Source organism: Phormidesmis priestleyi BC1401, from assembly GCF_001650195.1.
Classification (GTDB): Bacteria; Cyanobacteriota; Cyanobacteriia; order Leptolyngbyales; family Leptolyngbyaceae; genus Phormidesmis_A; species Phormidesmis_A priestleyi_B.
The window spans coordinates 55,926-170,597 of sequence record NZ_LXYR01000004.1 but is presented as its reverse complement, the minus strand read 5'-3'; the positions used below and the strand labels follow the sequence as shown (position 1 = coordinate 170,597).

Here is a 114,672-nt window from a genome sequence, read left to right as displayed (position 1 = left end):
CCATGAACTACTACATCTCTCCACGCTTCATCGATAAGCTTTCGGTTCACATCACCAAAAATTACCTGAATATTCCCAGTGTCAAAGTTCCTTTAATTTTGGGAGTCCACGGGCGCAAAGGGGAAGGCAAGTCATTTCAGTGCGAATTAGTCTTTGAGCGGATGGGGGTCGAAGCGGTCTATATGTCAGCAGGAGAGCTAGAAAGCCCTGATGCAGGCGATCCGGCTCGATTGATTCGATTGCGCTATCGCGAGGCAGCAGACATCGTAAAAGTGCGCGGCAAGATGGCGGTGCTGATGATTAACGACATTGATGCGGGGGCTGGTCGCGTCGATCAATTCACTCAATACACCGTGAATACGCAGCTTGTTCACGGCACTTTGATGAATATTGCTGACAATCCGACCAATGTTCAGCTTCCGGGCAGCTATGAGATCGAGCCGATTCAGCGCATTCCGATCATTGTCACAGGCAACGATTTGGGGACACTCTATGCGCCGCTGACGCGTGACGGACGGATGGAGAAGTTTTTTTGGGAACCCGATCGCGACGATCGCATCGGCATCGTCAGCGGCATTTTTGAAGTCGATCACATTGCTCGTCGCGACATTGAGCAACTGGTGGACTCATTTCCTGATCAGTCGATCGACTTTTATGGGGCACTGCGATCGCGCCTCTATGATGAACAAGTCCGTAAACTCATTCAGGACGTGGGCTTAGATCGGATATCAATGCGAGTCGTCAATAGTGCCGAAGCTCCGCCAGAATTTCACAAACCCGATTTCACTCTGTCACACCTGTTAGAACTCGGACAGTTGATGGTCGGTGAGCAGAAGCGATTAAAAGAAATGCGGCTAGTCGATGAATATAATCGCGTGATTGGCAACCGCAAGCTGGGCGAGGTCAACATGATGCCGACTGCCCTAACCCCCGCCAAATCAAACGGACATACGCCTCCAGCTAGCAGCAGCTATAGCGGCCAGCCATCTAGCACCCGCCTCAATCCAGAAATGGTGAGCGAACTGAATCGAATTTTGGGGCAAGGACATCGGCTAGGCATTGAGTATGTAGACGATCGACGGTTCCGCAACAATTCTTGGAGTTGTTATGGCACCTTTCAAACCGATGGAGCCAAAGCAATCGCGGCATTGGAATCGTGCCTTGCGGATCACACTCAAGATTATGTGCGTCTGGTCGGAATTGATTCGCGCGATCGTCGTCGTGTGATCGAAACGATCGTGCAGCGTCCCAATGGCAAACACGCCTGACATTGAGCCATTTTCAGGGTTACTGCGTGCCGATCGCCAATCTTACTCCAGGAACCAATCGCAGCCGATCCATCACCGTAATCACCTGCCCGTGAGTGACACGTCGATCGGCATCAATCACCACTAAAACTTGACTATTTTTGCCCTTCAACGCCTGAACCTGATTGGTTAAATTGTTGAGTTGAATGGGTTTGCGATTGAGGGCAAGCTTGCCAGTCTGGTCGATCGTCACCGTCGCTTGAGTCGATTTTTGTGCTTCAGCCGTCGCCGCACTCGGAAGATTGACAGGCAACCCCTGAGAGCGCGTCAAAAACAGCGTAGACATGATAAAAAACGTCAGCAGCGCAAAGATCACATCAATCATCGGCACGATGTAAATTTGAGGCGGCAGATCCGGTTCTTCAGGTAGACGCATAGAAATCTTCTCCCTTCTCATGACGGCGACGATACAGCAATTCTAGCTGTCCACCATACTCCTGAATCAGGGCAATCTGCCGAATATATAGCCCTCGGAATGTATTGGCGAAGAGGAGCGTCACGATCGCTACCACCAGCCCCGATGCGGTCGAGATCAGCGCCTCACTGATTCCGCCCGTCACGTTGGTCGTGTTGGTGCTGCCGACATCTCCCAGTCGCAGCGAGGCAAACGAGGTGATCAATCCCAAAATGGTGCCCAACAGCCCTAACAGAGGCGCAAGGCTAATAATGGTTTCAAAAACGGTGTTAAATCGCTTTAACAGTGGAATTTCTGCTTGAGCGGCACTTTCTAGCGCCAACCGAAACTCGTCCGAGGTCGCTTCTTCTAATTCCAAGGCAGCCATAAAGATGCGGGCAACAGGCAAATCAGAATTTTGCTCCAACATCAAGAAAGCGGCTCTTGGACTGCGCTTATAAAGCACCAGAGTTTCTCTAAGCACTCGATCGTGACGTTTCTTGACTTTTACCCAAAAAACAATTCGTTCTAAAATCAATGCCACCGCCAGGATCGAAAATCCTAGCAGAGGAATCATAACAACGCCGCCAGAAGCAAACCAGTTACTAGACTGCATGGTGAGTCAGTGAGCAGTGAACAGAGAACAATGATAGTCGTTCGTGGTTCATACCCGATCGCTCTCTTGCGACCTCGACTCGCAGACTGCTAGAAGCAAAGCAGCTACACGTCTGGAAAACGATCGATCTGAGCATATCCACTAAAAATTAACTGCTCTCCCTGAGTTTCTAGACGGTTGATTCGCAGCAGGATTCCATCTAAGTTAAAGCGATCGAGATCCACCATGTTGTCTAGAATTTCAGCAAATGCCATCGTCAACACCTCCGAAATGCCGCGCAGATCTTCGGGCACTGCATCTGGCTCAAACTGAGGATTTTGGAACGCAACGCGCCTCCGCCGCTCAATCTCCAATGTCGCAGTCATGCTAACAGGTATGGTGTTGTTGGGCAGCAACGCTTCTGCAAAAATCTGAATTCTGTTGTTAGGCATCAGCTTCAGCGCGATATCTGAGAAAGAAACTGGTTCGCCCCCCGACAAATTCATCAGCGCAGGTTCGGTCACATTTTGCAGCCGCTTGACCACCAACTCGGACTTAAACGCCTCATTGATGCCTGCTTCAGTCAGTGTGACTTGAGCGATCGCCTGAGTTGGCTGCTTTAATCGAATCTTGCCGCTCAAAACCGAGCCGAAGTCAATCGCCACCGCATCGGTCTCAAAGCGCATTTCTTCGACCCAAAAGTCGTGCCGAATCAGCAGTCCGCGTCCGCCCATCTTGAAGCTATCGAGACTGCCCTGCAATAACTTGCTAGAGGGTGAGCAGCGAATCGAAACCTCGACTGACTCGCTCTTTGAAAAGAGGTGACGAATGGATTCACTCGCAACCTTATTCAGCATCCGTTCACCAAAGTCGGCACCCGAAGCGTTTTTTAGATTTGTGAAGCCATTGAGCATGATTCTATTTGCAACGATTCTTTACTAGTTTGTAACAGATTGTAAAGAGCCGTCAATTCCTGACTTGATCGGCTTTGGCTGAAAAAAGATAGAAATTAGAGATGATTAAAACTGGGATCAAGGGGGTTAAACGAAGTAAACGCAAGCTAAAACGATTGTAGCGCTTACTCTCGACCCTGGTGGTTTAATTGCCTGATCTAGGTCATAGAGCTTCTTTATACTTTGCAAAGATACGTCTTATTACTTATGGTTCGAGTGTAAACCTATTAAAGATTCTTTACATGCCGGAGTGTTTCTCTTTCCATAGAGTCATTCTCCGGCTAGACGTTGAGACGTTGCAAATGCGCTTGGCTTATTGCAGTGGCTTCTAAACTTTTATCATGCCTAAGTTCTTAGCGATCGCCCTTCTCTTAGGGATACTAGCTCTCTTGTTCCACCCCTTCTCCCCGGCTCAAGCTCAAGCTGGATTGGACTCCCGTGTCTCAAGGCTGGAGACTGAACTGGTAGGTATTCAAAGCCGCCTCAGCCAGATACAATCTGGCTTTCTACCAGGCATCTCTGTGCCTACGCCCACTTTACCCTCTGGAGATCGACAAGGAACTAGACAAATCCTTTCAACCGACCCTCAATTTGACAGATTAGCCACCCTGGTCATCGAAATTAAAGAAAGAGTCACGGCAACAGAAACCCGTCTCAATATGCTAGAACGTCGCCAAGGAAACACGAATCGCTTTGTCAGGTGAGTAATTTTTGTACTTCAAAATACCCCTTAATCAGGCAGACTCAATTAAAGCCAACTCGTGTAGGTGATCTCGGCTCCGCTTAACCTGCTGCAAGTTTTGGCTTGAGCGTTGAGCCGAGCCGAAACGCACCTTACAGTTGATTCCATTTGCCTGCCTATCTTTGGAATTCTCATCAACTTTTTTCGAGGAGTAGGCTTAAAAGACCTTATCTTTAGCAGGTGAGAGATCTAGCGGTTTCCTATTCTCTGCTGACCATTCGGCAACAAAACTCGTTATGAAAAAAGCTCTAAAAGTCCTTGCTATTTTGACGTTAGGAATCGCCGTCCTCATCTTGACCACCACTTCTGGCGATGCTCAACTCATCGAAGGTCAAAGAATTCCTGGCTTTCCGCACCTGAGTCTACAGGCTCAAGAAGTCACTGATTCCAGTCTTACGTTGTCTTCTGCTTGTGCCCTCAAACCAGTTTCTAAAGCGAGTAAATCAAGACCAGTCGTCGCTGCCGTGCAGACACCCGTTCCCTTAAACCGATTTAGACAAGAGCCAAATCTTGTTGACCAATCCAAAGAAACCTCAGCTAAGTCAGCACTTGCTTACACTCCCATAGAAGAAGTTGCCCTTGCTCACCCAACCAATTTCGGACGGCGATTCGTGCAAGACTTTTACGGCAAACTTGCAAATAATGAAGCGATCGTGGTTCTACACGAGACGGTCGGGTCTGCTCAATCGACGATCGACCTGTTTCAAACGCCCCACCCTAATGACAATGATCAAGTGAGTTATCACACGCTGATCACTACAGATGGCACGATCGTCTACTTGGTGCCACCCGATAGGCGAGCATTTGGAGCCGGAAACTCGATTTTTGTGAGTGATACGGGTCAAGAAGCCATTCAGACGAATCCAGACTTTCCCCCATCTGTCAACAACTTTTCTTATCACATTTCCCTAGTTACTCCGCCTGATGGTCGCAACGATGCCACTCGACACAGTGGCTACACGCGAGCACAATATCAGTCACTGGCATGGCTAGTCGCAAAGACGGGTATGCCTGAATCGCGAATTACCACCCACCGAGCCGTTGATCGATCGCGCCAGCGCATAGATCCTAGAAGCTTTGACGGCGAATATTTTTTGCGTTTGTTGAGCTTCTATCCAAAAACTCAGGAAATTTCAACTCAGTGTTCAACACCCGCCGTCTTAGAGGAGTAAACGAAAAGGGAAGGAGAATTGCTTCCCCTTCCCCTCCAGATTAGTCGAACGCAATCACTATAGGTTCACCATAACCTCCACCCAGTCAATGCCCTGACCTCGGTTTTGGTTATCGGTCTGGTCAACATCATTCACAGATCCACCATTATTTTGAACCATGCCGATGTAGATCTTCTGAGTTCCAGACAGATTAGCCCAGCCAGTCCAATTTCTAGAAGGAAGCTTCAAATCGACCGTCTTGGAGGCTGATAAACTCTTACCTGCAATAGGATCAACGCCTGTCGGGGTGAATGCCCAAGCAGACGTATCAGACTTGCTGAAGACAGGAGTTGTAGACAAATAGAATCCAACCTCGCTCCCGTTGGTTTCGGCTTTGAAACCGTTGTTTTCAGTCACAAACGTTGCAGTCACCGTTCCTGTAGGAGCAAAGGTTGTTCCATTTACAGCCAGACTCTTACCTCTCAGATTGATAGTAGGAATCTGTTGAACGTCGATATTCAAGACGGTCACGTTATTGTTTTCGTTTGTCTCTGCAACAGCATCGTCTGAGTCAACTAACGCGAGCAGGTAGTAAGTTCCATCCACACTCCAGAAAGTGTTTAGCCACGAGGGTAGAGCCAGATTTAAAGGCTGTGATTGACCAATCTGACCTGCCGGAAGATCTACAGTAGTAGTAGATATTAGAAAGTCAGATGCCCGATCGAGTACCTGATCTCTTGAGATATAGAAAGCAACCTTCACCCCAGCGGCAGCAATGGTTCCATCATTCTTAGCACTGTAATTAACTGCTATAGTAGTAACCGGATCAGTGCTATTAGTTCCTGGGGTCAAGAGAACTTGAGAAGGACCTGTGAAACTATTGCCGAGAAGCTCCGTGACTTGTGGCTTGCCTTCAACGTTTAGCCGATAGTTGATGCCGTCTACATTAGTGGAGACTTTGATGTAGTAGTCTCCCGGATCTAGCGTCTGCCCCGAGTAGCTTACAAGGGTCGAAGCAGCGCCGCTTACACCTGCTTTGTAAAGTTGCAAATTAACTGAACTGAGCGGCTGACCGCCTGAGTCTGTGGCAGACAAAACTAGCGTGGACTTGAGGGCAAGCTTGAATTTGAAGTAATCAGGCAGGTCAGAACTGATTGAGTCAGCATAAACCCCAGCCGCGTTCAGGGTGCCGATGTTGAAAGCAGACAACTCTGTGCCACCACCAATACTCTGAGTCGTAGACACAAATCGGCGACGCTGAATGCCATCAAATTGGTCACTGCTAGAGCGCTGAGGAAGAAACGCTGTACCTAAGATGCTTGTACCGTTCAAAAGCCAAACCGAGACTTCACCCGAAACTGAGTCACGCCAAAGCATATCAGCTTTGCCGTCATTATTAAAGTCAGTCAGTTGCTCAACGTTAAACTTGGCTGGAACAACATAAGGCAGGAAGGCTGATCCTCCCGTAGCAATTTGAGTGCCATTTAACAGCCAAATGGCTAATTGACCCGTCCGATTGTTACGCCAGAGGAGGTCGTCTGCTTTGTTGCCATCGAAGTCACCTATTTGAGCTGTCCACTCGATCGGCACATTTGGAAGGAACGCAGCGCCTCCTGGGGCAATTTGAGTGCCATTCAATAGCCAAACTGCTGCCTCGCCTGTCTGCGTATTGCGCCAGAAAATATCTGTTCTTCCATCTTTGTTAAAATCACCTAACTGAGACTTCCATGCGCTCGAAACGCTAGGGAGAAACGCTGCTCCTCCAGGAATGATTTGGGTGCCGTTCATCAGCCAAATTGCCACTTCACTAGACTTGGAGTTGCGCCAGAAAATGTCTTTTTTTCCGTCTTTGTTAAAGTCGCCCAAAGCAGGGTCCCAATCACTAGAAACTCCTGGAAGCAGCGTGAACGTGTCGAATCCTAAGCCTGTGCTATTGGTTAGCCAAATAGCCGTCGAACCTCCCTGTTTGTTACGCCAAAAAAGGTCGGCGTGGTCATCGTTATTAAAATCTCCTAGAGTTGCCTGCCAATCTGCTGAGATTTTATAGGGAGATATTGCACTTTGCAGAATAGTGTCGCCTTTCATTAACCAAATCGCGACTGTGCCATCTTTTTGGTTTCGCCACAGAATGTCGTCTTCACCATCACCGTTGAAGTCAGCAAACTGACTTTTCCAATCAGTCGTTGGGAGACTGACATTGGAGCCGCCAAACTTAATCACACTGTCAGCTTGTACAGTCTTGCCATCTGTCTGCACAACTGAGGGAGCGCCTGTTACTTTATTACGCCAAACCAGATTGCTGAGAATTGCATCGGTGCTGACAGAAAGATTGAGCTTGTAGTTAGCATCTGTAGCAGCAGCATCACTTGGATCTAAGTCTACCTGGATGTAGTACGTCCCCGCAGCTAGCTTGGCTGAGAGCGCTTCTGAGAGCTGTTTAGGAGTGCCTGTGGTGATCGGCGTGACATCAGTTTGGCTATTATTAAAGAGATGGAGACGTGCATTGCCTGTAAGTTCAGTTAGCGTAACGCTCGTGCTGCTGCTGCCGATGAGCGTAAATTTGTAGAAATCGATTTTATCGCTTGCATTAAGTGATCCCGAAAGAGGCGGTGTCCCAATCAGGTTATTGATTGAGGTAGCGGTAGAAAAGGAATTGTTGTCAGTAGGCGGCATGGCTAGACTCTCTGTAAACTAATAACAGGTTCGACCGAGATTAGATTCTGTAGTACTCCCAAATTCGGACTGAAAATTAAGCCAGAACGGAATTTGAGCGAAATCAGGATTGGCTCGATTAGGATAATCTGTATTATCAACTAGGCTTTGAGTCTAAATTTATACAATCAGAGCCACTATTACGCCAGGATTATTACTGATATCCATTTAAGTGAGAGTCCGATCGTATCAGTTATTTTGCACAGAGTTCTGTGGGGCGATTAGCCGCCTCGGTGAAAGAAATCTCCTACGTCGATCAAGCCTCTTGGGTTCTTAAAACTCGATTCCTGGCTGTGCCTTGACCCCTTGCTCTCGAAAGGGATGCTTGACCAAGGTCATTTCAGTCACGAGATCTGCTCGCTCAAGAAGTGCTGGAAGCGCACCGCGACCTGTCAAAATGACGTGCGAGTCTTCTGTCTTCTCAGATAGCCCAGCGATGACCTCTTCAATATTTAGATAGCCTAGTTTGAGCGCAATATTAATTTCGTCTAACAGCACGAGCTTGAAGTTTGGGTCTTTGATAAACTTCAGCGCCGTCTCCCACGCTTGGGTTGCTTTGAGAATGTCGCGATCGCGATCTTGAGTCTCCCAAGTAAAGCCTTCACCTAGAGCGTGAAATTCAAGCTGATCGCCCCAGTGCTCAAAGGCAGCTTTTTCTGCGGGTTCCCAAGCTCCTTTGATGAACTGCACGATCGCGACTTGATAGCCATGACCCAGCGATCGCAACACCATCCCCAGAGCAGCCGTTGTTTTGCCTTTACCATTTCCTGTGTGGACGATGATCAGTCCTTTTTCGGAGGTCATGTCTGCGAGACGTTGATCCTGCACCTCTTTGCGTCGCTGCATCTTTTTGCGGTGCTGACCTGCCTCTGGTGACTCTCCCACGGCAGATTCAGAGGGAGTCAAATCCGAGGGTGTATCAAGCTGAGAGTCAAGAGTCATAAGACACCAAAGTGAACGATGTGAGCAGAAGGTTGCAAGACAACCACCTCTAGCCTACCAATAGAGAGGTCTCACTTCACACAGGGTAGAAGAGTCTCAGTATTTTGGACGATCATCAGCACAAAGATAAGGTGATAGTATTTAAAAGGCATTGTTTAAAGGGTTGCGATAAAGAGCATTGAAATTTTTCTCTTTGACTGGATACCCCTGGCGACCTTTGTGGTATCTCGAAATGAAGTTGAAGCGGAAGCGGCAATGCGATCCTGCACTGTCGTGGGTCGATCGCTGTGAAGCTCCCAGTATGAACTGACCGATCTGTAACTCAAGGTTCGCGTCTGCTCGTTGCTGACTCTGGCTCCAAAAAGCGGAGTTTCTCTCAACACTCACTCGAACTGGATCGGTCAAGTTCTCTTTTAGGAGAATTTTCCAAATTAACGACTGAAACGCCTAGTGCATTTGACTCCACGAAGATTTCAGTCTTTCAAGATTTACTTAGTTGTTGCTTGGTGGTGGTCTAAGCTCGCATCCTCGTTTATTGAAGACGAGGGCTTAGTGTCTTTAGCTGCACTTTAGCGACTCACCGTAAACCTTTTCAGTCCGATATCGGGCTATTTCGCACTGTCTCGCCCTCACTTTATGCTTCTTAGTCTTTTCGGAGTAAAAGGATGTCTAAACTTCTCAGTCAAAAGATCACACCCTCCCCCATGCCCTCTGAGATCAGCGTTGTTGACCTGATTGATGGCTACTTTACGGCATATAACTCGGCACGACTGCGAGAGATCTGCCACCTTCTCAGCCGTGAAGTGATGCAAGAAGGGGTCACAGTAGGACTCAGCTTGTCGGGGGCAATGACTCCAGCAGGGTTAGGCGTTTCTGTGTTTGCACCTCTGATGCGAAACGGATTTGTCGATTGGATCATCAGCACAGGTGCTAACCTCTACCACGATATGCACTATGGGCTAGGACTGGATCTCTATGCCAGCAGCCCGTTTTTGGATGATGTGAAGCTACGGCAAGAAGGTCGCATTCGGATTTACGACATCATTTTTGACTATGACGTGCTGTTGGGAACGGATGCCTTCATTCGGCAAATTCTCAAAGCAGAACCCTTTCAGAAGCGGATGGGCACGGCTGAGTTTCACTATCTGCTCGGCAAATATGTGCAGGAAGTGGAGCGGAAACTGGGCGTGAAGCATCCTTCTTTGCTGTCAACGGCTTATGAGTGTGGCGTTCCTATCTACACCTCTTCGCCAGGAGATAGCTCGATCGGCATGAACGTGGCAGCAATGGCGCTAGAAGGCTCAAAGCTGGTTATTGACCCAATGCTGGATGTCAACGAAACGGCTGCGATCGTGTATTCTGCACGCGAGTCTGATATTCCTGATGTAGAAGGCAAAAGTGCTGCGCTGATCATTGGCGGCGGCAGTCCTAAAAACTTCTTGCTGCAAACTCAGCCACAACTGCACGAGGTTCTGGGTTTGGAAGAGCGGGGACATGATTACTTCATTCAAGTCACCGATGCTCGACCTGACACGGGTGGATTGTCGGGGGCAACTCCTAATGAAGCGGTGAGCTGGGGCAAGGTTGACCCCGAAGAGCTGCCGAACACGGTCGTCTGCTACACCGACAGCACGATTGCGCTGCCGATCCTAACTGCCTACGTGATCAACCAGTGTGAGCCTCGCCCGCTCAAGCGGCTCTACGATCGCCGCGATCAACTGCTGGCAAAACTCAAGGTAGATTACGAAGCCGCTAAGCTACAGCCTTCTCACCCTGTTGTAGAGCCAGTTTCGGTAGGATCTGTGTCGAAGGAACCTATTGCTACCTATCCCTGCGGGACACCGATTCGCAACGGTCGTCACTGAGACCGATCGCAAGTCTTTTTTAGGGTGAGTCTATCTCACCCTTTTTTGTGACTTTATTGAGGAGGAACTGAAGGGGCTGGCGTAGAGTTCTGAGGAGAAACGGGAGATGGATTGGTAGGCAACTGACTGGGATTATTGGGCTGTAAGTTAGGAGTGGTGGGGGAAATCGGGTTTAGAGAGGGTTGATTGAGGGGATCGATCGTGGGTGCAGGAGTCGTTAATCCTGGAGTTAAAGGATTTTGACCCGGAACGACTGGACTTTGATTAGGGGATGGGCTGGTTTGGGGAGCCGTTTCTAGCGCGACACGATCGCCCCCAACTGCTCGTAAAACATCCAAAACCTGAATCACATCATTGTAGAAAGAAGTCTGAGAAGCACTGAGAACCAGTAACCCCTCTGGATTTTGCTGGTGATAGGTTTGCAGGACTTGATAGAGCTGAACTCGATCGAGCGGCTGATTTTTAACCGAAGTTAGCCCAGTGGCATCAACATTCACCACCAGCATCTCCTGATTTTGGGGTGTGCCTGTGCTGGCTTTGGGCAAATCTAAATTAATACCTTCCCGACGAGTGAGTTGCAACGCTGCCAGGATAAAAAAGGTCAGAATGCAGAAGATTACGTCGATTAAAGGAATGATCTGAATTTGTGCCTCGTCTTGGGGAGAGTCGAGATTAAGCTTCATAAGCAGGGTGAAGGGTGAAGGGTGAACACGGCAAATCTAGTCGATCGTGACATCTAGACTTCTCTAACGGTTGGCATCTTGCCAGGTCTGTCGGTAGAGCAGTTCTAACTCGTTTCCGGCTCTGCGAAGAACTTTTGCTTGATTAAAGACTAGGGCTTGAAAGATGCGATAAAAAGCGACGCTGAAAACGGCGACGATTAACCCTGTTGCCGTACTAATCAAAGCTTCACCGATGCCTGTTGTCACGCCTGCGGTCGAAGCCGTCCCGATGTCACCGAGGCGAATCGATCGCAGTGACATGATTAAACCAATCACGGTTCCTAATAATCCTAATAGCGGAGCCATCGCGATCACCGCTTCCAAGATTTTGTCGCCTCGGCGCATCGAGACAATTTCTTCGTCAGCCGATGATTCAAGCGCCAGACGAAATAGCTCTGGGTCGGGCTTTTGCAGCCGAAGACCTGCGTAGAGGAATCTGCCGATCGGCTGGTCATAGGCTTGACGAGAAATTTCGCCTGCCATCTCCCAATCTTTGCGGGAGGCATCGAGAATGCGATTCACGGTTTCTTTCTCTTTATTGAGAACGTTAAACCAAAACCACGATCGTTCAATAATTGCACTCAACGCCAAGATTGAGAGCAGCAATAACGGAATCATCGTTACGCCGCCCTTTTGAAATAGTTCTACGATGTTCATCGGTTGCGCTTCCTTCTAGTCGTGCCCACAGCAAATCATGGCTTCTAGCCTCCCACATATTTGGCGACCTCAAGAGACTTTAGCGAAAAAATCTACGAGCTGCTGTGGAATTTGAGTCTTAGGATTTAAGGAGCCAGACGCGCTTTTTTAAGGCGATTGCTTTCATACCAGTTTGCAATCTCCGGCACCCATTTTTGAAACGGCTCCCAAATGCATTCACAGAGCTTTTGAGCTTCTAGCTGGGCATCTGCCTTCCAGCGCAGATCGATCAGATGCATCATCGATCGCACATTCGCAGACATCACCCAATGCTGACGCACATCAAACGGGATCAATCCTCTCGCGTGTTCTTCTGAAAAGCCTTGATCGATTCGGTCTTTATAGCGCTGACAGGCAGTAATGCACCATTCAACATCTTGTTGGCGTTGCTCTAGCGTGTATTCGTATTTTTTGCCTTGACGATCGCTATAAAAACCCAACGGACGCAAATAAAAGACTTCTTCGACCTCACGCTTTTGCTCAATCACATCAACGAGTCGTTGCCCTGTATACCTAAAAGATTGGACATCAAATGAGATTCCAACGCGATGAGTACGAATTTGCTGCATCGTGCTATGGGGAAACCAGCCGCAGTTCATCACGATTTGCGGATGCTCTAACGGTCCATAGTGTCCCCGGTTGCCTGCCAACAGTTGTTTGATGATAACTTCGCCACACTTTGCTTCGTCAGGAAACCGATCACGCTCATCGCAGACAAAATTCTCTGCATAATCCTGGTGCATTGCGGCGTAGATAGTCTGCTGCGGATTGGGAGTTTGAGAAATGACTTCGACTTTAAAACGATCCATAGTAGGGAGCCAGGTTAGCCTTGGGCGATTGAGAACAAATTGTTTGAGGTTAATAAGATTAACTCCGATCGCACCCCACCTTGAACTTTTGATCGTTAAATTTTCGATTCTTTTCGAGTGATTTTTTGCCCCGATCCTTCCCAAGATGGATTAAGCTAGCTGAAACCCCACTGTTTTTTCGGACAAGCCACATCGTGCCCAAACGTATTTCTTTTCTTTCTGCCCTGACCATTTTGAGCGTGTGGACTGCCGCTCATCCCGCTTTTGGACAGGCGTTGGTGCCCCATATGCTGCAACTTGACACCAAAAAGCTAGAGCAGCAGGGCATTGGTCTAGTGCAAGAAGCCACTCAACTGGCTCAGTTTCAGCAGTTTGATCTGGCATTATCGCGGGCACGGTTGGCGACCCAGTTAGCTCCAAAAATTCCTGAAGCGTGGGCAGTCTTAGGTGGGTTATATCTTCAAGCCAACCAGGTCGATCCTGGAATTAATGCGCTGAAACGTGCTCAAACGCTTGCTCCTCGCAATGCCGCGATTTTATTTGCGTTGGGAACAGCGAACTTTCAAAAAACGAACTATCAGCAGTCGATCGACTACATTCAGGCTGGGCTAAAGCTGAAGCCAAACGTCCCTGGAGCGCTGTTTGATCTAGGCAATGCCTATCTGATGCTGAAGCAAAATCGAGACGCGATCGCCAGCTATGAGAAGGCTTATGCTCAAGACAAAGAATATTGGCCCGCCATCAATAATGTGGCGCTGGTTAAGTATGAGCAGGGAGAGACCGATGAAGCCATTCGACTCTGGCGGTCTTCAGTGACGATCGATCCCAAAGCGGCAGAACCAAAATTAGCCGCTGCGGTTGCACTCTACAACAAAGGCGATCGTGAACAGGGTTTGACCCTGGGCGAAGCAGCAATTCGGTTAGACAGTCGCTATGGTGACTTAAAGTTTCTCAAAGATAACCTGTGGGGCGAGAAGCTGTTAGCGGCAACTCAGAAGTTTTTGTCTGTGCCGAGAATTCAGGCGACGATTATTCAAGCCCAATCCGCGACTCCGGTGCAGCCTCAGCGCCCTGAGTAGTCAGCGCAATTTTTGAGTAGGCGGGCGGTAGACTTTGTATTGATTGGTTGAGTTCGGGTGTCATCATGCGATCGAGAGGAGCTTTTCGTCATCATCCGCTTCACCGCTTAAAGGTGGCGCGATCGCAAAGGAAACGATTTCCCTGGATGCTGTTCATTTTGCCTTTGGTGATGTGGTTCGGCTTCCGAGCCGTTCGCATTTATTCTGAAAAGCCTCAAGCGATTCTAGTCTTGGGCGGCTCTACAGCGGCGTTAGAGCGCGAGAAGTTTACGGCTGAGTTTGCCCGTGAGCATCCTGGTTTGCCGATCTGGATTTCGTCAGGTAGTCCGCGAGACTATACAAAGCAGGTGTTTTCGGAGGCAGGAGTCGATGTACGTCGGCTCAACCTAGATTATCAAGCGGTTGACACAGTAACAAACTTTACAACCTTAGTGGATGAGTTGAAGCAGCAAGGAGTTCAGAGCGTTTATTTGGTGACATCTGACTATCACATGCGACGCGCTCAAATCATCGGCGAGATCGTGCTGGGCAGCCGAGGGATTCATCTCAAGCCTGTCTCAGTGCCTTCTGAGCAGCCACAAGAACCTTTATCAAAGGCACTTCGAGACGGGGGGAGAGCCGTCCTCTGGGTGACAACTGGGCACACGGGCGCAAGCTGGAGTCGGCTGCACGGCGGTTGGTAGGGAGTCGGACGTTCGATAGAAATATCGGCTCACCGTCAAGGCTTTAAGCCACGATCGAGTCTTGAACCAGCACATAAGGCTGCACAATCAAGGCATGGAATCGCTTGTCTTGACAGGCATTCCAGTCTACTCTCTGTTGGTCAGACGGTTTATAAATCAAGCTTTCAGCAATCCAATGCTGCACGGATGTCGAGTTGTCGGTGACGATCGCTAGCCCGACATCGACTAAGTTTAGCTGAGGATCTACCACAATTACGGCATCTCGATCGACGTGAGGAATCAGCCAGCTCCATTCGGCTTCATCCAAAGATTTGGTGAGTTCTGATCTTAAATCTGACATTTCAAAAACCGGGATGAGAGATAGAAGTTTACCCTAGCAATTCAGACTTCAACATTCAATTATCGCCCCAAGTCGTGCAGAGTATTGATTTCTAGGGCACAGCGTTGAGTGATGGCTTCAAGTTCTGAGCGATCGCTAGAAGTGGGCGGCAGAATCAGTTCGCCAATTCGTACGGTCACAGAAGTCGGGCGAGGCATGGCAGAACCTTTGCGGAAGATGGCATGGGTTCCCCAGAGGCTAACAGGAAGGAGAGGCGATTGAGTCTTTGCCGCAATCCAGGCTGCGCCGACTTTAGGATCGGCAATGCGTCCGTCAGGGGTGCGAGTGCCATCGAGAAATATGCCCGTTGCCCACCCAGACTGAATCGAAGCGATTGCTGCTTTCATCGCACTGCGATCGGCAGAGCCTCGCTTCACAGGGTAAGCTCCATACGCCTGAATTGCCTGTCTGAGCACGGGAACCTGAAATAGTTCTTCTTTTGCCATATAAGCGACCGGACGACCCACACAGCAAGACAACAGGAGCGGATCAAAATCACTAGCATGGTTGCTGACGACTAGCAAGCGTCCCTTTTGGGGCACATTCTCTGCTCCATAAATGCGTCCTCTAAAGTAGGTGTGAAGCACAGGGCTGACGATCGACCATTTAAACAAACGATAGAGCAGGAGGCTAATCAAAGGCTCTCGATCGGGCATTGTCTCTAATAGAGAAGCGCGGCTCATGAAGAAAGCTCGGCGAGGCTACCGATTGTTTTGAGCACTAAATCGGGGCAGGTGCGTTTAATAATTCCAGTCAAGACTTTGCCAGGACCGACTTCGACCACTCGATCGACTCCCTCTTGAGGCAATTGCAGAGAAATCTCGCGCCAGCGCACCGTGCCCGTCATTTGGCGATTAAGACGATCTTTAAGGACTGCTGGATCGGTGCTGGGAGTCGGATCAACATTCGAGAGGACAGGAATCTGAGCAGACTCAAACGGGACAGCATCTAAAATGGTTTTGAATTGAGCAGCGGCATCTGCCATCAGAGGCGAGTGGAACGCTCCACTAACATTCAAACGAACGGCTCGTTTAGATTTGACCTGGCTGAGAATGGCTTCAACTGCCTTTGGAGTGCCAGAAATCACCACTTGACCTGCATTATTATCGTTGGCTAACACAACATCGGGAGTTTGCTCGATCGCCATTTCAAGCTGGGCACGATCGAAGCCCAACAACGCTGCCATCATGCCATCCGAAGCGCTGTCCATTAGCTCTGCACGCCGTTTAATCAGGCGCAACCCATCTTCAAAGCTGAAGACCCCGGATGTATAAAGGGCGCTATATTCTCCCAGACTGTGACCTGCGACATAATCGGGGTGCTGCCCAGTTGCCTTGAGCAGATCCGCCAAAATGCTCTCTACAACATATAAACAAGGCTGCGTATAAAGCGTGTGAGAAACTTTATCGTCCTGACTCTGACAAATCTCAGCCACTGACCAGCCAAGAATAGATTCAGCTTGCTCAAACTTTGCCATCGCTTCAGGCAATTCAAGCAGGTCTATGCCCATTCCGATCGCTTGAGAACCCTGCCCCGGAAACACCCACGCTGTCTTAGTCATCATGCTATCCCCATTGAAAGACGGCTGCGCCCCACGTTAAGCCTGCTCCAAAGCCAGAAGTGACGATCGTGTCGCCCTCTTGAATCTTGCCTTGTCGAACGGCTTCATCCAACGCTAAAGGAATCGACGCAGCGGACGTATTGCCGTATTTTGCCAGATTGCTGATCACTTTTTCAGGAGGAATTTTGAGCCGATCGGCAACCGAATCGAGAATGCGCTGGTTTGCCTGATGGAGCAAGAGCCAGTCCACATCCTCAACGCTCAAATGCGCCCGAAATAAGGCTTTCTCAATCACTTCAGGCACCTTCTTGACGGCAAAGCGGTAGACTTCTTGACCGTTCATCGTGATCGGGTGAAACGTGCCCTGGTTAATCGTCACGCCCGTCAGCAGCTCTTTTGGCTCCGACTGATAAGACAAATTGAGACAGTTGTTTTGAGTGCCATCGCTGCGAAGCTCAAACCCTAGCAGCCGATCGTGCTCATTTGCCTGCATGACCACGGCTCCGGCTCCGTCGCCAAACAGCACACAGGTGCGGCGGTCTGACCAATCGACCCAGCGAGACAGCACGTCGGCTCCAATCAGCAGCACATTTTTATAAACGCCCGTGCGAATAAACTGTGCTGCCGTCACCATACCAAACACAAAGCCAGAACAGGCGGCGGTCAAATCAAAGGCAACCGCTTTAAACGCCCCTAGCTGCGCCTGAATTTGACTGGCGCTGCCAAATAGATCATCTGCCGTTGACGTTGCCAAAATGATTAAATCGAGATCCATCGGAGCGATGCCTGCCATCTCGATCGCCCCCTTTGCCGCCTCAACGCCCAATTTTGTGAGTGAGCATCCCGGCTCTGCTAATCGCCGCTCACGAATGCCCGTGCGGGAAGCGATCCATTCATCCGACGTTTCGACGACTCGGCTCAACTCAACATTGTGGAGGGCGACGGTCGGAGTCGATGAGCCGCTCCCCGTGAGTGCAATTCCTACCCCTGACTGTTCCAAAATTCCTTCTCCATCATTAGGGGATCTAGCTCTCTGCCAATTGGCTCGTTACGGCAATCCGATCGAGAACTTCATGGTCGATCGCGTCTTTTGCTAACCGTGCCGCGTTGAAGATGGTCGGCGCTTGAGAACTTCCGTGGCTGATGATGCAGATTCCGGCAACGCCCAACAGCAGACCGCCCCCATGTTCAGCGTGATCCATCCGTTGTTTAATGCGCTTCAGGTTGGGGCGCAAAATCGAAACGCCCAACTTGCCGTGCAAGCCACGGGGTAGTTCTTCCCGTAAAATTTGCAGGGCGACTTCTCCGACTGCTTCGGCAAACTTTAGCAGCACATTGCCTGCAAAGCCATCGCACACGATGACATCAAAGTGACCCGATAACACATCCCGTCCCTCAGCGTTGCCAATAAAGGGAATGTTGGGGTTTTCTTCTAAAAGTTGATGGGTTTGGATCGCTAACTCATTGCCCTTGTTGGGTTCTTCGCCAATGTTCAACAAGCCAACTTTGGGTTCTGCAACTCCTAGTACATATTGAGAATAGATGCTGCCCATCAAAGCGAACTGCTCTAGAAACTTAGGGCGACAGTCTACATTTGCGCCAACGTCGAGAATCAAGACAGGTTTACCTGCGATCATCGTGGGTAAAACCGCCCCGATCGCAGGGCGGTCAATACCTGGAAGTCTTCCCAGCCGCAGCAGAGCCGCCGCCATCGCTGCCCCAGAGTGACCTGCCGAAACTACGGCATCTGCCCGCTTTTTCTTCACCAAATCCATTGCCACGTTGATTGAGGCTTTGGGCTTGCGGCGCAGAGCGGTGAGGGGTTCCTCAGACATCTCGATCGTGCCTTCAGAAGGCACAATTTCTAGCGATGAGGATTGGGTGTGCTGCTTTAAGGAGGCTTCGATTTGCTGAGGATCGCCTACTAGCAGCACGTCTACACCCAGTTCTTCTTGTGCTCTGAGCGCTCCCGCCACAATTTCAGCAGGGGCATTATCCCCTCCCATCGCATCAATTGCAATTCGTACACGCGTCGATCCCATTGGCTAATGTTATAAAAACCTTCAAAATTCTATCAGATGGCATTCCCACAATGAGAAGTTATCAGAACGCCTACTTCAAGATAGCTATCTTATTGTCTCGCAGATGGGGCATCAAACATCGATCGAACATCTCAGTTGAGAATCCATTCCTTTTAGCTCACTCGTAGATCGTTCGCATTCGGTACAATCAGACGACATCCTGAAAGTTTTAGAAGGCTTTAAGAAAGATGGCTTTAACGACTGATCCCGTGAAGCTTGTACAAAGAGGTGATTCTCTGTAGTGATCGAATGGTCTGATTGTAATATTCTGAGCAAAGTAATAAAGATATTGCTTGTGCGAGTAGGATGAGTGGCTCGTCCCGGTTGACGACTGCTCCATTAGCCTCCCTGCATTTACTGATAAATTCTAGGACTTAATCGTTGACACCCTAGCGACCCAACCTGGTTTGTCGCTGAATTGTGGTTATTATTCAACACTCTCTATGTTAGATTTGCCATCATCGAGTCAGCCTGCTCAAGATATTTCCAGCTTTTCTCAGCCTTCAGTCGCCGTCCGATCTCTCAGTCAGCTTCCCTCAAAACCGCTTGAAACGAAAGGCACTCCTGCGTTTGACAAAGCTTCAACGCTGGTCGGAGCCAATCTAGAGCCGCCAAAGGTCGTCAGCCCGGTCGCCTACTATATTCAAGCGACGGTCACGAGACACTCCTCGCAGCCATCAGTTCTTAAAGCGGCATTTTTGACGACCAATGTGTCAAACTTTGAAGACGCAAAGGTGACAGAAGTTGCTCCGATCTGGTCGATCGGACGCAGCAGCAACTGCGCGATCGCGATTCTCAACCCTTCGATTTCTCGCTGTCATGCAGTGATTGGCTATATCCCAATCCAGGGTTTTTACATTACAGACTTGGGCAGCAGCAATGGAACATTTGTGAATCGACAGCGACTTCCGATTTTAGAGCGGCGATCGCTAACAGACGGTGACTTAATTTCTTTCAGCCACATCCACGTAGAGTTTTTTGTCTCTCACTAACGCACGATTAGCCAACGGCTTGCGGAGCTTCTTGATAAGCGACTTCGTGAAACTGAATGACATCTTGTTTCGGGTCAACGTGGCTGACTTTTAGATTGAGCCGATCGCCCGGTTCGATCTGCCGATTAAACCTCATAGCGATCTCTAACCCCAAGTCTTCAAGCAGCACAAGTCCTAAATTCTCGTGTTCTCGCAGCCAGCGCAGCATCAACGCCTGCCAGACCTCAGAGGAGTTGCGACGCAGAAACTCTAGGCTCCAATAGCGATTGGTCTGACGCTCGACCAGGGTTGCTTCTTGAACCGTACTGGCGATCGTCAGCATCAAATCTTTGACTTCATCCGGGGAGAACGGCAGATCTGCCCCGCGAAGATGAGCTTTAATCTGAAAATGGGTCAGCAAGTCGCTATATCGACGGATGGGAGACGTGACTTGAGTGTAAGTGTCTAATCCTAAACTGGCATGGCGAGCAGGAGTGATGCTCAGTTCGCTGCGAGGCATACAGCGGCGAATCGCACAAGAGCGCACCGGACCCGCCGGAAGCTGCAGAAGCTCACCTTCGGGGGGCAGTTCGGGCTGGGGCTGGGCGCGGAACGGCACAGGCAAGCCGTGCTTTTGACCATAGCGAGCAGCGACCTCTCCTGCCAAGATCATCATTTCAGCGACGAGTTGCCGAGAGGTAGAGTCTTCAAGGACGTAAACGTTGACATCGCCATCGCCATTGACTTTGACCGACGATTCGGGCATATGAATGCTAATCGCCCCTTGAGACTGCCGCCACTGTTCTCGGCGTTTTGCCCAACGCGCGATCGTCTCTAACTCCGATTCTGCCTGCACACCCCATTGCAGCATTTCGTCTACATCGTCGTAGGTGAGGCGATAAGTTGCTTTGATCAGGCTGGTATGGATGCTGAAATCTTGGACTCCGCCCGACTCGTCCAGAATCACTGCAAAGCTGAGAGCACAGCAGACCTCACCCTGATTTAAGCTCATCGGACCGGTCGCCAGCTCAGACGGAAACATGGAGATCATTCCCGTCGGCAAATATAAAGTGGTGACGCGACGACGCGCTTCTAAATCGAGGTCATCTCCGGGCGTGAGCCAGCGAGTCGGGTCGGCGATGTGAATCCACAGACGCTGCTGCCCGTCAGGTAAAATCTCTAGACTTAACCCGTCATCAATTTCACGGGTGCTTTCATCGTCGATCGTATACACCTTGAGATGGGTCAGATCTAAACGATCGGCGTTTGAGTCAACGGGCGGAAACTCTAAGCGGTGGTGCAACACTTCCAGAACCTTTGTAGAAAAGTGAGTAGGGATCTGGCTGCGCCGCAGAGACAGATTTTCGTGAGGACTCCACAGACCCAAATCAATCAGAAGCTGGAAGGCAGATTCAGGGGTTTCTGACCGTTTTAGGGCTGCCAGAGTTTCTAATGCGGGAGTGCGGTGAGTTGCCTCATCTCCCAGAGTAGCAAATCGCTCAATGGCATCGAGGCGAGCGCGATCGCTAGACTGCCATTCAACCGCTTCGCCGCTGAGAGTTTGTTGAATGCGCTCTAGATAGCTCTCCCACTCTCGCTGCCGTTGCGCCTCCATCCCTATCTGGTGCCTGAGTTCGGCAACCTGATTTGCGGGTCGAGGTTCGTAGCGATCGCTCTTCTGCTTAAAGTAAAGCTTATCGTCTGAAAGCAGACAGTAGGCGGCATAACATAAAGGAGATGTCTTCTCTGAAAACAGCAGCATCGCCATCTCTGCCGGATTCGTGCTTTCGCCTGTTTCGCTCAAAATTTCCCACGCAACCTCTAGACTTGACGGATCAAGATAAGGCTGAATCTCTCGTAGAAAATTTGAAATATCACCCGGCTTATAGGTTTCGTTAGGAATTTCGTAGGTGACTTGTCGAGGGTGAAGGGTGTGAGACTGCCCCCGATCGTCAGTTACGATCCAGTGTTTCTTGCCTTCTGGACGGTCGGCAACGGCGAGGCGACGATCGCTGTTTAAGCGAAATTCAACTAGGGTTCCCTTCTCCATTAAAGTCAGCCTGATGGGGATATTTAGAGATGAGGAATGAAGGATGAATCAAATCAAGATTGCTTTTCATCTTTCACTCCTCTAGTTTTAACGTTGGCGGACTACTAGCCTTCCTGACTGATAAAGGGCAAGAGCGCCATGATGCGGGCGCGCTTAATTGCAACGGTGATATGACGCTGCTGTTTAGCTGTGAGTCCGGTGATTCGACGAGGAAGGATCTTGCCTCGCTCGGTGATAAATTTCCGCAACAGATCGACATCTTTGTAGTCGATCGGCTCTTCAGGCTTGAGAGGAGAAACGCGGCGACGATAATAGCTCATGGTGATTCCTTGGTGATGGGTCAGTGGTCAGTAGTCGGGCTGAAAGACTACGGGCAAGAGCTTACCAACTCATTGCTGACAGCTAATGATAGAGAGTGAACAGCGAACCACTATTTGATTTCTTTGTGGTCGGTGTGTTTGTTGCAGTGAGGGCAAAACTTAGACAGTTCTAGCCGTGCCGTGGTGTTGCGGCGGTTTTTAGTCGTGGTGTAGCGGGAGACACCGGGCGATCGCTTGTCAGGGTTGGTGCGACACTCGGTGCATTCCAGCGTGATCACGATTCTGACTCCTTTATTCTTAGCCATGATCGATTAACTCTGAAGACCTGGATTTGGACACAAGCATCTATTATTTCACAGGAAGGCGAACTTGTGTAAAAAGCTGGCTATCAAATCGTTGAGACGGTGGCGAACTACGACAGAAAGCTGCCTTCGGGTTTATCAAATTCACAGCTAGGCAGGGAAGTGGGTCAAAGCCCCAAACAATGACGGACTGCTATTTCCACTTCTACCATTTTTGCCTGAGAGAGCTGTCCTGCTGGGGTTGATGGAAAGCGTTTGGCATCTAGAGAACGTATCTGGAATCCCAGGAAAACGGTTTCCATCGGCAGTCTACTTTCCGCTACAGGTACGCGGACATTGGTGAGATAGTCGCGGCGGACGTTGTCGCCTTTCGTTCCCACAATGACCGTAACTACTAAGGGTTGCTCATTAATAGCATCAATGGAGAGAATTAAAACAGGTCGTTCACCTGCTTGTTCTCGACCTTGAGTAGGATTGAGATTGACAAAGTAAATTTGCGATCGCTGGATGCTCATAGAGTCATCAAACCATCCATTTCAGTGACTGCAAATTCTTGTTGGATGGTTGCAATCTCAGATTGAATGTCTGGGTCGTGAGCCATTGTTGCCAAATCATGTAGCTCTTCTGCTTCTAGCAGGAGCATGATGATGCGGACTCGACTAGGTTGAGGCTGAGGTTGGGGTTGGTCGAGGTGGAGGTGACCTTGGATGTCGAGGGTGCCTGTGGTTTCAATAGCGCGCATAGTCAATGTTGAGGAAAAGTCGCCTTATTTCATTGTATCGGGGTCGTAGGAAAAGTGAGGTCGCCGCAATTCTTGATGGCTGAATCGTCTTCTCTGTTGCTGATCAGGTTAGGTTCCCCAGACTTTTTGTTTAGCGTCGGGTGATTTCGTTCAATCTTCTGTCATTAGAATTGCTGGAGTCTTAAGGCGGAGATCGATTACGCTGACTGAGTAGTCGAGAGCGGCGGTAAATAAAGCGATGATGCCTGCAAAACAAGCAGAAGAACTGATTCTCAACTTAGTCGAGCCGCTAGGTGCAGAAGACGTGGAGTTACGATCGACCCGCGATCGTATCCTGGCAACCGCCGTCACGAGTCATTTAGACTTCCCTCACTGGGACAATTCGGCGATGGATGGCTATGCCGTGCGGTTTGAGGATGTCAAATCCGCGAGTGCTGAGACTCCGGCTGTGTTGGAAATCGTAGAAGAAATTCCTGCTGGATATCAGCCCCAGAAATCTGTTCTATCCGGTCAAGCTGCCCGAATTCTTACCGGGTCTGTGATGCCACAAGGGGCAGATACGATCGTCATTCAAGAAGAGACAAAACGGGAAGGTGGACAGGTTTTGATCCTGAAGTCTCCCGCCGAACCTCAAGCATTTGTAAGACATCGCGGCGCTTTTTATCAAGCAGGTTCACTTTTGTTGCCCGCAGGACTCGCGCTAAAAGCGCCTGAAATCGCGGTGTTAGCTGCCGCACAGTGCAATCAAGTTTGCGTCTATCGCCGCCCGCGTGTGGCGATTTTATCGACAGGCAGCGAGTTAGTCACGCCCGATCGCCCATTGCAGCCGGGGCAGATTGTCGATTCTAATCAGTATGCTCTTGCTGCTTTAGTTGAGCAGATGGGCGGAGAAGCGATTCCGCTCGGCATCGTGGCAGATCAGCCCGAAGCCTTGAAAGCCGCGATCGCTCATGCTGTCTCGATCTCGGATGTGGTTCTCTCGTCTGGGGGCGTTTCGGTCGGGGATTATGATTATGTCGATCGCATTCTGGCAGAACTGGGCGCACAGATTCACATCCGAGCCGTTGCGGTCAGACCAGGCAAACCGCTCACCGTTGCCACCTTTCCAAACGTCATTTATTTCGGACTTCCTGGCAATCCCGTTTCGGCGTTGGTGACGTTTTGGCGATTTGTGCAGCCTGCGTTGAGAAAGCTGTCAGGTTGGCCCCACGGATGGGAATCAACCTTTGTGCAGGCAAAAACCCGGCAAGACTTGAGATCGGACGGTAAACGAGAATCGTATCTCTGGGGGCAGCTCCATTTAGTGAATGGACTGTATGAATTTTCTCTGACCACAGGCAGCTACAGTTCTGGCAATTTGATTAACCTGGCTGGAACCAATTGTTTGGGAATGATTTCGATCGGGCAGACTCAAATCACAGCCGGAGACGCTCTTCAAGTTCTTCAAACCTAAAGACTTCGGTAGGGACAGTTGCCCGTAACATCCCTATCGACCAAACAAGCGGTGAAATCCTCATTTTTTATTTGGGTGGTCTGCGTCTTTGCAAAAATTCAGGAATATCTAACCCTGGAGGTCTGCCTTTAGGGTCGGGAGTTGAGGTTGGAGTCGTCGGAGTCGCGGGAGTGACCGATCGTTTCGGCAAGGCGGTCGGTTTCACTGCAACCTGCTGCTGTTGAGCTTCTGGAGAAAAGCCCGTCGCAATCACCGTGATTCTGACTTCGCCCTGAAGCCGTTCGTCAATCACCGCCCCAAAAATAATGTTGGCATTGGGATCGACCACCTCATAAATAATCTCGGCGGCAGCGTTGACTTCATGGAGCGTCAAATCAGTACCGCCCGTGATGTTGAACACAACCCCTCTCGCACCGTCGATCGACGCTTCTAGCAGTGGGGAAGAGATGGCAGCGATCGCCGCTTCTCTCGCCCTAGATTTGCCAGACCCAATGCCGATGCCCATCAGCGCCGATCCAGCATCCGCCATGATCGCTCTTACGTCGGCAAAGTCTACGTTTACCAAACCCGGAATCGTGATGATATCTGAGATACCTTGGACTCCTTGACGCAATATGTCATCTGCTGTCTGAAATGCTTCCTGGACAGGCGTTTGCTCAGAAATCACGGTCAGCAGTTTGTCATTTGGAATGATGATTAATGTATCGACTCGGCTCTGAAGCGCTGCAATGCCTTCTTCTGCCTGAGTGGTGCGTCGCCGTCCTTCAAACGTGAAGGGGCGAGTCACGACTCCAACGGTGAGAGCGCCTAATTCTTTAGCGATTTCTGCCACGATCGGAGCCGCACCCGTGCCCGTGCCGCCGCCCATCCCTGCCGTGATAAAAACCAGATCTGAATGTTCTAGCGCCGCTGCAATTTCATCGCGAGATTCTTCGGCGGCTTTTTGCCCGATCGCCGGATTTCCGCCTGCCCCTAACCCGCGCGTCAATTTTTGACCAACTTGCAGACGCTTTGGAGCCTGAGCTTGAGCCAACGCTTGAGCATCGGTGTTGACCGTCCAAAACTCAACGCCAGACACATCGCTGTCAATCATGCGGTTAACTGCGTTGCCACCGCCTCCGCCAACGCCAATGACTTTAATCTTTGCTACGCTACCTGGCACGATATCACCACTCCTTGACTCTTCTCCAGGCAGACCTTTGAGGCTGGAGTTTTGACTTAAATATAGACTGGAGTTGCCGCCAAACGGGTTAGAATTTTCTGCCATGGATGAGAAGCTAGAGGGTTCTTCAGCGTGGGAACCTTTGTAGCCGCGCTCTAATCGGCTGTCGAGGATTGTTGGGGTGTCTGACTCATTGTTAAGCGTCATTGGAAAATTTCAGCGATAGTTATGAACAAGAGATCAGGGCTAGACAAATCTAGATGATCGGCAATAAAACGTGAGAATGACCGATGCTGCCACACCGATCGCGGCAAAAAGGTATTTAGATTAACGATATCAGGTTAAGTTTTCTAGCAACTAATTTGCCAGTCTTTCTATCGATTTGATCTAAGGAGTACCTAATTTTACAGGAGTTTTTGAAGGATTCAGATTCATTTGAATGAATGGGGAGTCTGGGTTTCTCAAATCAATATAGGAAAGCTGGCTCGGATTAACGTGACTAGGGAGCTTCCGCATTTGATCAAGCGCTTTGAGTTGATTGGCAAAGCTCGAACCATACGCCCCGAAGTGAACGAAACCTAGCTCAGTTTTAAGAATTAAATTATTAGGGTCATCCCAGTTAATCTCAGAAACTTTCACCGGGCTGCGACTGAGCATCTGATAAAGAGTTGCCCAATAAGAACGATAGTACGATAGTCTCCCCGTGATTTTAAGAGTTGGCAGTTTGAAGCTTTGGTTGAGCGACGTGTAGGTTTCCAGAGGAGTCCAGATGCCATTTTCGTCGAGCAACCCTGGTTGAGTTAGGTTTGTCTGCGAGGCGTTTGCAGACGATGGGCTGCTTTTTGTGGCAAACACTGAGACTTTAGACAAACTAGGTTGAGCGATCGCGACCGGGTTGCGCTCCTGAATTCTCACCGTTAGCCCTGGAGGAAACAGTTGACGATCGACAGTCGCTTCAGAGATGGGAGCTTTTAATTTCAGCGCATCAACAATAGCTTGGGGCTGAATTTTTAGCAACGATTGAGGATAGGCGATCGGCAGCAGAGTGCGAATTGTTTGAGCAGAGATAAATTGATTGCCTCTGATTGTAACCTGCTCTGGTTTGCGAATCACCCAAGCGGGTAAGGTCGCAGCCCAAACCGCTCCGCCTGCCAAGCCTGCCACTGCAAGACTGCGCCAGCTTGCTTGAAAGAACCTAACCTGTCTCCGACGGCGAAGTTTTTGCCGTCGCTGGGTTAACTCAGTTTGGGAAACGGGGGCAATGCTAGTCATCCTGAGTGCTCACTGAACAGATTTGGAAAAGCGGCGAATAGATATTAAACTTGTTTCAAAAGTCCGAAGATGCCCTCATCCCCCAACCCCTTCTCCCAAGCTTGGGAGAAGGGGAGCCAGATTTCAAAGTCCCTCTCTTAAGCCTGGGAGAGGGATTTAGGGTGAGGGCAGGGACTTTTGCAAGAGGTCTATTCAAGCAGGTGAACTCCTATCGCTAAGACGAATGGATCTGATTGAGACTGATCCATTCAGTCTGGTTTTAGCCAGATTTAAAGAAGCGGCGATCGCAGCGAACTGATTGTGCTATGACAGTCAATCCGTCCGGTCAAAACCAACAGCCCTCTAAATCTGTCTTCCCATTTAATCACTCATTCCTGCTTATGCGTCTCTAGTTGCCCGCAAAATTCAGCCCTTTATTGCTTCAATTTACTCTCAGTGACTGGGGATCAGCTAGCCGTCTCCTGTATGAGCGTTGCAACTTGTTCGCCAAACTCAGGATCAACATTGGCGAGACTTAAAAGTTGTAAATATTCTTGACGGGTTAAGCCTGCGGTTTCAATCAGCGCGATCGCTGCCGTTTCGATGTCACGCTGAATGCGGAGTGACTCAGACTCTGTTTCGGTTGCCTGTAGCTCTCCTTCTCGTCGCTCTATCAGTGCCACGACTTGTAGATAGACGTTGACAAATTGAGTCACTTTTTCAGACGGAATGTTGTTAGTGTCGGGTCTAACCGCACTGTTGCTCGACGGAGCGATCGACGAAAGATCGGCATCAGAACGATCGACGGGCGCTGCCAAGCTGACGATCGGAGCCACCAAAAAAGCTGCACAAACAATTAGGACTGCTGCCCAGCGAATTAGCGATCTAAGATTTTCCTGAAATTGCATCTCGACTCTTTTCACCCAACTAACCCTGAGCGCAGTGCTCTAACAGCCGCTTGAGTCCGATCGTCAGCGCACAGCTTGTTCAAAATATTGCGGACGTGAGTTTTGACGGTTCCAACAGTGATGTATAGTTTCTCAGCGATCGCGGCGTTGCTGCACCCGTTGACGATTAGCTGTAAGACTTCTAACTCCCGCTCAGTCAGGGGATACGCTTCAATAATTTGGTTGTATTCTGGCTCCGCAGCACCGATAGAAACCATTTTTGACTCAACAACGGTGCCGTCTTCGGGCTGGGTGTCTCGCGCCTGCCGCAGCACGACACGAGCGATCGCGGGGTCGATCCAAGAGTTGCCTTCTTGGGTAACGCGCAGCGCTTCTACAAGCTGGTCTAGGCTTACGTCTTTCATGCAATAGGAGTCTGCCCCGGCTGCAAAAGCGGCTAACACCACATCTTCATTGTCTTGCAGCGTCAGAATCAAGACTTTAGTAGCAGATTCATCCATCAACGCCTGAGCTTGGCGGAAACGACGAGTTAGCTCAATGCCATCAATGTCAGGTAAGCCAATATCGACGATCGCCACGTCGGGCTTTGCGGAGGTCATTAGTTTTAAGCCGTCTGTCCCGTTTGCAGCTTCTCCGACGACTTTAAATCCTTCTCTCTGCTGAAGAGCCGTTCTCATGCCAACTCTAGTTAGGTCATGATCTTCAATAAGAGTGATCCGAATATCAGTATCCATCAGAATAAGTTTCCACAGTTTTTATACGGTAACAAGATACGACAGTCAAGAAGCAACTTGCAGTTTAGAAATGGGACGACTGCTCATGGTTAAGCCGATCGACTCATTCAAGTTGCTAAACTGCAATTCTTCTAAAAGACGGACGCGTTTAAATAAATTCATAGTTGTCTAAGCATAAGCGTGGTTGATTGATATGCAGGTCTAGCTTGTGGCATATAACTTTAGACAGAGATTTGAAAAGTAAAGCTTAAATCATCCAGCAGCGAAGTGGAATTAGACCGTAAAAACAATTCGCTTAAGCAGGAGAAATCCCATTTGGTTGAAATAGATCGCTTACTTAGAAGCGATACTAATCAAAATAAAGCTAGGTTTTCTCATTAAAGTCGATGGATTAGCGCAACTCTTCAAGATAGTCAGCAAGTGTGCTCTTACTAAAGTTGTGGGAAACCAATAGACCTCATGCATGAATCAGCCCTCACCCTAAATCCCTCTCCCAAGTTTGGGCGAGGGACTTTGAAACTGGCTCCCCTTCTCCCAAATTTGGGAGGAGATGGGGGATGAGGGCGTTCTAGCATTCGCGCAGGAGGTCTAATGAATTTATGAACTGCTCATGCGCTTGACGATCGCGCCACCTAACATCTCGTGGGCTTCGTGCAAGAGGTCTGGAATTTTGTCGGCGTGAGGACTGTTTGCTAGACATTTTTGAAGAGATTTAAGATCGATCGTGTCGGCTCTCGCACCCGGAAACCAGTGACTCGCTTGACCCAGCAGGTTATATCGCATCTTGGCATAGTCCACCATATCGTAAGCGATCGCGAGATTTCGTAGCCACAAAATGATCGGGATATTTAATCGACCTGGCGTTTCATCTACAGAGGGCAGCCCAGTTCGCCAAGTGTTTACCCAATCGGAGCCTAATCGCTCGATCGCGGCTTCCTCTAATCGCTTCAAAATCGGGGGAAGAATCTCGTCGGCACGATCGAGAACGTCCAGCGTTTTAATATGTTCATCAAAATCTTCAGGACGGGCAGCCCCAACGCTGAGGGTGTGAACTTGGGGATGGCTGAGACAAAACAGATTGTTAAACACGATCGGACTGAGCGGCGCGCAGAGGTCTACCAGTCGAGGCGACGGCTCGTAGAGCAGTCCTCCTTTATTAGAAGGGCTAATGATGAACACGCCCATATCAAGCTGGTTAGCGGCTGCGATCGCTGCCCAGTTCACCTGATTGATGTAGTACCAGTGCAGATTGACGTAATCGAACTGATTGGTGACGATCGTCTTCACAATCAAATCAGCCGCGCCGTGGGTTGAGAACCCGATCGAGCGGACTTTTCCCTGAGCTTGAAGCTTTTGTGCCACTTCTAGACAGCCGCCCGGACGCAGACATTCCTCTAAGTGGCTCTCTAAGTTGATGCCGTGAATGGACAGCAGATCCACATAGTCGAGATTTAAGAATCGGAGAGACTGCTCAAAGGTTTTCAAAAATGGCTTTGATGCCATCGGCTCTATTTTGGTTTGCACAATCAGCGACTCTCGATCGAACTTAGGCAACACTTTGCCAAGCTGCAACTCTGACGTGCCATAAGCGCGAGCCGTCTCGATGTGATTGATCCCCAATTCTGAAGAACGGTGAATCGTCGCTTCCAAGTTCTTCTGATTGTCGGCAGGAATGTCTCGATAAGACACATCTTGCCACTTGTACTGATAGCGCATTCCTCCACAGGTGAACACTGGAATCTGTAGCTCAGTGCGCCCAAAACGTCTGTATTTCATGAAATGTAGGTAAAGACAAGGACTCGGTTGACAGCAGACAAAGCATGATTCCGTATTTCTACGCCTGATCTTATCTAGTTTAAGCAGAGATATTGAGAATATTTATCTTTTGGGTTGCATCTCAGCCATCTGCGGGGATCACCTTCAGGCAATATCCCAACTCACAAAAGGTTTTAATCCTATGCAAAGCATTGATCCGTTTGAGCAATTTGTCCAAAGCTATGAATCAGAAATCGTCAAACGAGAAGCCTGTCTTGAGATTCAGCAAAAGTTAGAACACTTTTGCAAAAAGCTAGCAGACCTTCAAAAGGAACTTCAACGCGTCAATACGCCTGCTGAAGACGATCGCTATCAGCAGTTAGAAGCCAGAGTTCGCCACTATCGCTATCAGCTTAACTATGAGTTGCCAAAGCTGGCAGAAAACCTTTTAGAAAATCGTCAGGCTCACCCTCAAGAAACCATTGATTGGATCGGGCAAATCATTGAAGAACGGCGACAGCAGCAAGCGCGCGAAGAAGCTGACACTCAACTGAGACGGCGCGATCGAGAAGAGCTTCAGCGATGCCGACGCGAGAAAAAGCGTCAACTCCTCGCCACGATCGCTGAACAAGACGATTATTATGAAGCGTCAGATCTCGCGATCGAGATTCACTACGCCAAAGAAGATCTAAAGTCACTAGAAGCGCTCGAAGAAGTCGTCAACGCTTTACTCAACAAAATCAACGACTGCAATCGTGAAGGAAAGCCGATCGTCATCGCCGGGACCCCAGAGTGGAAGCTGTCTCGGATGTATGAGAAGGCAACCAAACTACGTCAGCAAAAACATCCTCCGCTCTTGACGTTAGTTCCTAGTGGAGGCTCAACTCGCTCTCGATCGACGGCTTCTGACGATTGCGACGAATCAGACGAGCCTGATCCCTATGCAGACTTGAGCGGAAAAGTGGTGATCTTTGGCGGTCAAAACAATGTGAAAGTGCAGGTCGAAGAATGTCTACGTCAGTCAAAAGTCAATTTGGTCTGGTGTACTGCTGAGGATGGGGATCAGTGGGCAAAACAAACCGAGAGTCACATTGCCCAGGCTGATCTCGTCATGATCATTACGGGACGGGGCACACCTCACAAGCAGACCATCAATGCAAAGCGAGCCGCTAAAAACTTGCGGAAGCCCTTGACTCAGTGCGATCGAGCCTCCGGTAAAGATAGCCTCTTAGAACACATCAAAACTGGACTGCTAGGATTGCAGCTACAGAGAAAACTGGGCTAATCTTCCAAAAAGTCGTCCGTTAGTTCAAAACTGACGGGCGATTTTTTTTGAGGTGACAGATCCTATTTGCGCTTAAAGATTGAAGAAACGCGATCGCCGATCATCGACAGCGCATTTTGGACACCAATCCCCGCATTTGAGCCTGCTGAAGGACGTTGAGCCATCTCGATCTCGTCATCTTTAAAGCCCTTGAGCCGATAACCATACTCTAGCTGAGCCTGGTTTTTCTTGAGAATCGGAAACAGCCGAAACGCACCTTTTTGCAGTTCTTCTAAGTTGTCAAAAATGGCGTGATTGATTTGATTTGAGCGCTTCACCGCGATCGCCCCAACCGGAAACCAGCTTTTCTTACCCTGAACTCGAATGTAAATCTCATATTCGGGTGTGCCATCGTCTTTAAACTGATCGTAAAGCTGCGATGCCTCAGCCCGCTTTGCAGCGCCCTTGCTCGGCTGCTTTTGTGTCTGCGGTTTCGCCTTCCCAAATCCAGCAGGAGTTGCCATTTCTAAAAATCACCTTAAAACTTTATTACAAAAGTTTACGCCATGTTTAGGAAGAATGGGAGGAGATGATCCTCAAACTTGCGAAATTCGGCTGCCGTGATCTCTGATAATAGAGATCAGGCTGACAACGTGCGAAACGGAGATCAACTCAAGTGGAAGCAGACAACCTCGTGGCGATCGAACATCAAAATGTCCCTCAAGCGCACCAGGGCTTACACAGCTTTTTATATAGCTCCGACGACGAACACACCGAAACTGCGACCAGCGCTCCTAATTTAGAAAGTCAGGGCGATGAGATCATGTCGGTTGCAGAGTGGTCTGCCCAAGCGGTGAATGCCAAAGTTGCGGGGGTGTATGCGGTGTTGAATCGAGATCGTCATCTTCAATATGTTGGCTATTCGCGCAATGTGCCGCTGTCTCTGAGTGGTCATCTGACTCAAGTAGGCGAAGATGCCTGCGCATTTTTGCGACTCAAAACCTTCAAGTTTCCCAAGCGCGAAGAGATGGAGCAACTGCGAGACGCGTGGATTGCTGAGAATAATAGTATTCCGCTTGGCAACGGGGAAGAGAGCGATCGCTGGGCTGGCACTGTTGCAGAAGCGGCAAAGCTGGCGATGTCTGCGGCTGAACGAGACGTTTATGAAGAGAAAAAATTAAAACTCCGCAAAGCAATGGCAGATCAGGCACTCAACAAAGAGTTAGATCAGCTTTCAACCTCAGAAGCCGATCGTCGTCAAAATTTAGAAGCCGCTGTCGAAAACGATGATTGGAGCACCGTGATTCAACAGTCCCAGAAAGGTGAAGGATAGTAAACATAATCCCCAAATAGACATTTCTAGCCCTCGCGTGAGAGATACCAAGCTTACGATTCGCTCAATGTCCTAAATTATTTTGAAGATTAAATGTCTGTAGTTGAAACTCCGATTACCACGTTTCCGCTGGCTGCGGTCGTAGGTCAAGAAGCCATCAAAATGGCGCTCCTGTTAGCGGCGGTCGATCCCACATTGGGAGGAGTCGTGATTGCTGGACGCAGAGGCACCGCAAAATCAGTGATGGCACGGGCAATTCATGCGTTGCTGCCTCCGATCGAGGTCGTCAAAGATTCTCTCAGCAACTGCGACCCCAATACACCCGAAGATTGGGACGATCTAACATTAGAAAAAAACACTGATCTATCTAACATCCCAACTGAGGTGATTCGTGCGCCGTTTGTGCAGATTCCGCTTGGCATCACCGAAGATCGGCTGCTCGGTTCTGTCGATGTCAGCCAATCGATCAGACAAGGCGAAACCGTTTTTCAGCCAGGACTGTTAGCAGAGGCGCATCGAGGCGTTCTCTACATCGACGAAATTAATCTGCTCGATGACCAAATCTCTAACTTTCTGCTGACTGCCTTAACCGATGGACGCAACCAGATTGAGCGAGAAGGCATCAGCTTTCAGCATCCGTGCAAACCCTTACTGATCGCCACTTACAATCCTGAAGAAGGGTCACTGAGAGAACATTTATTGGATCGGATCGCGATCGCCCTCTCTGCCGATGCGGTTTTAGAATTAGACGATCGAGTGCAAGCCGTCGAGCAAGCCACTCGCTATGCTGATTCTCCGCAAGCCTTTCTCAAGCAATATGACGAAGATCTCGACTCCTTGAGAACTCAAATTATTCTGGCGCGCGAGTGGCTCAAAGACGTGCGTATCAGCACTGAGCAGATTAATTACTTGGTCAACGAGGCAATTCGAGGCGGGGTGCAGGGGCATCGAGCCGAACTGTTTGCCCTCAGAGTTGCCAAGGCACACGCTGCGCTAGACGGACGCACAGACGTGATCGCAGACGATTTGCGGCGAGCCGTTGAGTTGGTGATTGTGCCGCGATCGACGATCGTCCAAACCCCACCCGACGAAAATCCGCCTCCGCCACCACCGCCCCCTCAAAACCAAGACGAATCCGAAGACGAACCTCAAGACGAATCTGACCAAGATCAAGACGAGCAGGAAGAAAAAGAAGAACCCGAAGACCAGCAGGAGCAAGAGCCGCCCAGCATTCCCGAAGAGTTTGTCTTTGATGCAGAAGGCGTAATTCTCGACCCTGAAGTGCTTTATTTTGCTCAAATGGCAAGTCGTCAGGGCAAATCAGGCAGCCGCACCATCATCTTTTCTGACGATCGAGGTCGTTATATCAAACCGATGCTGCCCAAAGGAAAAGTGCGGCGAATTGCAGTCGATGCCACCCTGCGATCGGCGGCTCCCTACCAAAAATCTCGTCGTCAACGCGCTGAAGACAACCGACCTGAAGCCAGTGCTGCATCCCGCAAGCGCGTCTTTGTGGAAGAAAGTGATATTCGTCAAAAAAGACTTGCCCGTAAAGCCGGAGCATTGATTATCTTCGTCGTCGATGCGTCTGGCTCAATGGCACTCAATCGCATGAACTCCGCTAAGGGAGCCGTGTTGACGCTGTTGACCGAGGCATATCAAAATCGCGATCAAGTTTCGCTGATTCCGTTTAGAGGCGAACAGGCTGAGGTATTGCTGCCCCCAACGCGATCGATCGAAGCTGCCAAACGTCGTCTCGATCGCATGGCGTGCGGCGGCGGTTCTCCTTTAGCACACGGATTAACTCAAGCTGTCAGAGTAGGAATTAACGCTCAACAGTCGGGAGATGTGGGTCAAGTCGTGATTGTGGCGATTACGGACGGTCGGGGGAATGTGCCGCTTGCTCGATCGCTGGGCGAAACTATTCCTGATGGCGAAAAGCCCGACATCAAAGCCGAACTATTGGATATTGCGGGCAAAATTCGGGCGATGGGGACTCAACTTCTCGTCATCGACACCGAAAATAAATTTGTCTCGACAGGCTTCGCCAAAGAACTCGCAAAACAGGCAGGCGGGAAGTATTATCACTTACCTAAAGCCAGCGATCAGGCAATCGCATCCATGACACGGAACGCGATCGCTGATATGAAAGCACGATAGCTGAGAGAATTGCGCGATACTAGAATCCCTCGCTACGCTGTCCGCGGATTTCGACTTCGCTCAACCCACCGAGAGGTGAAGGCTGAGCGAAACCGAAGCCCGGTCGGTCAAGACTAGACTTCCTGCATAAATAAACTTCTTGCAAAAGTCCGAAGATGCCCTCATCCCCAACCCTTCTCCCCAGGGAGAAGGGAGCTAGAACCTCTTGTTCCCTCTCCCTAGGGAGAGGGCTAGGGTGAGGGCAAATATTCGCGCAGGAGGTTTACTCCATTCAACCGTAAGCACCAACCATAGAAAATGCCGGACTGAAGCAAATTCAACCCGGCATATCTAGAGACAATGAACCACTGATTAGAACCCGCTAACCACTAGGGGTCAGATTGCAAAACTTGAGGTTGCAGCAAGCTAACCATCTGCTGAATGCCTCGGTGAATGCGACGAGTCACCGTCATTGGACTGACCCCGATTTGTTCGGCTACCTCTTTGCGAGACAAATCGTGCAAAAAAACGTATTCGATCGCCTGCCGAGTTTTGTCTTCTAACTGATTCAGCGCTTTATGCAACTGCTGACGATCTTCTTCTAAGTGTTGAAGCTGTTGATAATGGGCATCGGGCAGCATATCGCCCAACGTCATCGGAGAATCAAGCTGCTGACAAATCGTTGCATCTAAGCTCAAAGGCAGACGGTTTCTAGCAGCCAGTTTGCTCTCACGCCACTCATGAACGCCGACCCCCAATTCAGTGGCAATTTCTTCATCAGTCGGCTGATGACCTAAGTCCATCATCAACCTTTCGCGAACTCGTTGCCCCTCTTTGTTGAGTTGTTGCCAACGGCGGGGAATTTTAACCGTACCCGCACGATCGCGCAGAAAGTGCAGCATCTCGCCGCGAATGTAGGGCACTGCAAACGAGCTAAACGCACAGCCTTGATGAGGGTTAAACCGCTCGATCGCTCGAATCAAGCCAATGTAGCCGATTTGTTCTAAGTCTTCATAGGGTTCAGCGCACTGGTGGCTAACCCGATGGGCAATCTTGCGGACGAGACCTGCATTTAACTGCACCAACTGATTCCGGGTGCGAACTGAGGGCTTGTGGTGGTAAGACACCAACAGCTCCATGCCACGAGAACGAAGAGAAGTCTGAGTTGTCATCATCTTTTTTAGGGGTCGTCATTCACATCAGCGTTGAGCCTATTTTCTATTTATGAAGGGTGACAAACCATCGTCGATTTACGGTACTGATCTAGATTGGTGCCTTAAGCGGTCGGCAAAAACACGCAAGCCAGATTTTGACAATACTGATGCGGTTCAACTTCCTCTATCAGTGCGCGGGTCACAAATCGTTAAAGTCGCGTCTTCCTATTGAACGATTTCGACGTGATTTTAATGCTCTTCTCAAGAGGGAGGGAAAGCTTTTGCTGAATGCTTACCTTAGTTGTTGTACAGACGATCTCGTTTGACAAAAGGAATCCCTAAGATGGCATCTCAAAAAGAATCTAAAGGCAAGCAAGATGATTCAGCAATGGAAGCAGAAAAGCAACCCACAAAGTCTCATCAAGAAGAGGCAAAGCACGTAGATGCAGACCAAGATGAATCGTCACCTGAAGTCGATTCTCTTGTAGAAGTTTTGCACGGCGATGTGACTGAAATTGAGGCTGACACGGCGATCGAGTCCATTGACGTGTGGGTCAACTTCCTCAAAGGTCACAAGGAAGAAAACGTCAAAGAACTCTCTGCTAGCCTTAAAGAATTAAAGAAGCTTCTGAAGGGCAAAAAGACTGAAGCTAGTGAAATTGCTGAGGTTTTAGAGCAGTTGGGTGAACAGACAACCGCGATCGGAGACGACTCTGGAAAAGGCATTAAAGGACCTCTGCACAAAGTTGGCAAAGCCCTCGCTCAAGCTGCTAAGAAAATCGAAAAGGTTGCCGAAAAAGCAGAGTAAGCTCCGAAACCAAGTAGTTTCTGCCATCGTTTTTAGCCCTCTTGCAAAAGCCCATTTGGTTTCTGCAAGAGGGCTAGTTGTGTCAAGTTCTCTTAACTCTGAATTAACTTTTCTTTGACCCAAGTGCGAAAGCTCAGTTCAGCATTCACTTCATCTTGCTGACAGGCTGCTAGAAATTGATAGAGATCTGCCTTCTCAACGATCGAAAACGTAGGACTCTGATCAACTTCAAGATATTGAGTGTTTTGAAGCTGGTAAATTTGCCACACCTCACCATTAAATCGCCAAAATTCGGATACACCCATTGCTGCGTAGAGCCGATTTTTATCGATGTCAGTCTTGGTAATATCAACTTCTACGACCAAATCGGGGGGCGGGTCTTTGTCAAGATCTACGATACGACCCGCAACTTGCGCATGATTTTGAATGTAATAACAGTTGTCGGGTTCTGCACCTCTATCTAAGTCTGCTCGATCGAGCGTTGTTGACCTCATTGACTTCATTTTCAGTCGCATCTCAACGACTAGAATCCGAATGAATAAGCCAATGAGTTCCGCAGCGCTTTCGTGTTCTTCGAGGGGCGTTGTGATTTCTAGAGTGCCGCGATCGTAGGTTAGACGAGCCGCCCGATGTTCTCCCAATGCAGTCAAAATTTGCTGATAAGACTGCCAATTGAGATGATGAAAAATGACTCGTTTTTCGCCGATCGTAGAACGACCTGTTGTTAGAACCATCTTTACGTCCTGTCGCTTTAGTCTGGAAAAGCAGTGCCGCTCATCGGGTCGCGAATATAAAGACCTAATGTGAGCGATCGTAAGACTTCATCCCACACGGGGGTTAGCTGCTCAGCTTGGTCTGCCCAATAGTCGAACGTGATCAGACACTGAACGTTAGACCCCAAGCCGATGCAGGTACGAGAAAAGGCTTCGCGGCTGTCTTGCTTGTCGATAAATTTGATTTCTGCCCAGACGATGCGGGCGGTTTGGCGCTTAAGCGTGATGATTTCTCCGCATTCAATCATGTCGCGTTTTTCGTCTTGCAGGATTTTCTTAAGCGTATGTTTGAGCGGAAACAGACTCCAATCTGCGTCAGGGAGGCGATTAAACGACATTTCGAGGCGACAGTCATCGTCGGGCGGCTCACGATCGAGAAACTTAAACGATTTGACATCTGGCTCAAAAAACCAATTTTGCGGCACATCGAACCGGACAGCACCGCGATCGGCAACAAACACTTTATAGCCAGGGCTGCACTGCCAGCGATGATCGTCTTTGAGTTCGAGAGTTTCTTTAATCCATCGCAGATTGTCTTTTTTGCGCTTTGCCATCATCGGTGATTCCACGACTCGCCCGTCTTTATGGTAGAGCATTTGCAATCGATGGAAAACCGCTATTTAATGGCAGACCGCAAGGCAGGAGCCTCAAAGAGGGCTTGAAACCCAGACTGACGATCGCTGACCGATTCGAGGGCATCGTTCCACAGACTCTCGTAGTAAAAGAACGCCACACCCAACCCTCGAGCTTGAGCGGCTCGCGTTTGAGATTGAATCTGCCCGATCGAGACTGGATTATGTCTCAAGCCAGCCATGATACCAATTCCGGTCGGAATTTTTTGTTGCGCTTCTCGGATCTCCGATCGATTGATCTGTTCAACAAAGCTTTGCAGATTGGGACGGTAGACTTGCACAATCAATTCATCAACCAGATTTTGCCGCACCCAGCCGAGCCAGTCTTGTAGGTGCAATCGATAAGCAAAGTCATAGTAGTTAGGAGAAACTGAGATAATCGCGTTCGGCTTTCTCGCTTTTACAGCCCGGTTTAGTCGCGCCATAAACGCCGTAATCTTATTGGCACGCCAGCGAACCCAGGCTGCATCAGACGCATTGGCGGGTGGCGACTTTTTGGTTTCTTTAATATAGAGAGCAACGGTATAGTCGTCGTAGCCAAACTCGCGAGGCAAACTCATGTGATCATCAAACTGAATGCCATCGACATCATATTGAGTCACGACTTCTACAACGAGATCAGTAATGAATCTCTGCACGTCAGGCAGAAACGGATTTAACCACATCACTTCACCCGCGGCACTCACCGACGTTTGGCTTCCATCTCGCTTTTGCGTCAGCCATTCAGGATGGTTTAAAGCTAATTCTGACGTTGCGGGAGCCATCAACCCAAACTCAAACCAGGGAATAACCACTAAGCCCTGCTGATGTGCCTGAGCAGTGACATCGGCGATGAGGTCCTGTCCATCTGAACCTGCGTAGACAAAGGGCTGAATTCCGGTACGCTGTGCCACTGCGCTGGGATACATCACGTAGCCAGAATTCCAGACCACGGGATAAACCGTGTTGAAATTGAGTCGTCGCAGTTGACCGATCGCATCTTTCAGTTTGATGCGGTCTTTGAGAATATCCATGTCATTCAGGGTGATCCAAACTCCCCGAATTTCTTGGCGAACAGTCTGTGCAGTTGCAGAAGTCACACTGCCCGACAGCAAGACAGTCACCAACGACACTAGAAATAGGAGCGGGAGGAGATGTCGGATCCATCGCCGCCAACATTGAAGCACGAACCGCAATTTCATAGGATGAATGGCTGGAGATTGAGTGTCGATCGTCTAAAACCGTGGGCTGACCTTTTCTAGCCCTCTAGTCTACAGGCAAACTTGACGTTATCAGTAGGAAAACAGTGCCCACTGAGACAACATCCACGATCTGCCATGCAAGACCCGGAACGATCGAACCGCTTCATGCCAGTTTAAATTCTGAGTTTGCGGGGTTAATTCTGAAAAGTTGAATGATATTAACGGAGTTTCTTAACGCATTGCTTTCTGATCTTTTGAGTAAAAATCGCCACAATCGTTGGCAGATCGTGTCATCGCAGTCTGAGGATTGACCGCACACTTCACGTAAGGATTATTGCTGAAGTAGGCGCATTTTTTACAGGGAAGTTGAGCGGTTTGCCGACTCCGTTCAATCTCTTTGCGACTGGGCTTCCAGGTGTTAGAAATCACACAGACGACGGCTGCCCAAATTGCCACAAAGCAAAGCGGGATCATTAACAGCGCTGCGTCTTGAGTGGGGATGGAAGAAGCACTTTGAGCGGAAACCGAGGGGCGAGACTCAGCCGTAGTTGACTGAGCATAGAGATCTGAGTCTGAAGGGTGGATGAAATTAGAAGACGACATAGAAGTTTTTAACTTGTGCTTAAAGAATAGACGTAGCGGCTTCTACCTCACCTAGAAAAGGGGTCAATAGGTGCTGGAATCCTGCGCGGTTAGGTCTTATCAAATTAGAGATGACAGACGACTAAAGACAGAAACATCAGGTGCTAAAACACGGCGGCTTCTAGTCTTAACTTGTAGCGATGCATTAGGAAAGTTATCTCTATCAAGGGTTCTGGCTTGCGATCGCTGAGATCTACCCAAAGAGATACCTTAAGAAGTTTGAGGACGATCGAGAGAACTGTCACGATCGGACGCTGATTCGATCGATTCTCGGTAGTATTGGGCAAGACACGTCACAATCCCTTTCACAATCGTTGTTTGTCAGCAGTTTTGAGGGTGGGTTGGCGGCAAGTTCTACCCAACGTCTATGGAGAATTCAACATGAAGCGTGTTTTGGTCGCCTGTTGCACTGCTGTTCTAGTGGGTGCTGCTGCTCACATCCCGGCGCAGGCACAAACTCCGGCTCCCACGACTCAGACAGCCCCAACTACACCCGTCAGCAAAGAGGAGGTGCAGAAGTTTGCGAGTGCGATTAAGCAGATTTTGGTGATCAATCGGGCATCCGAGTCAGAAGCGGTGCAAGCCATTAAAGGTGAGGGGTTAACCGAGCAGCGATTTGATGAAATCTATAAGTCGCAGCGAGATCCTAAAGCAACGCCGACCGCGCAGATTCAGCCTAAAGAACGGCAAGGATACGATCGAGTCGTGACTAAACTGGTGCAGATTCAAAAAGATAGCGATGCCAAAATGGAGAAAGCGGTACAAGCGCAAGGGTTAGAAGTGCCCCGCTTTAACCAAATTTTTGAGGCGGCGCAAAAAAATCCTCAGTTACGTCAGGAGATTCAAACATTAGTTCAACAGAAATAAACTAAGTGGGCATAGTGCGTGTTGAAAGTGGCTCGAAACTTCCCCTGCTCTTCTCTGTGAAGCTGTGGTGTTTTCGGTATCAATCAATGAAGCACTTTGCAGGTTGCCCTGACACTCTGAATATGATGTGACAGTATTGGAGAAGTCTCCTTGCTTACCCACTTCAATCAGAGCTAGTTGAATGAGCAATCCATTTTCTGCTCGACGAACCCAGCGATCACGACTCCTAAATGTCGTTGAATATACCTCGACTGCCGCTTCTGTGGTGGGAGTTGTGATTTCAGCTTTATCGCAACAGGCAATCTATGCGGCGGCTCCGCTGTCTCTCTCGCTGTGTCTAAACTTAGTCAATCGGCGACGTTTTGAGCAGCAAACAGAACAGCAATTTAATGGAGCGATCGCGCAGATCGATCAACGCTTATTAAACCTCGATCAACGAGTTTTAGAACGAAATGAGACCGCGATCGATCTGATTGGACTCCGATCGCAGCTTTCTCAGCTACACGATCGCTTCACGACAACTCAGCAAGGGCAAAACGCGACTGCGACCTACTTAAGCGAACTGCAAGCGCAATTATCTCAAATCAATGCCCAATTGACTGCGATCCAGCAGCATCAGACTCATGCGGAAACAAGTCAGGCAGGGTTAAACGCACAAATCGCTCAAGTGCGAGAAACCTTATCTCAAGAAATTTGGGGCATTCGTCAACAACTTCAAAGTCTTGATGGAGTGGAGGCTTTGCAACAGGCATTTCCTGATCTCAAAGAAGAAGTTAGTTTCCTTCAGCAACGTCAAAATTTAACGGCAACGAGTTATGCCGAACTGCAAATGCGACTCGCTGAAATTGGTGTGCAGTTGACGGTGATTCAACAGCGTCAGACTGATGCAGAGACGATCGAGACGGGGCTGAACACGCAAGTCTCTCAAGTGCGAGAAATCTTATCCCAAGAGATTCAGGCAATTCGTCAACAACTTCAACGTTTTGATGGACTGGAGGCGTTGCAACAGGAATTTCCTCGACTTACCGAGCAAATTATTGCTCTTCAGGAGCGTCAAAGTTTGACTGTAACGGATCAGGTCGAGTTGCAGGCACGACTCTCTCAAATTGATGTGCAATTGGCTTCGATTCAACAACATCAGGCTGAGGCATTAACAACGGCAGGGTTGGATGCGCCACTCTCTCGACTGCGGGAAGGCTTATTCCAAGAAATTCTGATCGTTCGTCAAAAACTTCAAGCGGCGAACTTCAGTCTTGATGGATTAGAGGCATTGCAACAGGCATTTCCCCAGCTAACAGAAAGAATCATTTCTCTTGAGCAGCGTCAAGGTTTAACCGCCACCAACTACGCTGACCTGCAAACGCGATTGTCTCAATTAGAGACACAATTGGCTGCGATTCGGCAGGGTCAGGGTGATGCAGCAACAAGTCAGCCAGGGTTAAACTCACAGCTTTCTCAAGTGCGAGAGAGCTTATCTCAAGAGATTCAGGACATTCGTCAACAACTTCAAGCGGCGAATCTCAGTCTTGATGGATTAGAGACGCTGCAACAGGCATTTCCCCACCTTACAGAAAGAATCATTTTTCTTCAGCAGCGTCAAGGTTTAACCGCCACTGATTACGCTGACCTGCAAACGCGATTGTCTCAACTGGAGACACAATTGGCTGCGATTCGGCAGGGTCAGGGTGATGCAGCAACAAGTCAGCCAGGGTTAAACTCACAGCTTTCTCAAGTGCGAGAAAGCTTATCTCAAGAGATTCAAAACATTCGTCAACAACTTCAAACAACGACTCTGAATTTCAGTGAATTTCAAGCGTTGCAACAAGCATTACCCAGGCTTGCAGAACAAGTTGCTCAACTTCAACAACAATTGAGAGAGATCGAAGTCCGACAAATCAGTGAATCTTCAAATCTGACGATCGAGAATCGGCTGCCCACGATCGAGCCGTTTCCAACTCCGATAGCACCAAGATTTGTAGACTTGCCGACTGAACTAGAACCCGAAGTTGAGCAGGCTCCGATCGTCACTCCTCCTGAAGAACCGATTGATTTAGGGGTTTTGTCGCTAAATTTAGGAATTGACTTTGGCACCAGCTTTACGAAAGTTTGTTTTCGAGATGTGTCAACAGACCGATCGGAGATTGTCACCTTTACCGACGAAGATACTCATCTAGAAGAAGCCTTACTGCCGACAAAAATCGGAATTCTGCCCGATGGCACGCTGATTACTGGGTTGACCGCTTCTGAGTGGAAACCCTATGAAAACCAGGTGCAGACGACGGTGGAGTTTATCAAGATGCGTCTGGCAAATTTTGATCTTCCTCAAAGTGCGGAAAGCTGGCAGTTCAAAAAATTACCGGGACTGAGTGAGGATGAAACCGTTGAAAATCTTTGTGCCTACTATTTAAGTCGTGTCATGATTCGCACTAAAGATTGGATTCGTCACAACAAACCAGAACTCATCATTAACCAAAGAATTGAATGGTCTGCGAATGTTGGCGTTCCTGTTGAATATTGTGATTCTAAGGCAATTAAACGCTTTGAAAAAGTTCTTTCTCTCGCCTGGTTGTTGAGTAATGAACCGCAGACTGAGCGAATGACGATCGATAATTTGCGCGATCGTATCAAACCACTGAGAGCAACACTGGAAGGAACTGCGATCGATTGCCATGCAATCCCAGAAATTGCGGCTGAAGCGTGGTCGCTAATCAACTCTCTTGAAATCGATGAAGGGTTCTATGTCCTCTTTGATGTGGGAGATGGAACGCTGGACGGAAGCTCGTTTCGGTATTGGAAGGAGGACGGTGAAAAGAAAGTTGATTTCTACTCTACCAAAGTCAATTCTTTAGGGGTCACTGCATTTTCTCAACGGCTGGCACAGGAATTAGGGGTTGCAGAAACGGATGTCAAAAATACGATATGTGGAAACTCAACCCATTATCTCGATCGATTCCAAACCAGTACGGCTCGGAGAGAAATTCAGGAATTGGTTGCTAATGTTGTTTGGAATGGGAGTCAAAGATACGTTGAGCATGGTTTCAGGCTAACGTGGCGTGGTTTTGAGAAACCTTTAGAAGTTTTAATCGGCGGCGGCGGTGGACAAACCTCTTTTTACACGCAGGCGATCACTTCGACTCACAAAGACTTTAACCATAAGAATGCTGGAATTCCAGAGTATGGAGTGCGATCGCTGCCATTTCCCAAAGATTTAGAAACGAATGGCATCAGTGACCGCGAGTTTCATCGATTTGCAGTCGCTTATGGGCTGTCGATTCCTACTGGAGAGCAGCCAGAGGTCAGACTTCCAAGCGAGATGGAACAAGTCAAGCCAGTACCGCCCAAAGAAGAAGATCCAATGGGTAAGACCCCTAAAGCTAACGAACCGAGATGAAGATCTTCTGAATGAATTTACCCAAGAGCAAAGGCATATAGTCAATGAGCAACATTGTTACTTGGAGTCCGACGATCGCGGGGCAAGAAGTGCGCGTAAAAGCCAATCCGGGACATCGGGGCATCACGACCGGAAAAACTCGCACTTCTGGAACTCGGCTACTGGTGCAAGTCCAGTTTAGCCCAAACGAAAAAGCCTATAAGCCCTACAACCTTTTAGAGCTTTGTGGAGAACCAGAGGGACTTTTTGCGCTGCTAGAACAAGGGAAATTTAGCGGAGCCGATGACCTGCGCCGAATTCTCACGTTTGAGAAGGTGAAAGGGCAATTAACTAACATTTTCTACAGCATGGAGTCGAGCCATACGGACTTTTACCCGCACCAGTTTAAACCTGTGCTGAAATTTTTAGAATCTCCGGTAGGGCGATTGTTAGTTGCAGACGAAGTAGGACTGGGGAAAACAATCGAGGCAATCTATATCTGGAAAGAACTGCAAGCCAGAGCCGATGCTCGTCGTTTATTAATCATTTGTCCTGCAATTTTGCGAGAAAAATGGCGCGATGATTTGCACCAACGATTTAATATTGTTGCCAAACTCACCAGTGCCCAAGAGCTTTTAGAAGAAGTCAAGCACGTTTTGCAAAGCCATTATCAGCACCCCTTTGTGTGCATCGCCAGCTTAGAAGGACTTCGCCCCAACGCCAATTGGGAAGATGAAACGATGTCAGGAGCCAAGGCAGAACTCGCAAGATTGTTAGACAACAATAACAACAACAATCCTGCCGCCGATGAGGTGAGTGTGTTTGATTTGGTGATTATTGATGAAGCGCATTATCTCCGCAATTCAGCCACCGCAAATCATCGATTGGGTCAACTAGTGCGAGATGCGGCTCGTCATCTATTGCTATTGACAGCAACCCCGATTCAGACGCAAAACACTAACCTTTATCAACTGCTGAAAATCATTAGCCCAGAAGACTTTTTTGACAAAACTATCTTTGAGCAAATGCTGGAGGCAAACAAACCTCTGATTCGGGCATTGCGATCGCTCTGGAGTCATCCTCCCGATTTTAGAGCGGCAAAACGTGATCTCGATCGCGCCCTTCAATCCGATTACTTTCGAGAAAATCCTGTGTTGCGGCAAATTCAACATACGCTAGAAACGCCAGAGACGATTGACGCAGACATGCAAGTCAGACTTGGGTATAAGTTAGAAAATGCTTCATTAGTCAGTCAATATCTCACCCGCAGTCGTAAACGCGATGTGCTGCCTAACCGGGTTGAGCGTGCCCCACAAACGTTAAAGGTTCACTTCTCTGCTTTAGAAAAAGAAATTTATGAGTCGGTGACTCAAGCGATTCGCAAACAAAGCAAAGGCAAGCAAGGCGTTCTGCTCTTTCGGTTGATTGCGCGTCAACGGCAAATGGCGAGCTGTCTCGTCGCTGCGCTGCAAACTTGGTCAAAACAAGGAATTCTGGATGAATTTCAAGATGAGTTGCTTTGGGAATCAGGCATTTCGATCCTGCAATCAGACCCTGAACGATCGCCTGACTCAGAGACATTGCCCTTAGAAAATATTGACTACGCGCAACTCGAAGCTGAAGACACTAAATATCGATCGCTGGTTCAGTGTCTACATCGCGAACTCAAGAAAAATCCAGACGAGCAATTTGTTCTATTTGCCTATTTTCGCGGCACCCTGCACTATTTGCAACGCCGCTTAGAGACGGATGGAATTCAGACCAGCTTGATTTTGGGTGGCATGGGCGATCAAAAACAAGACGTGTTGGCACAATTTGAACAGGGCAAAACCTCAATTCTTCTGTCTTCAGAAGTCGGCAGCGAAGGGATTGACCTGCAATTTTGTCGTTTTTTGATTAATTATGATTTGCCGTGGAATCCAATGCGAGTCGAACAGCGAATTGGACGGATCGATCGCTTAGGGCAAAAAGCCGATCGCATCTCAATTATTAATTTCAGCTTGGTAGACACGATCGAGGAGCGGATTCTCGAACGTTTGTATGAACGTATCAATGTTTTTCAAGAAAGCATCGGCGATTTAGAAAACATTCTCGGAGAAGCGACCGAAAAACTACTCATCACACTCTTTGAACCCGATCTGACAGATGCCGAACGACTCAAACGCGCCGACGAAACTGCAAGCGCAATTCTCAAACAACGCCTCGAACAAGACCAATTAGAACAAGAAGCTGTTAATTTAATGGCGTTCTCAGATCAAATTCTCCATGCTGTGACCAAAAGCCGCAATCAAGGTCGATGGTTGACTTCAGAAGAATTGCACTCATTTGTCGAAGACTACTTTGCTCGCTACTACCTGGGAACCACCATTAAACCCATTCAAGATAGAGAAGCCGTCTTTGAGATTAAACTAACCGAAGATGCCAAGGTCGATTTAGATTTATTTCTCAAGCAGCATCGATTTGCGACTCAAACTCGCTTACATCGATCGTCCGCTCTGTGTTTATTTGACCCTCGCCTTGCAGTCCAACCAGACAAAGATAAAGGGAAGCCGATCGAACTGCTTGATCCCACCCATCCGTTGATTCAATGGATCAGACACAGCTACGACAATGATGCTCAGATTCATCCGATCGCGGCAATTCGCTGTGAGCAGTCAGACGTTGAAGCTGCGCCGGGGCAATATGTGTATGTGATCCAGCGCTGGTTATTTGAGGGATTGCGCTCGGAGAACCGTCTTGCTTACAAAGTTGCTCATTACTCAGATGGTAAGTTATTGTCTGACGATCAATCAGAACGCTTCGTTTATCGGGCAGCCCGTTGGGGAAAGGCAAAGCTGAATGCCGCCAATCTGATCGAAAATCTCGATCGAGTTCTGGCACTTTATAGCGATTGCGATGATGCTTTAGAAGCAGCCTTTGACCAGGCATCAGCAGAATTTGCTGCCGAGAATGACAACCATTGCAATGTTCAACAACGCAGTGCCGAAAGCTACGCAGCTCGTCGCTCTCAACAACTCGAAGAACGGATTCAAGCCTTTCAGCAATCAGGCAAGCTCCGAATATTGCCTGCCACAGAAGGACAACTCCAAAAGGTAAATCGAGAATTGGAAATCAAGAAGAAGATGATCGGCGATCGTCGCAACACTGAGCTAAATCTGATTCACCTTGCCGCAGGCATAATCTTTGTTGAGCCATAACGCCGATCGTGCTACAGCAATCGTAGTTGCGTTTCTGCTGGCTCAACTAATGGAGCATCGTCTAAATCGATCGTCAACCCGATCGACCCAGACCAAGCCATCTCGTCGGTCAGCAATCGTTGAGCGGCTTCGAGAATGGGTTCTTGCAAATCGCGCAAGTCTTCGCGGTTTTGGAGATAGGCTTGGAGTGCTTGCAGAGGCTCGATCGTGGTGCCGATTCCCAATTCTGGCAGACGTGGACGAGAGAGTTGACTGATTAGCTCAGGATGAATGGTGTAATTATGGGCACTGCTAAGCGCCTCGCGGATTAGGGAATCGTCGAGGAGATCAATCTGTTCGGGGCGGAGTTGATAGATCAATCGCACGACGGCATCTTCGACAAGTTCTGATGCGATCGCCTCTAGCAAAGCAGTTTGTGGTTCGTCTTCTTCAGACAAATCGAGTTCTATCGTGCGGAACGATCGCACCGGAAGCGGACAGAATTCCATCTGTACCTTGCCTTGCTCTAATTCGACTAGCACGAATCCTTTTTCTTCTTTCTCTTCACTAAAATCGACGCGCTCAATGCTGCCGGGATAGACGACTAGCGGCTGTTGACAGAGAATCTGATAGCGATGGACATGACCCAGCGCCACGTAATCAAAACAATCGCGAGTGATTAGAGAGAGCGGAATCGTGAAGCCTTTGCCCACGGCTAAAAATCGTTCTGCGCCATAGGTGGCAGCATCTGCCATCAAGTGAGCCAGCAAAACGGTGGGAATCGAGGGATCGAGTTTACGAATTTCGCCTTCGAGGGCAACACGGAGCCGATCGAGCAATAAATGCCCCACTTCTGACATTGAGAGTCCTTCGGTTTCGGGACGAGTCAGCAGCGTCGATCGTGTCAGCCACGGCAGAGTAATGACTTGAACAGCCCCATTGCGAGTTTGGATGGTGTGAGAATCGAGACGATCGCCGACAATCACATTCGGTACGCCGAGAGTGCGATAGATGCACAGACTTGCACCGCCAGCGCCTTGAGAATGCTGATCGTGATTTCCGACGAGCAGCACAGTGGGAACGCCTGCCTCAACTAAGCGATGAAACTGCCGCGCAAACGCCTGCTGGATATAAGGGGGCGGCGTTGCGTCTGGAAAGGCATCGCCCCCAAATAGGACGAGATCGACGGGTTCAGAGAGGGCGCGATCGATACAGCGTCCTAGCGTCGCGACAAAATCCTCCAGCCGCGTGTTGAGTCCAGTTTCGGGATTGATGCGCCCATGCGAGAATCCGCTACCCAAGTGAATGTCGGAGAGATGGAGGATTTTAATCATAAAGACCGCGACTAGCGAATCGTGCTGCTCCGAACTATTGTACTAAACATCCGATCGGGCAATAGTTTTCTCAACAGCAATAGCAGCCCAGCATTTCCCCCCGCCGGATAGCGGAGCCGCTGAGATGGGTCGATTGCGGCTTGATAAATAACCTGAGCTGTCACCTCTGGCGGTGATCCATTGTTTCCAGCTTGCTTGAGTTTAGCGGTCACTTTTGCGGCAAATTCATCGTATGCCGTCAATCCAAGACGGGTCGCAGGGTCAGCCGATCGTCCATAAAAATCGGTCTTAATGGGACCTGGCTCAATTACTTTGACACGAATATTAAACGGCTCTAACTCATATTGCAGCGACTCTGAAAAGCCCTCAACTGCCCATTTAGTCGAGTGATAGAGACTATATAAAGGAAACGCCATTTTGCCGCCGATCGAGGCGATGTTAATAATGGTGCCCGATCGCCGTTCTCGAAAGTGAGGCAACACGGCTCTGGTGACTGCCATCAGTCCAAACACGTTTGTGGCGAACTGTCGCTCAATCTGCTCAGGGGTGCAGGCTTCAAACGCGCCAATCAAGCCATAACCTGCGTTGTTGACCAGCACATCGATCGTCGAGAATTTCTCTAGCGCTGCGGTGACGGCTTGAGCGATCGAGTCTGGGTCGGTGACATCTAATTGTAGGGAGAGCGTATGATCGAGTGTTGTTAGGTCAGAGGTTTTTTGGGGCGATCGCATGGTCGCAACCACGTTCCAGCCTTGCTGCTGAAATAGCTTTGCCGTTGCAAGCCCGATTCCTGTCGAAGCACCAGTAATGAGAACAGTTTTCGCCATTGGTTGCCAAAAGAAAGGTAGAAGATTCTCAAACTTTATCCTTAAAAAACTGCATTTTCTAACGTTGAGGCAGTAATTCAAGAAAATCTGTCGCCACTACAGACCTAATTGAAAAGAAAGCTAATCGGGAGATGAATAGAGAATTACAGAAACCTTATCAATAATACTTATAGTAATCTCTGCGTTCTCTATCACTTCTATAAGATCTTCATCCGATAAATTTGACTGCTCAGGAATATCTGAATCTACCATAAATGACATACGACCTTCCACTGCAAGAGAGTATTCTTCATCAACTGAATAAGTGTAGTCATTCCAATCATCGATAGACATTCGATATGCTTTTTCATCATCTAGTGCCCAGTAATCTGCTTTGTATATAAAATAAGATAACTGAGCTTCTATTTTTATGCTAAATGGAATCACATAAGTACTCGAACCATAATAACTTATATTTTCTATATATAAGTCTAAGCTTTCAATATTTCCTACACGATCAACAGTCGCTTCATGGTTGTCATCTGGAATATCAAAAGATTTAATGGATTTACCTTGAAACTCCCCAAGCAACTCAGCCTCCATCGAGATTACGACAGCCGATTTAGCCGATTTATTGGATGTCAATAAACTTATTATTCTTTGAAAGTTAGCCGACCTATTAGATTCTCTACTTTCCTCAAGTTCTAATTCTTTAATAATCTTTTGGCAGATGTCCAACCTAATGAAGTTATCTAAAGTTTCAACTGAAATAATTTTCTCTTGATTCTGTAATGCTGCATTGACTACACTGTCATTAGTTACTACATAAAGCTCTTCTAAATTCTCAGATAGATCGCAGATCGCTTGCCATATAAAAGCATCTGGAAAATCTTCGCGGTTTTTCTTTTTCTTAAATGGTGAGATACCCTGAAAATATGAATCAAAAACCTTCTGACCGTGCGAAACATCTATAGGTAAAATTTTTGTCCGAGTTTCATTGCACCACACTTTAAATATTTGACAAGAAAAATTATCTAATTTAGATTGAGTATTCTTGAAGCTTTCAATACTGTTCTTTAAAAAATTTACTGTCTCTTCAGGAAGCAGTCTTTTCTGTAAAGATTGGATACTAGAGATTACTTTTTGAAGATGCGTTCGGTATTGATCCTCCTCCTGCGAGAGAAACTCTTGCTGAACAATGTAGGGAATGTAAATTTGAACCTCCATGGCTTGCGACAACCGCGTAAGCGACTGGAAAGCTGCCTTCTTACGAGCTGGATCACTTCTTAAAGCAGTTGTATCAAGTACAAGATGAAGCATGAGTGTAAACTCAGATTAGGGGATCGGTTTTGCCAAGCAGTTTAACACTTCACAGAAGTGAATGAAAAAGAGCCGCTGGTAGGGTTGCAAAGATTATTTGCCTCTGCTACGTTTTGCTGTTATGTCGCTCTGATTGTAAATGTTGGTTAATCAATGAAAATCAATCGGACAAAATCTGAGTTAGTGATTCTTTTGAACAGATTGGTTAGGTAGTCTCGATTGACAAGGGAGGCTCTCAAGTGACGATGGACAAGCAGCATCCCTTCCTGCGATCGACTACACTAAAAACAAGTTCAACGGTCACTTCTATGGTCGCCAACTCTCTGCGCTGGACAACCCGCGATCTGGATGCCATGCCCGACGATGGCGGTTGGAAACGCTATGAAATTATTGATGGGGAACTGCTTGTGACCCGCGCTCCTCACATTCGACATCAAGGCGCAGCAGGCAAACTGCACGTTCGCTTGGAAACTTGGTCAGAAACGACTGGGATGGGGAGTGCCTTCCAGACACCAGGCGTTATCTTCACTCCAACGGATGCAGTCATTCCCGATGTCGTTTGGATTAGCCGAGAAAGCCTTGCCAGTGGCATTGATCAAGCAGGGCATCTCACCGTCGCGCCTGAGCTAATGGTCGAAGTGCTTTCCCCTGGCGACCTCAACGAACAGCGAGATAAGGAAGTTAAACTCAAGCTCTACTCCCTGCACGGTGTCCAGGAATATTGGATCGTCAATTGGCAACTGAAAACTCTGGAGATTTATCGCCGTACCGACGCTCAACTTCAACTGGCTGCGACTCTGCTCGACGGAGACAGCCTCACCTCACCCCTCCTGCCAGAATTTAGCGCCTCGATCGCTCAAATTTTTATGTAGACGTTACAGCTTAAAGAGACAAATTGTGGAATGTCTAGGATTACCCTCCTCACGAAGTGGGGCAAGCCCTCCCCTCTTCTCCCCAGGGAGAAAGGGAACTAGACGTTTGCTCCCTCTCCTTGGGGAGAGGGTTGGGGTGAGAGCAAATCCGGCTCTTATTTAATCCACGATCCTTAGAATGAGCGAATGATGGTTCAACGTCCGATTTATCTTGATAATCAAGCGACAACCCCGGTAGACGATCGGGTGTTAGCCGCAATGTTGCCCTACTTCACCGAGCGGTTTGGCAACCCGTCGAGCGTCGGTCATATTTACGGATGGGAAGCCGAAGCCGCGATTAAACAAGCGCGAGAAATTTTAGCCAGTGCCATTCATGCAAGTCCTGAAGAAATTATCTTTACGAGTGGAGCAACCGAGGCAAACAATCTAGCCATCAAAGGAGTTGCAGAATCGTATTTCGATCGGGGACGGCACATTATTACGCTTCAAACTGAGCATAATGCTGTTCTTGATCCGTGTCACTATCTGCGATCGTTAGGGTTTGACGTGACGTTTTTGCCCGTGGAATCAGATGGTTTAATCGATCTGAACTTGTTAGAAAAAACGCTGCGATCGGACACGATTCTAGTGTCTGTGATGGCAGCAAATAATGAGATTGGCGTGTTGCAGCCGTTAGAAGCGATCGGAGATCTCTGTCACGCTCATCAGGTTTTATTTCACACCGATGCCGCACAAGCGATCGGAAAAATTCCGCTTGACGTAGAGGCAATGCACATCGATTTAATGTCGTTGACGGCTCACAAAGTCTACGCACCCAAAGGCATCGGCGCATTATATGTGCGGCGACGAAATCCTAGAGTGCAGATTGCGCCCCAGATTCACGGAGGCGGACACGAGCGAGGGCTGCGATCGGGCACGCTCTATCCACCCCAAATCGTCGGGTTTGCCAAAGCGGTTGAACTGGCGATTGCAGAAATGTCGTCAGAATCTCAGCGCTTGACGGAATTGCGCGATCGTCTGTGGCAGCGAGTGTCTCAACTAGACGGCATTCAGCTCAACGGACACGCTACCCAGCGTCTACCCGGAAATCTCAACATCAGTATAAAAGGCATAGACGGACAGGCACTTTTATTGGGAGTGCAGCCCATGATCGCCGTTTCTTCGGGTTCTGCCTGCACATCTGCCAAAATCGAGCCGTCTCACGTCCTCCGAGCGTTGGGGCTGCCCGACGAGTTAGCCTATGCGTCGATGCGGTTTGGAATTGGGCGATTTAACACGGTTGAAGAGGTCGATCGAGCGGCAGACGTTGTGATTGAAACGGTACGATCGCTTGATTTGAAGAATTGATTCATCCGATTCAAAGGGTCCAGATCGTTCTTAATTACACCAACGGATGACAAACCCCAGAGGTTAGTTAAGAATTTTTACAGCAGGACTGTAATGCTTTGTTGTAATTCAGGAAGAACCCGCTCAGTTTGGCGTAACCTAGCTTAACGGTCCCGCTAGATATTGGTATGTTTGATTTCACACCTCTGTTTGAGTTTTCTCGGAGCCACTGCGTCGAGATTTGTGCTTTTTTGGTGCCTGCAAATCTTTTAGCAACGCTGCGAACAGTGATTTTGACGGGATTGCGTCGTCCCTCTGCTCAGATTTGGGTTGCTACGACGATCGCGACCTTCTTTGCAGGATTCATGGTGCTGCACGTCATGACCTGGTTCATGGTTGGCGTGGTCATGGCTCCGACATTTATTTTGCTGGGGTTGGGCAGTGTTTGCTTATTCGTCAATCTCTGGGCAATTTTTGGGCGTGGAAGCTTGGCGCGGCTCCTCGTCGCAGTTTATAAGTTTTGTACTAGAGTAGATTTGCCCGCCTTTCTCAATTTGCATGAGTGACCCTCACGACGAAGCCCCTCGATCTCACCCGACACCCAAACCTGACGCAGAACCCTCCGAGACGGATGACAACTGGATCGAAGACATCGTGCCCGATAGTCAAGGCTCTGAGGCGCGAAGTCCCTATGTTAGAAAGGTTGACCCAGCGAGTCCGATCGTGCTCGTCGAAACGGCATTTCTTGCCAGCGCTGCAAGTTTGCTCTGGCTCGTCAACTCCTATTTTCCGATGGGACCGATTTTGCAGGTGTTCTTTCCGGTGCCGATCGCGCTGATCTATCTGCGCTGGGGAAATCGGGCAGCTTGGATGGGGGCTTTGGTGTCGGGGCTGCTGCTGTCAGTGCTGATCGGACCGGCTCGCAGCATTCAATATGTGATGCCCTTTGGGGTAATGGGCGTTTTGCTAGGAACGCTGTGGTATCGCCGCGCAAATTGGGCAACCTCGATCGCGATCGCTACTCTGTTAGGAGTCTTTGGCGCTTTCTTTCGCATTGGGCTACTGTCTGTCTTGTCGGGCGACGATCTCTGGCTCTATGGCACGAATCAAATCACCAACCTGCTAGAGTGGCTGTTTGTCAAACTCGGACTGTTGATGCAGCCGTCTTTACCTCTAGTGCAGGCAGTCGTTGTGGGAATGATTTTTGTGCAAAACATGGTGTACTTATTTGCAGTGCATCTCGTATCGTGGTTTTTGTGCGATCGCCTCAACACGCCAATCCCGCGTCCGCCCCATTGGGTGCAGGTGCTACTAGACTCTGAATGATTTCTATTTACACGCAGCATCAACAAGCCGAACAATGGCTTCAGCGCTATCAGGGACGATCGCCGCTTTTTGCCTGTGTGTTAGGGTTCACCGAAACAGGTCTGATTCCTGGCATCTCTGCGGCTGGGGCGATGCCTAGAGATCGTCAATATACAGCGATCGCAGATGCTGAGTTTTTGATCAATGGCGTGCAAGCCAATCCTCGTTACCCGTTGCCACCGCTGCATGTGGGTGCGTCTCCTGTCTTGATTTCTCGCGCGGTAGTTGAGGCACAAGCGATCCCCGTTCAGCTCATCAACGCAGGGTTGCCTCAAGCTCCAGCAGTGGCAGCGATCGACGTAAAAGGACATCCCGCTCGGTGTTTGAGTACGGGGCAAGCGATGGATCGGGCGATCGTCGAACATCTATTTAAGCAAGGATTGCTCTGGGGAAATAAATTAGCGGCTCAAGTCTCAGACAGCTATTTAGTTTTGGGTGAATGTGTTGTAGGGGGCACCACCACTGCCTTAGCGGTTCTCATCGCCTTGGGGATCAAAGCCTGTGGCAAAGTCAACAGCAGTCACCCAATCTGCAATCACGCCCAAAAGTGGAATCTCGTTCAACAAGGACTCAGTGCCCTTCACCCTTCTAGCGATCCCCTCACGATCGTTGCCGCAGTTGGCGACCCTATGCAGATCGTGGTGGCTGGAATGGCGATCGCGGCGAGTCGCACCTGTGGCGTGCTGTTAGCAGGCGGAACGCAGATGTTAGCCGTCTATGCGCTGGCACGGGCAATCGCTCAAACTCATGCATTGCCTTTGGATCTAGAGCAAATTATTATAGGCACAACTCGCTGGGTTGCAGAAGACCCGACAGGAGACACCGTTGGCTTGGCGCATGACCTTGGCTCAGTGCCTTTAATCGCCACTCAGCTCAGTTTTGCCACCTCTCGTCATCCGCAGCTTCAGGCTTATGAGCAGGGATATGTTAAAGAGGGCGTGGGTGCAGGAGGGTGCGCGATCGCGGCTCACCTCTTCAAACACTGGGGGCAGATGGAACTGTTGGCAGAGATCGAAGCATTAGCCGATCGCTATCAAATCACAAATGACCAACTGAAAAGAGGAAAATAGGAGACAGTCCCTTCATCCTTTCTCAATGAACTCTCTGTGCCAAAAGCTGTTCTTCTAGTGCAGCAATTCGATTATAAGCCGTCGTTAATTGTGCGGTCAGTCGCTGAATCTGAATTTCTGAAGAAAGCGCTTTTTCACCACTGTGCATCGAAGCTTCAGACGAGTGATTATCGACTAAAACGTCTTTATGTTCCATTAATGAGTCAACACTGCGAGTGCTTTGATGATAACGTCCAGAACTGCCCCCAAACGAGGAAAGGCTGCTGCCATTGCCAGAAGATGACTTTACTTCAGTGACGACTTGGGAGAGGCTACCCGTTAGCTGTTCAATCAATTGATGCAGCCTGTCAATCTTGCCATTCATCGTGTTAATTTGCTTCTGTAGTGTGTCCATTTCGTGACCTACTTACCCTTTCTTTTTACCCTTTCTTTTATCACTGATTATCTTACTAGGGTCAAACTCATGAGGGGTAGATAGTGCTGAATCATTTAACGTTTGATTGTGAGCCAAAGTGTGGCAAAAGAAACAATTAAACCGTTGTTTCAAGAGAGTAGCTGCGAACTAAACTAGAGAACCGAACTTTAGACTAAATTCTACTTTGGTTTTACGGGAGATGTTTTTGCAATCAACCAACGTTAAGCTCTCGCTTTATTCAAAGATTAAGAAATAAGAACTTAGTAGCTTTGAGTATGAACTTAAACGTTTTCATCAGCGTCAAGAGGTAGCCTATTGCTTTTTTCAAAGTCTAATTTTTTGGTCAGATGCTATGCTTTAGAAGCGATCGCATCGAAATGCCCTCTAAAGCGAGTATTTTTGCTAGATTTTGAAAGCATCCGATCGACAAATTTGAATTAGAGCAAATGCTGACCTTTCAAGAGTTTTTTGCGGCTTGTGCTGGGTTTTGGACGACGGAAAGAACCTATCATTTTGTTCAAACTGGAGAGATTGAGCGGTCTTATACTGAGTTTCAAGTAGACGCGCTAACTGAAGCAGAAAAGCAGCGGATTTTGACTCCTGCGGGTCAGTCTTCAGAGGCGTTGCAGGTCAATTTTTCTAAGCTGGCAGACGAAGAGAAGCTGTGTCCCGGATTCGCGATCGCCTTCGACACCATCTCTGACAAAGGTGAACGGGTTGCCATGAGTTTAAACGCTTTGTTTATTCCCGATCGTTGTGTTGCTGCCGATGCCCCCTCACTGCCAATTCCGCCTGCGGCTGAGGTGCCTGATGGCGAGGTGATTCGAGGCTTCTACATGCGAGATGAAGGCTATTCAGAATCGGGTTCGATCGCAGGTCGTTTTACTTATCAACCGACTCGCCAAACGTTAGAAATGACGACTCACTACACGCGATCGGTCGCGGTCGATCAGATGCGGTTGCTCTCGCCAAATCTGCGGCTGCGAACGATCGTGACTTATCAGCGTCCCGATGAAGGGAGCATTCCTTCGGTGATAACGTTGATTGGGTTTGGAGTCGAGCAGAAGAAGTAGGGGGACAGATGGAGCGACGATCGTTTTTAACGGGGGCAGGGGCGCTGACCCTGGCAACGCTTTTAGCAGGATGCAATAGCCAAAATCAAGCAGCTTTAAGGATTCAGCTGTTAAAAAACTCGGTTCCGGCGCAGCTATTAGGTGCTTTTCGGAAGAGCTTGCAGGGTCAGTCAGTCAACCTTGATTTCAAGCCAGAAACCCAATTGCAGGCGCTGTTTACGCTTTTGCAAACCTGGAAGCAACTCGGCGGTCAGCCAGTCCCTCAGCGATTTCCGATCGAGATTCCGTTTCTCAGCCCAGCCTCTACCGCAACGCCTGCCGACCTCGTGACTTTGGGCGACTATTGGTTAGCCACTGCGATTCAACAAAAACTAATTCAGCCCCTTGACTCATCCTCGTGGCAGCAGTGGCAAAAATTGCCTGAAAAGTGGCGCGCGATCGTGACTCGCAGTGACCAGGGTTTGCCTAATCCCAAGGGCAAAGTTTGGGCGGCTCCCTACCGCTGGGGCAGCACCGTTATTCTCTATCGTAAAGATATTTTTCGCGACAAAAATCTTCAGCCCCCGACTGATTGGGGTGATTTGTGGCGAGACGATCTGCGAGGACACATTTCTCTGCTCGATCAGCCGCGAGAAGTGATTGGCTTGACGCTGAAGCGATCGGGCAAATCTTACAATACGATCGATTTGCAGTCCGTTCCTCAGCTAGAAGCCGACCTGCGATCGCTGCATCAGCAGGTCAAGTTCTATAGCTCTGATAATTATCTGCAACCTTTAATACTGGGCGACACCTGGGTAGCCGTGGGGTGGTCTACTGATGCGCTGCCGTTGATTCAGCGAAGTCAGCCGATCGAGGCAGTCTTTCCCAAATCGGGGACGGCAGTGTGGGCAGATCTGTGGGTGCATCCCGCTACGAGTCAGCCAGTGCAAGAGACCCAAGCGCTGCTTTCAAAGTGGATTAACTTCTGCTGGACTCCTGAAATCGCGCCTCAGCTTTCTTTGTTGAGTGATGCCGCTTCCCCTATTCTCACCGCGCTGGATGCAGCGACATTTCCCAAAGAGTTACAAAAAAATCCCTTACTCGTGCCCAACGCTGAACAATTGCTCGATCGCAGCGAGTTTCTAGAGCCTTTGCCCACCGCTACGGTTGAATCGTACCGTTCCCTTTGGGAACGGTTCCGTCGAGTGAGTTAGAACGACCTCGAAATCCTGCCTTGCCAGACGAATCGAGGGAAAGATTGCAGATCAGTGCAGAAGGAGTCGGGGAAGGTGAAGTTTGGGACAGGTCTGCTGAAGCCACTTTCACACCATGTCGATCGTTGAGTTCCCTTGTTCCAACAATATTTCCTTCAAAATCACAGGTGTAAGCAGCTAATAGCCCTCCCTGGCGATTGAAGACGCGCATATCGTAGCTATAACCACTGGCAACGGTGCCGATCTGCTGCACAAAGTCATAGCGCTCCAAATAATCTAATAGACTCCAAGCTTGCTGATTGACGACAAAATCAACTCGGCTAACGCTGCTTTTTTGATGGGGGCAAGCGAGCCAGGTGTCGAACAACTTGCTGCCAAACTGAGGTTCAGCCGAGATTTGGTCTCGCGTCCACCAAAAGCTAGGAACGGTGAGATGCGCTTGGGAGATCGAGCTATCTGTAATGCCCGAAGTAGACGGGCTGCATTGAGTTAAATCGAGAGGCTCTAAAGAGGGCTGTAGCTCAGATTGGGCAGATAAATGCGCGGTGACGGGCGGAATGTTTGCAGAAAATGCTGGCTGGCTTGCCCCAATCGCCATCCAAAGCAAACTCGCCATTAACGCTTGTGACCCGATCACCGCTGTTTGCCACAATTGTTCCATTGTCCTGCCTTGATTCATGCGCTCGAAACTCGTGTAGAACTATAACGTATGAGGATGTATCGCTCGTTCCTAGTCGGATGGTTAAGGCTGGTTTCAAACTCGTCTCCGCCCTTCGTCTCTGTATTTTACAAAAAATATTTCTGCTTGTCGGTATAGAAAATGTATCAAATGATGATGAATCCTCTTAATAATTCCTATGAATGACCCTTTACGTCGGTTAAAGTTTCTTCCCTGGATTCCTTTACTTCAGATCTCGTTGATCACCGTTTTGATCGCGATCGCGCTTGATGTGTTGCTGACTCGAACGGCGGTTGCGGTGCCTGTAATCTTAAATCTATTGAGTAAACTGCTGTCGTCCCCGATCGGAGTTTTAATCGGACTCGCCGTTCCGGTTGGGATTGGTGCCCTTGCGGTGGCAATTTTAGAGCGCTGGTTTCAGCAGGTGATGATCACGAATGCAACGTTGTGGGCGCTCGTTCCCTGTGTGGCGCTCTGGCTTTTTCTCAAATCATTGGTGCCGATTCCCACAGCGCTAGTTCCTGATATCAGCATTGTCTCGTTAGTTGGAGTCGTGCTCGGTGTCTTCTGGAAAGGGCGACCCTATTGGCGCTGACTGAGATTTTGCACTTGAACTAAAACTCTCTCGTTTCTAGCATTCACCCGCCCGTGATTGAAAATCACGGTCTAACGGTGCGAAGTCCACTAAAGGGACTGAGAGAGGGTTTGAGGTTTAGTCCGTTTCAACGGACTTCCCAAGGCTAGCCCGGAATTCCATTCACGGGCGGGACAGAACCGCAGCGAATAGACTGGTGCAAGATCCGAGCTGAGCTAGTCTTGCCACAAACGCCGTCCTGGTTTGCCATTCAATCGTTGATGAGTGTCTCTCAACAGGGTCGGAATATCAAGATTTTCCGGGCAGCGCGGCAGACAGTCGCCACAATCATTACACCGATCGGCTTTGTTGCCTGGAAACCAGTGTCCTGCATTCTCAAACATCCGATAGCGATATTCACCAAACTGGGTCATGTCGTAAGCGATCGCCAAATTTCGCAGTCGCAAAACTTCTGGAATGTGAATTCCTTCTGGGCAAGGCAGACACGCGTAACACTGACTGCACAAATCAGTTTTGAGGGTTTGGGTTTGGTGAGTGTGTAGACGATCTAGGACGATTGCCACTTCAGCCGTGAGAAAATTCTCTTGAGTCATCAACGGTAGATCAAGCTCTGTCGGGTTCGCTGCACCGACGCTGAGCGTTGTGACAGCCGGATTGTTGAGGAGAAATCGATAGTTCAACTCCAACGGCGAAAAAGGCGCGCAGAGGTCAATCAGAGTTTGCGGAGGGGTGTGGAGCAACCCCGCTTTATCTGCGGGAGAAATGATAAACACGCCCATGTCGTTCTGTTGGGCAAGCTCGATCGCGGCTGCATTGCGCTGGAAGAACAGCGAGTAATGTAAATTGACAAACTCAAAGAGATTCGTGGCGATCGCTGCCAAAATCACCTCTAAAAATCCGTGGGTCGAAAACCCTACATGGCGCACTCGTCGATCTGATACCGCTTGCCGCACTGCCTGCATACAGCCGTTTTCAGCCTCTACCCAAGCTAAATGCTCCCAAGTGTTTAAGCCGTGAATGGCGAGCATATCTAAATAATCGACGTTTAATCGCTGCAACGACTCTTCGATCTCCCGCTCCATCGTTGCCGCATCGGGAGTCGGAGAAATCTTGGTCGTGATGTAGAGTTCAGAGCGATTTAATCCATTTCGCAGTGCCGCCCCCAGAAACTCCTCGCTTTTGCCATAGCCTCTAGCAGTTTCTAAGTGATTGATGCCTAGCTCGATCGCTCGTCTGACCGTCTGTTCTGCCACGTCTTGAGAGGCTAGACAGCGCATCAGCCCTAACGAGAAAACCGAGAGCGAAAGATCGGTTTGACCAAAGCGACGATCGTTCACACTATTGGGCTTCTTCACTGCTAAATCGCCCACGTTGGCTAAAGTCTTCGGGGCTGAGTTGGTCTAGAAACTCACGGAAAGCTTTGCGTTCGGCTTCGTCAGCGTCACGATCGACCGGAATTGAGGCATCAGCAAGAACTTCTTCCATTACCCAAATCGGGCTATTGGTGCGGAGAGCAATGGCGATCGCGTCGCTAGGACGGGCATCAATTTCACGCTTTGCCTCACCCTGATTGACAATCAGCACCGCATAAAACGTATTATCTTGTAGAGAGTGAATAACCACTCGATCGAGTGCCATATCCCACGACTCCATCAGATTGACAAACAGATCATGAGTCAAAGGACGGGGTGGCACTTGATTTTCAAGAACGCTGATGATCGCTTTCGCCTGATCTTGCCCGATATAAATAGGCAATGCTCGACGGTCAGTGCCATCTTTGAGGAGCACGATCGGGCTACGGGTTGCCGCGTCTAATGCAATTCCAGCGACCTTCATTTCAATCATCGGTATAGCCTCTAGAACACTTGAAGCAGGAGAAACGTCGGATGTGTGAATCGTACAGAGTCAGTCAACTATTTAGCACACCCATTTTGGGGATGCTCAAACAGGGATGCAATACTAAGTATGCCCTGATCTCTGCCCTGATCCTAAATGATCCGCCTATAAATTTGACAAAATAAAGAAGACTTCTCGCGTCTATCAAATCTTCATAAAAAAGATTAGATTTGAGCGACTTTAGAAGATAGACCCCTGCTAGAAACCCTATCCTTCACACCCCCTTAAGACTTGTGTTTACAGGACTGATTCAAACCGTTGGCACCCTTCAAGCTCTGGGATCTGAACACCTACAGATTACTTGCTCAGACTCGGCAGCCGACCTGATTTTAAAAGACTTAGCGATCGGCGATAGTGTTGCCATCGATGGAGTTTGTCTTACCGTGACCGAGATGATGATATCGGGGTTTATCGCGGTTGTCTCTCCCGAAACGACAGAGCGCACGACCCTCTCACAGACGACGGGTGGCATCAAACAGGTCAACTTAGAAACCTCTCTGCGGGTCGGCAGTAAGCTAGGCGGTCACTTTGTCACGGGGCACATCGACGGCACCGGAACGCTCAAATCGGCAGTGCAAACCGCAAGCTCGTGGGAGATGACCTTTGCGACTACGAGCGATCGAGTCGCCCGATACATTCTGCCCAAGGGAAGTGTGGCGGTCAACGGCATCAGCCTCACCGTCGCCGACTGTGACCCTGCTGGCTCTTGGTTTATGGTGGCGGTGATTCCTCACACCTATGCAGAGACAAACCTCTGTCACCTTAAACCCGGAAACTGGGTGAATCTAGAGGGCGACATTCTGGGCAAATATGTTGAGAAATTTCTACGATCGGGATCACCTCCCACAGTTAACGGACTAGAAGTGACCCTTTCCCCCGACAGTATTAACCCCTCGTTTCTCGCAGAACACGGCTATTCATAAGCGATTTTCCTTAAGATTTAGCGTTGACTGCCCCTGGTTGAACTGGGGGCTTTTGTGCCGTCTGCAAAGACTTGACCAACTGCGCCAACGCATCTTCTAACTGCACGCCTGGATCTTGAGCAACCCAGCCTTCAGTGGTCAGTTGACGAAACTCAAAGTGCAGGTGAGGTCCCGTAGAGTTGCCTGTGCTGCCAACTCGCCCGATCGCAGCACCCTGTTTGACAATTTCTCCCGGTTTGACGAAGATCTCCGACAAGTGCCCGTAGAGTGTCTGCTGTTTGCCGTTGTCGTGTTCGAGGGCGATCGCTAAGCCATATCCGCCAAAAAAGTCTGCAAAGACGACTCGACCTGCTAGCGCTGCCAAAACTGGAGTTCCCATCGGTGCGCCTAAATCTGTCCCAGAGTGAAAGCGGGCATCTCCGGTAATGGGATGAATGCGCCAGCCGAAGACCGATGTGATCGCGGCTGGAATCGAGATCGGAAACATCAGCCGCAGATTTCCATTCCCCAAACGACTCAAAGGGCGAACGGTGCGATTGTAATAGTCCTTGACAAAGCCGTAGGCAGGAGCGGCGATCGCTGCACTTGACCCACTTGCCTCCGATCGGCTAGAAGACCGTTCGGTAACAGGTGCCGCGCTCACTTGCACAGCCTGATACCGTCCGCCTGTCCCCCCAGATTGCGCAGTCGGTGCGCTTGTCGGCACCTGAGTGCCACACGCTCCTCCTGCGATCGCTTGTCCTTGGTTGAGGGTGATCTCACAGCCCGACGATCGATTTGTAATCACGATCGTGCTGGGTGCCTCATAAGAATCTGAAGGCGCGATCGCAGCATTCTCAGTAGATTGCCCGTCAACTTGGTCTCGATTAGAGGCAGACAACTCAGGGACTGACTGGGGTGGCATCAATAATGCAGCGCTAGAACTCACCGGGATACGCTGCCCAACAGATACCCCAAGGGAGGCTGATTGGGCGGTTGCCGGAGTCGAGATGATCACTAGAGGAGCACTAGACGAAGCTTGAGCCATCGCTGCCCCGCTGCTCAAAACGCCGATTCCTCCCAGATAACCCAACCGTCTTAGCAAAGAACGCTGCCCCCAAAGATTTTGTGTGCGGATAGCGTTGGGTTGCTGAGTCATTTAAATCTCCTCATGTACTGATTGCTGCACTGTTAGATGTGACACTTGTCGAGAATGCCTATTGCTGAGTTCCAGTTTAGCGGGTGATCAAAAATTGTTCGCCTAGACAATAGTATTTCAACTACTCCCGTTTATTGCAGCTTGATGAGCAAGTCTACTCAGAGACAGTCTTCACAGCTTCTCTGAGCCTGCCGGACTTTCTCGCAAGGCAGCAGGAGTTTTTACCGCGACACTTAAGAATCGCGATCGGTTGCTAAAGTTAACATGAACCACCCGCAGTCTCTACTTAAGAATGCACATCTGGCACTGGCAAACCTGGAATGACTTACCCTACCTGACGTGCAGCCTGCTAGAGCCTTGGAAGCACGGGTTTTTTACCCAGCAGTTTGCGCCCCGATCGCCCTTCCAGATCACAGAGGCGCTGTATCCATTGGCTCAGGCATATCGGGCAAAACAGGTTCACGGCAATCTCGTGCTGGCACCGTCAGAAATGCCCTATCCCTTGAGTGACGAGAACTTACTGGATGCCGATGGGCTGATCTCAGAGCAAGCCCATCAAGCGGTGTGGGTTTGTTCTGCTGACTGCACGCCTGTGCTGATTGCAGATGCCAAAACAGGTCAGGTGTCTGCCGTCCATGCGGGGTGGCGAGGGACGGCTCAGAAAATTGTGCCTCGCGCGATCGCTCGTCTGTGCAGTCAAGGAAGCCAACTTCAAGATCTGCGAGTTGCGATGGGTCCGGCGATCGCAGGAGAAGTCTACCAGGTGTCTACTCGCGTTGCGGTTGAGGTCGGAGCCACAGTGATAGACATCGATTCGGAGAGTTCTTTAGACGCAAATGTAAAACGATTATTAGAGTTATCCCATTCTCCAGTGCTGTCTGACTCGACACCGGGGCGAGTGCGGCTAGATGTGCGGCGAGTAAATGCGCTACAGCTAGAGCAGTTGGGGATTAGTGAAGAACAGGTCGCGATCGCGCCTCACTGTACCTATCAAGACTCTGTTAATTTCTTCTCTTATCGACGGGAGAAGTTGAAGAAAGCCCAGTGGTCGGGCATTGTGAGCGGTTAGAGAAAGCGAGATTCAGACGGTTTGAATCCTTCGATTAGCGGTTGCCGTAATATTTTTCCAGCAGCGATCGCAGCATATCGACCATCGGAATTCCTTCTTCGACGGCTTTGGCTTTGATGGCTTTGTGCAACGGTTTAGCAATGTCTAACGTCAGCCGTTTCATCTTCACAGATTTCTCAGAAGTCTGCTCTTTAGCGGTCTTTTTAGAAACAGGTTCGGCTTCTTTTTCCACAGGTTCGGCTTCTTTAACTGACTCTACGACGTTTGTTTTCGCTGCCTTTTTAGACGCACGAGTCAATTTCTCGGCAATGGGTTCTGCGATGGCAACGGGGCTTGCAGCAGGCACTGACGCTTCAGGAGCAGGACTTTTTTCGACCCTGCTGTGGGTAGGGGCGGACAGTTGATCGGGCGTGGCGTTGGCTTTGGCTTTTTTTCTAACCATGTTCTGTGAATACGATTTAGTGGTCTTACAGAATATCGTATTTACAGAAGAAAGGATCGGTTTATTGACGAGAATCGTCTGGTCACTCAGTCTAAGTAAACTGCTGACTCAACGTTACCGGGTTATGAACGGTGATCTTTTTCTTGTGAATTGAGATCATTTCGTCTTGACGTAAATCGCCCAGCAGCCGAGTCACCGTGACGCGAGTTGACCCGATCGCTTCGGCAATCGCCTGATGCGATAACTTGAGGTCGATCGTGATTCCGTCTTGACTGGGCACTCCAAAATCGCGGCAGAGAATCAGCAAGAAACTCACCAGCCGCGACCCCATATCTCGATGCGCCAAAGTTTCGATCATCATTTCGGTTTGCAAAATCCGAGATGACAAGCCTCGCAGCATCAGCATCGATAGCTCAGGGTCGTCTTTAAGGGCTTTCTCGACTTGCTCGATCGGCACCGAGAGCAACTCAGCCGGGGTAAATGCAACAGCGTGATAGAAGCGATCGGCGCGTTGCCCTGTGATCAGAGACAACACTCCAAATACGCTGTTTTCGCGCAGCAAGGCGACCGTAATCTCTTCACCCGCCTCGTAAACTCTAGAGAGCTTGACTGCCCCTTTTAACAAGAAGTAAACCCGCTCTGCCGGATCGCCTGGAAAAAAAATCGTCTTGCCGCGCTCAAATATCTCTACGACTGGTGGAAAGGCTCCTCCGCCAAGTTGACGAAACATTGTTGCTAGGGGTCGCTCTTTGGTCACTACCATGTCCTTTGTCGTAACTCCTACTCTGGATCTCTCCACGTCATCAAGGGCGCGACTCATGTGAAACGTCTCTGTGAGAGATTGATGACTTTAGAACACTTAAACTCACTCTCGAAGTAGTTTTTGTGCTTAATACTACCTTATTTCTCTTAGCGTCTCGAATTTTTCAGAAAACTGGGTGGAACCCTTCTTTATGTTAAGTTTTTTAACGATTCAAGCGAGATTTTGCTCACCTCTCAGCGCTATTTGCTCGTCACCCGTCCACCTTCGCACGGTAGTCTTATAAATGATATTGAAATGAACGTCTATGTTGAATCTGACTGGAAAAAACGCCCTAGTGACTGGGATCGCAAATAATAAATCGATCGCGTGGGGCATTGCTCAACAGTTGCACAAAGCGGGAGCAAATCTCGGCATTACCTATTTGCCCGATGAACGGGGAAAAATGGAGAAAAAGGTTGCAGAGTTGGTAGAGCCGTTGCAGCCGAGCCTCTTTTTGCCATTGAATGTTCAAGACGACGACCAGGTTCAGTCTACCTTTAACACCGTGCGCGATAAGTGGGAGCGGTTAGACATTCTCATTCACTGTTTGGCGTTTGCGAGTAAAGATGATCTGTCGGGCGACTTTAGCAAAACGAGTCGATCGGGGTTTAATACCGCTCTAGACATCAGTGCCTATTCGCTGATCAAGCTGGCTGGAGCCGCAAAGCCTTTGATGACCGACGGCGGCAGCATTGTGACGCTGACCTATCTAGGCGGCGTGAAGGTGATTCCTAACTACAACGTGATGGGCATTGCCAAAGCAGCGTTGGAGATGAATGTGCGATATCTCGCGTCTGAGATGGGGGCACAAAATATTCGTGTGAATGCGATTTCAGCAGGTCCGATTCGGACATTGGCTTCGTCGGCGGTGGGCGGCATCCTGGATATGATCCATCACGTTGAGGCGGTGGCTCCCCTCAAACGGACGGTGACTCAAATCGAGGTCGGCAATACGGCGGCGTTTTTGTGTAGCGACTTGTCGAGCGGCATCACAGGGCAAGTGATTTATGTCGATGCGGGCTATGAAATCATGGGCATGACTGGGACAAAGCCAATCGCAGAGTAACGGTTTGACTTCCATTGCAATCAATCCGGTAGGGTTTGACAAATTGAAATGCTGCCGGATTTTTTAATGGCTGCGATCGCGTCCAAGCCGAGGAACCGTTTCTAACGTTAAGCTGAGTAAACGAGCTAAAAGGCTCTTAAACTCTCACTCAGGTTTTGATTGATTGGCTGAAATGGTTACTCAAACTGATTCTTTAATTTCTTTGTCGATCGCCCCCGCTCAAGTGATTCGAGGCACAGGCGCACTAGAACAGGTCGGTGATGCGATCGCTCGATTGGGTTCTCGTCCGCTGTTGGTAGGCGGAAATCACACGCTAAAAGTGATTCAGCCTCGTCTTGAGCCTGTGTTGGCGGCACAAAACTGCACGATCGCTCAGGCATCCTATGGGGCAGATTGCAGCGAGTCAGCGTTAGTGTCTCTCAAACAAGCCGTTGCCGCGCATCAAGCCGATTTGATTATTGGGATCGGCGGCGGCAAAGCGTTGGATGCAGCAAAGCTGCTGGCTGATCAGTGCAGGCTTGCGATCGTCACCATTCCCACATCGGGGGCGACCTGTGCGGCTTGGACAGCCCTCTCTAATATCTACTCAGACGCAGGCGCGTTTCTCTACGATGTCAGCTTGGCGCGATGTCCTGACTTATTGGTGTTGGACTACGATTTGGTTGCCACCGCACCTCAGCGGACGTTAGTGGCAGGAATCGGAGACGCGATCGCCAAGTGGTATGAAGCTTCCGTCAGTAGCGGTCAGTCAGACAAGACTTTTTTGATTGCAGCGGTTCAGCAAGCGCGAGTGTTGCGCGATATTTTGTTTCAAAAGTCGGCGATCGCGCTGCAAGAACCCGGAGGCGACGCGTGGCGAGAAGTCGTCGATGCCACCGTTTTGATGGCGGGTGTGATTGGCGGCATTGGCGGCGCACAGTGCCGAACGGTTGCGGCTCATGCAGTCCATAACGGGTTGACTCACTTGCTCGAAAGTCATGGCACGCTGCACGGTGAGAAAGTTGCCTTTGGCATTTTGGTGCAGCTTCGGTTAGAAGAAATGATTCAAGGAAATCGGTTGGCAACGACTTCGCGACAGCAGCTTTTAAAGTTTTATGGTGAGATCGGGTTGCCGCAGACGTTGACGGATTTGGGCTTGGCAGAAGTCTCGATCGCCAACCTCCAGCACGCCGCCGAAATCGCGTGCGCTGACTCATCTGATATTCACCGATTGCCGTTTAAGGTAGCTCCGACTCAACTGATGGCGGCGATGGTGTCTACTATGGCACCTTGTCACAATCTGAGGAATGAGGAGAGTTTTGAGGTAGAATACCCAACTCAAACCCTAAATCTCAACCCTTAAACTCTTCCCCTTGCCAGAGAAATTGCGCCATGAGCCTAAGCTGGATTACCCCCGCCGATCGTCTGCGAACGTTGCCCCCCTATGTGTTTGCGCGGCTAGACGAGCTAAAAGCCAATGCACGAGCGCAGGGCGTTGATTTAATTGATTTAGGAATGGGAAATCCCGATGGGGCGACTCCCCTGCCGATCGTCGAAGCCGCCATTGAAGCGCTCAAAGACCCCAAAAATCACGGCTATCCCCCTTTTGAAGGAACCGCCAGCTTTCGTCGCGCCATCACCAATTGGTATCACCGTCGCTATGGCGTGACACTTGACCCCGACAGTGAAGCCCTGCCTCTGCTTGGCTCAAAAGAAGGGTTGACGCATCTGGCACTGGCTTACATCAATCCGGGTGATTTGGTGCTGGTGCCAAGTCCTTCCTATCCGCCGCATTTTCGGGGTCCGTTGATTGCGGGAGCCGAGCTATATCCGCTGATTCTCAAAGCCGAGCAAGATTGGCTGATTGATCTAGCGGCAATTCCCGATCGGATTGCCGAGCGCGCCAAAATCCTCTATTTCAACTATCCGAGCAACCCGACGACTGCTACGGCTCCCCGTGAGTTTTTTGAGGAAATCGTCGCGTTTGCCCGTCGTTATCAAATCATGCTGGTGCACGATCAGGCGTATGCAGAATTAGCGTTTGACGGCTATCAGCCCACTAGTTTGCTCGAAATTCCGGGAGCGAGAGACATTGGCGTGGAGTTTCACACGCTGTCTAAAACCTACAATATGGCAGGTTGGCGAGTTGGATTTGTGGTGGGAAATCGTCATATTATTCAAGGGTTGAGAACGCTAAAAACAAACTTAGATTATGGGATTTTTGCGGCACTGCAAACGGCAGCCGAAACAGCGCTGCAATTACCCGACAAATATTTAGTCGAAGTGCAAGATCGCTATCGCACTCGCCGCGATTATTTGATCGAAGGACTGGGGAAACTCGGCTGGTCGATTCCTAAAACCCAGGCGACGATGTATTTGTGGATTCCTTGCCCACCCGGAATTGGCTCAACCGATTTTGCGCTATCGGTGTTGCAAAAAACAGGGATAGTTTTGACTCCGGGCAATGCGTTTGGGGCAGGTGGCGAAGGCTATGTGCGAATCAGCTTGATCGCGGAGTGCGATCGCTTGGGTGAAGCGTTAGAGCGCATGAAGCAAGCTAATATTCGCTATGATGCTCCAGCATTAGCGCTTTAGGAATGATGCTACAAACGATTCCCGTCGTCGATTTACAAGATTTTCGCTCTGATTCACCGCAGCGACAGCAGGATTTTGTGTTGGCGATCGGAGCCGCCCTAGAAGACATCGGATTCTTTGCGGTGGTCAATCATGGCGTTGACTCGGCTCTGATTCAATCTGCCTATCACGTCGCTCAAACATTTTTTGAGTTACCCGAAGCGGTGAAACGACAGTACGAAGATCCTCAACTCAACGGGCAGAGAGGCTTTACAAGCTTTGGTCGAGAACATGCCAAAGATCATCCTGTCCCGGATCTCAAAGAATTTTGGCATGTCGGCAGAGAATCCCATTTGCCGAATTTAAGTCCCGCAGAAGTCGCTGAATTTCAGCTTGTAATGAGCGAACTGTATGCCCAACTCGAAACCTGTGCTGCCAGTTTATTAGAAGCCTGTGCGCTGTATTTAGGCGAATCTAGAACGCTGTTGCGCGACCTGACGATCAACGGCGACACCATTTTGCGAGTCATTCACTATCCGCCCGTCTCGATCGAGGCACACCCTGCCAGTTTACGATCGGCTCCCCACGAAGACATCAATCTGATTACGCTCTTGTGTGAAGCTACCGCAGAAGGGTTAGAGCTTCTGCAACGAGACGGCACTTGGCGACCCATTCACGCCGTTGAAGGGCAGATCATTGTCGATAGCGGCGATATGTTGCAGCAACTCACAAATGGCTTACTCAAAAGCACAACGCATCGAGTGACCAATCCTGATAGCGATCGCACTCGTCGCTTTTCAATGCCCTATTTTGTGCATCCTAGACCCGAAGCCGATTTAACGCCTTTACTCAACTGCGTCACCCAAACCGGAGGTCAGGCAACCTTTCCCCCGATCACAGCAGGCGCTTATCTCCAACAGAGACTTCAAGAAATCGGACTCAAAGGAAAAGGATGAACGTTCATCTCGCCTTCATCCCCCGGCAGCAAAGGTTGCCATGATCAGCACCGATAGTAAAAGACCGGGAGACAGCATTAAAGCCAGCGTCAATAAATCGTGGGTCGTCATAACAGTCGTCTCCTTAAAAGGTGCGATCGGCAAAGGCTAAATTTGACTGCTGTGCAAAACAGCCCATCAATACTCTCTATTATGCTAATTAAATTAGCATGGTGTTCTTCTTTGCTTGGGGTTGAGAAAACCTAAAGATTCAGCGATCGTCAGATTGATCAAGACTCGCTCCTATTTTATTATCATTGCCCAAAACTGTTTACCAGAGTCAGCATCTCACCATGAATCACTTCTCTTTTGACGAGTTGCAGCGAAAAGACCTATTCATTGCGCTAGGGCTATGGGTGACAGTGGAGCTGGTCAGTTTCGTCTTTTTTCCTGCCGTAGCATTGATTAATCCGGGCGATAGACTAAAAACGTGGTTTTTGATTAGCCTTCCGTTAGGGTTAGGCGGAGCACTGTTGATTAGCGCCAGTTCTCGATTTTTGGCGATGTCCCACGATCGAGCCGCCGGAACCAATAAGATGCTTTTCATCATCTTGGGGCAGTTTGGCGGCTGGATTGGGCTAGTGGGCATCTTATTTCCCTTTTTTATGGTGTGTTCAGAGTTTTTCTCAAACATCAAGCTTTAGGATTAAAACCAGATGGCAAATCTGAGCCATGCGCTCAAAGAATGGGCGATCGCGGTGGATGCGCTAGAAAAAGGACGCACGATCGTGCTGCTCAGAAAAGGCGGCATTCGAGAACAGGGACGCTTCACGATCGTCCAACATCAGGTGTTGCTCTATCCCACCTATGAGCATCAGCAGCCGCATTTATTAAAAGATGACTACCAATCTCAGGTGCAGCCCGTCTCTTCTGGATGGCACCCCGACCAGGTGCAAATTGGTTCAGTAGCAGACATTACCCACATTTTCCAAGTCAGCGAGGCAGCGGTTTTAGACGCTCTCTTGCCATTTCACATCTGGAGTTCGCAGTTTGTCGCAGAGCGCTTTCAGTGGAAGCCAAAATTGCCGCTTTATGTCTTGCTGTTGCGGGTGTCTAAGTTGTCGCCGCAAAGTATTACTTACCAGAGTGACTATGGCGGGTGTCGATCGTGGATTGATTTAGAAGTCGCGATCGATCTAGACAACGCGACTCCCGTTCTAGGGGATGAAGCTTACTCCGATCAGGTTGAGAAAATTCAGAAAATTGTTTCAAACTCAACACTTGGCATTATCCTATGAACCAGGTTTGTTGAAGGCTGTCACGTCACCATGAAGAAAAAAGCGCACAACGGGTTGGGCAACCATGTCTTTTATCTAGTTCCCCTTGCCTTTTGTCTAAGCACTTCGGCTCCTGTTTGGGCAGCCCCTCTCAAGGCATGGCAATATGATCCAGCCGCAAACCAGCTAGAGGTCACCCTTAAAAATGGGGTCAAACCTCGATATTTTTTGATGGCGCGACCCGCCCGCATTGTTTTAGACTTGCCCGACACAGAAGTGGGGAATGTGCAAAGACAGCAAACCTATGAAGGAGCGGTGCGGCAGGTGCGCGTCTCGCAGTTGAAGCCGGGGCTAACGCGCATTGTGCTAGAGCTTTCACCCGACGTGACTCTGATGCGGGGGCAAGCCCAACTTCAGCAAGTGGGCGATGCAGAACCGTCTAGCGATCGCTGGGTGTTGCGTCCTCTAATCGCCCAAGCGTTGGCAAACCCACCCGCAGCGCTCCCCAGTCTGTTGCCCACTGCAATTCAATATCCTCCGGGCATGTCGCCTGGTGAGACGGGAGGGAGTGCTCGTCCGGTTGATCGCTCGATCGCTCCAGTTCCAGACAAGCCGATTGACATTGCAGTGCCTCCTCCTGCGGCGATGGCTCCGATCTCAACCAATCCGCCTCCGATCACAGTTCCTTTAGCGATTGCTGAACCAGCCCCTAAAATCGCCGATCTTCCCACTCCGCCAGCGCCCGAAAACTTTCCGCCAGGGATCGCTCCGACGCTCGAACAGCCAATTAGGAACCCGACTTCATCGATTTCGAGTGCGCCGCCTGCTCAAGTTCCCGCGATCGAACCCGCTTCTAGAATGGCTCAAAAGCCAACGTCTAGTCTGCAACTTCCCGATATCAATCCGAGTTTAGCGATTCCAGATTCGCTGCCTCCGGTCACGGCTCCTGATGTTCCGACTGCCCCGACTGTCAGCGTTCCACCCTTGGATCGCAGCAGAGTGTCCCCAAACTTCTCGCCTGAGTTACCTCCTAGCGCTGTCGCCAATCCGACTGCTGCCGTGTCGGTGCCGCCGTTACAGCCCCCTGCACCGAACCCAATCACAGCGGAACGTCAGTCTGTGAGATCCCAATCAAACACGATCGAGTTTGGTCAACCGCTGCCAACGTTGCCTGTGATGGAGCGATCGCGGTCTCAGTCTTCTGGATTGATCAGCTACAATTCTGCGCTGCTCCCGGCTGGCACGGTGTTGAGTCTGCGATATCCCGGCACTCAGGCACTGCCACTGTCGGCTGAGCCTCGACAAGAAGTCTTGCTGTTGCAGAGCGATTTGCGCGATCGATCCGGTCGTTTAATTGCCTCAGAAGGCACCGAGGTTTTAGGAAAATTTGAGACGAGTGGAGGCGGCAGTCGCTTTATCGCTCAGGCAATTTTGCTGCGAGGGCAGAATGTGACGATCGCCGCGCAGTCCGATATTTTAGGGGGTGCCCGAAAAGTTTCTAACAATCGGCTCATTCGCAATTCTGGCATTGGGGCATTGGCAGGTGCCGTCTTAGGCGGACTTGCAGGCGGTAATGTGATCGGAGGGGCGGCAGCAGGGGCGGCGGTGACCTATGCAACGGCTCCTAAATCTGCGACGATTCAACCCGGACAAATTTTAGATGTGCGGCTGACCGAAGATTTCAGGTAGTTCCGAGCTGATCGCCGTATCAAAAATCCCTGGTTTCTCGCGAGAAACCAGGGATTCAAGTGATCTTAAACGCTCTAGAATTTTTCGTTTTCTGGCGCAGTCGCTCCCGATCCAGGGGTAGTTAGAAAGAGATTTTTGGCGTTGTCGCTCTGATAGACACAATCGATTTTAGGATTGCTTTCTAACGCGCCGACATATCCAAACGTGTTCATTCGTTGGCGACATTCACGCGTTTGATCAGGAGTAATCAGATTGCGCTGCTCTAATATCTGCCAGTTGGCGCTTCGCAACACGCACCCAGGTTGAGTGCTAGCTTGGGCAACATAGACTTTGAAGGGATTGAGCGTCACAAAAAAGCGGGTTTCTAATGCGATCGCGCTTGCCCCGTTTTGAATACAAATCTCTGGGTTGGGGGCTTTTGCGTCAATCTGCACATTGCTAACCACATTCGAGTCGTTAGTCGAAGCGGTGGAGCTAAACCCAATGCCTACGCCAATGCCGAGAATAAAAATGCCCGCAATGATGAAAAGAGAGGTGTAGTTAAACGGCGTTTTTGGCTTACTCTGCTTGCCCTTGTCGGGAGGAGTGTAAGCGTCGTCATCTCTTTCATAGTTGTAGGAATCGTTTTTGGTTCTACGTTTCATAGTGGCTTGGCGGATTGAGAAACTACCGACGGGGCGTGCCCTTCTGTAATACAGTATGACGAATCTCGATGCTCGTTGACAATTGACCTGAAGTGGGTTCACCCGGCACGTTCAGAAGTTAAATTGGTTTGAGAGGGGCAGCGATCGTTTATCCTAGATGCACCCTTGGGTTATTCTACGCAGGCGCGATTATTTTTCTATGTCTGAAGCGCTCTTACAAAACCGCGATTATACGATCGTCGTTGCCAAAACTGCCGCCAACCTCGCCAAAACGCCTCCTGGATATGAGCAGCGCTGGTTAGCTGCCCACGACGCAATCATCTCTCTGGCTCAAACGTGCGAGACATTTGACCCTGACGGCATCACGGTTTATATTTCGTGCCGAGACGAATCAGACTTATTCAAACAATATAAGCAGGTGTTGCCCAGTCAAATCACTGCGATTTTTGATGCTCACTATCCGCCAGACGCGCTCAATCTGCTCAACGTGCTGCAAATAGCGCTAGATGACTATTTCGTGCGTAAAGCATCCGCTCAAACTAAGCCCAACGGGGAAATGATTCTCGTGTTGATTGATGGAGAACCACAAGATCGCATGGCGATCGCCAAACTTCTGATCCGCACAACCGAAAAACTTGACCAAGACCACGAACTCGGCATCGGCTTTCTTCAGCTTGGAGACGACTTTATCGCTAGAGGCTTTCTCAACGCGTTAGATGAAAACCTCAAGTCAGCAGGTGCCAAATTTGACATTGTGCACACTCAAGTTTTTGGACAAGTCACCCCAGACTCGCTGACTGGGTTTCTGCTCGACGTGCTCAATGACTAAACGCCGAACCTCCCACAACCTGATAAGCTGAAGGTGAAACCGGACATTGCAACTACCGACTTAAAAGCTTATGGAGTGGCACTCATCAGATGCCCAAAGTCTCGCGATTATCGATCGTGAAATTGGCGACCACGGCTTCTCACCCGCCGAATATGAGATCGTCCGTCGTGTGATTTACTCGACCGCAGACTTTGAGTATAAATCTTTGATTCGATTTTCAGAGTTAGCGTTGCAGTCAGGCGCGGCAGCATTAGCAGCCCGGACGACGATCGTGGTCGATGTGCCGATGGTGCAAGTGGGCATCACGACCAATATTCAAGCGACCTTCTCAAACCCGATCTATTGCAGCATGGAGGCGATTACCCGCCCCCAAAAAGAAAAGACTCGCGCTGCTTGGGGCATCGAAACTCTGGCAAGACGCTATCCTGAAGGAATTTTCGTGGTCGGTCAGTCTCAAACCGCGCTCTCTATTCTAGTAGAACTCATTGAAGCCGAAGAAATCAAGCCCGCTCTAGTCATCGGCACCCCCGCAGGATTTATCGATGTTGAGGTCATAAAAGCCCGCCTAAATGATTCACTGATTCCTCACATTCGCACTGAAGGACGCAAGGGAAGCGCGGTTGTGGCAGCAGCGATCGTGACAGGTTTAGTTGATCTCGCTTGGCAAGCTTATGGACGTGAAAGCAACGGGGTCGGATGAGATTTTGGCGTTGCTGAATCGATCATGAAGCACAGATTTTACCCTCACCCTAGCCCTCTCCCTAATGGAGAGTTCTGGCTCCCTTCTCCTCAAGAAGAAGGGTTGGCGAGGGCTTGCCCCACTTCGTGAGGAGGGCATTTCATAGCTGCATTCAGCAACGCCAAAATCTCTTGAGGTTAGTGTGCATAAGTTCTGTGAAAATAAACTCTTCGGCTCACAAAACGATCGCCCTAAACCCACTAGCGAAGCCCATCCAGTGTAATCTCGATCGAGGTTTCCCCTCTTACCCGTCCAAATGTCTCAAGTCTCTCTTCAAGCTTTAATTAACGGCGTTCGCTCTGGTCAGCAATTAGCCAGTTTTCCGACCGATACCGTTCCCGCGTTGGCAGCTAGACCCGATCGAGCCGACCTGATCTTCACCACCAAGCAGCGCAGCTTAGACAAGCCTCTTATTTTGATGGCAGCAGAAATCTCTGACTTGTGGCAATATGTTACGGGCACTGAGACAGAGCGGCAAATTTGGCAGCAGTTGGCTGAGCGTTATTTACCAGGAGCGTTGACTCTCGTGCTTCCGGCTAGCGATCGAGTCCCTTCAGCGATGAATCCCAATGACCCTACTACGATCGGAGTCCGAGTTCCCAATCACCCGATCGCGCGGGCAATTTTGACCGAGACAGGCGCTTTAGCCACCACTAGCGCCAATCGATCAGGACAACCTGCCCTACAAACGATGTCAGCGATCGCAGCCGAATTTCCAGAGGTGCTGACTCTGCTTCCCTCTGAGATTAGTCGCTTAGGATTTGGCGATCGGGCGGGTTCTGGGATGCCTTCTACTGTGGTGAAGTGGAGTGCTCACGGATGGACAGTTCTTCGTCAAGGCGCGATCGAACTATCAGGCTAGGCAACAGGTTGAGGCAGTCTGGCAAAGTTTTCGCGGTAGATTTTGATCGTCGCGTCTGCATCTTCGCGAACGGCAAGCGATCGCTGGATTTCGCCGAGATAGAGTGGCTCAGACACACCCGGTTCTGGATGCACATTGGTTCTTAAACGAATGGTCAGCAGAGGTTCTCCCTGACTCATGCGACCCGATGAATAAAGGTCGATCGCTGCCTGACGCAGCGTAGCCTCGACCTGTGGCTCTGTCACCGTCGGAGGCACCACAATCACAACTTGAGATGAAGCCGTGTCAAAAATCCGAGAATAGTGGAGCGCACCAGGCACGTTTGGACGGGTGTAGATCGCCAAACTGAGGGCAAAAATCCCCGTTGTCAGAACCGCCATGAATCCAGTGATTCCCACTAACCGAAAGCGAAATCCCCACTTTAAGACAAACCCCAGCACCGCTAGAATTCCTACCACGATCGTCAAGATTCCTGACCATTGGGCATCGGTTAAAAGCTGTGCAGGTTCAAACATGGTGAAAGTAAGGGGTGAATAGAAGTGCTTGCGCGCCCTTTGGGATTATTCGTTGCTGACAAATCCAACGGGCTGCGGCTCGTTTGACGATTCGAGCGCCGCTTTTAGAGTATGCCAGGTTAGCGTCGCACATTTGATGCGAACTGGGAACTGGGATACGCCCTGCATGACATTCAGCTTTCGCTGCTCAGTAGGAAATTCTGCATTGCCCTGCATCATGCTTTGAAAACGCTGCACCATTTCTAACGCTTCGTCGGTGCTTTTGCCGCGCATTGCCTCTGCCATTAAATCAGCCGATGCCATCGCGATCGCGCATCCTTCGCCCTCAAACTTGACATCTTCAATGCGATCGCCCGCCTCGTTAAGCTGCACGGTTAGCTCGATCGTGTCACCGCATGAAGGGTTGTGCCCTCGTTGCAGGCGATGCACAGGGGCAGTTACGCCTCGATGTTTTGGCTTTTTGTATCGTTCTAAAATGACCTGTTGATAAAGGTCGCGCAGATTTGCCAGAGTCATAATTTGAAGTCGTTACGGCTTTTCTTACCTATCTTTATCCTATCAGTGTCTCCAGCGATCGAGAGTGCGAGATTACCGTCTCACTATTCGTTTGAAGTCTTCTCTCAAAATCTCTTAGACCCATTGCCGATTCAAATTTGATACCCTATTCCAAATAGTCTTGGGAGATGAAGCGTGGATATTCAAATTGGCAGAGGCAAAACCGCTCGCCGAGCATACGGCATTGACGAAATTGCACTCGCTCCCGGACAGCGAACCCTCGATCCAAAATTAGCAGATACGCGCTGGACGATCGGTGGCATTGAGCGCGAAATTCCGATTATCGCCAGTGCAATGGATGGCGTGGTCGATGTGAAGATGGCAGTCTTGCTGTCAGAGCTAGGCGCGCTGGGCGTTCTTAACCTCGAAGGCGTGCAAACTCGCTACGAAAACCCTGACCCCATTTTGGATGAAATCGCTGCGGTCGGAAAAGATGATTTTGTGACGCTGATGCAGCGACTCTATCAGGAGCCGATCAAGCCTGAACTGATTGAGCGGCGAGTCAAAGAAATCAAGCAACAAGGCGGAATTGCAGCGGTGAGCGCAACTCCCGCAGGAGCCATTCAGTTTGGTCAAGTCGTCGCTAAAGCGGGAGCCGATCTGTTTTTTGTCCAAGCCACGGTCGTCTCGACGGCTCACCTCGCACCCGACTCGATCACACCGTTAGATCTCGCTCAATTCTGTCAAGAAATGCCGATTCCGGTGATTTTAGGAAACTGCGTCACCTACGAAGTCGCCTTGAATCTCATGAAAGCAGGCGCGGCTGGGGTGCTAGTCGGCATCGGTCCGGGGGCGGCGTGTACGTCTCGCGGGGTTTTGGGTGTGGGAGTGCCCCAGGCAACCGCGATCGCCGACTGTGCCGCCGCTCGTGACGACTATCATCGCGAAACTGGAAATTATGTCCCTGTCATCGCCGACGGCGGCTTGATCACGGGCGGAGACATCTGCAAGTGCATTGCCTGCGGAGCCGATGGTGTAATGATTGGCTCTCCGTTTGCCAGAGCGCAAGAAGCTCCCGGACGCGGCTTTCACTGGGGCATGGCAACACCTAGCCCTGTTCTGCCTAGAGGCACTCGCATTCGGGTTGGAACGACAGGTACCCTACGACAAATTTTGCGCGGTCCGGCTCAGCTTGATGACGGCACCCACAATTTCTTAGGTTCCCTGCAAACCAGCATGGGCACTCTTGGCGCAAAAGACATCAAAGAGATGCAGCAAGTCGAAGTCGTGATTGCTCCCTCGCTGCTGACAGAGGGCAAGGTCTACCAGAAAGCTCAACAGTTAGGAATGGGCAAATAGAGTCTGAATTGCTACAAGCTAGAATGAGTTCTTAAGAGTTTTTTAGTCTTCTAGCACCCTCTGGTAATTCCAGATCCGTCGTCTACAATAGATGAAGCGGAGACGAAAGTTTCCGTTCACTCCTCACACCACACTCCGCCTGAACTTCGGTTTAGGCGGTTCCTTTTTAAAGGTTCTAACGTTCAAGCTGCCTATTCATTACAAAACGCGACACTTAACCGCAAACTTATATCGGCGAAAACGCCCACTCCTAAAAGGAAGCGCGGATTGTATCTAATTATGTATGCACTGCGATGAGAGTTTGCTGTTTTTGCTATGGTAGAATTTCGTCGAACGAGTATAGGCAAGGATTTTCAGGCATGTCAGCAGCTGCACAAGTTACAGATTCTACATTTGATCAAGAAGTACTTGAGAGCGAAGTTCCGGTTTTGGTCGATTTTTGGGCACCTTGGTGTGGTCCCTGCCGAATGGTGGCACCCGTTGTCGATGAAATCGCGTCTCAGTTTGAAGGAAAAGTTAAGGTCGTCAAGGTCAACACCGATGACAACCCCGGTGTCGCAAGCAAGTATGGGATTCGCAGTATTCCTACGCTGATGATCTTTAAAGGAGGGCAACGCGTCGATATGGTTGTGGGAGCCGTGCCTAAGACAACCCTCTCGAACACACTCGAAAAGCATCTCTAAGCCCAATTCACCCCGTTAGTTCTTCGCCTCGCGAAGCGAATCGCCACCTTTACTGTTGTTGGGTTCTGGCTGTATACGCCTAAGAGAACCGGGGTGGGTTTGTGTGAATTGTGGGTAGTATGCTGATAACGCCTCAGCCTTGGTGCACAGAGGCGTTTTTTATTGTCTCTATAAGCCTTTTCTGCTCCAAGATCCTAGTAGAATAGATAGCCCAGTTTGGAAAAGTGTTATGGCATCCGATCGCACAGATCAGGCAATCGAGTCGCTTCAGACAACGGTTAACGATTTATTTCAGCAGTTGCCCAACTTACGACACGGGGAGTTGATTGCTCAAGCGCTGGCGTTGATTGTGCGACTGTCGGGAGACGACATCGATCGACTCGATTGGAAGATTCTCAACGCCTCTCTGCAAGACATGGAACGGGCTTTTAGCACGTTTTATCCCTATCGGCACGTCCGCAAAGTTGCCATTTTTGGCTCTGCTCGAATTTCACCCGACACCGAGGAGTATCAGATGGCGCGGGAGTTTGCGCGCTGCGTCACGGCTCAGGGCTATATGGTGATTACTGGGGCGGGGGGCGGCATCATGCAGGCTGGAAATGAGGGAGCCGGGGCAGATCAATCCTTTGGGCTAAACATTCAGCTTCCCTTCGAGCAGGGTGCAAATCCGTTTATTGAAGGCGACCCCAAACTGATTCCGTTTAAGTATTTTTTCACGCGCAAAGTTTTCTTTCTGAGAGAGAGTGATGCCTTAGCGCTGTTCCCAGGCGGGTTTGGCACTCAGGATGAAGCCTTTGAATGCTTGACGCTGACGCAGACGGGCAAATCTGCTCCTGTGCCGCTGGTGTTGATTGATAAGCCGGGTGGCAGCTATTGGCACGACTGGGCAGAGTATGTGGATAAGCAATTGCTGAAGCGGGGGCTGATTAGCTCCGACGATCCGAGTCTATACACGATCACCGAAGACTTAGATGTCGCGCGTGAGGCGATCTCTAGCTTTTATCGGGTCTATCACTCTAGCCGCTATGTGGGTGAGCAGTTGGTGGTGCGCCTAAAGTCTGACTTGACCGATGAAAGTGTTGCGCTGCTAAACGAGAACTTTGCCGATATTTTGGTGAAAGGGACGATCGAGAAAAGTCAGGCACTTCCTCAAGAAGCTCAGGACGAAACCTCTGAGTTTCCTCGATTGGTGCTGAATTTTAATCAGAAAGATTCGGGTCGGCTCTATCGCTTTATCGCGACGGTTAACCAGTTGGGAACGCCGACCTCACAAGAAGTTTCGGCGCACCCAGAGCGAAAATAGCATCCCTCACTGTGTGGTTCGTGGATTTCGACTTTGCTTAACTCACTAGAGGAGAGTCAAGGGTTGAGCAAAGTCCGATCGGCTAGGACGCTGTTTCCTTAGCGATCGTGAATTAAATAACCTGTAAAACTTGCCCTAATCCCCAAGGAGAAGGGAGCTAGAACTCTGGTTCCCTCTCCTTAGGGAGAGGGCTAGGGTGAGGGCGAGAAGGGGCATAACAAGTCCTCAAGGGTTAAATTCGCCATGTTCTGCTTCTACCAGTACAGGCACCAACACCGCATCAATGACGTGGATCACGCCGTTATCGGTCAGAATATCCATTTGAGTGACCGAGGCATCGTTGACTTTAACGCCGCCATCTGAGTGCTCAACTGCGATAATTGACCCTTCAAAGCTAGGGGCTTCAGTGATTTGAGCGAGATCATCCGATCGGACATCTCCAAACAAAATATGGTAAGCCACGACTCGCTTAAATTTTTCAGGGTCATCTATTACGTTGTGCCGTAACTCTTCTGGCATATTTTCAAACGCCTCATCCGTCGGTGCCAGAATGGTGTAGGGTCCGGGGGATTCCAGGATCTCTTTCAATCCTGATTTCTCAACAGCAGCTAACAGCGTTTTGAATGATCCTGCTTTTGCAGCCGTTTCTAAAAGGTTTGCCATTATAAAATCCTTGCGCGATTCTTCTCTATCTAGGAATAGAAGCAGATGGCTTTAATTTCATCCTTCAAAGGAGTGAAGGTGTCTTTATCGCCCTAATGTCAGCTCGTCTTTATTGCCCAAAATTCCTTGGGGTCGCCACATCATTAGCAAGATCAGCAGCAGCCCGATTAGCATAATTCGCAGCGCTCCAATCTGATCAGCCGCCAAAGGCACGAATTGATCGAGCGATCGAGTCAGCGTTGTGTATCCCCAAAAAATCGCCGCCCCTAACAATGTTCCGCCATTGCTCCCCGCGCCGCCCAACACGACGATCGTCCAGGCGTTAAACGTGATATCTGTCTCGAAGCTTCTGGGATAGATTGTGCTGAGCTGCCACGCGAGAAACGCCCCCGCAATTCCGGCAATAAACCCGCCGAGCATAAACGATTGCAGCTTATAGGCGAAGACGTTCTTGCCCAACGCTTTGGCAACCTGTTCATCTTCTCGAATCGCTTTCAGCACTCGTCCCCAGGGCGATCGGACTAATCGTTCTAACGCCCAAAACGTCACTGCTAACACAATCACGGATAGAAACATCAGCCCATTTCGAGCCGGATTCTCACTGTAGTTGTAAAGCGCGATCGCGCTCACGACGTAGAGACAAAATCCGAAAACTGAGAGCACGATCGTAGACAGCAAAACCGCACCCGCCTCCCAGGCAGGCAGTTTGGGCAACAGGCGACGAGCAATCCACTGATAGAGCCAGCCGATCGCCGCTAGCGAGCCGACTAGCAGGAGTCCTTGCAGCCAGGCGGGTAGAGCGTTTGCGACTTTTAGCCCATGAAAAACAGCACTGATGCCGTATAAAAAGAGCGCCAGAGAGGCAGAATAAGCGCCCAGAATCAGAGCATTTTTGGCAAGCAGCGATCGCTCCACACGCTTTGTTTGCCGCTGTGCCCATTTCCACAGACTTCGCAATGCTAAACCTGCAATCACAGTGATGACTGCAATCATGCCCCATCGAGTCAGAATAGTCGGTCGAGTCAGACCTGCGAGAGGCAGCGAATAGCCCTGTACGCCAAACGAGCCACGAGTCAGCCATTCCTCATTCAGCGCGACTAAACGGACGACTTCAGACACCCCGATCGTGACGATCGCCAAATAATCTTCTCGCAATCGCAGTGTCGAAAAGCCAATCAACAAGCCCAGCACTGCCGCCACCGCTCCCCCAATCAGCACCGCAAAGATCATCGGCACCCCCGCCAGACTTAGCAGCACCGTGGTGTAGGCTCCGAGCGCCAGAAATGCCGCGTGCCCAAAATTGATTAACCCGGTGAAGCCCCAGTGCAGATTTAGCCCCAAACTGAACAGAGCATAAACTGCCGTGAACACGATCAGCGAGACGAGATAACCAACCATAGAAAAGCAACCGCAACGAGAGAATTGAGAAATCACTGAAATCGTACCGCAACGAGGAGGACAATCCGTAACCGTTGCAACGCTTGCAATCTTTTTTGGCTGCGATATTCTTTCAACAGTTGGGCACTCTCAAGCTGTCAGACTTGCCGATCGCGGCTTCAGGAGACCTCCTGCATGAATCTGTTTCGCAGCCGTGCCCATCATCTCATTGACACGCTCTCTGACCAGGAGCTAGAAAGCCTTTGGTCAGATCTAGAAACGCTCTATCACGACCTCTATATGCTGAAGGCGGTGGAAGCATCTCAGCACACGCACCGCCCCGGAGACACGTTGACTCGTGAAGACGCTCTGCGCTTGCTGCCTCTGATCCAATCCTCCTCACGCACTTTATGAAGACGCACAGATCCGGCTCAATGGGAGGGCTGTTCCTCGCATCGCGGCTCGAAGTTCGCTACGATCGCACCTTTTTGTTAGACCTCAAAAGTTTAGAATCGTCTGCCTTTCAGCGAGTTCAGCAATTTGTCTTTGGTGAGTTTTTTCAAACTAGCCAGCTTCATGACCTACACGAATTTCAAACCCTCGGCTCTAGTGGAATTCTCTACCGCTTTACGATCGAAACTTATTTAATCAGCATTGAGATCACAGGACAGATTATTAAATTTTTGCGAATTTTACCGAAGCCAAGTATTTAGAAACACCAGCAAAAAATCTGGTATTTCTTCCTCAAACGCAGAAAACTTCTGTAACAATTTTCTGGACTCTGTGGAATCTCTCCTGATTCTCTCAAGATAGGTGTAGAGGAGGCTCAGTATGGCTAGTCAAAATTATTGGAAATGGTTGGGTCAAGCTGGGGTGACGCTGGGCGTGTTGGTCTTAGTGTCGGCAGATTTGCCCGTTACAAAATTAGTGGCGGCTCCTAACGAAAAAATACCGTCGCCCCAAGAGGCAGCAAAACAGGCAGAAGGGCTGTCTCCGGTCAGGTTGACTCAGGTTGAAGTCGATGACGTGATGCGCGATCGGCTGCGATTTGACCCGCAGTGGCAGCCGATTTTGCAAGCCGTCCGTCAAGATTTACTGGAGGTCAAATGGGGAGACAGCAAGCTCACCAACCCAGTTTGGAAGCAGTATGGCGCAAAGGCTTATCCTTTACTGGAGTATTATGCACGGTCTCGCGATGCTGTTCGACAAGCGTATGGAATGACCGGAATTCGCAGTTTGGGCAAGCCTTACACGACGCTTTGGCTGACCAAACAGGTACAGCGGCGATCGGCTACTCCTGACTTTTATCTGCTCACGGGCAAACTAGACACCCTGCTGCTAGAGTCAGGCGACGCATCAGACGACCCAAAAGCCTGGGAGCGAGAATTTGGACTGGATGATCCGCAGGTGCGATCGCGGCTGATTCAACTCGCTAAACAGAATCTAGAGCCAGAAAATTCTCCGACTTTCTATAATCAGTTCAATTTTGATTTTTTAGTCAATCTCTTGGGATACGACAAAGTTTTTCCGTCGCGAGGAAATCCAGACAAACCAGTTCCTAACGTGTCTCAATGGACAAAGTTTGAACAAATTGCCCAACCGAATCAGAATCAGATTCAGGCAGCGATCGCTGATTATCAGGCTCTTCCGGCTGCATCGCGCGAGTATTTATTGGTCAACCGTTTAGGAGCCGTTAAAGCAGGTCAGATTTCACCGATCGCCAAGGCATTATTTAAATCGCTAGCAACGGACGTGCAGTCCCCTGATCGGATGTGGGCGATCGCTGAACTCGATCGCCACAACGATCCGCAAGGCTCAACGCTGCTGCAACAAATCCTCAATGGTAATTCGCGTCCGCTCTATAGTCTGACGCGCAGTGTGTTTTATGGCTTTGGCGGAGACGATGCCGATCGAGGTTCTCACGCTTACTATCTGCTGGTCGGCATGGCGAAAAAATATCCGCAGTCCAAATTCATTCAAGCGTGCCGCGAGTATGGAAATTTAACCGGGCGATCCTACTTTGGGGGTGCGGATCGGAGTCAAAAACTGCTCGATCGCAACGCCAAAAAATCTGCCGCCGATCGAGTCCGAGATTGGCAGCAGTGGCTGAGTCGCTATCCCGATCATCCGGGGGCAGATGATGCAACTTATCTGCTGGCGCACAGCCTGCAAGATCAGGGCGATATCATGGGAGCGATGCGCCTTTGGTTAACGATGATGACGAGCGATATCGGCGATCGTGATGCCCTCTATCTCGCCTATCCTCACGTCAGAACTCTGCTAGATGTCGGACTCTCTGCCAATCAAATTCAGACGTTGTCGCAGGAGCCAAATTATCAAGCGATCGCGCCACTGTTGCGCTATGCGGTGGCGGTAAAAGCGGCACGATCGCAAGACTATGCCAAAGCGCTGCAAACCTCTGAGAATTTGAATTTGACGGCAATGCCTGCCAAAATTTTAGAGCGTTATTACAAAGCGGGCTGGTCGTGGTGGACGGGTGACAAAACCGCAGACGTTCAGCAACAAATGCAAGCCATGCTTATCGAACAGCGTCAGCGCTGGCAGCAGCTTCTAACGTTGAAAACCCAAAATACTCCCGACTCTCGCTATCAGCTAGCATCTAATTGGGCAGGAGAAGGCGGCTGGAAAAACGGCTATCTGCCAATCTGGGACGGCTCTAGAACCTATTACTTGCCAACCAGCTACAGCACGAGTCAGCGCTATCCAGTCGAGGCAGACGATCGCTGGGATTGCCGCTTTTGGTGGGTCTGTGACCTCTCAAAACGAGGCGAGTCAGCCGTGCGCCAAGCTTATCAAAGCGCCAGTCAAAACGCAGTCGCGTTATCGCTTTACCAGCAATTATTGGATGACTCTAAAACGCCGCCCCAACTGCGAGAGAAAACGCTCTATATGGTGGCAATGACGCTGCTCTGGCAGTGGGAAAATCACGATCTAGGTGAAACCGCACGTATTCATCCTCCGGCAGGCGTTCCGATCGGTAAACAGAAAGTTGATTCCTATACGGGTGAGTCTTCTCCCGACATCGGCTCTGCTTACCAAACCCGAATTGACGGTATCTTGACCGAGTTACAGGTGAGATTTCCCAACAGTTCTTATGCCGATGATCTGCTGTTTTCGAGCTATTTTTTAAGTGATCAGCCTCGCTATCTTCAACAACTCGTGCAGCGATATCCCAATAGCGATCGCGCCGCCGAAGCCCAGTTTCTGTTAGCCCACCGAAAATCAAAACCAGAATGAAGTCATTCCGTCTTCCCACTGCAACGGCAACTCGCAAGTTAGGCATTCAGCTAGGGCAAACGCTCGCGGCTGGCAGTGTGCTGTTGCTCGAAGGTGACTTGGGCAGTGGGAAGACCACCCTCGTGCAGGGAATGGGTGATGGATTGGGCATTCAGGACTCGATCGAGAGTCCGACCTTCACGCTGATCAACGAATATTTAGGCGGACGCATCCCGCTTTATCACTTCGATCTTTATCGTCTCAACTTATCTGAAACCGCCAGTCTCTATCCAGAAATTTACTGGGAAGGAGTCGAGGTCGAACTCGGAATCGTCGCGATCGAGTGGGCAGAGCGGCTGTCTTACAAACCACAGAACTATTTAGAAATTCGACTGGAGTACGATCGTGATTCCGGTCGTCAAGTCACCCTCAGTTCTGCGGGTGACTTTGCCCTAGAGTCGGTCATCTTTGTACTTTAGGCATCTCTAAAAACGAAGTCACGCCGCCTCGCGCACAGGCACAACTCGCCGTAAAGTAGGTCTTCCTTACACTCCAGCCCTGGTTCTCGAACATGAACTTGCGGGTCGATCGCTCCTGGCAACAAAGTCAATCCGGTCGCGTCTATTCTGATAGTCTGAGTTGTCGATCGACAAAAGACCTGTCCCAACCCCAACGATTTTACCTTCTTGAATCTGCACCTTTCCCAAGATAAATTCGCCGTTTGGCAGCAAGATTTGAGCGTTTTGAATCAGATAGAGAGGAAGAATCCATCACAAGAAATACTGATTTTGAGGGAACTGGAAGAGTCTAGATTGTGGGTGGATAGTAGAAAGTAGAAATGCCCTGTAAACTTTAATATCATCACAACTCACTTGGTTCGATCTGACTTTTATTGAATAGACTAGATGGGCAGATGTGCCCTAACCCCTGTTCTGACTTTGCACTTAAAACCCTATGACTCGCGTAGAAAACCCGGCACCCAACGACAAACCTCAACCAAAAGATGAAAATCCCTGGCTTGAAGGACTTAAGACCATTGGGTTGAGCGCCCTTTTGGCGATCGGTATTCGTCAGTTTGTGGCAGAAGCTCGCTATATTCCTTCTGGCTCAATGTTGCCGACTCTGCAAATCAACGATCGCTTAATTGTTGACAAACTGAGCTATCGGTGGTTTAGCACACCTCAACGGGGCGACATCGTGGTGTTTTCGCCTACCAGCACGCTAGAAAAGCAAAATTTCCACGATGCGTTTATCAAACGGGTGATTGGGCTGCCGGGTGACAAAGTAGAAGTCAAAGGCGGTCGCGTTTTTGTCAATGACCAGGCTCTGCGAGAAAACTACATTGAAGAAGATCCGCAATATCAATGGGGTCCGCAGACGGTTCCTCCGGGTTCTTATCTAGTGCTGGGAGACAATCGCAATAATAGCTACGACAGTCACTATTGGGGCTTTGTCCCCCGCGAGAAGATTATCGGTCGCGCGGTTGTGCGGTTTTGGCCTCCTAATCGAGTCGGAGAGATCACACCAGAACCGAACTATAAGCCGCAGCAGTAGACGTTAGGTTCCAGTTTAGGGACACCAAGTACGAATCACTCTCCCAATTAACGGTTTGCCTAGCCAAGGGGTGTTGAGCGATCGAGACTTTAAACTCTCACGATTCACCGTCCACTCTAATTGCGGATCAAATAACACCAGTTCCGCAGGCTGATTGACAGCGATCGCACTCATCGTTTGCCCCAAACAAGCAGCGGGACGGACGCTAAGACTGCGCCATAGTTCTAAAGCTGACCACTGTTGAGTCTCTACCAGCGTCTGCCACAGCAAGGGGAGTGCGAGTTCTAGCCCGATTGCTCCAGGGGGCGCTTCTGAGAAGGCAACGGTTTTTTCTTCGTAGGTGTAGGGCGAGTGATCGATGGCGATCGCGTCGATCACCCCTTCTCGAACGGCTTGCAAGAGGGCAACTTGATCGCTTTGATTTCCTAGCGGTGGCTCTAGTCTCAGATTGGGATCGTAGTGCTCGATCGCTTTTGTGTTGAGCAACAAATGCATCCACGTCACGCTGGCAGTAATTGGCAACCCTCGTGCTTTCGCGGCTCGAATCAGTTCCACACTCCGCGCGGTCGAAATTCGCATCAGATGAATGGGGGTTCCGATTTCTTCGACGCATTCTAATAGAGCCGATAGCGCCGTCGTTTCTGACATGGCGGGATCTCCAGGCAAGCCAAACCGCACCGACTCAACGCCTTCACGAATCACGCCATTACCGACCAACGATCGGTCACACGCCCACAGCGCAATCGGTTTGTTTAGCGGCTGAAGATATTCCAACAATCGTCTTATCAGAACGAGATTAGCGATCGGCTGTCCGTCTGCAAACCCGACGACTCCTGATTGTGCCAGTTCTGACAGTTCGGTCATATGTTGACCGTTGGCATGGAGCGTTAAAGCCCCCCAACAAGAGAGTTTTGAGTTTTGCCTGAACCAGGTGACGGCAGCAGGATTGTCGATCGCAGGTTCTGTATCCGGGAGAATATTCAACCGAGTGAAGCCTCCCGCGATCGCGGCTTGACTGAGCGATTCTAAAGTTTCCCGTTCTTCAAATCCCGGTTCTCCAGAATGGCTGTAAAGGTCAACCAGTCCTGATCCCAACACTAAGCCTGGAGAATCATAAATCTGGACATCAGGTGGACTCTCGCCAGTTTGAGACCCAATCTGAATGTCGCCGATTTGGGACGCGATCGCCAGAATCACGCCGTCTGCGATCACCACATCGACCACTTGATCGACCATCGCGATCGGATCGAGCAGACGGACTTGTTGGAGCAGTTCGATCGTCATAAAACTTTTCTAAAGTGCCCCGGCTGCGGTCTTGTCTAAAACGCCTCCCAAGTGCGTCGTGATGTTCATTGCTTGCATCAGGGGAGCCGCCTCGATTCCGTGCGGGTAGTCGATCACGCTGACGGCTCCGTTACCTTGCTTAAAGTTCCAGAAAGACTCGGCACCCAAACCCGCGACGTGACAGAGAATCGCTTTGTTGATGGCATCGTGAGCGACGACCAAAATCGTGAAAGGTTCGTCAGCCGGACGCGTTGCTGCTGCGTTGATGATGTCTTGCCATGCAGCGATCGCCCGATTCCATACGCCTTGCAGATTTTCGCCTTCGGGCATTTGCACGGTTTCGGGGTGCTGCTGCCACTGATGCAGCAAACCGGGATAGGATTGCTCGATTTCGGCTTCTAGCTTGCCTTCCCATAAGCCGTGACTGATTTCTCGCAGGTCGTCTCGCAGGTCAAGCTGAAGGTGAGGATGATGTTGAAGAATAATCTCTGCGGTTTCTTTGGGACGCAGCATTGAGCTACTGATCACCTGATCAATTCGCACCGATTTGAGAAATTCACACGCTTGAGCGGCTTGCGATCGCCCATTTTCGTTAAGCGGAACATCTATCTGTCCCTGAAAGCGTCCTTGCCGATTCCACTCGGTTTCACCGTGTCGCACCAACAGCAGCCGGAGTCCCTGACTTTTTGACTTGTGACGGGGCAACATTTCGCCCAAATGAGACGTGATATTCAATGACTCAATCTGCACGGGTTGCCCATATTCACCCGAAAAATTGAGAATGCTGATGCCGCAGTTTGAGATATGGAAGCGCTGATAATCTTCGGGCTGAAGTCCGATCGCCGTGTTGATCAACGCCCGATTAATGCCGCTATGAGCCACGATCAAAATCGTTTGTCCCACATGGTTGGGCAGAGTAGTTTGCCAAAATTGACGCGCTTGCTCATAAATCGCTGGAACTGGGAGAAAATCGACGCTGCCGTTTTCGTCTGACAGGCTCATCTTCAGCAAATGAGGCTGCGTTCTCCACGCGTCATACTCATCAGGATATTTCTCCTCGACTTCATCAAACAGCAACCCTTCCCAGAGCGGTAGATTAATTTCTCTCAAGTCTTCGCTGGTTTGCAGGTGAGGAGCGCGATCGGAATTGGACAGGATTAACTCCGCCGTGCGCTTTGCCCGCATTAACGGGCTGCTGTAAGCCGCATCAAGAGAAATTCCTTTGAGGGCAGCGGCAACCTGCACCGCCATCGATTCCCCTTTAGCAGTCAACCGCGACAGATCGCAATGTCCCTGCACTTTCCGCTCAACGTTGTAGCTGCTCTCGCCGTGACGGACGATGATGACGCGAGTAGTCAAAGGGAATCCTCCATTGGGTAAAGTTTCGAGTCAGGAAGATTTTACCCTGTCGGGCGTTCTCCTCGCCAATTCTGCTAAGTTTGACGATGAGGCACCGATGCAAATAGATTGGGAGAAGTCATGACGTTGAAGCGGTTGGTTTTGGGCGCACTGACGATTTTAGCGATCGTCTTCGTGGTGAGCGATTTGGTCAATAGCTGGAGTCAACCCCAGTTCAACAGCCGCTTAGAACTCTATGAGACTGATTTGCTGCTGCAAGCGTCTGAGTGGCAGGGTGATTCGCCCGATACCCGTAAGCCTCTCCCGGTTGAAAATCCGGTCAAGGCGGCGCTAGAAAGCTACAAAAAAGCGCGAGACACCGCCCAAACAGATATCGCCGATGCCGAGACGAAATTGGAGAAACCTCAGTCCAAAACGCCTGCGATCGACAATGCTCTGACGACGAAGCAACTCATCAAGCAGAAGTCGCTCCTCAAAGAGTTAGATCTGCGAGTCGGAGTTCTGCAAGCGCAGCAAGGAGAGGTGGATGAAGCGCTGAAAACTTGGGCTTCTGTAAAAGAACGTTCTGACTCAACGGCAATCACAGCAAAAGTTCTGTCAGGGCTGTGGAGTCAGCCTCCTCAACTGTTGCCCAACGCAGAATCGCAAATCAATAAGAATCTAGACGGATGGTTCCGCACTCGGTCGCTCACCAAACTGTATGAGTTGCAGCAGCGATCGGACGCACTCGACCAACTCCAAACCGCCGAACAGCAGACCGCAAAACAGGCATTTATCCGATGGGCAACGGCGAATGCAATTCCCGCGATCGCCATCTTCTCAGGCGCATCTCTGCTGATTTTTCTGATCGGGCAGTGGGCAGTCAAGGGCAAACAAGCCCTCTTAGCAGGCACCAATGACATCCGGTGGTCAGTGCCGTGGGATGGTGAAATTGTTTGGCAGGTGTTGGTAGTCGGCTTTTTCTTGGTGGGGCAGATTGTGCTGCCGATCGTCAGTCAATCCACCTTAGCGGCACTCAAAATCAATCCGGCAACTTTGGGAGAACGGGCGAAAGCAACTTATTACCTAGTGACTTACGCACTCTTGGCAGCAGGCGGATTGAGTGTCTTGTATTGGTCGATTAAATCGTTTTTGCCGCTGCCCGATCGCTGGTTTCATCTCAGTCTCAAAGGTAAGTGGTTTTGGTGGGGCTTGGGCGGATATTTGGCGGCGTTTCCCTTGGTGATTGTGGTGTCGCTGGTCAATCAGCAAATCTGGCAGGGACGCGGCGGAAGCAATCCAATTTTGCCGATCGCCTTAGAAGGAAAAGATAGCCTTGCGATCGCGATCTTTTTTGTCACGGCAGCGATCGCGGCTCCGTTTTTTGAAGAAATCTTTTTTAGAGGATTTCTCCTGCCCTCGCTGACTCGCTATTTCTCAACTTGGCAAGCCATTCTTCTCAGCAGTTTCTTGTTTGCGGTGGTTCACCTGAGCCTTTCAGAAGTCATTCCGCTCATGACGTTGGGCATCGTTTTGGGATTTGTTTACACCCGTACTCAAAATCTTTTCGCCTCAATGCTGCTGCACAGCTTGTGGAATAGCGGTACTTTGCTGAGCCTTTTTATCTTAGGGAGCGGGAATTCCTAGATTCTGAATCGCCTCAAATCTCCGAGAAATCTTGGTTTTTTGTTCGTTACTTCTTTTGGCTGGGCACATTGAGTGCGAACTCTCACAACCAAAGGCTAAGACGATGACAACCGGAACTTCTAATGACGCGAGCAAAAAAGTCGCGGCTGGCATTTGTGGAATTTTGCTGGGTGCCTTTGGCATTCACAAATTTATTTTGGGCTACAAAACTGAAGCCCTGATTATGCTGCTGGGAAGCATTTTAACGTTTGGGCTTGCGGCTCCCATCTTTAGCATTATTGGTTTAGTTGAAGGAATCATCTACTTGACCAAAAGCGACGACGAATTTATCAGCACCTACATGACGAGCAAAAAAGGCTGGTTTTAAGGTCTTCTGAAGATCGACAACTCTCAAAATCCTGGTTTTTTGCGCCTCTTTCTACAGCATCTCACCAGGATTTTTTGATTCCACTTGAACTTTACTTAAATGCCCCCAATGCTGAAACCTAAAAAAATTGCTTCGATCGTCCTCTTCGCTACTTTGGGCGCAGGCTATTTCAGCACATTCTCGAATTTAGAAATCAATTTCTTCGCCAGAAACTACTTAATTTTGGTTCCCGTCCAGCTTGGCGTTTTGATCTATTTATTTGGGTGGAGACGCACTTCTACCAATGCAGTGGTCGAGACTGAAGAAAATTAAAGTTTTTCGGTCGATCGTACAAAACTTCATCTACCCTCAAGAAAGGAGCCTATAAACCACCTTCCTTGAGTGTGCGATGCAAACCACGTCAAAAACAGAAATCAACGCCCCCATTTCAGACACCATCACGATCGATGTAAGCGGCATGAAGTGTGCAGGCTGTGTCAAAACCGTTGAGAATGCCCTCACTCAAGAGCCGGGGGTGATTTCTGCCACGGTGAATCTCGTTACAGAGTTAGCAACCGTTGAGTGCGAGTCAGTCATCGATCCCGCACACTTAGCCGAAAAATTGACCGAAGCCGGATTTCCGAGTCAGCCTCGCTATCCCGAAGGCGCTCCAGAATCTGCAGGCTTGATCGATCTCGCAGAACGGCGACGGTTAGACACCCAACAGCAGACTCGCAGGCTGACGATCGCGATTCTTCTCCTAGCGATCTCGACGATCGGGCACCTCAATCAACTCGCAGGCATCACCATATTCGGACTCAGCAACATTTGGCTGCACTGCGGGTTAGCCGCGATCGCGCTGGCAGTGCCGGGACGATCGATGATTATTGACGGCTGGCAAGGCTTGCGCCGCAATGCTCCCAACATGAATACGCTCGTCGGGCTGGGCACCGTTACCGCGTTTGCCGCTAGTTTGATTGCGCTTCTGTTTCCCCAACTCGGCTGGGAGTGCTTTTTTGACGAACCTGTGATGTTAGTTGGCTTCATCCTCCTCGGTCGCACGTTAGAGCAACGGGCAAGAAGTCGGGCGGCGTCGTCTCTTCAGGCGCTTTTGGCACTTCAGCCCCAGACTGCCCGATTGGTCAAGAAGAACGAACAAGATCCTCTTAATCCTTCGTCTTTTATTCCTCATCTCTCAACTGAGATCGCGGTCGATCGGATTCGCGTCGGTGAGTGGCTGCAAGTGCTACCGAGTGAGAAGATTCCCGTCGATGGCGAAGTCGTCGCTGGGCAGACCACGATCAACGAATCGATGCTGACGGGTGAACCTGTCCCAGTGCAAAAGCAGCCGGGCGATCGCGTCTCAGCCGGAACGCTCAATCAGTCGGGCGCGATCGCGATCCGAGCTAATCACATCGGCAAAGACACCACCCTGGCACGAATCATCAATCTGGTCGAAGATGCCCAGGCGCGCAAAGCCCCGATTCAGAAATTAGCGGACACGATCGCGGGTTATTTTACCTATGGCGTGATGACGATCGCCACACTCACCTTTCTGTTCTGGTATTTCATCGGCACTCACGTTTGGTCACAGGTTTTGCTTGCAGGTCAAGCGCTGGGCAGCGAACACGCTATGCACCACCTTGATCCGTCTGCTGTCACGATTCACCCGTCTCCGTTATTGCTGAGTCTCAAACTCGCGATCGCCGTTCTGGTGATTGCCTGCCCTTGTGCGCTTGGACTCGCCACCCCAACCGCAATTTTGGTCGGGTCGGGCATCGGTGCTGAGCGAGGATTATTGATTCGAGGGGGCGACGTGTTAGAGCGAGTGCACGCTTTGACGACGATCGTGTTTGACAAAACGGGGACGCTCACCGCTGGATGCCCAATCGTCACAGACTGCATTTCTTTCAAATCGTTTGATCAGGAAGAATTTAATCTGTTGCAAATCGCCGCAACGGTTGAAAGTGGAACGCGTCACCCCCTTGCAGATGCGATCGTTCGCGCTGCCAGTCAGCAAGAACTTTCACTTCTTCCCGCTCAAGACTTCTACACAGAGCCAGGGCTTGGAGTGTCTGCAACAGTTTCGCTGCACTCAGAGCCGCAATCTGTTCTACTCGGAACCCTGACCTGGATGGAGCAAAATGCAGTGGTGGTGAGTGAGACAACCCAGGCACAGGCGCAAACGTTAGCACAAGCCAGCAAAACGGTTGTGTATGTATCAGTTGCTAATACCTTGGTGGGTCTCATTGCCGCTACAGATGCGGTGCGATCGGATGCCCAAGAAACCGTTGACTCACTACAGAAAATGGGTCTGCGAGTCATTATGCTGACGGGCGATCGTCGCGAAACTGCCCAAACCGTTGCAAAAACGCTCAACATCCCATCAGAAAATGTCTTGTCTGAAGTCCGCCCAGAGCAGAAAGCCTCGGTGATTCGCACGCTGCAAGCCGAGCCGGGAACTCTTGTCGCAATGGTGGGAGACGGCATTAACGACGCGCCTGCGCTGGCTCAAGCCGATGTGGGAATTGCTCTCAAGTCAGGAACCGATGTCGCGGTTGAAACGGCAGGCATTGTTTTAATGCGCGATCGTCTTACCGATGTGGTCGAAGCTTTATCCCTTAGCCGCGCCACTTTTGGCAAAATTCGGCAAAACTTGTTTTGGGCATTTGCCTATAATTTGCTGGGCATCCCGATCGCCGCAGGCATCCTGCTGCCAAAATTTGGAATTTTGCTCAGTCCTGCCGCCGCAGGTGCTTTAATGGCTTTTAGCTCTGTCAGCGTGGTTACAAATTCGCTTCTGCTGCGTCGGGCGTTTTCTACGCCTCGTGCTTAAGATCTGCGTAACCGCTCGCACTCTCAGCTAATTTGATCTCATCAGGGTTTATAAAGCGTCTCAGGGCTGTGTTCTAATAAACTCAGAGGTTTTCTCAAAGACTATAAAAGCTCCTAAATCGTTATTGGCACTGAGTCCCTTTCAGACCTGTCAGATATCGTAGCTAGATTAGGCGCCAGTCACTGTTTCCACCCGCCAACCCTTCGACTTTTCATGCCCTCAGAACCGCATCAGAATCATCTCTTAATTATCGAAGACGATAAGGGACGACGCGAATTTATCCTCGACGCACCCGTTTATTCGATCGGGCGCGACCCAAAGTGTGATATTCGATTAGTGTCTCAGTTTGTGTCTCGTCGTCACGCCACATTACTTCAGTTGCCCAACGAAGACGGCACCTACTATTATCGAATTGTGGATGGCAACCTTAAAGGCAAGCCTAGCGCCAATGGTTTGCTAATCAATGGGCGAAAGCTGCAAACCCACGATCTTAAAAATGAAGATGAAGTGGTATTTGGTCCTCAGGTGCGGGCAATCTATTACTTATTAAGGCGTGAGGCATTCTTAACCGTTCCGCCCGATGAATTTGACATCACGCTGATCAGCCCCAACATGATCGGTGATCCAGAAGATTGAAAGAAAGGTTTAGCCAAATGGCGCTCTCCGTGAATTCACACAGCGGTATACAATGGCACTCGACCCAATCGGTTTTGCTCAGTCCCAGTCTCCCCTAAACTTGCGATGCCTTTCGATCCATACCAAAGCCATTTTCTGATTGTAAAAGATGATACCGGAGAGCGAGAAGAACGACTCGAAAATTCTCACTACTCGATCGGCAGAGATTCTGAGTGTGATATTCGGCTGATCTCTCAGTTTGTCTCTCGCTATCATGCGACGATCGAGCAGCTAGCTAACCCCGATGGCACTTGCTCTTATCACATCAAAGACGGTGATCAAAACGGTAAGCCCAGTGCCAACGGTCTTTTGATTAATGGTCGGCGGCTGAGAGCGCATGACTTGCGCGATCGTGATGAGGTGATTTTTGGTCCTCATGTGCGAGTAATCTATCATCTGCTCAGACGGGATGCTTATGCAACAGTGCCTCCCGATGAGTTTGATATCACCTTAATTAATCCAGGTACGGCGGAGCTAGACAATTTAGACGAATAGCCTAGACCTACGATCGCGCGTTAGCCTCCAACGGTTTCGATCAGTCGCCAATGCTTGTTGTGGCTGATGGCTTGGCTGACTTGTGTAAACACTTGGCGGCAGTGATTGTCTACCTGAAGCGGAAGTTCTTCGTTTTTGATTACAAAATTCATCCGAACTTCTTCTTCGGTGACGATCGTTTTATCGACGAAAATCTCTACCGTCACCAGCTTTGGAAACGACACTCGCCCCGGAGTCTCTCGCGCCATAACATAATCTCCAGTGTCATAGATAATGTCCATGCTGCAAGACTTGAGCGTCTCGTTTAGCATGGGTTGGAGATTATTAGAAGAGATTCCAACCGTGATCAGACAGGTGTAACGAGCCATAGCCAACCCCAAGCGTGCGACGAACGAACTTTTCTATGATACGTTCCCAAGATACGTTAAAACGATACTCTGGTCTGGTGTCATACCCAGGCTTAGTGTAAGCTGAAGTGCTTTCCTGTGGAAGTCCTTAAGACTTTTATAGCGAATTCCTCTCAGGTTGACTTATTTTGCGAGGGGTTAAAGAGACGGCTGTGATCAGTTGATTTTGTCCACTGACTAATGTTGATAATGGACGGCAAATTCATTGTATTTGAAGGGGTTGAGGGATGTGGCAAAACTACCCAACTTCAGAGATCGCGTCAGTGGTTGTTAAATAGCGGTTGGTTGCCCAATCTCCAATCAAAAAGATTTGTGAAGCAACTGATGGCGACCCGTGAACCCGGCGGCACTGATTTGGGGGTGGGGGTGCGACAGTTGTTGCTTAATCCTGCTAGAGAGCCGATTCACGATCGAGCAGAATTGTTGTTATATGCGGCAGATCGTGCCCAACACGTCGAAGGTTTTTTGCGCCCTCACCTGGCAGAAGGCTCGATAATTTTGTGCGATCGCTACACCGATTCGACGATCGCTTATCAGGGCTACGGACGAGGACTCGACTTTGCGCTCATTGATCAGCTTAACCAAGTGGCAACCAACGGGCTGCAAAGTGATTTAACGCTATGGCTCGATCTCGATGTAGAACGAGGGTTAGCCCGAACTCAGAAGCGAGGAGCGAGCGATCGCATCGAGCAGGCAAATCTAGACTTTCATCAGCGGGTGCAGCACGGATTTGCTCAACTAGCGGAGCAGAATCCCGATCGAATTGTCCGCATTGATGCCAGTCGCAGCGAGTTAGAGGTAGCTGAACACATCGAAGCCGCTCTCAGTCAACATCTGGCTCGCTGGTATGGAGCCATTCAGGGCTGATGAATTAAAATTTTGTCGCTATAAAAAACATGACTACTTTTAATTCGTTAATTGGACAGCCTCAAGTGGTTGAATTATTGACCCAGGCGATCAAGCGCAATCGTGTCCCCCCCGCTTATTTATTTGCAGGTTCTTCGGGTGTGGGCAAACGATTGGCGGCTGAGGCATTTGTCAAACTTTTGGTGTCTGACCCGCGCCAACGAGTCGCGCAGCGGAATCACCCCGATGTGCTTTGGGTTGAGCCGACTTATTTGCACCAAGGTAAGCGGCTCTCGCTCGCAGAAGCCGAAATAGCCGGGGTGAAGAAAAAAACGCCGCCACAAGTCCGCCTCGACCAGGTGCGAGAGATTTCACTGTTTTTGAGCCGTCCGCCCTTAGAAGCCGATCGCTCGATCGTGATCATCGACCAAGCCGAGACGATGGCAGAACCCGCCGCAAACGCTCTGCTTAAAACATTAGAAGAACCAGGACGGGCGACTCTGATTTTGTTAGCGCCCAGTGCCGACTCTCTGCTGCCAACTCTGGTGTCTCGCTGTCAGCGCATCCCGTTTTATCGGTTGAACTCAGAGGCGATCGCGCAAGTTCTTAGCACCGCAGGCTTTGACGAAATTCTGCTATGTCCGCAGATTTTGGCACTCGCTCAAGGAAGCCCCGGAGACGCGATCGTCCATTGGCAAAAGTTTCAGACGATTCCGCCAGAGTTATTACAAGCCGTGACTCACTTGCCAAAATCACTTCGAGAAACATTGACGATCGCCCGTCAAATCACTAAAACCCTAGACAGTGAGGCTCAACTCTGGCTAGTGGACTATTTGCAACAGACCTATTGGCAACAGGCAAAGCTGAGCGGTCAATCTGCTTTGCCTCTGCAACTTCTTGAAAAGGCGAGAGATTATTTGCTTGCCTACGTCCAATCACAGTTAGTTTGGGAAGTGACGCTGTTGGGAATGATGCAGGTTTAAGCAGTTTGAGCCGCAAGCCTTTTGGTAATCCCGATCGTTGAAAAAGCTCAATGACAGCATAGATCACCCGCGATCGACATCCCTCAAAATACCTCTAGGGTTGCCCTGTGAGATGGTTTTATCGCTGCCCGGTGACAATATAAGCAACTCGTTTGCCAATGTTGGTTGCGTGGTCTGCCATCCGTTCTAAATGACGAATTAAGAGAACCAATAGCACGATCGGTTCGACCACTCCTAGCACATCCGATTGCTGAGTCAGCAGCGTGTAGAGAGTTTCATAATCTAAATCGACGGCATCATCTTTATCGCGCACTTCTAGCCCAGATGCCGCATCGAGATTGGACAGCGACACCAGGCTCATCGCTAACATGGCACGACAGCGATCGAACATCAGCCGCACTTGCCCCATGTGTGGAGAAACGGGGTAAGGAAACAGCCGCACCGCTACTTCTCCAAGGTTTTTGGCGTAGTCTCCGATTCGTTCTAAGTCGCGCACAAGCTGCATCAGAGCGCTGAGAAGCCGCAGATCTTGGGCAACCGGAGATTGCAGCGCAATCAGATTGACGCAATCTAGCTCGATCTGCTTATAGAGGCGATCGATTTGCTTATCTTGCAAAATAATCTGGTCGGGGGCATCTAAATTGCCTTCAAATAATGCCTGTCGTGCCATATTGCAAGAACTCTCGACCAACGCGCCCATTCGCAAGACATCTCGCTGGATGCGCTTGAGCTGCCGTTCAAAGTGGATGCGAAGGGGTTCTTGACTTTCTATAGACACGGTTTTATACATTTCTGAGTATTTGGCTGATAAAGTAATCAATCTTGAGCGTTTTACTATAGCAACAGCATGAGGGGAGCGCTGGTATCGTGAAAAACCTTTTGGATAATTTCAATGATAAAACGATCGAAGTCTGATGTGTTTCCTAGATTTTAGACTTTCTCAGATTGAGTTAGCCACGATCGTCACTCTTGCGGTAAATTGCCAGTGTGGCAGTTGCCTATAAACGGACTGCTTTCCCTACCACCTCCTAGAATGATCATGAATGCAACCCCTCTCACGCTGAACAATTCTCGTTTTGCCATGTCTGATGATCTGACTCCTGCGTCGCTGTTTGCCGTCCGCGAATCGTCTCTGAGCGGTGCGCCGACCCAATCTAGCAGCCACAGCCTGTTTGCTCAGTTACGCAGTCACTATCCGACTGGGGCGTTGACCTCAGAACTTGTGCAGATCCACGACGGGCAGTTTGTGGTGCGTGCTTTAGTGCAGGTCGGAAATGCCACTCTTGCAACTGGAATGGCGGCAGCCGATCGGATCGAAGTCGCCGAAGATCGGGCAAGAATCCGGGCGATGGAAGTGTTGGGCATTGCGCCGACGGCTCCTTCTGCTTATGAGGTTCAAGCGCAGGTTATGACAGAGGCTCCGAGAAAAACCGAATTTTCGGCTGCGTCGCTGAATGCGCTGAAAGATGCCAAACTCCCCGCGTTGGAGAGTCAGGAGACTGAGGAGATTGCGCCTCCTAAAGCTATCAGCGGACGTAAGAAAAAAGAGGCTCCTGAACAGCCCACATCCACGATCGGCGGCTCCGATGACTTCCTCTCCACGTTTCCTGGGTTAGACATGCCTGAAGCGGTGCAAGCCCCCGTTGAGGTTGACTATGACTATAGCCAAGACGGTGAAGCAGACTTGCCCGAAGAGACGGTTTATCAAGCTCCTGAAGAAACCGAAGCGGTGAAAGTCAGCGTTCCTGATGTGGCGTTTTCTAATGACCCGATCGACCTGTCAGACGCGATCGCGCAAATTGGCACCGAGATCGAGCGCATCGGCTGGACTAAAAAGCAGGGCAGCAGCTATCTGCAACAAACCTACAGCAAGAAGACCCGCGCCGAACTCACAGAAGACGAGTTGCTGGAGTTCTTGCACTACCTAAAAGCGCTGCCCTCTAAAGGACATCCCTCGTTGAGCCAGATTCCGTTTTGACCAACGTTAAGAAGAAGGGATCAGCCAGATTCTAGCTGATCCCTTCTCGTTGATTGACTAAGGATCGTGAATTAAACAACCTGTAGAACTTGCGCTCGTTTTCTGCCCTCATCAAGGAGAAGGGAGCTAAAATTCTTGTTCCCTCTCCTTGGGGAGAGGGCTAGGGTGAGGGCAAATCCACCTTTCTAAGCATGAACAGCTACGGGGGTGACTGCCGAGGGGCGACGATCGATGACTTGATCGATCAGTCCGTAGTTTTTGGCTTCTTCGGCAGACATAAAGAAGTCGCGTTCGGTGTCTTCTTGAATCTGCTCTAGGGGTTTGCCCGTGTTGTCTGCCAAAATCTCGTTTAAGCGCTGCTTAATGTAGAGAATTTCTCGTGCCTGGATTTCGATGTCGGTGGCTTGACCTTGGGCACCGCCGAGGGGCTGGTGAATCATGATCCGCGAGTGAGGAAGGCTCATTCGCTTGCCTTTGGTGCCAGCACTGAGCAAAAATGCGCCCATGCTCGCGGCAAAGCCGACGCAAATCGTGCAGACATCGGGGCGGATTTGCTTAATCGTGTCGTAGATACCCATCCCGGCGGAAACCGAGCCGCCCGGAGAGTTGACGTAGAGATAGATGTCTTTTTCGGGGTCTTCAGAGTCGAGGAACAGCAGTTGAGCGACGATCAGGTTTGCCACCTCAGCGTCGATCGCAGATCCCATAAATATGATTCGCTCTCGCAGCAGACGAGAGTAAATATCAAAGGCGCGTTCGCCTCTACCCGACGTTTCAATAACGGTAGGAATCATGCAGGCTTCCTGTCCTTGATAATTTTTTTCATTCTAACGAGTTAAGGGACAAGCCGCTAAACGTTCTCTCGACAGAGAACACTCTCACGCATCCGCGATAAACTCATCGTCGTAGAGTTTTAGTCGTTGCCATGACGAATCGCCTTGCCCAAGCCCAGAGTCTTTACCTTCGCAAACACGCCGAAAACCCGATCGAGTGGTGGACGTGGTGTGATGAGGCATTAGAAACGGCGAAGCGAGAAGATAAACCGATCTTTTTGTCGATCGGCTATTCTAGCTGTCACTGGTGCACCGTCATGGAAGGCGAGGCATTTTCGGATGAGACGATCGCCGATTATATGAACGCAAATTTTTTGCCGATTAAGGTCGATCGAGAAGAACGTCCTGACCTCGACAGCATCTATATGCAAGCGCTGCAAATGATGGTCGGTCAAGGCGGATGGCCGCTCAATATCTTTCTCGCACCTGACGATTTGGTGCCTTTTTATGGGGGCACTTATTTTCCGATCGACCCTCGCTATGGGCGACCCGGCTTTTTGCAGGTGCTTCAGGCGATCCACCGCTACTACAAGTCCGAGAAAGGCAAACTGGATGGCATCAAAGCCGAGATTCTAAAAAACCTGCAAAGTGCTGCGGCACTTCAACCTGCGGCACTGAGCGGAGATTTGCTCAAAGAAGGCTTAGAATCCAGCGCGGGGATTCTCTCCTCAAAGGCACCGGGACCGAGTTTTCCGATGATTCCCTACTCGCAAGCGGCACTGCGAATGGCTCGGTTCGGATGGGATTCGCGCTATGACGCGAGAGAAGTCACCACTCAGCGCGGCTTGGATTTAGCCCTGGGTGGCATTTTTGATCAGGTGGGCGGCGGATTTCATCGCTACACCGTTGACCCGACTTGGACAGTGCCTCATTTTGAGAAAATGCTCTACGACAATGGGCAAATTGTTGAATATCTCGCAAATCTATGGGCAATGGGCGTTGAAGAGCCAGCCTTTGAGCGATCGATATCCCTGACGGTGCAGTGGCTCAAACGTGAAATGACTGCCCCGCAAGGCTATTTCTACGCGGCGCAGGATGCGGATAGTTTTACCACTCCCGACGACGCAGAACCTGAAGAAGGTGCGTTTTATGCGTGGAGTTTTGACGAGCTTCAGACCCTGCTCTCTCCTAGAGAGTTGACGGAACTGAGTGAGCAATTCACCCTCACTGAAAAAGGGAATTTTGAAGGGCTGAATGTGCTTCAGCGTCAGCATCCAGGTAAACTTTCGGATCAGGTAGAAGGCGTGATCGCCAAGCTATTTCTAACTCGCTATGGTGCCTCTGCGGAAGATCTAACGACGTTTCCGCCTGCCCGCAATAATCACGAAGCCAAAACAACCGATTGGTCAGGTCGCATCCCGGCGGTGACTGATACTAAAATGATCGTCGCCTGGAATAGCCTGATGATTTCTGGCTTGGCACACGCTTATGCTGTGTTTCGAGAGTTGGAATATCTGGAATTGGCGAGTCAGGCAGCCGATTTTATTCTACAAAACCAGTGGATTGAGGGGCGGTTTCATCGCGTCAACTATGACGGCACCGTGGAAGTGTTGGCACAATCTGAGGACTATGCGCTGTTCATCAAGGCGCTGTTAGATTTGCATCAAGTGACTCGTAGCCTTCAACCGATCGTCCCCGAAAATCAAACTAACTGGCTAGACCACGCGATTCGAGTTCAAGAAGAGTTTGACGAATTTTTGTGGAGCGTGGAGATAGGCGGCTACTACAACACCGCAAAAGATGCGAGTCAAGATTTATTGGTGCGAGAGCGGAGCTATGTCGATAACGCAACTCCGGCGGCAAATGGAGTCGCGATCGTCAATCTCATCCAGTTTGCCCTGCTCACCGAAGACCTCGACTATCTCGACAAAGCCGAACAAACCTTGCAGGCGTTTGGCAGCGTAATGCAGGAATCGCCCACCGCCTGTCCTAGTTTATTTGTCGCGCTGGATTGGTTTCGCAACTGTACGTTAGTGAGATCGAGCGCCGAGCAAATCGCAATCCTAGAAACTCAATATCTCCCAACCGCCGTCTTCATGCGAGAACCTAATCTCCCCGAAGGAGTCGTCGGTCTCGTATGTCAGGCACTCAGTTGCAAAGAGCCAGCGCGGAGTTTAGAGCAGCTACGATCGCAACTACAGCAGAGCTTGATTCGGCAAGGATAAGGACTAGCAGTATTTTAAAACTCTGGTCTTCGTTGCTATCCCGCCCTGAATTAAAGTTCGGGCTGATAGTGGGAAGTCCGTTAAAACGGACTGAACGCGAGTCAGGTTCGATCCTGAGTCCGTTTCAACGGACTTTCCTTAGCCCGAACTTCAGTTCAGGGCGAGGCAGAATCGCAGCGAGAGAGGTTTAAACCACGCTCTAGAGGCTAGGCGTTGGCGTTGGAATTGTCATCGGCTGACTGGGCGGAATTTTATCTATCGTAATCAACGTTTCGATCACAGATTTGACGATCGGAGCCGCCACCGTCGAGCCAAACGCATCTTCGCCTTTTGGTTCATCAATCACGGCAACGACCACGTAGCGAGGAGCCTCGATCGGAAAGATTCCCACAAAGCTCGTAATCTTGGCGTTTGCTTGATAGCCACCACCCGAACTTGCCTTTTGCGCTGTTCCCGTTTTTCCACCAATGCGATAACCCGGAACTTGAGCGCCTTTCCCTGATCCCCTCAACACCACAGCCTCCATCATTTTCAGCACAGTTTGAGTCGTGGTTAGCGAGAAAATTTGCTTCGGAGTCGATTGCTGGGGTTGCCAATAGGGTTGTCCGCTGCTGTCATATAGCCCTTGCACCACATGAGGAGTCAATAGTTTGCCGCCACTCGCCAAGATACCGTGGAGTTGAAGCAGTTGAATCGCGGTAAGCGAAAACCCCTGTCCAAACGCAGTCGTGGCGATGTCAACCGGAGACTCCACAAACGTCTTGTGGTCTTTTAGCTGTCCTGCCGCCTCAAAAGGAAAATCAGATCCGGTGATCTGTCCCAATCCGATCTTCTGGAGCCAACTGTAATAAACATCGGGCTTCATCTGCTGCACGATATGCACCATGCCTACGTTGCTAGAATGCTCTAGAATTTGCGTGACAGAAATCGGTCCTCTTCCTCCCACATAGGAATAGTCAAAGTTTTGGATGGGCCAACCGTCGATGTAAATCTCGCCTTCGTCATTAAAGACTTGATCAGGCTTAACTGCCCCAGACTCTAGAGCGATCGCTACATTCAGCGGCTTAAACGTCGAACCCGGCTCATACAAATCAGTGAGTGCCCAATTCTTAAACTGCTCAAGTTTTGCCTTGTAATATTCATTGGGGTCATAAGACGGATCGCCCACTAATGCCCGTAGAGAGCCATCTTGGACATCCATCACCAAGACAACGCCTCGCTTAGCGGCGTATTTTTTCACCTGTTGCTGCACGGCAATCTGAGCGGCTCGTTGAACTCGACTGTCGATCGTCAACTGCAACTGCAAATCATCAATATGCAAAAAGCCACCAGGCACCTGATCGGGCATAACAGCGCCCATTCCCGTTCGACTCAGGCGAACTGACTTGACCGATCGCTCCAGCAGATTTTTGTGGCTATATTCCACGCCCGCTTGACCGACTTGATCGACATCGACATATCCGACCACATCCGCCGTTAAGTTTTGCTGAGGATATAACCGCTGCTGCTGTTGGTTTAAATCCAGCCCATCAAGTTGCAAATCCCGAATTCGAGCGGCAGCATTTTCTGCCAGCGAATATTCTAAGCGGATGCCACTCTCAGCCGAGTCAAGCTTGCGATTGATATCTGCCGCAGACTGACCGAGAATCGGGGCTAACTTTTCGGCAACCGCTGGTTTTGGCAGCTTAAAAGCGTTTGGGTGAGCATAGAGCGTGTAAACCGGATGGTCGATCGCCAGCATATTGCCGTTGTGATCGACGATCGGGCGACGCGGAATAAACGGACGCAGATACGTCATCTGCTGCGATCGGGCTTGTTTCAACAGATCAGGAGACTGCACAACCTGCAATCTCACCAGATTGAGCGTCAGCAACACTGACCCCGTGACCAAAATCGCCCACACTAACAAGAGCCGTCGATAGGTCGATTTTGCTTGAGGGATGGGCATCTGCCGCAGGGATTTCACCACAGCCGCCAAGCGACGAAACCGTTTAGAGCGAGGCGGATAGGAGGGGCTGCCCATAAGTCAGAAAAAATAAAGGGTGAGGGATGCCAGGATGAATCGGAACCACATCGGCTGATCCGTCATCCCTCATCGTTGGGTCTAGTAGCCGAGGGGCGCGATCGGAGGCGCTTGAGGAGCCGGACTTGCACCCGGAGCTAGATTTCGAGCCGGAGCGGGTTTGAGGAAAATTAGACTGTCAGGGGTTTGAGGAACCAGAGTCGTTCCAGGACGCACCGCTTGGTCGGCAATTTTATTCTTTAAGATTTCGCCGTTGGTCGTCATCTGGCGCTCGTCGCGCCGCAAATGCTCTAACTTCTGATATTCTTTGCCCCAAAGCTGCTGGGCGTAGACCGTCCAGCCATAGACGACCAGCACCGACCCCGCCAGAGTAAACGTCGCGATCAGCGAGGCTTGCTGCACTCTAACCAGCGATCGCAGCCAGCGAGGCGGAGCGTCAGGAGCAGGCAACCGTCTCACCGTTGCGGGATTGACCGACTGAAGCGGTCTTCTTGACGATCGCTGAGAGTTTTGATTTGAAGCGGGCAATCGCGATCGATTGCGTTTAGCAGGAGAAGGATTTAGCGCGGCAGACATAGACTTTAGCAGCACTCCGATAGCAACACACTCACACCCAGGTTTGACAAAACCAGGTCTTGAATCTCAGTCATCTAGACCACCGTTAGTCTCAAAGCTGAAATGACCCAGAACGCCCCCTATTGTATCTGGAGTCTCCCAGTTTGAAGACTTTATTTGAGAAACTGTCTACTTACCATTGGCAGAACTAGCCGACTCATGATTCGCTTGTCGTCTAGCTGATAGAGATTAAATTCTGCACCCATTTGCTTCATGAGCGATTGGCAAATTGCCAGATGCAACCCTGGCGGTTTATCTAACGCCGAGGGAGCCAGCAGATCGACAGCTCTTCCGGCTTCTAAGTCTTCGAAAAGACGCGGCTCGATCGTGCCGTCGTCTGTGATCGATAGCTCAATCCAACTCGGATCGAGTTGCCGACACCACAGGTCAATGCGTCCTCCAGGCTGCGATCGCTGACAGGCAGTGAGCAGCAGTTCATAAAGCACTAGCTCGATTTTGACGATATCCCCCGTGATCATCGCGTTGGTTTCGTTGTGAACTTGTGACCAAATCTGACGCTGTTTGATCAGGGTGTCTACGCGATCGAGTACTCGTCTCAGCAAACTGGCTAAGGAAACGGTTTCTGTTTTGACCTGCAACTGCCACTGCTCATCCTGGATAAATTGCTGCATTGGGTCGATGACATCGCTCAACTGATGCAAAATTTGCTGCTGACGAGTGGCTGCCAGCGCATCTTTTGAAGTGGGGACTTCTCCTAAGCGTTTGACCCCAGTTTTGACCGATCGATAGAAATCTTCCAGACGACGTTGCTTATACCAACTCAGACGCTCTAGCCGTTCTCGCTGCACTTTGAGGCTCTCTGACAGCATTAGATAGCGTCGCGACCAGGCAAACTGGCTGACCAGCGTGCCCAAGGCGTTGAAGTGGCGATCGACCCAGCGACGCTCCAAATGGTCGGCAATGATCAAAATGGCAGTTGGTTCATGCTCAGGAGCCGTTCGCAGTGCCATGACCAACAGTTGACCAATGCCCGGAGCGTTGAGCCAGTGCCGAGTTTCTGCTGGGATGTCGTCGATCGACAGCGGCAACAGTCCCTCATGCTGCAAGGCTCGATTGACCAAGGTGTCGGTGTGGATCGAGACTTTAAGCACGGGATGAAAGCTGTAGCGCTTTTCGAGGTTTCCAAGCTGGACTAGCCGCCCAGTGCCGTGACCAGGAAACCATGAAATCAACGCCGCGATCGGAGCTTGAAGAATCTGCGCGATGTATTGCAGCGCCGATCGCTCCAGCAATTCTAATTCCTGGGTTTGCTGAATCGCCGTCAGCCCCCATTGAATCGTCTGGTAAACCTTTTGCTGCTGGTCATTTTGCTTTTGTAGCTGCCACTGCCGCAAAATCAAGCCAATCTGCTGGGCGACCACATGCGTCAGTTCACATTCTGGGTCGCTCCACGATCGGGGGGCATCATGACAAACTAAAACGACTCCTTCGAGCGACCGTCCGGCGGCGGTGTTGCAGGCTAAAAGCGATCGTACGCCCACCTCCAGCAGCAGATCGCGCCAGGCTCCTAAGCGCAAATCCTCGTCTAAGTTTTCGATCGCGGTGGCGGTTAACGTGCGTTCGAGCATCTGCCAGTCAAGTTGAGTCAGCCGTTTGAGGGTGCTAGAAAGCGGACGGCGGTTGTTGGGATGGCTCTGATAGCAGACTTCAAACTGATCCAGTTCTCCGTCGTATGCCAACACGAGAAAGCGATCGGTTTTAAGCCGCTTGCCCAAAAGCTCGGCGGCGTTTTTTAGCGTCACCTTCCAATCATCGGCGCTGTAGATAGCATGAGCAATTTCGGCGGTTAACACTTGGTCGAGTTTAGTTTGCTCGACAGTGGTTTCCATTTCCTCTAAGGGTGCTACCAGTGCAATCAGTTGCGCCGCTGCCCGCAGGTAGTTCTTCTCTTCGTTCTGCCAAACTCTAGCTTCGCTGCCTTCTGCCGCGAGAAACCCCACAAGCTGATTTTGGTAGAGAATCGGAGCCGCCATCAGCGATCGGGCGCGAATATGCTGCATCAGTCGGCTCGTCTCTGTCTTCAGCGAGTTCAGCGACTCCCCGATCGACACCACCTGATCGGATGCCAGAGCTTGATAAAAGCTGCTCATCTCCTGCACGGTGATTCCTGAAGCGGGTTGGTTATCTTCTAACGCTCTATAAGCAGGTTTAGCGTTGGTGACGCGTCGCCAAAAATAGCGCTGTTGCCGCTCAAACCAATAAACGCTGGTGCGCGACGGAGCAATAAATCGATGGCTTTCTTCAACGATCGCTTCGAGGCGTTGACCGAGATTAGGCAGCGATCGCAACTGACCCAATAAGCTGAGTAACGGCTTTTCTGGACGCTTAATTTGCTGTTGCTGCCATTCGCTTTCAACGTTTTCTAAGACCGCCGCTAAACTGCCCAACACGATCGACAGTTGAGCTTTCTCATCGGTGCTAGGAAAATTTCCCCACAGCCGTGAACCCAAGATCGCCACGCCAAAACAGCGATCTCGATAGGAAATTGGAAACATCATTGTGCCCTGAATGGCAAATTTTCGTGCCAGTTTGCGCCATTCACCTGCCCTCATTTCTTGCCGCAGATCAGCGATCGTTACTGGACGTTGCTGAATCACCACCTGCTCTAACAAATCGCCTGAAGAGAGCGAAAATCGCTGTTTTAGAAAGGCAGACTCTTCACCGTTGGGCAGTTTGCCCCCTTTGCCCACTAGACGATGATCCAGGCGATCGTAAAACCCGACCCAAACGAACTCATAGTGAATACTGCTTTTGAGATAGGTCAGCACCGTTTCGACTAAGACATCAACGTCAGTTCCTTCGCGTAAAATTTGCAGCACGCGACCCAAGGAAACGAGTTGCTGTTCATGGGCATTTGGCTCTTTCGACTGACCCATGTTACGCACGGCGGAAATACAAAGGTTCAAAACCTAGAGTGCCCTCAGAATAGCCCGTTTTCACGCTGTGAAGGCTACTACGGACTGGCACCCAACAAATTTTAGACGGATGAGGACTTCAATCATCAACAACCCGTCACAATGATTAAAGTCCTTACTAATCTTCTCCATTGACGGATCTCTATCAGGCGCTCATTCGCCCAATTCTTTTTTCTGGCATTAAAGCCGATCCTGAGTGGCTTCATCAGCAGACTTTAAGATCGCTGAACTGGCTTGATGTGGGAGTTTCTCCGATCGCCCGACGATGGGTGCTGTCTCAGCTAGACCGATCCTATTGTCTGAGCGACGATCGCCTCAAACAGACTCTGTGGGGGCAAGATTTTGCAAACCCGATCGGGCTGGCGGCTGGGTTTGACAAAGACGGCATCGCGGCAAATCTTTGGGCTGGCTTTGGCTTTGGCTTTGCAGAATTGGGCACGGTCACATTTCAGGCTCAACCGGGCAATCCGCGTCCGCGTTTGTTTCGCTTGCCGGACGATCGCGCCGCTCTCAATCGCATGGGCTTCAATAACCAAGGAGCCGCTGCCCTAGCCGATCGGCTGCAAAGTTTGCACAACATCAAAATTCCGCTAGGGGTGAATCTCGGCAAATCTAAAGTTACGCCGCTCGATCAAGCCGCAGACGATTATCTCGGCAGCTTCCGGTTGTTAAAAGAAGTGGGTGATTATTTTGTAGTGAACGTCAGTTCGCCCAACACGCCGGGGTTACGATCGCTCCAGTCCACCGATCAACTCAAACCAATTCTGTCTGCTTTACAGCAAGAAAATCAGGGGCAGAAGCCTTTGCTGGTCAAGATTGCGCCTGATCTGGAGTGGGAAGATATCGCGGCTGTAGTCGATCTGGCTCAACACTTCAAACTCGCAGGCATTATCGCTACTAACACCACTATTCGTCGAGACGGACTCAAGACCCAAACGCTGCAAGCTACCGGAAAATCGGTGGCTGACGAAGCGGGTGGTATCAGTGGCGCACCGCTGCGACCGCGATCGACGGAGGTGATTCGGTTCATCTATCAGCAAAGTCAGGGGCAACTTCCGATCGTCGGAGTCGGTGGCATCTTCACAGCGGACGATGCGTGGGAAAAAATTGCGGCGGGGGCGAGTCTCATTCAGGTTTACACGGGCTGGATTTATGAAGGTCCTGGAATGGTGCGTCGAATCTTAAAAGGACTGTTGCAGAAACTAGATGATCGAGGACTCCATTCTCTACAAGACGCGATCGGACTCGACCATCTGAACCCTGACTAAGTTTTGACCATCTTATTTACAGAGATTTTGTCAACCCGCTCCTTTTCATGACAGTATTGAAAAGCAACCCGTTTTTGGGAACCTTGAGCAACGATCGTAGGAATGACCTCTAGGTCAGCTTGAGGACTTAAAGGTTGCGGTTCGGCTACCTAGTTTAAGGCAGTCTAAAAAACCACTCGGCACGCATTCAGAGGGTGGATCTTTAGAATCTGTTTTAGGGCAACTAAGCAAACGGTAGCAATGCAACGCACCAGAGAACAGAACGAAGACTCACGAGGACATATCGCTGCATGGAATTCTCGATCGCCGACCTACTGGCAAACTTTATAGATGACAAACTAGTGGCACCGAAGGCTCTAGAGAAAAAGCTAGAGTGCTATGATGAAGCCAGTCTTCGGAAGCTGCAAATCGCTCTTGATGCCTTAGAAAAGGTTGGGATTTTGGTCAAAGAGCGAGGCAAATATCGTCGAGTCGCTGAAGAGGGCGTAGTCGAAGGCAAACTGCGTTGCTCTAGTAAGGGTTTCTGTTTTGCGATTCAAGATGTCGAAGGCTCAGAAGATATCTACATTCGCGAAAGTCAGCTAAGTCACGCGTGGAATGGCGATCGGGTGTTAGTTCGCGTCACTAAAGAAGGCAGTCGCCGCCGCAGCCCTGAAGGAGAAGTCCGGCTGATCTTAGAACGATCGAACCCCTCAGTGTTGGCACGGATCAAAAAAGCAGACGCAGGCGATTTTCGGGCGGTGCCATTAGACGATCGTTTACTGTTTGAACTCAGCCTCAAAGAAAACGGCAAAGCGTTAGAAGAGGCGATCGATCATCTCGTTCACGTCGAGGTAGAGCGCTATCCCCTAGGACAACACGCCCCCCTGGGAAAAGTTGCCAAAATTCTCGGCACCGACTCAGAGGCAGCAGATGTCGATATTGTGTGCTGCAAACATGACTTGCCGCGCGATTTTTCTGAGGCAGTGTTGACGGCAGCAAAAGGTTTATCTAATAAGATCACCAAAGTCGAACTCAAAAAGCGGTTAGATCTGCGAGAGTTGACCACCATCACCATCAAGTCTCACGCAACTGACAGCGCTGATGATGCGATTACCCTCGATAAAACCGACGATGGGCACTGGCAGTTAGGCATCCACATCGCAGATGTCGCTCACTATGTCGAAGTGGGTTCCTCGCTCGATCGAGAGGCACAAAAGCGAGGCGTATCGGTCTATCTAGGCGATATGGTGCTGCCGATGCTGCCAGAACAAGTCACCGATAATCTTTGCTCACTTCAGCCTGAGAAGGATCGACTCGCCATCTCCGTCCTGCTGATTTTGGATTCTGAAGGGCGAGTGGTTGAGTTTGAGATTCAGCCGAGCGTCGTTCAGGTTAACTATCAACTCAGCTATCACCAAGCCGAACTCATTCTGGCAAATCAGCACACTGAAGAAGTGCAGGCATTTGAGCCTGTGTTTGCGATGTTGGCTCAACTTAATGCGCTGAGTCACGCGATTAAAGACCAGCGCCGCCAGCGAGGAGCCTTTGAACTGAACTTGCCAGAGAAGATTTTTGCTCGATCGGACGGGTCAGAATCCCCTGAAGAAGCTAGAAAATACACCTTTAGCAAATTTCACTATGATGATGAAGGCGCGTTGGGGGCGGTCGTCGTGTCGTCTACGCTGCCGATTCACTCGATGATTGTGGAGTTGATGCTGCTGACTAATCAGACCGTTGCCACTCACCTTCAGTCTTTAGAAATTCCGGCAGTTTATCGCGTTCACCCAACTCCTGACCCCGACGACGTGCAGGAGTTGATCAAACTTGCCGTCAGCATGGGTATCGAACTCAAGCTAGAGCAAGAAGATGCCGTTCGCGCTCAAGATTACCAAAACTTTACTCACAAGTTCGCTGAATCTGACTCAGAGCGAGTCTTAACTTATTTGCTGCTGTCTACGCTCAAGCCTGCGTTCTACAGCACAACTCCAAAATCACATTTTGGCTTGGCATTAGAGCAGGGCTACACGCATTTCACGTCGCCCGTTCGCCGCTACCCTGACTTACTGGTGCACCGAGCGCTTCATGCGCTGTTTGAAGAAGGACGCGATCGTCGCTCAACTCGCGCTAAAGAAAGCGTCAATCTGCGTCACAGTTCGGCTGACGGTCAAGTTAGCTGGAACGTGCTGCCCCCCGAAATTCAGCAAGAGCTAGAAAATCACTTTAGCGCTGTGGTCGTCCATCTCAGCGAGCGAGAAAAACTCGCTCAAGATGCTGAAAACGACTTAGAAGGGCTGAAAAAAGCCGAACTGATGAAAGAGCGCACGGGCGAAGTCTTCCACGGGCTGATCACGGGCGTTCAGTCCTATGGTTTGTTTGTCGAGATTGAAGAACTTCTCGTCGAAGGGCTGGTTCACGTCAGTTCGCTGAAAGACGATTGGTATGAGTTCCGGTCTCGCCAACAGACGTTAGTGGGGCGCAAAAATCGCAAACAATATCGATTGGGCGATCGCATCGAAGTCCAGGTTAAGAGCGTCGATTATTATCGTCAGCAAATCGACCTAATTGCGGTGGGTGGCGGCAGCGAAGCGAGCGAGGAAGACTTGGAATCTGAAGAGGTTCAGCCCGATCAGGAGTTTGACGGTGAGGAATAACGAAGTCTCCCCATCTCGACCTCTAATTCTGGGCATTTCAGGGGCTTCTGGGCTGATTTATGCCGTTCGGGCGCTGAAGTTTTTGCTAGAAGCAGATTATGCGATCGAACTCGTTGCCACTAAAGCAACCTATCTAGTGTGGCAAGCCGAGGAAGGCATCCGAATGCCGCCCGAACCGATGCAACAAGAGGCGTTTTGGCGGCGGCAGTGCGGGGTCGAAACCGGGGGCAAACTCACCTGTCACCCGTGGGGCGATGTGGGCGCAAATATTGCCAGTGGCTCCTTTCGGACGATCGGAATGTTAATCATGCCGTGCAGCATGAGCACGGTGGGCAAACTCGCAGCCGGACTCAGTTCTGATTTGTTAGAGCGATCGGCTGACGTGCAGCTTAAAGAAGGTCGCAAGCTGGTGATCGTCCCTCGTGAAACGCCCTTGAGTTTGATTCACCTCCGCAATTTGACGACGCTTGCCGAAGCCGGAACCCGCATCGTTCCTGCCATTCCTGCCTGGTATCACAACCCCAAAACTATCGAAGACTTAGTTGATTTTGTGGTCGCTCGCGCTTTGGATCAGCTAGACATTGACTGTGTGCCGCTCGATCGCTGGAAAGAGGGATAGGATCAGTCTTGAGTTCAAACTCTTAAACTCTGAGTTTACCTCTAGCTCGAAACGCCTACCCTCTTTGCCAACCATGCCGATTATTCGTCTGATACTACTGCTGGCAATGACAGCCATTCTGCTCCTCTTTGCGTTGCAAAACTGGGCACCTTCGATGCAGCTAGTATTTTTGGGAATACGATCGCCCGCTTTCCCTCTAGCGCTGTGGATTTTGGGCGCGATCGCGGCAGGCATCCTAACGACCCTAGTCATTGCTGGGCTGTTTCGACTAACTGGATTCACTGCCCAGAGGCAAACGCGAGGACGGAGTAGAAGACCTGTCTCTGCACAGAATCCTTCAAACAGCTATTATCAGGCTTCTAGAGACGCTGAACCTGCCCAAACTCGCACTGCTTGGCAAGAAGCAAAACCTCCTGCAACTGCCCAAGATGATGGCTCTGATTGGGAAGAAGATGCTTCAGATTGGTTTGATGACGAGTCAGACGATCGCCCCAAAGATTGGAAGCCAGACAAACGACGCGCAGACACAGAGCAGGCACCTCGATCAGATCGCTCAAATTCTTCTTACGGCGCTCCTCAAAAATCGGAGCCTAAAAAGACTGAATCAGTCGTGGATGCTGACTTTCGAGTCATTGTGCCGCCCTATCGCAATCTTGATCCAGATAAAAGAGATGGTGATTTTGACTGATAGCGACGTGACCTAAACTGGCTATTTAATTTTCGACGGCAGTTTCCAAACTCTTTCTAGATTTTTGATCTCGTTAGGATGAATTGCCTGGCGGTGAGCGAAATGCTGTTTATGGACTGCACACCCAAAGGCAGGAGTGGCAAGCAGACAGATGCCAATACCCCTAAAAGTTAATCGTTTACGGCATTGTGAACCGCACCTGGTTTGCTATTTTGCTTTAAATTGGGTTGTTCAACTTGAGAGATAGTTGATTAAGAAGGAATAGTTGCGATCGTTCTGGTCGAGAAAACAGAAAGTCCGA

109 protein-coding genes and 1 pseudogene are annotated in these 114,672 nt (G+C 50.0%); 57 read left to right on the top strand and 53 right to left on the bottom strand.

Annotated features, from left to right (window positions below):
* Window positions 1-2: 2 nt before the first annotated feature.
* Window positions 3-1,268, top strand: coding sequence for a ribulose bisphosphate carboxylase small subunit (locus A8707_RS04180; RefSeq protein WP_068815408.1), 1,266 nt, complete (start codon window positions 3-5; stop codon window positions 1,266-1,268).
* Between the two features lie 19 nt (window positions 1,269-1,287).
* On the opposite strand, the gene A8707_RS04175 is transcribed toward A8707_RS04180, so the two are convergent.
* The 3 genes from A8707_RS04175 to A8707_RS04165 form a co-directional block, all read right to left on the bottom strand.
* Window positions 1,288-1,683 (bottom strand): ExbD/TolR family protein, encoded by a 396-nt coding sequence (locus A8707_RS04175; protein WP_068815406.1) that lies wholly within the window; start codon window positions 1,681-1,683, stop codon window positions 1,288-1,290.
* Window positions 1,670-2,317, bottom strand: a complete 648-nt coding sequence (locus tag A8707_RS04170) for a MotA/TolQ/ExbB proton channel family protein (protein WP_068815404.1) — start codon at window positions 2,315-2,317, stop codon at window positions 1,670-1,672. Before A8707_RS04170 ends, A8707_RS04175 begins: the two co-directional genes overlap by 14 nt.
* A 104-nt stretch (window positions 2,318-2,421) precedes the next feature.
* Window positions 2,422-3,210 (bottom strand): LmeA family phospholipid-binding protein, encoded by a 789-nt coding sequence (locus tag A8707_RS04165; RefSeq protein ID WP_068815402.1) that lies wholly within the window; start codon window positions 3,208-3,210, stop codon window positions 2,422-2,424.
* A 380-nt stretch (window positions 3,211-3,590) separates the two neighbouring features.
* Here A8707_RS04165 and A8707_RS04160 point away from each other — a divergent pair, with 380 nt between their 5' ends.
* Both A8707_RS04160 and A8707_RS04155 read left to right on the top strand, forming a co-directional pair.
* Window positions 3,591-3,953: a hypothetical protein gene (locus tag A8707_RS04160; RefSeq protein WP_068815400.1), complete on the top strand. Its 363-nt coding sequence runs from the start codon at window positions 3,591-3,593 to the stop codon at window positions 3,951-3,953.
* A gap of 274 nt (window positions 3,954-4,227) precedes the next feature.
* Window positions 4,228-5,163 (top strand): peptidoglycan recognition protein family protein, encoded by a 936-nt coding sequence (locus A8707_RS04155; RefSeq protein WP_068815399.1) that lies wholly within the window; start codon window positions 4,228-4,230, stop codon window positions 5,161-5,163.
* Between the two features lie 57 nt (window positions 5,164-5,220).
* Here A8707_RS04155 and A8707_RS04150 read toward each other — a convergent pair whose 3' ends face one another.
* Complete coding sequence (locus A8707_RS04150; protein WP_068815397.1) at window positions 5,221-7,815, bottom strand: FG-GAP-like repeat-containing protein; 2,595 nt, start codon at window positions 7,813-7,815, stop codon at window positions 5,221-5,223.
* A gap of 312 nt (window positions 7,816-8,127) precedes the next feature.
* Window positions 8,128-8,796, bottom strand: coding sequence for a cob(I)yrinic acid a,c-diamide adenosyltransferase (gene cobO, locus A8707_RS04145; protein WP_082906214.1), 669 nt, complete (start codon window positions 8,794-8,796; stop codon window positions 8,128-8,130).
* Window positions 8,797-9,461: 665 nt separating this feature from the next.
* Between cobO and A8707_RS04140 the strand changes: the two genes are divergently transcribed.
* Complete coding sequence (locus A8707_RS04140; RefSeq protein ID WP_068815395.1) at window positions 9,462-10,661, top strand: homospermidine biosynthesis protein; 1,200 nt, start codon at window positions 9,462-9,464, stop codon at window positions 10,659-10,661.
* Between the two features lie 53 nt (window positions 10,662-10,714).
* Here the strand turns inward: A8707_RS04140 and A8707_RS04135 are convergent, their stop codons facing one another.
* The 3 genes from A8707_RS04135 to thyX all read right to left on the bottom strand — a co-directional run bounded on the left by A8707_RS04135 (window position 10,715) and on the right by thyX (window position 12,888).
* Window positions 10,715-11,344, bottom strand: coding sequence for an ExbD/TolR family protein (locus A8707_RS04135; RefSeq protein ID WP_068815394.1), 630 nt, complete (start codon window positions 11,342-11,344; stop codon window positions 10,715-10,717).
* Between the two features lie 63 nt (window positions 11,345-11,407).
* Window positions 11,408-12,040 carry a MotA/TolQ/ExbB proton channel family protein gene (locus A8707_RS04130; RefSeq protein ID WP_068815392.1) on the bottom strand — a complete coding sequence of 211 codons (633 nt, stop codon included), beginning with the start codon at window positions 12,038-12,040 and terminating at the stop codon, window positions 11,408-11,410.
* Between the two features lie 125 nt (window positions 12,041-12,165).
* Window positions 12,166-12,888 carry an FAD-dependent thymidylate synthase gene (gene thyX, locus A8707_RS04125; protein WP_068815389.1) on the bottom strand — a complete coding sequence of 241 codons (723 nt, stop codon included), beginning with the start codon at window positions 12,886-12,888 and terminating at the stop codon, window positions 12,166-12,168.
* Window positions 12,889-13,082: 194 nt separating this feature from the next.
* Here thyX and A8707_RS04120 point away from each other — a divergent pair, with 194 nt between their 5' ends.
* Window positions 13,083-13,967 carry a tetratricopeptide repeat protein gene (locus tag A8707_RS04120; protein ID WP_068815388.1) on the top strand — a complete coding sequence of 295 codons (885 nt, stop codon included), beginning with the start codon at window positions 13,083-13,085 and terminating at the stop codon, window positions 13,965-13,967.
* A 47-nt stretch (window positions 13,968-14,014) separates the two neighbouring features.
* Entirely contained in the window at window positions 14,015-14,650 is a 636-nt protein-coding gene (locus A8707_RS04115; RefSeq protein WP_231947920.1) for a YdcF family protein, read from the top strand.
* 43 nt (window positions 14,651-14,693) lie between these two features.
* On the opposite strand, the gene A8707_RS04110 is transcribed toward A8707_RS04115, so the two are convergent.
* Genes A8707_RS04110 through plsX form a run of 5 tightly spaced genes read right to left on the bottom strand, consistent with a single transcriptional unit; the run spans window position 14,694 to window position 18,632 of the window.
* Window positions 14,694-14,990, bottom strand: coding sequence for a DUF2288 domain-containing protein (locus A8707_RS04110; RefSeq protein WP_068815386.1), 297 nt, complete (start codon window positions 14,988-14,990; stop codon window positions 14,694-14,696).
* 59 nt (window positions 14,991-15,049) lie between these two features.
* A complete protein-coding gene (locus tag A8707_RS04105; protein ID WP_082906213.1) occupies window positions 15,050-15,712 on the bottom strand; it encodes a lysophospholipid acyltransferase family protein in 663 nt (220 codons plus the stop codon).
* A complete protein-coding gene (fabD, locus tag A8707_RS04100; RefSeq protein ID WP_331711673.1) occupies window positions 15,709-16,593 on the bottom strand; it encodes an ACP S-malonyltransferase in 885 nt (294 codons plus the stop codon). Before fabD ends, A8707_RS04105 begins: the two co-directional genes overlap by 4 nt.
* 1 nt (window position 16,594) lies before the next feature.
* On the bottom strand, window positions 16,595-17,590 hold the full coding sequence (locus A8707_RS04095) for a beta-ketoacyl-ACP synthase III (RefSeq protein WP_082906212.1): 996 nt from the start codon (window positions 17,588-17,590) through the stop codon (window positions 16,595-16,597).
* Between the two features lie 25 nt (window positions 17,591-17,615).
* The gene (gene plsX, locus A8707_RS04090) at window positions 17,616-18,632 is read right to left on the bottom strand and encodes a phosphate acyltransferase PlsX (protein WP_068815382.1); all 1,017 of its coding nucleotides are present in this window, start codon (window positions 18,630-18,632) and stop codon (window positions 17,616-17,618) included.
* A gap of 482 nt (window positions 18,633-19,114) precedes the next feature.
* On the opposite strand from plsX, the gene A8707_RS04085 reads away from it, so the two are divergent.
* The gene (locus tag A8707_RS04085; RefSeq protein ID WP_068815380.1) at window positions 19,115-19,663 is read left to right on the top strand and encodes an FHA domain-containing protein; all 549 of its coding nucleotides are present in this window, start codon (window positions 19,115-19,117) and stop codon (window positions 19,661-19,663) included.
* Window positions 19,664-19,670: 7 nt separating this feature from the next.
* On the opposite strand, the gene A8707_RS04080 is transcribed toward A8707_RS04085, so the two are convergent.
* From A8707_RS04080 to A8707_RS04060, 5 genes are all read right to left on the bottom strand, one after another.
* Complete coding sequence (locus tag A8707_RS04080) at window positions 19,671-21,692, bottom strand: ribonuclease catalytic domain-containing protein (protein ID WP_068815378.1); 2,022 nt, start codon at window positions 21,690-21,692, stop codon at window positions 19,671-19,673.
* A 104-nt stretch (window positions 21,693-21,796) separates the two neighbouring features.
* Window positions 21,797-22,012, bottom strand: coding sequence for a 30S ribosomal protein S18 (rpsR, locus tag A8707_RS04075; RefSeq protein ID WP_068815376.1), 216 nt, complete (start codon window positions 22,010-22,012; stop codon window positions 21,797-21,799).
* Between the two features lie 110 nt (window positions 22,013-22,122).
* Entirely contained in the window at window positions 22,123-22,317 is a 195-nt protein-coding gene (rpmG, locus tag A8707_RS04070; protein ID WP_068815375.1) for a 50S ribosomal protein L33, read from the bottom strand.
* 164 nt (window positions 22,318-22,481) lie between these two features.
* Complete coding sequence (locus A8707_RS04065) at window positions 22,482-22,829, bottom strand: type II toxin-antitoxin system PemK/MazF family toxin (RefSeq protein ID WP_068815373.1); 348 nt, start codon at window positions 22,827-22,829, stop codon at window positions 22,482-22,484.
* Window positions 22,826-23,056 (bottom strand): hypothetical protein, encoded by a 231-nt coding sequence (locus A8707_RS04060; RefSeq protein WP_068815371.1) that lies wholly within the window; start codon window positions 23,054-23,056, stop codon window positions 22,826-22,828. The genes A8707_RS04065 and A8707_RS04060 overlap by 4 nt, the downstream gene beginning before the upstream one ends.
* Window positions 23,057-23,294: 238 nt before the next feature.
* On the opposite strand from A8707_RS04060, the gene A8707_RS04055 reads away from it, so the two are divergent.
* Window positions 23,295-24,509: a molybdopterin molybdotransferase MoeA gene (locus A8707_RS04055; protein WP_068815369.1), complete on the top strand. Its 1,215-nt coding sequence runs from the start codon at window positions 23,295-23,297 to the stop codon at window positions 24,507-24,509.
* Window positions 24,510-24,576: 67 nt separating this feature from the next.
* Here the strand turns inward: A8707_RS04055 and ftsZ are convergent, their stop codons facing one another.
* The 5 genes from ftsZ to A8707_RS04030 form a co-directional block, all read right to left on the bottom strand.
* Entirely contained in the window at window positions 24,577-25,878 is a 1,302-nt protein-coding gene (gene ftsZ / locus A8707_RS04050; RefSeq protein WP_082906211.1) for a cell division protein FtsZ, read from the bottom strand.
* A 180-nt stretch (window positions 25,879-26,058) separates the two neighbouring features.
* Window positions 26,059-26,943, bottom strand: coding sequence for a cell division protein FtsQ/DivIB (locus A8707_RS04045; RefSeq protein ID WP_068815367.1), 885 nt, complete (start codon window positions 26,941-26,943; stop codon window positions 26,059-26,061).
* A 446-nt stretch (window positions 26,944-27,389) separates the two neighbouring features.
* On the bottom strand, window positions 27,390-27,830 hold the full coding sequence (locus tag A8707_RS04040) for a DUF4168 domain-containing protein (RefSeq protein WP_068815364.1): 441 nt from the start codon (window positions 27,828-27,830) through the stop codon (window positions 27,390-27,392).
* Window positions 27,831-27,841: 11 nt separating this feature from the next.
* Entirely contained in the window at window positions 27,842-28,564 is a 723-nt protein-coding gene (locus A8707_RS04035) for a response regulator (RefSeq protein ID WP_068815362.1), read from the bottom strand.
* A gap of 597 nt (window positions 28,565-29,161) precedes the next feature.
* A complete protein-coding gene (locus A8707_RS04030) occupies window positions 29,162-30,340 on the bottom strand; it encodes an aldo/keto reductase (RefSeq protein WP_068815360.1) in 1,179 nt (392 codons plus the stop codon).
* Between the two features lie 181 nt (window positions 30,341-30,521).
* Between A8707_RS04030 and A8707_RS04025 the strand changes: the two genes are divergently transcribed.
* Window positions 30,522-31,604 carry a DUF2325 domain-containing protein gene (locus A8707_RS04025; protein WP_068815356.1) on the top strand — a complete coding sequence of 361 codons (1,083 nt, stop codon included), beginning with the start codon at window positions 30,522-30,524 and terminating at the stop codon, window positions 31,602-31,604.
* 62 nt (window positions 31,605-31,666) lie between these two features.
* On the opposite strand, the gene A8707_RS04020 is transcribed toward A8707_RS04025, so the two are convergent.
* A complete protein-coding gene (locus A8707_RS04020; protein ID WP_068815354.1) occupies window positions 31,667-32,107 on the bottom strand; it encodes an HHL1-like protein in 441 nt (146 codons plus the stop codon).
* Window positions 32,108-32,259: 152 nt separating this feature from the next.
* On the opposite strand from A8707_RS04020, the gene A8707_RS04015 reads away from it, so the two are divergent.
* Both A8707_RS04015 and bchD read left to right on the top strand, forming a co-directional pair.
* A complete protein-coding gene (locus A8707_RS04015; protein ID WP_068815352.1) occupies window positions 32,260-32,916 on the top strand; it encodes a GIY-YIG nuclease family protein in 657 nt (218 codons plus the stop codon).
* 93 nt (window positions 32,917-33,009) lie between these two features.
* Window positions 33,010-35,076: a magnesium chelatase ATPase subunit D gene (bchD, locus tag A8707_RS04010; protein ID WP_068815350.1), complete on the top strand. Its 2,067-nt coding sequence runs from the start codon at window positions 33,010-33,012 to the stop codon at window positions 35,074-35,076.
* 368 nt (window positions 35,077-35,444) lie between these two features.
* Here bchD and A8707_RS04005 read toward each other — a convergent pair whose 3' ends face one another.
* Window positions 35,445-36,230 carry an RNA polymerase sigma factor SigF gene (locus A8707_RS04005; RefSeq protein ID WP_231947919.1) on the bottom strand — a complete coding sequence of 262 codons (786 nt, stop codon included), beginning with the start codon at window positions 36,228-36,230 and terminating at the stop codon, window positions 35,445-35,447.
* Window positions 36,231-36,552: 322 nt separating this feature from the next.
* Here A8707_RS04005 and A8707_RS04000 point away from each other — a divergent pair, with 322 nt between their 5' ends.
* Window positions 36,553-37,017, top strand: coding sequence for a hypothetical protein (locus A8707_RS04000; RefSeq protein WP_068815343.1), 465 nt, complete (start codon window positions 36,553-36,555; stop codon window positions 37,015-37,017).
* Between the two features lie 92 nt (window positions 37,018-37,109).
* Here the strand turns inward: A8707_RS04000 and A8707_RS03995 are convergent, their stop codons facing one another.
* From A8707_RS03995 to A8707_RS27870, 5 genes are all read right to left on the bottom strand, one after another.
* Window positions 37,110-37,751 carry a Uma2 family endonuclease gene (locus A8707_RS03995; protein ID WP_068815342.1) on the bottom strand — a complete coding sequence of 214 codons (642 nt, stop codon included), beginning with the start codon at window positions 37,749-37,751 and terminating at the stop codon, window positions 37,110-37,112.
* Window positions 37,752-37,768: 17 nt separating this feature from the next.
* On the bottom strand, window positions 37,769-38,386 hold the full coding sequence (locus A8707_RS03990) for a hypothetical protein (RefSeq protein WP_231947918.1): 618 nt from the start codon (window positions 38,384-38,386) through the stop codon (window positions 37,769-37,771).
* A gap of 20 nt (window positions 38,387-38,406) precedes the next feature.
* Window positions 38,407-39,534 (bottom strand): glycoside hydrolase family 10 protein, encoded by a 1,128-nt coding sequence (locus A8707_RS03985; protein WP_231947917.1) that lies wholly within the window; start codon window positions 39,532-39,534, stop codon window positions 38,407-38,409.
* A gap of 300 nt (window positions 39,535-39,834) precedes the next feature.
* Complete coding sequence (locus tag A8707_RS03980) at window positions 39,835-40,206, bottom strand: hypothetical protein (RefSeq protein WP_068815336.1); 372 nt, start codon at window positions 40,204-40,206, stop codon at window positions 39,835-39,837.
* Between the two features lie 143 nt (window positions 40,207-40,349).
* Window positions 40,350-40,532, bottom strand: a complete 183-nt coding sequence (locus tag A8707_RS27870) for a hypothetical protein (RefSeq protein ID WP_156518344.1) — start codon at window positions 40,530-40,532, stop codon at window positions 40,350-40,352.
* Window positions 40,533-40,626: 94 nt separating this feature from the next.
* On the opposite strand from A8707_RS27870, the gene A8707_RS03975 reads away from it, so the two are divergent.
* The 3 genes from A8707_RS03975 (at window position 40,627) to A8707_RS03965 (ending at window position 47,679) form a co-directional block, all read left to right on the top strand.
* Window positions 40,627-41,112: a DUF4168 domain-containing protein gene (locus A8707_RS03975; protein ID WP_068815334.1), complete on the top strand. Its 486-nt coding sequence runs from the start codon at window positions 40,627-40,629 to the stop codon at window positions 41,110-41,112.
* Between the two features lie 181 nt (window positions 41,113-41,293).
* A complete protein-coding gene (locus A8707_RS03970) occupies window positions 41,294-44,503 on the top strand; it encodes a coiled-coil domain-containing protein (protein ID WP_068815332.1) in 3,210 nt (1,069 codons plus the stop codon).
* Between the two features lie 44 nt (window positions 44,504-44,547).
* Window positions 44,548-47,679: an SNF2-related protein gene (locus tag A8707_RS03965; protein ID WP_068815330.1), complete on the top strand. Its 3,132-nt coding sequence runs from the start codon at window positions 44,548-44,550 to the stop codon at window positions 47,677-47,679.
* Window positions 47,680-47,690: 11 nt separating this feature from the next.
* On the opposite strand, the gene sbcD is transcribed toward A8707_RS03965, so the two are convergent.
* From sbcD to A8707_RS03950, 3 genes are all read right to left on the bottom strand, one after another.
* On the bottom strand, window positions 47,691-48,992 hold the full coding sequence (gene sbcD / locus A8707_RS03960) for an exonuclease subunit SbcD (RefSeq protein WP_068815327.1): 1,302 nt from the start codon (window positions 48,990-48,992) through the stop codon (window positions 47,691-47,693).
* Window positions 48,993-49,003: 11 nt separating this feature from the next.
* Window positions 49,004-49,819, bottom strand: a complete 816-nt coding sequence (locus A8707_RS03955) for an SDR family oxidoreductase (protein ID WP_068815325.1) — start codon at window positions 49,817-49,819, stop codon at window positions 49,004-49,006.
* Window positions 49,820-49,939: 120 nt separating this feature from the next.
* Window positions 49,940-51,118, bottom strand: coding sequence for a PIN domain-containing protein (locus tag A8707_RS03950; RefSeq protein WP_068815321.1), 1,179 nt, complete (start codon window positions 51,116-51,118; stop codon window positions 49,940-49,942).
* Between the two features lie 308 nt (window positions 51,119-51,426).
* Between A8707_RS03950 and A8707_RS03945 the strand changes: the two genes are divergently transcribed.
* From A8707_RS03945 to cobT, 5 genes are all read left to right on the top strand, one after another.
* On the top strand, window positions 51,427-51,990 hold the full coding sequence (locus A8707_RS03945) for a Uma2 family endonuclease (protein ID WP_068815319.1): 564 nt from the start codon (window positions 51,427-51,429) through the stop codon (window positions 51,988-51,990).
* A 186-nt stretch (window positions 51,991-52,176) separates the two neighbouring features.
* The gene (locus tag A8707_RS03940) at window positions 52,177-53,337 is read left to right on the top strand and encodes an IscS subfamily cysteine desulfurase (RefSeq protein WP_331711672.1); all 1,161 of its coding nucleotides are present in this window, start codon (window positions 52,177-52,179) and stop codon (window positions 53,335-53,337) included.
* Window positions 53,338-53,504: 167 nt separating this feature from the next.
* Window positions 53,505-53,882 carry a hypothetical protein gene (locus A8707_RS03935; RefSeq protein WP_068815316.1) on the top strand — a complete coding sequence of 126 codons (378 nt, stop codon included), beginning with the start codon at window positions 53,505-53,507 and terminating at the stop codon, window positions 53,880-53,882.
* Window positions 53,875-54,642 (top strand): DUF2232 domain-containing protein, encoded by a 768-nt coding sequence (locus tag A8707_RS03930; protein WP_068815314.1) that lies wholly within the window; start codon window positions 53,875-53,877, stop codon window positions 54,640-54,642. The genes A8707_RS03935 and A8707_RS03930 overlap by 8 nt, the downstream gene beginning before the upstream one ends.
* Window positions 54,639-55,751, top strand: a complete 1,113-nt coding sequence (cobT, locus tag A8707_RS03925) for a nicotinate mononucleotide-dependent phosphoribosyltransferase CobT (RefSeq protein ID WP_068815312.1) — start codon at window positions 54,639-54,641, stop codon at window positions 55,749-55,751. The genes A8707_RS03930 and cobT overlap by 4 nt, the downstream gene beginning before the upstream one ends.
* A gap of 22 nt (window positions 55,752-55,773) precedes the next feature.
* Here cobT and A8707_RS03920 read toward each other — a convergent pair whose 3' ends face one another.
* Complete coding sequence (locus A8707_RS03920; RefSeq protein ID WP_068815310.1) at window positions 55,774-56,145, bottom strand: hypothetical protein; 372 nt, start codon at window positions 56,143-56,145, stop codon at window positions 55,774-55,776.
* A 467-nt stretch (window positions 56,146-56,612) separates the two neighbouring features.
* Between A8707_RS03920 and A8707_RS03915 the strand changes: the two genes are divergently transcribed.
* A complete protein-coding gene (locus A8707_RS03915; RefSeq protein WP_068815309.1) occupies window positions 56,613-57,239 on the top strand; it encodes a phycobiliprotein lyase in 627 nt (208 codons plus the stop codon).
* Window positions 57,240-57,247: 8 nt separating this feature from the next.
* Window positions 57,248-58,432, top strand: a complete 1,185-nt coding sequence (locus tag A8707_RS03910) for a substrate-binding domain-containing protein (protein WP_068815308.1) — start codon at window positions 57,248-57,250, stop codon at window positions 58,430-58,432.
* Here the strand turns inward: A8707_RS03910 and A8707_RS03905 are convergent.
* Window positions 58,380-59,093 carry a hypothetical protein gene (locus A8707_RS03905; protein ID WP_068815307.1) on the bottom strand — a complete coding sequence of 238 codons (714 nt, stop codon included), beginning with the start codon at window positions 59,091-59,093 and terminating at the stop codon, window positions 58,380-58,382. The two genes, A8707_RS03910 and A8707_RS03905, sit on opposite strands and share 53 nt — an antisense overlap.
* 196 nt (window positions 59,094-59,289) lie before the next feature.
* Between A8707_RS03905 and A8707_RS03900 the strand changes: the two genes are divergently transcribed.
* Window positions 59,290-59,706, top strand: a complete 417-nt coding sequence (locus A8707_RS03900) for a peptide chain release factor 1 (RefSeq protein WP_068815305.1) — start codon at window positions 59,290-59,292, stop codon at window positions 59,704-59,706.
* A gap of 215 nt (window positions 59,707-59,921) precedes the next feature.
* Here A8707_RS03900 and A8707_RS03895 read toward each other — a convergent pair whose 3' ends face one another.
* Both A8707_RS03895 and A8707_RS03890 read right to left on the bottom strand, forming a co-directional pair.
* Complete coding sequence (locus tag A8707_RS03895; RefSeq protein ID WP_331711671.1) at window positions 59,922-61,061, bottom strand: aldo/keto reductase; 1,140 nt, start codon at window positions 61,059-61,061, stop codon at window positions 59,922-59,924.
* A complete protein-coding gene (locus A8707_RS03890) occupies window positions 61,045-61,551 on the bottom strand; it encodes a bifunctional nuclease family protein (RefSeq protein WP_068815303.1) in 507 nt (168 codons plus the stop codon). The genes A8707_RS03895 and A8707_RS03890 overlap by 17 nt, the downstream gene beginning before the upstream one ends.
* 284 nt (window positions 61,552-61,835) lie before the next feature.
* Between A8707_RS03890 and ribE the strand changes: the two genes are divergently transcribed.
* Window positions 61,836-62,525 (top strand): riboflavin synthase, encoded by a 690-nt coding sequence (gene ribE / locus A8707_RS03885; RefSeq protein WP_068815302.1) that lies wholly within the window; start codon window positions 61,836-61,838, stop codon window positions 62,523-62,525.
* A gap of 10 nt (window positions 62,526-62,535) precedes the next feature.
* Here ribE and A8707_RS27430 read toward each other — a convergent pair whose 3' ends face one another.
* Entirely contained in the window at window positions 62,536-63,663 is a 1,128-nt protein-coding gene (locus A8707_RS27430) for a M23 family metallopeptidase (RefSeq protein WP_082906210.1), read from the bottom strand.
* Between the two features lie 292 nt (window positions 63,664-63,955).
* On the opposite strand from A8707_RS27430, the gene pgeF reads away from it, so the two are divergent.
* Complete coding sequence (gene pgeF, locus A8707_RS03875) at window positions 63,956-64,732, top strand: peptidoglycan editing factor PgeF (RefSeq protein ID WP_068815296.1); 777 nt, start codon at window positions 63,956-63,958, stop codon at window positions 64,730-64,732.
* A gap of 34 nt (window positions 64,733-64,766) precedes the next feature.
* Here pgeF and A8707_RS03870 read toward each other — a convergent pair whose 3' ends face one another.
* Window positions 64,767-65,174: a hypothetical protein gene (locus tag A8707_RS03870; protein ID WP_068815294.1), complete on the bottom strand. Its 408-nt coding sequence runs from the start codon at window positions 65,172-65,174 to the stop codon at window positions 64,767-64,769.
* A 91-nt stretch (window positions 65,175-65,265) separates the two neighbouring features.
* Window positions 65,266-65,937: a global nitrogen regulator NtcA gene (gene ntcA, locus A8707_RS03865; protein WP_068815293.1), complete on the bottom strand. Its 672-nt coding sequence runs from the start codon at window positions 65,935-65,937 to the stop codon at window positions 65,266-65,268.
* A gap of 304 nt (window positions 65,938-66,241) precedes the next feature.
* Here ntcA and fabI point away from each other — a divergent pair, with 304 nt between their 5' ends.
* The 7 genes from fabI to A8707_RS03830 all read left to right on the top strand — a co-directional run bounded on the left by fabI (window position 66,242) and on the right by A8707_RS03830 (window position 73,496).
* Window positions 66,242-67,042, top strand: a complete 801-nt coding sequence (gene fabI, locus A8707_RS03860) for an enoyl-ACP reductase FabI (protein WP_068815292.1) — start codon at window positions 66,242-66,244, stop codon at window positions 67,040-67,042.
* Window positions 67,043-67,214: 172 nt separating this feature from the next.
* Window positions 67,215-68,384, top strand: coding sequence for an iron-containing alcohol dehydrogenase family protein (locus A8707_RS03855; protein ID WP_068815291.1), 1,170 nt, complete (start codon window positions 67,215-67,217; stop codon window positions 68,382-68,384).
* Window positions 68,385-68,413: 29 nt separating this feature from the next.
* Window positions 68,414-69,616, top strand: a complete 1,203-nt coding sequence (locus tag A8707_RS03850; protein WP_068815290.1) for an aspartate aminotransferase — start codon at window positions 68,414-68,416, stop codon at window positions 69,614-69,616.
* A gap of 2 nt (window positions 69,617-69,618) precedes the next feature.
* On the top strand, window positions 69,619-70,551 hold the full coding sequence (locus tag A8707_RS03845) for an isopenicillin N synthase family dioxygenase (protein WP_068815288.1): 933 nt from the start codon (window positions 69,619-69,621) through the stop codon (window positions 70,549-70,551).
* A 332-nt stretch (window positions 70,552-70,883) separates the two neighbouring features.
* A complete protein-coding gene (locus A8707_RS03840) occupies window positions 70,884-71,234 on the top strand; it encodes a hypothetical protein (protein ID WP_068815286.1) in 351 nt (116 codons plus the stop codon).
* 12 nt (window positions 71,235-71,246) lie between these two features.
* Entirely contained in the window at window positions 71,247-71,828 is a 582-nt protein-coding gene (locus A8707_RS03835) for a DUF1802 family protein (protein ID WP_068815284.1), read from the top strand.
* A 30-nt stretch (window positions 71,829-71,858) separates the two neighbouring features.
* Entirely contained in the window at window positions 71,859-73,496 is a 1,638-nt protein-coding gene (locus A8707_RS03830; protein ID WP_068815283.1) for an AMIN domain-containing protein, read from the top strand.
* A 74-nt stretch (window positions 73,497-73,570) separates the two neighbouring features.
* On the opposite strand, the gene A8707_RS03825 is transcribed toward A8707_RS03830, so the two are convergent.
* Window positions 73,571-74,140 carry a DUF3172 domain-containing protein gene (locus tag A8707_RS03825; RefSeq protein WP_068815279.1) on the bottom strand — a complete coding sequence of 190 codons (570 nt, stop codon included), beginning with the start codon at window positions 74,138-74,140 and terminating at the stop codon, window positions 73,571-73,573.
* 199 nt (window positions 74,141-74,339) lie between these two features.
* Between A8707_RS03825 and A8707_RS03820 the strand changes: the two genes are divergently transcribed.
* The 3 genes from A8707_RS03820 (at window position 74,340) to A8707_RS03810 (ending at window position 76,570) form a co-directional block, all read left to right on the top strand.
* Window positions 74,340-74,969, top strand: coding sequence for a vWA domain-containing protein (locus A8707_RS03820; RefSeq protein WP_068815277.1), 630 nt, complete (start codon window positions 74,340-74,342; stop codon window positions 74,967-74,969).
* Window positions 74,970-75,039: 70 nt separating this feature from the next.
* The gene (locus A8707_RS03815) at window positions 75,040-75,669 is read left to right on the top strand and encodes a precorrin-8X methylmutase (RefSeq protein ID WP_068815276.1); all 630 of its coding nucleotides are present in this window, start codon (window positions 75,040-75,042) and stop codon (window positions 75,667-75,669) included.
* 295 nt (window positions 75,670-75,964) lie between these two features.
* A complete protein-coding gene (locus A8707_RS03810; protein ID WP_068815275.1) occupies window positions 75,965-76,570 on the top strand; it encodes an L-threonylcarbamoyladenylate synthase in 606 nt (201 codons plus the stop codon).
* Here A8707_RS03810 and A8707_RS03805 read toward each other — a convergent pair.
* Together A8707_RS03805 and sufU are read right to left on the bottom strand one after the other, a co-directional pair.
* The gene (locus A8707_RS03805; protein ID WP_068815273.1) at window positions 76,567-77,085 is read right to left on the bottom strand and encodes a Ycf51 family protein; all 519 of its coding nucleotides are present in this window, start codon (window positions 77,083-77,085) and stop codon (window positions 76,567-76,569) included. The genes A8707_RS03810 and A8707_RS03805 overlap by 4 nt on opposite strands.
* Window positions 77,086-77,130: 45 nt before the next feature.
* A complete protein-coding gene (sufU, locus tag A8707_RS03800; protein WP_068815269.1) occupies window positions 77,131-77,601 on the bottom strand; it encodes a Fe-S cluster assembly sulfur transfer protein SufU in 471 nt (156 codons plus the stop codon).
* 174 nt (window positions 77,602-77,775) lie between these two features.
* Between sufU and A8707_RS03795 the strand changes: the two genes are divergently transcribed.
* From A8707_RS03795 to A8707_RS03785, 3 genes are all read left to right on the top strand, one after another.
* Window positions 77,776-78,939, top strand: a complete 1,164-nt coding sequence (locus tag A8707_RS03795; protein WP_068815267.1) for a GuaB3 family IMP dehydrogenase-related protein — start codon at window positions 77,776-77,778, stop codon at window positions 78,937-78,939.
* A 293-nt stretch (window positions 78,940-79,232) separates the two neighbouring features.
* Window positions 79,233-79,622 carry a thioredoxin gene (gene trxA, locus A8707_RS03790; RefSeq protein WP_414858389.1) on the top strand — a complete coding sequence of 130 codons (390 nt, stop codon included), beginning with the start codon at window positions 79,233-79,235 and terminating at the stop codon, window positions 79,620-79,622.
* 229 nt (window positions 79,623-79,851) lie between these two features.
* Entirely contained in the window at window positions 79,852-80,925 is a 1,074-nt protein-coding gene (locus A8707_RS03785; protein ID WP_068815263.1) for an LOG family protein, read from the top strand.
* Window positions 80,926-81,150: 225 nt separating this feature from the next.
* Here the strand turns inward: A8707_RS03785 and A8707_RS03780 are convergent, their stop codons facing one another.
* Both A8707_RS03780 and A8707_RS03775 read right to left on the bottom strand, forming a co-directional pair.
* Entirely contained in the window at window positions 81,151-81,588 is a 438-nt protein-coding gene (locus tag A8707_RS03780; RefSeq protein ID WP_068815261.1) for a fasciclin domain-containing protein, read from the bottom strand.
* Window positions 81,589-81,672: 84 nt separating this feature from the next.
* A complete protein-coding gene (locus A8707_RS03775) occupies window positions 81,673-82,986 on the bottom strand; it encodes a branched-chain amino acid ABC transporter permease (RefSeq protein WP_068815260.1) in 1,314 nt (437 codons plus the stop codon).
* A 174-nt stretch (window positions 82,987-83,160) separates the two neighbouring features.
* Here A8707_RS03775 and A8707_RS03770 point away from each other — a divergent pair, with 174 nt between their 5' ends.
* The 5 genes from A8707_RS03770 (at window position 83,161) to lepB (ending at window position 87,756) form a co-directional block, all read left to right on the top strand.
* Complete coding sequence (locus tag A8707_RS03770; protein ID WP_068815258.1) at window positions 83,161-83,379, top strand: hypothetical protein; 219 nt, start codon at window positions 83,161-83,163, stop codon at window positions 83,377-83,379.
* The gene (locus tag A8707_RS03765; protein ID WP_197484604.1) at window positions 83,376-83,678 is read left to right on the top strand and encodes a cytotoxic translational repressor of toxin-antitoxin stability system; all 303 of its coding nucleotides are present in this window, start codon (window positions 83,376-83,378) and stop codon (window positions 83,676-83,678) included. Before A8707_RS03770 ends, A8707_RS03765 begins: the two co-directional genes overlap by 4 nt.
* 118 nt (window positions 83,679-83,796) lie before the next feature.
* Window positions 83,797-86,223 (top strand): tetratricopeptide repeat protein, encoded by a 2,427-nt coding sequence (locus A8707_RS03760; protein ID WP_068815254.1) that lies wholly within the window; start codon window positions 83,797-83,799, stop codon window positions 86,221-86,223.
* Entirely contained in the window at window positions 86,220-86,681 is a 462-nt protein-coding gene (gene tsaE / locus A8707_RS03755; protein ID WP_068815252.1) for a tRNA (adenosine(37)-N6)-threonylcarbamoyltransferase complex ATPase subunit type 1 TsaE, read from the top strand. Before A8707_RS03760 ends, tsaE begins: the two co-directional genes overlap by 4 nt.
* 475 nt (window positions 86,682-87,156) lie before the next feature.
* Complete coding sequence (lepB, locus tag A8707_RS03750) at window positions 87,157-87,756, top strand: signal peptidase I (RefSeq protein WP_068815251.1); 600 nt, start codon at window positions 87,157-87,159, stop codon at window positions 87,754-87,756.
* Between the two features lie 15 nt (window positions 87,757-87,771).
* Here the strand turns inward: lepB and A8707_RS03745 are convergent, their stop codons facing one another.
* Together A8707_RS03745 and A8707_RS03740 are read right to left on the bottom strand one after the other, a co-directional pair.
* Entirely contained in the window at window positions 87,772-89,040 is a 1,269-nt protein-coding gene (locus A8707_RS03745; protein ID WP_068815250.1) for a dihydroorotase, read from the bottom strand.
* 9 nt (window positions 89,041-89,049) lie between these two features.
* Window positions 89,050-90,399: a histidine phosphatase family protein gene (locus tag A8707_RS03740; protein WP_068815249.1), complete on the bottom strand. Its 1,350-nt coding sequence runs from the start codon at window positions 90,397-90,399 to the stop codon at window positions 89,050-89,052.
* A gap of 120 nt (window positions 90,400-90,519) precedes the next feature.
* Between A8707_RS03740 and A8707_RS03735 the strand changes: the two genes are divergently transcribed.
* The 6 genes from A8707_RS03735 to A8707_RS03710 all read left to right on the top strand — a co-directional run bounded on the left by A8707_RS03735 (window position 90,520) and on the right by A8707_RS03710 (window position 96,377).
* The gene (locus tag A8707_RS03735) at window positions 90,520-92,025 is read left to right on the top strand and encodes a CPBP family glutamic-type intramembrane protease (RefSeq protein WP_068815244.1); all 1,506 of its coding nucleotides are present in this window, start codon (window positions 90,520-90,522) and stop codon (window positions 92,023-92,025) included.
* 103 nt (window positions 92,026-92,128) lie between these two features.
* Entirely contained in the window at window positions 92,129-92,392 is a 264-nt protein-coding gene (locus A8707_RS03730) for a TM2 domain-containing protein (protein WP_068815242.1), read from the top strand.
* 108 nt (window positions 92,393-92,500) lie between these two features.
* Complete coding sequence (locus A8707_RS03725) at window positions 92,501-92,704, top strand: hypothetical protein (RefSeq protein ID WP_068815440.1); 204 nt, start codon at window positions 92,501-92,503, stop codon at window positions 92,702-92,704.
* A 76-nt stretch (window positions 92,705-92,780) separates the two neighbouring features.
* Window positions 92,781-95,207, top strand: coding sequence for a heavy metal translocating P-type ATPase (locus A8707_RS03720; protein ID WP_068815240.1), 2,427 nt, complete (start codon window positions 92,781-92,783; stop codon window positions 95,205-95,207).
* A gap of 213 nt (window positions 95,208-95,420) precedes the next feature.
* A complete protein-coding gene (locus A8707_RS03715) occupies window positions 95,421-95,843 on the top strand; it encodes an FHA domain-containing protein (protein WP_068815238.1) in 423 nt (140 codons plus the stop codon).
* A 105-nt stretch (window positions 95,844-95,948) separates the two neighbouring features.
* Window positions 95,949-96,377 carry an FHA domain-containing protein gene (locus A8707_RS03710; RefSeq protein ID WP_068815236.1) on the top strand — a complete coding sequence of 143 codons (429 nt, stop codon included), beginning with the start codon at window positions 95,949-95,951 and terminating at the stop codon, window positions 96,375-96,377.
* Window positions 96,378-96,397: 20 nt separating this feature from the next.
* Here A8707_RS03710 and A8707_RS03705 read toward each other — a convergent pair whose 3' ends face one another.
* Complete coding sequence (locus tag A8707_RS03705) at window positions 96,398-96,745, bottom strand: hypothetical protein (RefSeq protein ID WP_068815234.1); 348 nt, start codon at window positions 96,743-96,745, stop codon at window positions 96,398-96,400.
* A 228-nt stretch (window positions 96,746-96,973) separates the two neighbouring features.
* On the opposite strand from A8707_RS03705, the gene tmk reads away from it, so the two are divergent.
* Window positions 96,974-97,651, top strand: coding sequence for a dTMP kinase (gene tmk, locus A8707_RS03700; protein WP_068815232.1), 678 nt, complete (start codon window positions 96,974-96,976; stop codon window positions 97,649-97,651).
* Window positions 97,652-97,680: 29 nt separating this feature from the next.
* Window positions 97,681-98,613 carry a DNA polymerase III subunit delta' gene (locus A8707_RS03695; RefSeq protein ID WP_068815230.1) on the top strand — a complete coding sequence of 311 codons (933 nt, stop codon included), beginning with the start codon at window positions 97,681-97,683 and terminating at the stop codon, window positions 98,611-98,613.
* A gap of 118 nt (window positions 98,614-98,731) precedes the next feature.
* Here A8707_RS03695 and phoU read toward each other — a convergent pair whose 3' ends face one another.
* Window positions 98,732-99,391 (bottom strand): phosphate signaling complex protein PhoU, encoded by a 660-nt coding sequence (phoU, locus tag A8707_RS03690; protein WP_331711670.1) that lies wholly within the window; start codon window positions 99,389-99,391, stop codon window positions 98,732-98,734.
* A 261-nt stretch (window positions 99,392-99,652) separates the two neighbouring features.
* Here phoU and A8707_RS03685 point away from each other — a divergent pair, with 261 nt between their 5' ends.
* Window positions 99,653-100,591, top strand: coding sequence for a hypothetical protein (locus tag A8707_RS03685; protein WP_068815225.1), 939 nt, complete (start codon window positions 99,653-99,655; stop codon window positions 100,589-100,591).
* A gap of 185 nt (window positions 100,592-100,776) precedes the next feature.
* Here the strand turns inward: A8707_RS03685 and clpP are convergent.
* A pseudogene (clpP, locus tag A8707_RS03680) lies at window positions 100,777-101,397 on the bottom strand (ATP-dependent Clp endopeptidase proteolytic subunit ClpP); the annotation flags it as partial.
* A gap of 119 nt (window positions 101,398-101,516) precedes the next feature.
* On the opposite strand from clpP, the gene A8707_RS03675 reads away from it, so the two are divergent.
* Window positions 101,517-103,589, top strand: coding sequence for a thioredoxin domain-containing protein (locus A8707_RS03675; RefSeq protein WP_068815223.1), 2,073 nt, complete (start codon window positions 101,517-101,519; stop codon window positions 103,587-103,589).
* Window positions 103,590-103,788: 199 nt separating this feature from the next.
* Here the strand turns inward: A8707_RS03675 and A8707_RS03670 are convergent, their stop codons facing one another.
* From A8707_RS03670 to A8707_RS03660, 3 genes are all read right to left on the bottom strand, one after another.
* Entirely contained in the window at window positions 103,789-105,612 is a 1,824-nt protein-coding gene (locus A8707_RS03670; RefSeq protein WP_068815222.1) for a peptidoglycan D,D-transpeptidase FtsI family protein, read from the bottom strand.
* A gap of 81 nt (window positions 105,613-105,693) precedes the next feature.
* Window positions 105,694-106,188: a hypothetical protein gene (locus A8707_RS03665; RefSeq protein ID WP_068815220.1), complete on the bottom strand. Its 495-nt coding sequence runs from the start codon at window positions 106,186-106,188 to the stop codon at window positions 105,694-105,696.
* Window positions 106,189-106,340: 152 nt separating this feature from the next.
* Window positions 106,341-109,124: a GAF domain-containing protein gene (locus A8707_RS03660; RefSeq protein WP_068815218.1), complete on the bottom strand. Its 2,784-nt coding sequence runs from the start codon at window positions 109,122-109,124 to the stop codon at window positions 106,341-106,343.
* A gap of 170 nt (window positions 109,125-109,294) precedes the next feature.
* On the opposite strand from A8707_RS03660, the gene A8707_RS03655 reads away from it, so the two are divergent.
* The 4 genes from A8707_RS03655 to A8707_RS03640 all read left to right on the top strand — a co-directional run bounded on the left by A8707_RS03655 (window position 109,295) and on the right by A8707_RS03640 (window position 114,371).
* On the top strand, window positions 109,295-110,431 hold the full coding sequence (locus A8707_RS03655) for a quinone-dependent dihydroorotate dehydrogenase (RefSeq protein WP_068815216.1): 1,137 nt from the start codon (window positions 109,295-109,297) through the stop codon (window positions 110,429-110,431).
* Window positions 110,432-110,721: 290 nt separating this feature from the next.
* The gene (locus tag A8707_RS03650; protein WP_068815214.1) at window positions 110,722-113,064 is read left to right on the top strand and encodes a ribonuclease R family protein; all 2,343 of its coding nucleotides are present in this window, start codon (window positions 110,722-110,724) and stop codon (window positions 113,062-113,064) included.
* Window positions 113,054-113,683, top strand: coding sequence for a flavin prenyltransferase UbiX (locus tag A8707_RS03645; protein ID WP_068815212.1), 630 nt, complete (start codon window positions 113,054-113,056; stop codon window positions 113,681-113,683). The genes A8707_RS03650 and A8707_RS03645 overlap by 11 nt, the downstream gene beginning before the upstream one ends.
* Before the next feature lie 73 nt (window positions 113,684-113,756).
* A complete protein-coding gene (locus A8707_RS03640; protein WP_068815210.1) occupies window positions 113,757-114,371 on the top strand; it encodes a LapA family protein in 615 nt (204 codons plus the stop codon).
* Window positions 114,372-114,672: the final 301 nt, after the last annotated feature.

Excerpts from the sequence above, each read along its gene's own strand:
- A8707_RS04180 (WP_068815408.1), top strand. The coding sequence starts at position 3 with ATGAACTACTACATCTCTCCACGCTTCATCGATAAGCTTTCGGTTCAC.
- A8707_RS04175 (WP_068815406.1), bottom strand. The coding sequence starts at position 1,683 with ATGCGTCTACCTGAAGAACCGGATCTGCCGCCTCAAATTTACATCGTG.
- A8707_RS04170 (WP_068815404.1), bottom strand. The coding sequence starts at position 2,317 with ATGCAGTCTAGTAACTGGTTTGCTTCTGGCGGCGTTGTTATGATTCCT.
- A8707_RS04165 (WP_068815402.1), bottom strand. The coding sequence starts at position 3,210 with ATGCTCAATGGCTTCACAAATCTAAAAAACGCTTCGGGTGCCGACTTT.
- A8707_RS04160 (WP_068815400.1), top strand. The coding sequence starts at position 3,591 with ATGCCTAAGTTCTTAGCGATCGCCCTTCTCTTAGGGATACTAGCTCTC.
- A8707_RS04155 (WP_068815399.1), top strand. The coding sequence starts at position 4,228 with ATGAAAAAAGCTCTAAAAGTCCTTGCTATTTTGACGTTAGGAATCGCC.
- A8707_RS04150 (WP_068815397.1), bottom strand. The coding sequence starts at position 7,815 with ATGCCGCCTACTGACAACAATTCCTTTTCTACCGCTACCTCAATCAAT.
- cobO (WP_082906214.1), bottom strand. The coding sequence starts at position 8,796 with ATGACTCTTGACTCTCAGCTTGATACACCCTCGGATTTGACTCCCTCT.
- A8707_RS04140 (WP_068815395.1), top strand. The coding sequence starts at position 9,462 with ATGTCTAAACTTCTCAGTCAAAAGATCACACCCTCCCCCATGCCCTCT.
- A8707_RS04135 (WP_068815394.1), bottom strand. The coding sequence starts at position 11,344 with ATGAAGCTTAATCTCGACTCTCCCCAAGACGAGGCACAAATTCAGATC.
- A8707_RS04130 (WP_068815392.1), bottom strand. The coding sequence starts at position 12,040 with ATGAACATCGTAGAACTATTTCAAAAGGGCGGCGTAACGATGATTCCG.
- thyX (WP_068815389.1), bottom strand. The coding sequence starts at position 12,888 with ATGGATCGTTTTAAAGTCGAAGTCATTTCTCAAACTCCCAATCCGCAG.
- A8707_RS04110 (WP_068815386.1), bottom strand. The coding sequence starts at position 14,990 with ATGTCAGATTTAAGATCAGAACTCACCAAATCTTTGGATGAAGCCGAA.
- A8707_RS04105 (WP_082906213.1), bottom strand. The coding sequence starts at position 15,712 with ATGAGCCGCGCTTCTCTATTAGAGACAATGCCCGATCGAGAGCCTTTG.
- fabD (WP_331711673.1), bottom strand. The coding sequence starts at position 16,593 with ATGATGACTAAGACAGCGTGGGTGTTTCCGGGGCAGGGTTCTCAAGCG.
- plsX (WP_068815382.1), bottom strand. The coding sequence starts at position 18,632 with ATGGGATCGACGCGTGTACGAATTGCAATTGATGCGATGGGAGGGGAT.
- A8707_RS04085 (WP_068815380.1), top strand. The coding sequence starts at position 19,115 with ATGTTAGATTTGCCATCATCGAGTCAGCCTGCTCAAGATATTTCCAGC.
- A8707_RS04080 (WP_068815378.1), bottom strand. The coding sequence starts at position 21,692 with ATGGAGAAGGGAACCCTAGTTGAATTTCGCTTAAACAGCGATCGTCGC.
- rpsR (WP_068815376.1), bottom strand. The coding sequence starts at position 22,012 with ATGAGCTATTATCGTCGCCGCGTTTCTCCTCTCAAGCCTGAAGAGCCG.
- rpmG (WP_068815375.1), bottom strand. The coding sequence starts at position 22,317 with ATGGCTAAGAATAAAGGAGTCAGAATCGTGATCACGCTGGAATGCACC.
- A8707_RS04065 (WP_068815373.1), bottom strand. The coding sequence starts at position 22,829 with ATGAGCATCCAGCGATCGCAAATTTACTTTGTCAATCTCAATCCTACT.
- A8707_RS04060 (WP_068815371.1), bottom strand. The coding sequence starts at position 23,056 with ATGCGCGCTATTGAAACCACAGGCACCCTCGACATCCAAGGTCACCTC.
- A8707_RS04055 (WP_068815369.1), top strand. The coding sequence starts at position 23,295 with ATGATGCCTGCAAAACAAGCAGAAGAACTGATTCTCAACTTAGTCGAG.
- ftsZ (WP_082906211.1), bottom strand. The coding sequence starts at position 25,878 with ATGACGCTTAACAATGAGTCAGACACCCCAACAATCCTCGACAGCCGA.
- A8707_RS04045 (WP_068815367.1), bottom strand. The coding sequence starts at position 26,943 with ATGACTAGCATTGCCCCCGTTTCCCAAACTGAGTTAACCCAGCGACGG.
- A8707_RS04040 (WP_068815364.1), bottom strand. The coding sequence starts at position 27,830 with ATGCAATTTCAGGAAAATCTTAGATCGCTAATTCGCTGGGCAGCAGTC.
- A8707_RS04035 (WP_068815362.1), bottom strand. The coding sequence starts at position 28,564 with ATGGATACTGATATTCGGATCACTCTTATTGAAGATCATGACCTAACT.
- A8707_RS04030 (WP_068815360.1), bottom strand. The coding sequence starts at position 30,340 with ATGAAATACAGACGTTTTGGGCGCACTGAGCTACAGATTCCAGTGTTC.
- A8707_RS04025 (WP_068815356.1), top strand. The coding sequence starts at position 30,522 with ATGCAAAGCATTGATCCGTTTGAGCAATTTGTCCAAAGCTATGAATCA.
- A8707_RS04020 (WP_068815354.1), bottom strand. The coding sequence starts at position 32,107 with ATGGCAACTCCTGCTGGATTTGGGAAGGCGAAACCGCAGACACAAAAG.
- bchD (WP_068815350.1), top strand. The coding sequence starts at position 33,010 with ATGTCTGTAGTTGAAACTCCGATTACCACGTTTCCGCTGGCTGCGGTC.
- A8707_RS04005 (WP_231947919.1), bottom strand. The coding sequence starts at position 36,230 with ATGATGACAACTCAGACTTCTCTTCGTTCTCGTGGCATGGAGCTGTTG.
- A8707_RS04000 (WP_068815343.1), top strand. The coding sequence starts at position 36,553 with ATGGCATCTCAAAAAGAATCTAAAGGCAAGCAAGATGATTCAGCAATG.
- A8707_RS03995 (WP_068815342.1), bottom strand. The coding sequence starts at position 37,751 with ATGGTTCTAACAACAGGTCGTTCTACGATCGGCGAAAAACGAGTCATT.
- A8707_RS03990 (WP_231947918.1), bottom strand. The coding sequence starts at position 38,386 with ATGCTCTACCATAAAGACGGGCGAGTCGTGGAATCACCGATGATGGCA.
- A8707_RS03980 (WP_068815336.1), bottom strand. The coding sequence starts at position 40,206 with ATGTCGTCTTCTAATTTCATCCACCCTTCAGACTCAGATCTCTATGCT.
- A8707_RS03975 (WP_068815334.1), top strand. The coding sequence starts at position 40,627 with ATGAAGCGTGTTTTGGTCGCCTGTTGCACTGCTGTTCTAGTGGGTGCT.
- A8707_RS03970 (WP_068815332.1), top strand. The coding sequence starts at position 41,294 with ATGAGCAATCCATTTTCTGCTCGACGAACCCAGCGATCACGACTCCTA.
- A8707_RS03965 (WP_068815330.1), top strand. The coding sequence starts at position 44,548 with ATGAGCAACATTGTTACTTGGAGTCCGACGATCGCGGGGCAAGAAGTG.
- sbcD (WP_068815327.1), bottom strand. The coding sequence starts at position 48,992 with ATGATTAAAATCCTCCATCTCTCCGACATTCACTTGGGTAGCGGATTC.
- A8707_RS03955 (WP_068815325.1), bottom strand. The coding sequence starts at position 49,819 with ATGGCGAAAACTGTTCTCATTACTGGTGCTTCGACAGGAATCGGGCTT.
- A8707_RS03950 (WP_068815321.1), bottom strand. The coding sequence starts at position 51,118 with ATGCTTCATCTTGTACTTGATACAACTGCTTTAAGAAGTGATCCAGCT.
- A8707_RS03945 (WP_068815319.1), top strand. The coding sequence starts at position 51,427 with ATGGTCGCCAACTCTCTGCGCTGGACAACCCGCGATCTGGATGCCATG.
- A8707_RS03940 (WP_331711672.1), top strand. The coding sequence starts at position 52,177 with ATGATGGTTCAACGTCCGATTTATCTTGATAATCAAGCGACAACCCCG.
- A8707_RS03935 (WP_068815316.1), top strand. The coding sequence starts at position 53,505 with ATGTTTGATTTCACACCTCTGTTTGAGTTTTCTCGGAGCCACTGCGTC.
- A8707_RS03930 (WP_068815314.1), top strand. The coding sequence starts at position 53,875 with ATGAGTGACCCTCACGACGAAGCCCCTCGATCTCACCCGACACCCAAA.
- cobT (WP_068815312.1), top strand. The coding sequence starts at position 54,639 with ATGATTTCTATTTACACGCAGCATCAACAAGCCGAACAATGGCTTCAG.
- A8707_RS03920 (WP_068815310.1), bottom strand. The coding sequence starts at position 56,145 with ATGGACACACTACAGAAGCAAATTAACACGATGAATGGCAAGATTGAC.
- A8707_RS03915 (WP_068815309.1), top strand. The coding sequence starts at position 56,613 with ATGCTGACCTTTCAAGAGTTTTTTGCGGCTTGTGCTGGGTTTTGGACG.
- A8707_RS03910 (WP_068815308.1), top strand. The coding sequence starts at position 57,248 with ATGGAGCGACGATCGTTTTTAACGGGGGCAGGGGCGCTGACCCTGGCA.
- A8707_RS03905 (WP_068815307.1), bottom strand. The coding sequence starts at position 59,093 with ATGGAACAATTGTGGCAAACAGCGGTGATCGGGTCACAAGCGTTAATG.
- A8707_RS03900 (WP_068815305.1), top strand. The coding sequence starts at position 59,290 with ATGAATGACCCTTTACGTCGGTTAAAGTTTCTTCCCTGGATTCCTTTA.
- A8707_RS03890 (WP_068815303.1), bottom strand. The coding sequence starts at position 61,551 with ATGATTGAAATGAAGGTCGCTGGAATTGCATTAGACGCGGCAACCCGT.
- A8707_RS27430 (WP_082906210.1), bottom strand. The coding sequence starts at position 63,663 with ATGACTCAGCAACCCAACGCTATCCGCACACAAAATCTTTGGGGGCAG.
- pgeF (WP_068815296.1), top strand. The coding sequence starts at position 63,956 with ATGCACATCTGGCACTGGCAAACCTGGAATGACTTACCCTACCTGACG.
- A8707_RS03870 (WP_068815294.1), bottom strand. The coding sequence starts at position 65,174 with ATGGTTAGAAAAAAAGCCAAAGCCAACGCCACGCCCGATCAACTGTCC.
- ntcA (WP_068815293.1), bottom strand. The coding sequence starts at position 65,937 with ATGGTAGTGACCAAAGAGCGACCCCTAGCAACAATGTTTCGTCAACTT.
- fabI (WP_068815292.1), top strand. The coding sequence starts at position 66,242 with ATGTTGAATCTGACTGGAAAAAACGCCCTAGTGACTGGGATCGCAAAT.
- A8707_RS03855 (WP_068815291.1), top strand. The coding sequence starts at position 67,215 with ATGGTTACTCAAACTGATTCTTTAATTTCTTTGTCGATCGCCCCCGCT.
- A8707_RS03850 (WP_068815290.1), top strand. The coding sequence starts at position 68,414 with ATGAGCCTAAGCTGGATTACCCCCGCCGATCGTCTGCGAACGTTGCCC.
- A8707_RS03845 (WP_068815288.1), top strand. The coding sequence starts at position 69,619 with ATGATGCTACAAACGATTCCCGTCGTCGATTTACAAGATTTTCGCTCT.
- A8707_RS03840 (WP_068815286.1), top strand. The coding sequence starts at position 70,884 with ATGAATCACTTCTCTTTTGACGAGTTGCAGCGAAAAGACCTATTCATT.
- A8707_RS03835 (WP_068815284.1), top strand. The coding sequence starts at position 71,247 with ATGGCAAATCTGAGCCATGCGCTCAAAGAATGGGCGATCGCGGTGGAT.
- A8707_RS03830 (WP_068815283.1), top strand. The coding sequence starts at position 71,859 with ATGAAGAAAAAAGCGCACAACGGGTTGGGCAACCATGTCTTTTATCTA.
- A8707_RS03825 (WP_068815279.1), bottom strand. The coding sequence starts at position 74,140 with ATGAAACGTAGAACCAAAAACGATTCCTACAACTATGAAAGAGATGAC.
- A8707_RS03820 (WP_068815277.1), top strand. The coding sequence starts at position 74,340 with ATGTCTGAAGCGCTCTTACAAAACCGCGATTATACGATCGTCGTTGCC.
- A8707_RS03815 (WP_068815276.1), top strand. The coding sequence starts at position 75,040 with ATGGAGTGGCACTCATCAGATGCCCAAAGTCTCGCGATTATCGATCGT.
- A8707_RS03810 (WP_068815275.1), top strand. The coding sequence starts at position 75,965 with ATGTCTCAAGTCTCTCTTCAAGCTTTAATTAACGGCGTTCGCTCTGGT.
- A8707_RS03805 (WP_068815273.1), bottom strand. The coding sequence starts at position 77,085 with ATGTTTGAACCTGCACAGCTTTTAACCGATGCCCAATGGTCAGGAATC.
- sufU (WP_068815269.1), bottom strand. The coding sequence starts at position 77,601 with ATGACTCTGGCAAATCTGCGCGACCTTTATCAACAGGTCATTTTAGAA.
- trxA (WP_414858389.1), top strand. The coding sequence starts at position 79,233 with ATGAGAGTTTGCTGTTTTTGCTATGGTAGAATTTCGTCGAACGAGTAT.
- A8707_RS03785 (WP_068815263.1), top strand. The coding sequence starts at position 79,852 with ATGGCATCCGATCGCACAGATCAGGCAATCGAGTCGCTTCAGACAACG.
- A8707_RS03780 (WP_068815261.1), bottom strand. The coding sequence starts at position 81,588 with ATGGCAAACCTTTTAGAAACGGCTGCAAAAGCAGGATCATTCAAAACG.
- A8707_RS03775 (WP_068815260.1), bottom strand. The coding sequence starts at position 82,986 with ATGGTTGGTTATCTCGTCTCGCTGATCGTGTTCACGGCAGTTTATGCT.
- A8707_RS03770 (WP_068815258.1), top strand. The coding sequence starts at position 83,161 with ATGAATCTGTTTCGCAGCCGTGCCCATCATCTCATTGACACGCTCTCT.
- A8707_RS03765 (WP_197484604.1), top strand. The coding sequence starts at position 83,376 with ATGAAGACGCACAGATCCGGCTCAATGGGAGGGCTGTTCCTCGCATCG.
- A8707_RS03760 (WP_068815254.1), top strand. The coding sequence starts at position 83,797 with ATGGCTAGTCAAAATTATTGGAAATGGTTGGGTCAAGCTGGGGTGACG.
- tsaE (WP_068815252.1), top strand. The coding sequence starts at position 86,220 with ATGAAGTCATTCCGTCTTCCCACTGCAACGGCAACTCGCAAGTTAGGC.
- lepB (WP_068815251.1), top strand. The coding sequence starts at position 87,157 with ATGACTCGCGTAGAAAACCCGGCACCCAACGACAAACCTCAACCAAAA.
- A8707_RS03745 (WP_068815250.1), bottom strand. The coding sequence starts at position 89,040 with ATGACGATCGAACTGCTCCAACAAGTCCGTCTGCTCGATCCGATCGCG.
- A8707_RS03735 (WP_068815244.1), top strand. The coding sequence starts at position 90,520 with ATGACGTTGAAGCGGTTGGTTTTGGGCGCACTGACGATTTTAGCGATC.
- A8707_RS03730 (WP_068815242.1), top strand. The coding sequence starts at position 92,129 with ATGACAACCGGAACTTCTAATGACGCGAGCAAAAAAGTCGCGGCTGGC.
- A8707_RS03725 (WP_068815440.1), top strand. The coding sequence starts at position 92,501 with ATGCTGAAACCTAAAAAAATTGCTTCGATCGTCCTCTTCGCTACTTTG.
- A8707_RS03720 (WP_068815240.1), top strand. The coding sequence starts at position 92,781 with ATGCAAACCACGTCAAAAACAGAAATCAACGCCCCCATTTCAGACACC.
- A8707_RS03715 (WP_068815238.1), top strand. The coding sequence starts at position 95,421 with ATGCCCTCAGAACCGCATCAGAATCATCTCTTAATTATCGAAGACGAT.
- A8707_RS03710 (WP_068815236.1), top strand. The coding sequence starts at position 95,949 with ATGCCTTTCGATCCATACCAAAGCCATTTTCTGATTGTAAAAGATGAT.
- A8707_RS03705 (WP_068815234.1), bottom strand. The coding sequence starts at position 96,745 with ATGGCTCGTTACACCTGTCTGATCACGGTTGGAATCTCTTCTAATAAT.
- tmk (WP_068815232.1), top strand. The coding sequence starts at position 96,974 with ATGGACGGCAAATTCATTGTATTTGAAGGGGTTGAGGGATGTGGCAAA.
- A8707_RS03695 (WP_068815230.1), top strand. The coding sequence starts at position 97,681 with ATGACTACTTTTAATTCGTTAATTGGACAGCCTCAAGTGGTTGAATTA.
- A8707_RS03685 (WP_068815225.1), top strand. The coding sequence starts at position 99,653 with ATGAATGCAACCCCTCTCACGCTGAACAATTCTCGTTTTGCCATGTCT.
- A8707_RS03675 (WP_068815223.1), top strand. The coding sequence starts at position 101,517 with ATGACGAATCGCCTTGCCCAAGCCCAGAGTCTTTACCTTCGCAAACAC.
- A8707_RS03670 (WP_068815222.1), bottom strand. The coding sequence starts at position 105,612 with ATGGGCAGCCCCTCCTATCCGCCTCGCTCTAAACGGTTTCGTCGCTTG.
- A8707_RS03665 (WP_068815220.1), bottom strand. The coding sequence starts at position 106,188 with ATGTCTGCCGCGCTAAATCCTTCTCCTGCTAAACGCAATCGATCGCGA.
- A8707_RS03660 (WP_068815218.1), bottom strand. The coding sequence starts at position 109,124 with ATGGGTCAGTCGAAAGAGCCAAATGCCCATGAACAGCAACTCGTTTCC.
- A8707_RS03650 (WP_068815214.1), top strand. The coding sequence starts at position 110,722 with ATGGAATTCTCGATCGCCGACCTACTGGCAAACTTTATAGATGACAAA.
- A8707_RS03640 (WP_068815210.1), top strand. The coding sequence starts at position 113,757 with ATGCCGATTATTCGTCTGATACTACTGCTGGCAATGACAGCCATTCTG.